Origin of the sequence: Citrobacter sp. Res13-Sevr-PEB04-36, from assembly GCF_015672735.1 — a bacterium.
Taxonomy (GTDB): Bacteria; Pseudomonadota; Gammaproteobacteria; order Enterobacterales; family Enterobacteriaceae; genus Citrobacter.
In genome coordinates this window covers 1-115,343 of record NZ_JADABY010000039.1, presented here as the reverse complement: position 1 = coordinate 115,343, position 115,343 = coordinate 1, and the positions used below count along the sequence as shown (strand labels likewise).

Genomic DNA, 115,343 nt, shown 5'->3' with positions numbered 1-115,343 from the left:
TCCAGCAACTGGGCGTTCTGACCGCAGGCGCATCCCTGGTTCCCCTGGCTCAGGCCGAGTTTCCCTTCTCGCCAGAACGCCATGAGGGGTCGCGCCAGCATCGCTACGCTATGTTGATTGATCTGAGGCGGTGTATCGGCTGTCAGGCCTGTACCGTCAGTTGCGCCATTGAAAACCAGACGCCTCAGGGCGCGTTTCGTACCAACGTCAACCAGTATCAGGTACAGGTTGAGGGTCAGCAAAGCGTCACCAACGTGCTGCTGCCGCGCCTGTGTAACCATTGCGATAACCCACCTTGTGTGCCCGTTTGTCCCGTGCAGGCCACCTTTCAGCGCGAAGATGGCATTGTGGTGGTCGACAATACGCGCTGTGTGGGCTGCGCCTACTGCGTGCAGGCCTGTCCGTACGATGCACGGTTTATTAACCATGAAACGCAGACCGCCGACAAATGCACATTTTGCGTGCACCGCCTGGAAGCCGGGCTGCTCCCGGCCTGCGTGGAGTCCTGTGTGGGCGGCGCGCGCATCATTGGCGACATCAACGATCCGCACAGCCGGATTTCACGCATGCTGCACGAACACCATGACACCATCAAAGTCCTGAAACCGGAAAGCGGCACCTCGCCTCACGTGTTCTATCTGGGGCTAGATGACGCCTTCATCACCCCGTTGATGGGACGTGCTCAACCCGCTCTGTGGCAGGAGGTTTAAATGACCCATTCACTGATTATCGAAGAGGTGCTGGCCCATCCGCAGGAGATAAGCTGGTTGCCCTGGGCGGTACAGTATTTCTTTTTCATCGGCATTGCCGCCTGCGCGGCGCTGTTCGCCTGCGTGCTCCACTGGCGTAAAAAAGCGCAGCCGCAGCTAGAAAACCTGACGCTGCTGATCGCCCTGACCTGTGCCATCACCGCCCCGCTGGCGCTGACCGCGGATCTGCATCAGACCGCGCGCGTCTGGCATTTTTACGCCTGGCCGACACCGTGGTCATGGATGCCGTGGGGAGCACTGTTTTTACCGTTGTTCACCGGGTTTCTCGGGCTGTGGTTCCTGGCGCAGCAGGTTAAACGGTTTACGCGTAAAAGTTACAGCGTCACTAAATGGTTAGCCGTCGGCAGCGCACTCTCAGCCATTGGATTATTGGTGTATACCGGCCGCGAAGTCTCCGTCGTGCAGGCGCGTCCCATCTGGTTCAGCTATGCCTTCCCGCTGGCGATGTTCCTCAGCGCGCTGCAAACCTTCTTCGCCTTGCTTATCGCCAGCGTAAACCGTGACAGCACACTGCCGCGCAAGCTGGCATGGGGGCAGATTGTCACGTTGATCGTCCTGGCCATTGTGATGGCGTGGTGGGTGAGCGGCGATACGCTTTCCGGCTCAGCTATCCGCCAGTGGCTGGATGTCGCCGCGTCTGCACGACACTACGCCATCGGCTGGGTAGTGCTGTGGGCTGCCTCACTGGCTCTTTGCGGGTGGGTATTACGTCGCCCATCGCCATTACCGCTGCGCATTACGCTGGCCTTCAGCGCCATGGCGCTGTGCTGGCTGATGCGCTGGACGATACTGATTCAGGTGCAGACTATCCCCAAATATAACGCGCAATTTAATCCTTATACTCTGCCCGGCGGCACGGATGGCTGGCTGGCCATCGTGGGCACCTTTGGCCTGTGGATTGCGCTACTCATTATTGTTCATGAAAGCCTGAACGCGATCGCAAGGAGAATGCAACATGGCTAATTTAACCCGTCGTCAGTGGCTTAAAGTCGGTCTCGCCGTTGGCGGGATGGTGACCTTTGGCCTGAGTTATCGGGATGTGGCAAAGCGCGCGATTGACGGTTTGCTGGATGGCACCTCGGGGAAAATCACCCGCGATCGCATCTTCGGCAATGCGCTTCCCCCCGAAGCCAACGCCCAGCCGCGCTGGCAGCAAGATCCGCAGCAGGTGATCGCCATGACCCAGTGCTTCGGCTGCTGGACCCAGTGCGGTGTGCGGGTCCGCGTCGACAGCAACGCGGGGAAAGTTCTGCGCATTGCGGGCAACCCCTACCACCCGCTGTCGCATGAACATCACCTTGATTCGTCGGTTCCGTTTGCCACGGCAATGGAACAACTGGCGGGCGAAAGCGGTCTTGATGCGCGTTCCACCGCCTGCGCCCGGGGCGCAACCCTGCTCGAAGGCCTGTACAGCCCGCTGCGAATTCTGGAGCCGATGAAGCGCGTCGGTAAACGTGGCGAAGGTAAATGGCAGCGCATCAGCTTTGAACAGCTCATCAAAGAGGTGGTGGAAGGCGGCGACCTGTTTGGCGAAGGTCACGTTGACGGCCTGCGGGCCATCCACGACCCCATAACCCCGTTAGATGCTAAGCACCCCGGCTTTGGCCCGAAATCCAATCAACTGCTGGTCACCAATACCAGCGACGAGGGACGAGATACGTTTATCCGCCGTTTCGCACTGAACAGTTTTGGAAGTAAAAACTTCGGCGCGCACGGTGCGTATTGTGGGCTAGCGTATCGGGCCGGTTCCGGCGCGTTAATGGGCGATCTGGATAAAAACACCCACGTCAAACCGGACTGGGATAACGTCGAGTTCGCGTTATTTATGGGCACCTCCCCGGCGCAGTCCGGCAACCCATTTAAGCGCCAGGCTCGCCAACTCGCCAGCGCCCGCTTACGCAATGATTTCGAGTATGTCGTTGTCGCACCCGCCCTGCCATTAACCACGGTACTGGCTGACGATCGCGGTCACTGGCAGCCCGTAAATCCGGGGAGCGACTCGGCTCTGGCAATGGGAATGATCCGCTGGATAATCGAAAAGCAGCGTTACAACGCCGATTACCTCGCCATCCCTGGCGTCCAGGCCATGCAACAGGTTGGAGAAAAAAGCTGGACCAACGCCACGCATCTGGTGATTACCGATGAGATCCCAACGCTTGCCGGACAGCATCTCACGCTTGCCCACCTGAACACCGACGCGCCTGGCGAACCGCTGGTCGTTAACGAGGCCGGTGACATGGTCGCAGCCAGCAGCTGTCAACGCGCACAGCTGTTCGTAACCCGCGAAGTGACGCTGGCCGACGGACAGACCGTGACGGTGAAAAGCGGATTCCAGCGACTGAAAGAGTCCGCCGAAAAGTTGTCACTGGCGCAATACAGCCAGCAGTGCGGCGTGTCGGAAGAAAAAATAGGCGCGCTGGCGGACGCCTTTACCCGTCACGGACGTAAAGCAGCGGTGATCACCCACGGCGGGATGATGGCAGGCAACGGATTTTACAACGCCTGGGCGGTGATGATGCTGAATGCGCTGATTGGCAACCTCAGCCTCGAGGGCGGTGTCTTTGTGGGCGGCGGTAAGTTCAACGGTGCCACCGACGGACCGCGCTACAATATGGACAGTTTCGCCGGAAAGGTGAAGCCGAAAGGCCTGAGCATCGCGCGCAGTAAAACCGCCTATGAATCCTCGGAAGAGTACCGTAATAAAGTGGCTGCCGGACAATCGCCCTTCCCGGCGAAAGCCCCATGGTATCCGTTTGTCGCCGGGCAGTTGACCGAATTACTCGTCTCGGCGCTCGAAGGCTACCCGTATCCGCTAAAAGCCTGGATCTCCAACATGACCAACCCGTTTTACGGCATTGCGGGGCTGCGTGGCGTAGCGGAAGAAAAGCTCAAAGATCCGGCTCGTCTGCCGCTATTTATTGCCATTGATGCTTTTATGAACGAAACCACCGCGCTGGCGGATTATATTGTTCCGGATACCCACAACTTCGAAAGCTGGGGATTTAGCGCCCCGTGGGCAGGCGTGGCCAGCAAAGCCTCCACCGCCCGCTGGCCGATTGTTGCGCCCGCCACCAGCAAAACCGCCGACGGCCAACCGGCATCCATGGAGTCATTTTGCATCGCGGTGGCAAAACGCATCGGGCTGCCGGGCTTTGGCGATAATGCCATTACCGATCCACAGGGCAATCACTATCCGCTGAACCGCGCGGAAGATTACTACCTGCGACTGGCCGCCAACATTGCGTTTATGGGCAAATCGCCGGTCGCCGAAGCCGCACCGGAAGATATCTCGCTGACCGGAGTGACGCGGATCCTACCGGTCATCACCGACACGCTAAAAGCCGACGAAGTTCGTCGCGTGGCGTTTGTCTATTCGCGCGGTGGTCGTTTTGCGCCAGATAAGAGTGGCCGCACCGATAACCGTGTCGGTAATGCGTGGGAGAAACCTCTGCAAATCTGGAACGCGGATGTCGCCGCGCACCGCCATGCGATCACCGGCGAGCGCTACAGCGGCTGTCCGGCCTGGTATCCTTCCCGCCTCTCCGACGGGCGTTCGGTGGACGAATTGTTTCCGCAGCAGGAATGGCCACTGAAGATGATCTCCTTTAAGTCCAATACCATGTCCAGCGCCTCGGCGGTGATCCCACGTCTGCACCATCTCAAACCGGTGAATCTGGTGGCGCTCAACCCGCAGGACGGCGCGCGTTATGGTGTGTCGCATGGCGATACGGTACGCATCATCACGCCAGGTGGACACGCGCAAGCGCAGGTCAGCCTGCTCAACGGCGTTATGCCGGGCGTTATCGCAATTGAACATGGTTACGGACATAAAGAAATGGGGGCGGCACAGCATACGCTTGACGGAGAGCCGATGGCGTTTGATGAAAAGATTAAATCGGGGATTAATATTAACGATTTGGGTTTTGCCGACCCTACGCGTCAGGTGGCCAATACTTGGCTGGACTGGGTCTCAGGAGCTTCTGTGCGCCAAGGGCTACCGGCGAGAATCGAGCGAGTGCAACTCTAGCGCCGAATGGCAACGCTACTGCGTTTTACCCGGCCTACAGACGTTGTAGGCCGGGTAAGGCGAAGCCGCTTCCCGGCAGAAAGTGGATCAGTTATTTACCGGGATCACCGCGCCTTTATATTTGGTGCGGATCCAGTCCTGAATTTCTTTTGAGTGCAGTGCGTCAACCAGCGCCACAATATCCTTTTTCTTCTCATCGCCGCGATGCACGGTAATGATGTTGGCGTACGGGTTGTTTTCACCGCTTTCGACGGCAATCGGATCTTTCACCGGATCCAGCCCGGCATCGATGGCGTAGTTGGCGTTGATCACCACCGCATCGCCTTCATCGTTGTTATACATCTGCGGCAACAGTGCCGCTTCAACGTTAGGCAGGAACTTCAGCTTTTTCGGGTTCTCAACGATGTCACTGATGCGCGCGGTGACTTTATCAACGCCTGGCTTGAGCTTAATCACGCCCTCTTTTTCGAAAATCGACAGAATACGCCCTTCTTCGGACACCGCGTCACGCATGATGATCTTTCCACCCTCCGGCAAATCTTTCAGCGACTTCACCTTTTTCGAATAGATACCAATCGGCTCAATGTGAATTGCCCCGGCGCTGACGAAATCATAGGTCTTATCACCCGCATGATCCTTCAGTACGCTGTTCAGGTACGGAATATGCTGGAAGTAGTTGGCGTCAATCTCACGACCCGCCAGTGCGGTGTTTGGCAGAATGTAGTCCTGGAACGGTTTAATCTCCAGCTCGATCCCCTGCTTTGCCAGGATCGGTTTCGCCTGTTCGAGGATCTCAGCGTGCGGCACGTTGGACGCGCCCACGGTCAGCGTGTCTGCCCACGACGCAAAGCTCAGGGCGCTTAAGGTGGCGGCGGCGAGTAATGTCAGTGATTTTTTCATGATAATGGTTTCCGTATTTTATTAGCGTTTATCTAACAGAGAGGTGATCACATCGCCGCAAAACTGGATGATGAAGACAATAACCAGAATGGTCACCGTCGCCACCAGCGTAACGTCGCTGTGGTTGCGCTGGAATCCTTCCAGATAAGCCAAATTCCCTAAACCACCGGCACCAATCACGCCAGCCATTGCGCTGTAGCTAACCAGGGCAATCAGCGTCACGGTGATACCGGACACCAGAGCGGGTGATGATTCCGGCAGTAAAACCCGAAAAATAAGCGTACTCAGACGTGCCCCCATGGAGCGGCTCGCTTCAATAACGCCTTTATCTACTTCACGCAGGGCAATTTCGACCAGACGGGCATAGAACGGCGCGGCGCCCACGATCAGCGCGGGCAGCGCAGCATTTGCACCGAGAATGGTGCCGACCAGCGTTTTGGTAAACGGGATCAGCAACACGATCAAAATGATGAACGGGATTGAGCGGAAAATATTCACAATCAGCGAGATAGCGCTGTACAGCGTACGATTATGAAACAGGCCACCACGCGCGGTCAGAAATAGCGCCAGTCCGAGCGCAATACCCAGTACAAAGGTCGCCACACCGGAAAGCGCGGTCATGTAGAGCGTTTCCTGAGTTGCCGCGAACAGTTGGTCCCATTTCAGATGGGGAAACAGGGAATCAGCCATGTTGGATAACCTCGCCGTCAACGTCGCTGTGGCGCAGATCGGCCAGAATATTGTTGAGTTGTTCTTCCGTGGCCACCACGTGTACCCATAGTTGACCAAACGCGCCATGGGCGGTTTGCGTCATCTTGCCGTGCAGAATGTTAAACGGCAGGCCGTAGCGCAGGGTCAGCTCCCCGACCACCGGCCGATGGGTACGCTGTCCGGTAAACGTTAACTTAATCACCGAGCCACCCAGTTCGCTGGCCAGCTGCGGATTAAACTCATCTTCCTCGGCATATTGACTTACCTGGCGGACAAACTGACGAGTGATCGGTTGCTGCGGGTGGGTAAAGACACTGAGCACATCGCCCTCTTCAACTACTTTGCCGTTTTCCATTACCGCCACACGATCGCAAATTTTGCGCACCACGTGCATCTCATGGGTGATCAGCACAATGGTTAATTTGAAACGACGGTTAATATCGAGCAGCAAATCCAGGATCTGATCGGTGGTTTGCGGATCCAGCGCGGAGGTCGCTTCGTCGCACAACAGCACGTCCGGGTTGTTGGCCAGCGCGCGGGCAATCCCGACACGCTGTTTTTGCCCGCCGCTAAGCTGCGACGGGTAGGCGTTTTCACGACCATCCAGCCCGACCAACGCAATAAGTTCGGCCACCCGCGCATTAATTTTTGCTTTTGGCGCACCGGCGATTTGCATTGAAAATGCAATGTTTTCGCTGACGGTTCGCGACCACAGCAGGTTAAAGTGCTGAAACACCATGCTGATTTTCAGCCGTGCCTGGCGCAACGACTCCCCGCTCGCCGCAGAAATATTGTGACCATTGATGGTTACGCTGCCGGAAGTTGGCTGTTCAAGGCCGTTAAGCAGGCGAATCAAGGTGCTCTTACCGGCACCGCTGTAGCCAATAATTCCGTAAATCTGCCCCTGTTCAACCGTCAGGTTGACGTCATCGACAGCGGTAATAGCAAGCCTGCCTGGCGTAAATACTTTCGAAATATTTTTCAGGACAATCATGTCGTTTGGGTATCCGCTGCTGCATATTGTTATCCTGCTAAGGCTTTTAGCTGTTTAGCAGTATGGATGTCCAAATGAGTGTAATCAGGGAAATAAGCTTTTGATATGAATTAAAAAGCATTTGATATAACTTTATGGAATAACTGTTTTTGTCATTCCCTTCGACGGGATCAAGAATGCAGAGAGATACGTGTTGTTGCGCAACAGACCACCGCTGCGGACAACCTCTTTATCCATAGCAATGAACAAATTCGTGAATATTTTATTGTGAAACTGCACAGAACACTTTTGAAACGCTGTTTCCATTTTCCTTTTGGATAATTTTCAGCGTATAATGCGCGTCAATTGTCTCTTGAATGGTTTCAGCACATTGACCTGTAAAACTCAACGACTACAAAACTCTCCTACCCGTTGGGCTGAAACGCAAGCACACATTCCTCTGCACGCTCTTTCGATGTCACCTATCCTTAGAACGAGGCATCACAACTTTCGTAACTCAGGTTTAGCTTCCCATCCGTGCGCGACGGAAGCCAGATTTCCATATCCTTCTCAACTTAAAGACTAAGACTGTCATGAAAAAGACGAAAATTGTTTGCACCATCGGTCCGAAAACCGAATCCGAAGAGATGTTAACCAAAATGCTGGACGCGGGCATGAACGTCATGCGTCTGAACTTCTCCCACGGCGATTACGCAGAACATGGTCAGCGCATTAAGAACTTGCGCAACGTGATGAGCAAGACTGGCAAGAAAGCTGCCATCCTGCTGGACACCAAAGGTCCGGAAATCCGTACCATTAAACTGGAAGGCGGTAACGACGTTTCGCTGAAAGCGGGCCAGACTTTCACGTTTACCACCGACAAATCAGTTGTCGGTAACAACGAGATCGTTGCAGTTACCTATGAAGGCTTCACCAATGACCTTTCCGTCGGCAACACTGTGCTGGTTGACGATGGTCTGATCGGCATGGAAGTTACCGCAATCGAAGGTAACAAAGTTATCTGTAAAGTGCTGAACAACGGCGACCTGGGCGAAAACAAAGGCGTTAACCTGCCGGGTGTTTCTATCGCGCTGCCAGCACTGGCTGAAAAAGACAAGCAGGACCTGATCTTTGGTTGCGAGCAAGGCGTTGACTTCGTTGCGGCGTCCTTTATCCGTAAACGTTCTGACGTCGTTGAAATTCGTGAGCACCTGAAAGCACACGGCGGCGAAAACATTCAGATCATCTCCAAAATCGAAAACCAGGAAGGCCTGAACAACTTCGACGAGATCCTCGAAGCGTCCGACGGCATCATGGTTGCGCGTGGCGATCTGGGCGTAGAAATCCCGGTTGAAGAAGTTATCTTCGCGCAGAAGATGATGATCGAAAAATGCGTGCGCGCACGTAAAGTGGTTATCACCGCGACCCAGATGCTGGACTCCATGATCAAAAACCCACGTCCGACCCGTGCTGAAGCCGGTGACGTGGCAAACGCCATCCTCGACGGTACCGATGCGGTCATGCTGTCTGGTGAATCCGCTAAAGGTAAATACCCGCTGGAAGCCGTTTCAATCATGGCAACCATCTGCGAACGTACCGACCGCGTGATGACCAGCCGCCTGGACAACAGCCATGACAACCGCAAACTGCGTATCACCGAAGCCGTTTGCCGTGGTGCAGTAGAAACCGCTGAAAAACTGGAAGCTCCGCTGATCGTCGTGGCTACCCAGGGTGGTAAATCGGCTAAAGCTGTACGTAAATACTTCCCGAACGCGACCATTCTGGCGCTGACCACCAACGAAGTTACTGCTCGCCAGCTGGTTCTCAGCAAAGGCGTGGTGCCGCACCTGGTGAAAGAAATCGCCTCTACTGATGATTTCTACCGTCTGGGTAAAGAAGTTGCGCTGCAGTTGGTTGAACGCGGCCTGGCACAGAAAGGCGACGTTGTGGTGATGGTTTCCGGTGCGCTGGTACCGAGCGGCACCACCAACACCGCATCTGTTCACGTGCTGTAATAATTCCATCGGGAATTAATTTGCCTAAAAAGCGCCCTTGCGGCGCTTTTTTTATTTTTGTGATAGCCACTATTAATAAAAAATCAAATCGGATTTCACTATCTAATTAGAGATTATCTAAGATGAATCCGATGGAAGCTTTCTGTTTTCACTCGGGTTTTTAGCCGTTTTTGCACAATTCGATGCTTCTTTGAGCGAACGATCAAAAATAAGTGCATTCGCATCAAAAAAATATTCTCAACCTAAAAAGCTTTGTGTAATACTTGTAACGCTACATGGAGATTAACTCAATCTAGAGGGTATTAATAATGAATCGTACTAAACTGGTACTGGGCGCGGTAATCCTGGGTTCTACTCTGCTGGCAGGTTGCTCCAGCAATGCTAAAATCGATCAGCTGTCTTCTGACGTTCAGACTCTGAACGCTAAAGTTGACCAGCTGAGCAACGACGTGAACGCAATGCGTTCCGACGTTCAGGCTGCTAAAGATGACGCAGCACGCGCTAACCAGCGTCTGGATAACGCAGCTACTAAATACCGTAAGTAATAGTATCTGTGTAATAGAAATGGCGCACATTGTGCGCCATTTTTTTTGCCCTTCATTTCCCCTTCCCTGTTATTGCATCGTCCGCACATCCCCTGCTTCTGGTACGCCATTCTGTGCCGACTTCACCTCTGGCCCGTTGGCCGCAATCGGTGTCTGCCCGACCGTGACAGTAACCGGATAACCTGCCCGACGATACAGCGCCCGATCCACCAGCCCCGGATCTACAGCTGTACTGTCTTTAAACTGGGTAAAACCTGCTGGCAGCACATACGGCATGGTCTGTACGTTTTGTTCTTCCTCCGGTGACAAGGGACGGTGCACTTCAACATAACGCATGCCGTTTGGCTCGATGGAGTATTTTATCGGCTCGTTAATCACTCTGACCGGTGTGCCGGTCCTGACCTGAGCAAACAGGGCTTTGATGTCCGGCGCGTTCATGCGGATACAGCCAGAACTGACGCGCAGGCCTACGCTGTCGGGTGCGCTGGTGCCGTGGATGAGATATTCACCATTTCCATGCGCCAGACGCAGTGCGAAGCGTCCTAACGGGTTATTGGGTCCGGCGGGTACAACCGGCGGTAACGTAATACCGCGCTCCAGAGAGCGTTTACGGATGCCTGGCGTCGGTGTCCAGGTCGGATTAGGGATTTTCTGCCCAACCCGGGTTTCCATCACCGGCGTTTCCAGCCCCTGCAAGCCAATACCAATAGGGAATACCTGAACGATATTCTCTCCCGGCGGGAAGTAATACAGACGCAGCTCCGCCAGATTCACAATAATGCCTTCGCGCGGCGCATCCGGTAACAGCAGTTGCGAAGGAATCGTAATCAGGGTCCCAGGGCTGGGTACCGGGGCGATCGTATTATTCGCTTCGAGGATCAGCATCGCGGCGGTATCAAACCGGCGGGCTATCGCCTGCAAGTTTTTATCGCCCTCCTGCACGGTGTAGGTTTGATTCTGTCCGACAAGACGACTGTTCGCCGCAGGCAAAGGATAATCGACCGCCCAGGCGGCCTGTATAGCGCTGTAAGCGCCAATTAGCATTAGAGTAATAATAGACGCGCGTTTCATACTCACTCACCCCCCTGGCGTTATTGCCGGATAACGGCTGGTGCGTTATTCGGCGTACGAGTCATTGCGTTAATCTGCTCAGCGTCATCCTGCAAGACTTGCCGGATGACGTGTTTTATCAGTTTAGCTAAGAGTTGCCGCTTGCGTACGAATAGCGCGAATCATCGCTTCCAGTCCCTGTGAACGCGATGGCGTGAGATGCTGTGCCAGCGCCATTTTTTCAAACCACGGGCGCACATCAAAATTCACAATATCCTCGGCAGTCATTCGGTCATACAAAATAAATACCACGGCAATGAGCCCTTTCACAATTGCCGCGTCACTGTCGCCCTGTAATTTAATCCTGCCGTCAGCGTCCTGACGCATTGTTATCCATACCTGACTCTGACAGCCCTGAATGCTATTTTTCTCGCAGCGATCGTCAGCATTTAACTCTGCTAAACGCTGACCTAATTCAATGATATACAGATACTTCTCTTCCCAATTCGCGCAGCGCATAAAATTACGCAACAACTTATCTCTATCCGGTAGCGCAGCCATAACGCCTCCCTGTTATCCCAGTAAGTGATGAATGCGTTTAAGTCCTGTCACCAGACGGTCAACCTCTTCCTGGGTGTTGTACATGGCAATCGAGGCCCGGCACATAGCAGGGACGTTATAATACGCCATCAGCGGCATGGCGCAGTGATGCCCGGTGCGCACGGCAATGCCATAGTTATCAAGAAAACTACCAACGTCGTAGGCGTGGTGCTTACCGAGGTTAAACGCGATGACGCCCAGGCGGTCCTGCGGGCCGTACAGCGTCAGTTCCGGCACGCTGGCCAGCTGTTCCAGCGCATAGCGCATCATGAACTGCTCGTACTCGCTGATGTCATCCAGCCCCAGCGAACTCACATATTCAATGGCAGCCCCCAGGCCAATAATACCGCCGGTGTTGGGCGTTCCCGCCTCAAAACGCCAGGGCGCTTTCGCCCAGGTCGTTCCCTGGCTCAGGCTAACCGTGGCTATCATTGAACCGCCGCCTTCCCAGGGCGGCATATCTTGTAGCAAAGACTCGCGGGCATACAGCACGCCGATACCGGTGGGGCCGTACAGTTTATGTCCCGAGAAGACATAAAAGTCGCAATCGAGCGCCTGCACATCCACCTTATGGTGCATCACCGCCTGCGCGCCATCGACCAGCACTTTTGCCCCGTGCTGATGCGCCAACGCAATCATCTCTGCTAGCGGGTTTTCGGTACCCAGCACGTTGGATACATGGGTAATCGCCAGCAACTGAGTGTGCTCGTCGAACAGGGACGGCAGGCTATCCAGTTGCAAAGTGCCATCATCATTCAATGGGATGACGCGTAGCTCAGCGCCCACGCGGGCACACAGCATTTGCCATGGTACGATGTTGGCATGGTGCTCCATCTCGCTAATAATGATGTTATCACCCGCCCGCACATTGCTGGCGCCCCAACTGTTAGCCACCAGATTAATGCCCTCGGTCGTACCGCGCACAAACACCAGTTCTTCAGCGGAGCGGGCGTTAATAAACAACGACGCCAGCTTACGCACATTCTCCATTTTTTCCGTCGCCTGAGCGCTTAAGGTATGAATACCACGGTGAACCGCCGCATAACCATGGCGGTAAAACTCAGCTTCGGCATCAATCACCTGATTCGGTTTTTGCGCACTGGCGGCGCTGTCCAGATACGCCAGCGGCAGGCCGTTCACTTCTCGCATCAGGACCGGAAAGTCAGCCCGTACTTTTTCAATCGGAAATGTCATGCTACGCCTCCCGGCAGGCGTTGAGCTATACGCGCCAGAACCTGTTGTTTAAGCGTTTCATCGCCCAGGGCTTCCGTCAGCTCAGCGGCAAACGCATAGAGAATCATCTGTTGAGCATCCTGCTGACCGATCCCACGCGAGCGCAGATAGAACATCTGCTCATCGTCGATCCGCCCTACCGTCGCGCCGTGGCTGCATTTCACGTCATCGGCATAGATTTCCAGCTGCGGTTTGGTGTCCACTTCCGACAACTTACCGAGCAGCAAATTATTGTTTGTCATCTGCCCGTCGGTTTTAATCGCGTGCTGCGCCACGTTGATCAGACCATTGAACACCGCCCGGCCTTTATCGCTAACGATGGTTTTATGCAGCTGACGGCTATTGCAATAGCCTTTGTTGTGCTCAAGCCAGGTCCGGGTGTCGCAGACTTCGTTTTTCACCGGCATCGCCAGACTGTTAATCCGCAGCGTGGTGTTTTCGCCGTTCAACTGGGTGCTGGTGTTATGGCGCAATACCGCATCGCCGAGCAAAAAGCTGTGGCTCACCGCCGTGGCATCTGCGCTCAGCTGAATGTCGTTATGGGCGAAGTGATGGCTGACCGGGTTTTCAAACGCCAGCTTGATATGCTGCAAGTGGGCATTGGCCTCAACGTTCATCGTGATGCGCGCGCCGGTAAAGTGCCTTTTCTCGTTGAGGCTGACATAGTGTTCGATGAGGGTAGCTTCTGCACCTTCCTCCAGTTCAAGGTGGTGGCGATAATGCGCGGTATTGACGTCATCGCCCGCCACTCCCTGGGTGATGTGCATCAGCAGCAGCGGTTTCGTCGGGCGCTGATTACGTTTCACCTTGATATGCGTCACGCTGCGCGACAGGCTTTCCGTCAGGTGCAGAAAAACCTCCGGCTGAATCGGTGCCGGTAGCGACAGGTGCGCTTCGTCAACGGTAATGTCAAAGCCGCTGCCGTCCGCGCTGTCGCTTAGCGCTTCGCAGAATTTCCCGTCGACAAATACCAGCCGCACAGCATCAATCCCAGCCGCCAGCGCCTCGCACTGTGCCAGGCTTACCGCGGCAAAATGGCTTACAAACTGACCGCTGGCTAATCCTTCCAGCGGCGTGTATTTCCAGTCTTCATGCTTACGCGTAGGCAGCCCCAGACGCAGCATCTGCTGTAAGTGTTGCTGCGCGTGCTGCGAGCGGGTTTCGCCCTGCAACTCAAACAGGTGATGCCACTGCTGCAGCACGTTACTGCTGTTCACTAAGCCAGCCATATCCTTGCTCCTCCAGCTGTTTAACCAGCGTGAAATCGCCGGACTTAACAATGCGCCCCTGATACAAAACATGGACGTAATCGGGTTTGATATAATCAAGGATGCGTTGATAGTGGGTAACGATAATGAACGAACGCTTGCCGTCGCGCAGCGAATTGACGCCATCGGCAACAATCTTTAGCGCATCAATATCCAGCCCCGAATCAGACTCGTCGAGAATGCACAGCTGAGGCTCCAGTACCGCCATCTGCAGAATGTCATTACGCTTTTTCTCGCCGCCGGAGAAGCCGACGTTCACCGAACGAGTGAGCAAATCTTCCGGCATCTTCAACAACGCGATTTTCTCTTCCATCAAATCCTGGAAGTCGAATCGATCCAGTGCTTCTTCACCACGGTAACCGCGTACCGCATTAAGCGCGGTTTGCAGGAAAAACTGATTGCTGACACCGGGGATTTCTACCGGGTACTGAAACGCCATAAAGATGCCCTCACCGGCCCGGTCTTCCGGCGACAGTTCCAGTAAATCTTTACCGTTAAATTCCACCGTTCCCCCGGTGACAGCATAATCATCACGCCCGGCCAATGTTGCCGACAGCGTACTTTTCCCTGAGCCATTCGGTCCCATAATGGCGTGAACTTCACCCGGGCGGACCTCAAGGCTCAGCCCGCGCAGGATCGCCTTCTCTTCGACGCTGACCTGTAAATCTTTAATGCTTAACATGTGCTTTCCTTAAGTTTTAACCGACGCTGTGTTCAAGGCTGATGGCGAGAAGTTTTTGCGCTTCCACAGCGAACTCCAGCGGCAGTTCAGAGAACACGTCTTTACAGAACCCGTTGACGATCATCGAGATGGCGTCTTCTTCGCTGATACCCCGCTGCAGACAGTAGAACAGCTGATCTTCCCCAATGCGTGAGGTCGTGGCTTCGTGTTCAAGCTGGGCGCTGTTGTTGCGACACTCTACGTACGGGAAGGTATGCGCCCCGCAGTCCGCGCCAATCAGCATCGAGTCACACTGGGTATAGTTACGGGCGTTGGTGGCCGTCGGCATGATTTTTACCAGGCCGCGATAGCTGTTCTGGCTGTGTCCGGCGGAGATCCCTTTCGAGATAATGGTCGATTTGGTGTTCTTGCCGATGTGGATCATCTTGGTGCCGGTATCGGCCTGCTGATGGCCGCTGGTCAACGCAACGGAGTAGAATTCGCCGATGGAGTTGTCGCCGCGCAAAATACAGCTTGGGTATTTCCAGGTGATGGCCGAGCCGGTTTCCGACTGGGTCCACGACATTTTGCTGTTTTCTCCTTCGCACAGTGCGCGCTTGGTAACGAAGTTCAGAATGCCGCCGGTATTACCATCGCCGGGGAACCAGTTTTGCACCGTCGAGTATTTTACTTCAGCATCTTTATGGATAATCACTTCGACTACCGCAGCGTGCAACTGGTAGCTGTCGCGCACCGGTGCAGAACAGCCCTCAATGTAGCTGACATAGCTGCCTTCATCCGCCACCAGGATGGTGCGTTCAAACTGGCCTGTTTTTTCCGCATTAATCCGGAAATAGGTGGAAAGCTCCATTGGGCAGCGCACGCCTTTCGGCACATAGATAAACGTGCCGTCTGAGGCAACCGCCGCATTCAGCGCGGCAAAAAAATTGTCGTTGCCCGGCACCACGGTACCGAGATATTTCTTCACCAGTTCAGGATGGTCATGAATAGCTTCGCCGAACGAACAGAAAATAATGCCCTGCTCCGCCAGCTTTTCACGATAGGTGGTCGCCACCGACACCGAGTCAAAAATAGCATCGACCGCCACTTCTCTACCTTCACGTACCGGCACGCCGAGCTGTTCGAAAGCGTCCTCAACCTCTTTGCTTAAAAATGCATTCGCGCCCGTTTGTTGTACCGCTCCCGGTTCAGAGACGCAGGTTTCATCGCAATTGCCGCAGGAAGGCGCGGAGTAATAGCTGTAATCCTGGTAATTCAGTTTATCGTAATGCGCTTTTAACCAGTGCGGCTCCTCCATGGTCAGCCACGCCTTAAACGCGTCCAGGCGAAACGCCAGCATCCAGTCCGGTTCGTTGCGTTTCGCGGAAATCGCCCGCACGACATCTTCATTGATGCCTTTAGCCAGTTCATCGGTTTTGAGTTGGGTGAAGAATCCCTCTTTGTAATTGAGGTGTCCGCCAGCCCAGGTGTTGACATCGTCAGTTGCTTCAGTGTTACGCGACATAGTACCGCCTATACCCCAAAACTTTCGCCACAGCCGCATTCGTTCTGGGCTTTCGGGTTATGAAATTTAAATAACTGATTTAATCCTTCACGAACAAAATCGACTTCAGTTCCGTCAATAAACGGCATCGCCTGCAACGGCACATACAGCCTGGCGCCATCCGTCTCAAACAGCAGATCGTCTTTTTCTGGTTGGCTGACGGTATCCAGCACATAGCCAAACCCCGCACATCCTGTTTGCTTCACGCCTAACCGCACGCCCAGCATATTGGGCTGTTTTGAAACCAGCTCACGAATATGCGCTACTGCGGCTGGCGTTAACGTCAACCCACGCCATGTAAAATCGTCCGGATTAAATGTTCCTGAATGCAATTCCATAGGGTTACCTCGAGTCATTAGCCTGCATGCTACAACACCATGTTAGTGATAATGATTATCACTTCAACCCCTCATCAGCAGGGGCATTCGGGTTAACCGCCCTTTTTGAATACTTTTATTAAGCATAGACCCTGCAGCGAGGGTTTACAGAGATGGATTATTTTGTTCAATACTTTGATAAATAATGAATTAATGAGGGGAAATCGGCGAGACAGGTCAAAAATCAAAAGATGTATAGAAAATGACTATTTCTATGATAGCAATCACCACACGCGTTACCGACTACAGCTAACAACCGGCAACCATCCATCTCCATTTCTAACCTGCCCATATGCTGGCGTTATATTATTTTCAAGTTGATAAATTATGGACAGAATGACGTTCAGATTATAGCGCGTGATCTGATTGTGTTGTTTAGCATAAGACGAGCATGTTTCAACCAAGTTAAAGTTCGCATACTCGTGTAGCAATGCTAAATTTGGCTCAATTTCTACAGAAAACTGTTTATCATCGGGTGAGGTAAAAAGATATATATTCGCATTTTTATGTTTATCTTTATTGATAACGTCGATCAGTAGATTATCTAATTTTGTTATCTTCTCCGGCGATGCTACCGATATAAAACTGCGGCACGGCGGTGATGATATTTTGAATATTATGTTTAAGGCCATAATACAACGACATCGACCCTCCCTTGGAAGCACCAAGAATGGTCGTATCTGCGGGTTTTACAAAATCAATCACCCCCTGAATGAGCAGGCTGATCCCCTGTTCTATATCGAAGTTCATTTCATTGCATAAGTAATAAGCCGGCAGACCGCCAAAGTCATCTTTAATCCACAAGATGGCGGAATGGCAGTGGTCGAGCATGGTAAAATCATAAACGGTAGGATCCGGGATATTGAATCCTGACATAACGATCAACAGATGCCGGCAATCTCTTACCGCAGGTTTGAACCGATAATGAATGGATATTTGATTCTTAAAATTGAAAACAAGATTTTCTGCCACGATGTAAACCCGGTTAACATATTAATATTACCAATATCAGCACACCCGATGATATCAGTGACAACACACCAGTGAACTTGCCCCGTCATTTTCTCATCGGTATAAAGCGGATGTGTCAGGCATAGACTTAAATGTCATCCCCACATTTTAGATAACAGCTGTAAAAAATCAGAGCAAAACTCACTCGCGGTAAGCAGACAATAAAAAAACCCTTAAGGCTGCTATGTTAGCAGCCTTAAGGGTTCCGGCCCCATCCGGCGCTTATCTCCGGCACTCACGATGGCTTAGCTCTTGAAGGGGCGATAAGAATGGTCTCATATCCTGACGCGACTTTTTTAACACAAACTGCGTTTTGTCTATTTTATAGGCAGACACAGCTCATATATTCAGACCAGGGTTTCTTGTAGAGCATCCAATAGCAGACGCAGCCCTGCTGGTTGATGCTCACGCGACAGATATAAACCATAAATCGGCAGACATCGCGGCTTGAGCTGGGGCAAAAGCCGGATCAACCGACCTTGTGCCAGTCCTTCACGCGCCTCTTGTTCTGGCACCAGCGCAATGCCCATCCCGGCCAGTGCCGACTCACATAATAGCGCAGAGATCCCCGCACTGAGATTTCCCTTTATTGCCACCGATACGGCATCGCCCTGCTCATCGTGAAAGTGCCAGGATTTTCCAGCGAAACCGCTGTAGTAAAGGCAATTGTGTTGGGCGAGTTCATCAAGATTTTGCGGAGTGCCATGCTGATGCAGATAGTCCGCGGAGGCGCATAACACCGACTCACAATCACCCAGACGGCGGGCGATGGTGCCTGGTTCAGGGTTATCCGTGATGCGGATTGCCACATCAATGCGTTCACCGACCAGACTTACCGGTTGATTATTAATGTCGGCTTCAATGCGCAATTCAGGGAAACGCGCCAGAAAAACGGGCAACATCGGTGCCAGAATATGCATCGCAGTAAAATGGGCACAGGCCACACGAAGCGTGCCGGAGGGTATCTCTGCCGCGCTAGCGGCGCTGATATCCAGCGACAGCTGCGCCAACGACCGCGTCTTCGCTAATGCCTCTTCCCCTGCCGGCGTAATGGTCAGCCGGCGCGATGAACGGTGAATCAACCTCGCACCCGCCCATTTTTCCATCTCGTCGAGATAGCGGCTGACCATCGGTCTGGAAAGCCCCAGCGCGCGTGCTGCGGCGCTCAGGCTGCCCAAATCACAGATGTGGTTAAACACCGTTGCCGCCATTACTCTGTCCATCGCATCCCATCCGATCGTTTTATGAAACTCAGCATGTCCTGATAGAGGAATTCTAACAGATCCAAATATCCGTAAAATAAAGAACAAGAAAAAGACATTTCATCTGCAAAAGGTTATCCCCCATGAAAGTGAACGCCCTGGCTCTGCTATTGCCCCTGTTGGCCTCACCGGTTTTCGCCGCGCCGCTCCAGCTTGACGTCTACAATCCGCAGGTAAAAGCCATTTTCCCGGTATCCTCAACGCTGGTGTCCGGCCCGACAGAGGCCATTCTATTTGATGCGCAATTCAGCACCAAAGACGGTGAAAAGCTGGTACAGATGATTCGCGACAGCGGCAAAAAGCTAAAGGCCATTGTAATCACCTCCGGCGATCCGGATTTTTATTTTGGTCTGCAGCCCATTGTTAGCGCCTTTCCCGAGGTAAAGGTTTTGGCAACACCGCAGGTCGTCGAGCACATTCGTGCCACCAAAGAAGCCAAACTGCAGTTTTGGGGCCCGCAGATGAAAGACGGCGCGCCAACGACGCTCATCGTGCCGCAGGTCACTACGCAAACACGCTTTACGATTGATGGTGAAACGCTGGAACTACACCACCCTAATGATTATGCGGCGTATATCTGGATCCCGGCTAACCGGGCTATCCTCGGCGGCACCGGCGTGGCTTCCGGCATTCATGTCTGGACCGCGGACACACAGTCTCCTGCACAGCGCAGCGCATGGCGCAACGTGCTGAGCGAAATGCAAACCTTACGCCCAACCGAGGTGATCCCCGGTCACTACATCGGTGAACGTCCGGCAGGCGATCAAGCGATCCGCTTCACCGGTGATTATTTGCACGCTTTTGAGCAGGCGCTGGCCGCGAAACAAGGGTCTGCGTATGTGATTAAAACGATGAAAGCCGCGTGGCAAGGGCTTGCAGACGACAGCTCGCTGGAGCTGAGTGCGAAGGTTAATACGGGCGAGATGAAATGGTAAGCCTGATTTAAGGCAAAAAATAACCCCGAACAGATGTCGGGGTTTTCATCACGATAAGCATACCGGAATCAATGAACGCCGTGCCGCCAGGCAAAATAGATCTCTTCTTTGAGTTCAGTCGAAGAGAGCGCCAGTAAATCAGCAAACTCCAGCTCTAATTGTTTCAGTCTTTTCAGATACTGAGCCGGTGAAAGATCGCTGTTATCACGACGTATAAATTCTATTGCCAGTTGGGCCGGGTCTAATTGGGTAGACATATCATCCTCGCTTGTGTTCAAAACCTGCACAGTATAGCACCTTTCCCTGCGCAGATAATGACCAAACGCAACATGCGTCACAAAATAGCGGTCGTCAGACGCGAGGTACAGCACAACCGTCCCTGTTCATCGAAGATTTCGATTTGCCAGACCTGATGGCGAGAACCTGTATGAAGTGCGCTGCACACCCCTCTGACGCGTCCTTCCCGGGCGGAACGGATATGGTTGGCGTTGATCTCCAGGCCCACCACCTTTTGCTCGCCCTGGGTGCATAAATAGCCGGCTACCGAGCCAATGCTTTCGGCCAGCACCACCGACGCGCCGCCGTGTAACAAACCGAAAGGCTGTTTAGTGCGGTGATCCACCGGCATCGTGGCTTCCAGCGTGTTGTCACCAATATGCTCAAACCGAATATCGAGCAGGCCAACCATATTTCCCTCACCCATGGCATTGAGCGCCTCGAGTGAAACTTCACGTTTCCAGATCATCCAATAATCTCCAGCAGTGCCTGTAATGGGTGGCGAACGCCCGTGCCTTCCACGCGTTTCACCTGGCTGCGACAAGAATATCCCGCCGCCAGGCAGCGGTTGCGCGGTAATCGCTGCATCGCCTGGTGCCATGATAACTCATAGATACCCAGCGAGTTCTGGTGATTCTTCACTTCATGACCGTACGTGCCCGCCATGCCGCAGCACCCGACGCTGACATTTTCCAGCTTCGCGCCAAACCGGGCAAAAATGGCCGCCCACTGTGCAGGCGCACCCGGCAGGGCTGTTACTTCGGTGCAGTGTCCAAAGAAATACCACGGCTCACCCGCAATAGCAGCAGGCTGCTGAGAGGCCAGGACGGTTGACAGCCACTCGTTCACCAACAGTACATGGAAATCTCCGCGCTGCTCGCCAAGCACCAACTTGTATTCATCGCGATAACACAGCACCAGCGCCGGGTCGACGCCGACCATCGGGATGTTTAGCGTCGCCACCCGATTCAGAAACTCGGAGGTCTTTTTCGCCGTTTTGGCAAAACGGTGTAAGAAACCCTTAATATGCTGTGCCTTGCCATTGGGCGAGAACGGTAGCAGGACCGGCTGTAAACCGAGCTTTTCCACCAGGCGGATAAAATCGGCCACCACCTGCGCATCGTAATAGCTGGTGAACGGATCCTGGACCACCAGCACCGTGCGGGCCTTCTGTTCCTGACTCAATAGCTCAAGCTGTTCCAGCGTCATATTGGCGCAGCGGTGTCCGACCAGCTGGCGCTGTAGCGACGGCGCGGACAACAGCGGCAGATCCACCATGCCGATATGCTTTTTGGCAAGATTGCGTACCAGCGGCTGGTTAATGAAGAAGTTGAACGTTTTCGGCGCGCGCGCCATTAACGGCGCATAGCTCTCGACGGTTGCCACCATGTGATCGCGCAGCGGGCGTAAATAACGCGTGTGGTACAGTTGCAGGAAACGAGAGCGGAACTCCGGGACGTCAATTTTGATCGGGCACTGCGTGGAACAAGCTTTACAGGCCAGACAGCCGGACATCGCCTCTTTGACTTCATGCGAGAAATCGTACTCCCCCTTGCGCGCATGCCAGCTGTTACGCGTGCGGGCAATTAACGTGCGCAAGCTGGCGCGTTTTTCCGGTAACTCTTTTTCCAGATGAACGGGATCGATACCACGATCGGCCAGCAGGCGTAGCCATTCCCGCACCAACGTAGCGCGTCCTTTAGGCGAGTGAATGCGATTGAGGCTGATTTTCATCGATGGACACATGGGACTATTGGCATCGAAGTTAAAACACAATCCGTTGCCGTTACACTCCAGTGCCCCACGCCACTCCTGCCTCACCGCCAGTGGGATCTGGCGATCGTAGGTACCGCGTTTAACCGCATCGACCTTCATCATCGGCGCGTCGATGCCTTCTGGTGGGCATATTTTGCCAGGGTTCAGACGGTTTTGTGGGTCAAACACCGACTTCACTTTGCGTAATTCACCGTACAATTCATCGCCAAAGAATGCCGGACTGTATTCCGCGCGGAATCCTTTGCCGTGTTCGCCCCACAGCAGACCACCGTATTTTGCCGTCAATGCCACCACATCATCAGAAATGCGCTTCATCAGCACTTCCTGCTGTGGATCGCACATATCCAGCGCCGGCCTGACGTGTAGCACCCCGGCGTCCACATGACCAAACATGCCATAGCTCAGACCGTGGCCGTCAAGCAGCGCGCGGAACTCCGCGATATAATCCGCCAGATGTTCAGGCGGTACGCAGGTATCCTCCGCGAACGGAATCGGCTTGGCGGCCCCTTTTGTATTTCCCAGCAGACCGACGGCTTTTTTCCGCATCGCGTAGATACGCTCCACGCCCGCCAGCTCAGTACACAACTGCCAGCCAATGACGCCCGCTTCCTGACGGGCAATTAAACCGTCCAGGCGTTCACACAGTGCGCTGACCTGCGAATCAATCAATGCTTCGTCGTCACCGGCAAACTCGACGATATTCAGCCCCAGCATCTCTTTATTCGGCACATCGGTAATCAATTCGCTGACTGAATGCCAGACAATGTCTTCGCGCGCCAGATTCAGCACCCTGGAGTCCACGGTTTCTACCGAAAGCGCACGCGCCTCGACCATCACCGGGGCATTGCGCAGAGCGGAATCAAAAGAATCATATTTGACGTTGACCAGCCGTCGCACTTTCGGCAATGGCGTGATATCGAGGCGAGCCTCGGTAATAAACGCCAGCGTGCCTTCAGAGCCGGTGAGGATGCGGGTTAAATCAAACTCGGTCATCTCATCGTTAAAGACGTGCCGCAGATCGTAACCGGTTAAAAAGCGATTCAGCTTCGGAAACTTATCCACGATCAACTGGCGATTGTCACGACAGCGCTGGTAAACGGTCTTATAGATGCGCCCGATGGTGGTATTGGTATTGCCGAGCATTTCAGCGAGTTCCACCGGCATCGGCTGCGTATCAAGGATATCGCCGCCCATCAGTACCGCACGTACGCCCATCACGTGGTCGGAGGTTTTTCCGTATACCAGTGAGCCCTGTCCGGACGCATCGGTGTTGATCATCCCGCCAAGCGTTGCCCGGTTACTGGTCGACAATTCTGGTGCGAAGAAATAGCCGTACGGCTTCAGATACTGGTTAAGCTGGTCTTTTATCACCCCGGCCTCGACCCGTACCCAACCTTCCTGCGGATTGATTTCAATAATGCGGCTCATATAACGGGACATATCCACGATAATGCCCTGATTCAGCGCCTGACCATTGGTTCCCGTACCGCCGCCACGCGGGGTAAATATCAACGAGGAAAAGAGAGGTTCTGCCGCCAGACGGGCGATCAGCGCCACATCCGCCGTTGAACGGGGGAAAACCACGGCATCAGGAAGTAGTTGATAGATGCTGTTATCCGTCGACATTGTCAGACGGTCGGCATAGTTCGTTGCCGTGTCGCCCGTAAATCCTTGCTGCTCCAGCGCCTGCAAAAAATTGAGCACCAGTTGAACGACACCAGGTGCCTGAGAAATTTGTGGAATCATTATAGTGACCCTTTCCTGCGGTCTGTGTTGTGAATTTAATCGTTTGCGTGTTGCTTTGTTTGTTGTATCACATTTTTTTCTAATACGCCCAGCAGATTTAAAGGCAGAATCCACCTGTTAAAAACCGCTGAAATTGCTCATCATTATAGGGTGTGGTTTAAGCGTTCACGTCGCGTCAACGTCCTGACGTACAGAAAAGGTGAAAAAGTATTTATGGTAAATTTCCGTCAGCCCAGGGATATCGCACAAGTGCTGCTCTCGGTGCTGTTTTTAGCCATCCTGATTGTGGCCTGTCTGTGGATTGTGCAGCCCTTTATCCTTGGTTTTGCATGGGCTGGAACCGTGGTCATTGCGACCTGGCCCATTTTACTGCGTATACAGAAATTGTTATGGGGGCGTCGTTCTCTGGCCGTACTGGTGATGACCTTGCTGCTGGTCCTTTTGTTTATCATTCCCATCGCGCTATTGGTCAACAGCATTGTTGACGGTAGCGGACCGTTGATCCATGCGGTGACTGCGGGCGATATGACGCTGCCGGATCTTGAGTGGCTGAACAGTATTCCGTTAGTGGGCGCCAAAATCTATGGCGCATGGCACAGTCTGCTGGATATGGGCGGCGCGGCGATTATGGCCAAAGTGCGTCCTTATATCGGCACAACCACTACCTGGTTTGTCGGTCAGGCCGCACATATTGGTCGCTTTATGATGCACTGTGGTCTGATGCTGCTGTTCAGCGCCCTGTTGTACTGGCGCGGCGAGCAGGTGGCATTAGGGATTCGTCACTTCGCCTGCCGTCTGGCCTCTAAGCGTGGCGATGCCGCCATTCTGCTGGCGGCACAAGCGATCCGTGCGGTGGCGCTGGGTGTGGTAGTAACCGCGCTGGTGCAGGCCGTCCTCGGCGGTATTGGTCTGGCGGTAACAGGTGTGCCGTACGCCACGCTGCTGGCGGTGCTGATGATCCTGTCCTGTCTGGTGCAACTGGGCCCTCTACCAGTACTGATCCCGGCCATCATCTGGCTGTACTGGACGGGTGACTCCACCTGGGGCACGGTGCTGCTGGTCTGGAGTGCCGTGGTCGGTACGCTGGATAACGTGATCCGCCCAATGCTGATTCGTATGGGCGCCGATTTACCGCTGATCCTCATCCTGTCGGGTGTCATCGGTGGGTTAATTGCCTTCGGCATGATTGGCTTGTTTATCGGCCCAGTGGTCCTGGCTGTATCCTGGCGTCTGTTCTCCGCATGGGTGAACGAAGCCCCTGCGCCAGGTAACGACCCGGACACAATCCTCGAAGAAATCGCTGAAATCGAAAACAACAAATAACTCTGAAATCAGGCGGCGTCGCCGCCTGATTGTTTAATGCAGCTTACTGATGCTTCACCATTCATAGCCCCAATCCCACGCTTTCTGCCTTAAAAACTCTCATTTGTGTCGCAATTTCTTTACAGTTTTTAAACTATTGAGATGAATCTGATCGACGTGAAAAATCGACATGCCTACTATTGTCTCAAGGCTTTAGATCAACACATTGATTTATAAGCATGGAAATCCCCTGAGTGAAACAACGAATTGCTGTGTGTAGTCTTTGCCCATCTCCCACGATGGGCTTTTTTTTTATTTTTCTACCTGCGCTAACTGACATGCAACCTCACCATCAGCAACTTACAGCTTTGCACCTTTCCCCTGCTCTTATTGATAAAACTCCGCATATTCACAGCCTAATAACAAATAATATTGCACAAGATAGTGTGACTCTCTTCAAGTTGAAATATCCACAGTAATGCTATTACTACTCCACCGTTTTTATTAAGTGATGAAATGATGAACGCATTCGAATTGCAGGCATTCCGCCATCTTTTTGCGCTATCGGTTGAGGAAAGTGCAATTTATATCGCGTTGGATGGCAATGTTATCGCCTGGCTGCAATGGGAAAATGGTGAACGTGATATCCCGGAGAACATCGTGCAGCGTTGCTCAGAAATGAAAGCGAAACGCAGATTGCGAATTAACGCGATCATCGAAAAAATAAACAATCGTATTGGTAATAATACGATGCGTTTTTTCCCCGACCTGACGTCTTTTCAGGCAGTGTATAACAACGATAATTTTCTCGACTGGAAAATTTATCAATCGACGGCTGTTGAACTCTATGCTCACGATCTCGAGCGTTTGTGCTAAGAAACCGCGACGCCACACCCTTTAGCCTCTTCGCTGAGTAACACATTATGAAAAATACCTATTTCTCCACTGCGATAGGGCTGTACCTTAATTATCTGGTACACGGTATGGGGGTCATTCTGATGAGCCTCAATATGTCCTCACTGGAACAACAGTGGCAAACCAATACGGCTGGCGTTTCAATTGTCATTTCCTCTCTCGGCATCGGTCGATTAAGCGTCTTATTACTGGCAGGTTTACTCTCCGATCGCTATGGACGTAGACCGTTTATCCTGCTCGGTATGATCTGCTACCTGTGTTTCTTTGTAGGTATTATTAATACGCACAGCATTTATATTGCCTACGCGTTTGGTTTTTTAGCCGGGATGGCAAACAGTTTTCTTGATGCAGGAACCTATCCCAGCCTGATGGAGGCGTTTCCTCGCTCCCCCAGCACCGCCAATATTCTGATTAAAGCCTTTGTCTCGAGCGGACAGTTCCTGTTGCCGATGATCATCAGCCTGTTGGTGTGGGCCGAGCTTTGGTTTGGTTGGTCCTTCCTGCTGGCGGCGGGCATGATGCTTGCCAACGGCGTATTTTTATTTCGTTGTCGATTTCCAGTACATCCGGGGCACCAACCCGCTATCAAGCGTATACCAGAAACGACGGTGGCTAAGCATCATTGTTCCCTGATCGATCTTGGCAGTTACACCCTGTATGGCTATATCTCAATGGCAACCTTTTACCTGGTGAGCCAGTGGCTGGCGCAGTATGGACAGTTTGTTGCCGGAATGTCATATACCTTATCCATCAAGCTGTTAAGCATTTACACCTGCGGTTCGCTTCTGTGCGTGATGATCACCGCCCCACTGGCAAGAAAGGCCGAACGTGCGCCGTCCCTGTTGATGCTTTACACGTTTATCTCACTTATCGCGCTGCTGACGGTCTGCCTGCATCCCGCGCCAGTGGTGGTGATCATCTTCGCCTTTGTTATCGGTTTTTCATCTGCCGGCGGCGTGGTGCAAATCGGGTTAACGTTGATGGCGGCACGCTTCCCATATGCCAAAGGAAAAGCCACCGGGATTTATTACAGTGCGGGCAGTATAGCCACCTTCACCATTCCTCTGATTACGGCACGACTCTCACAAACCGGCATTGCCCATATTATGTGGTTTGATACCGGCATGGCCGCGGTTGGCTTCCTGCTGGCACTGTTTATTGGATATCGCAGCCGCATGGCGTCAAAGCATCCGTTAAAAATGGCACCACTTGCCGAATAGTATGGTTGCAATATTGTTCACCGCTTCTGCAATATAATTGGGTGAGCATTTAAAACATCAGCAAAACGATAGCAGGAAGAATTAATTTCACACTTTAGCATGCAATATACCTGGTCACTTAAACGTCATGCTATGTAGGTTCGATATCCGTCAATCGGTATAGTAATAACATTGTCATCGTCATTAGAATTAGCGCGATGAAAAAAGAACAATTTAAAAATCCGCAAGGAGATTTGCAACATGTCTCAGAACAAGGCCTTAAATACGCCATTTCTTCTGGCGATAATCTGTATTTATTTTAGCTATTTCCTGCATGGTATTAGCGTCATTACGCTGGCACAAAATATGACCTCTCTTGCAGAGAAATTTTCCACCGACAATGCCGGGATCGCCTATTTAATTTCTGGCATCGGTTTGGGTCGACTGGTCAGTATTTTATTCTTTGGCGTACTCTCCGATAAATTCGGCCGTCGGGCCATTATCTTGTTAGGCGTCATTCTTTATATGCTGTTCTTCTTCGGTATTCCCGCCAGCCCAAATCTGATGATTGCCTTTATTCTTGCGGTTTGCGTTGGTGTCGCCAACTCCGCGCTGGATACCGGTGGCTATCCGGCATTAATGGAGTGTTTCCCCAAGGCCTCCGGTTCGGCAGTTATTCTGGTAAAGGCAATGGTGTCGTTTGGGCAGATGATCTACCCGATTATTGTCAGCACCATGCTGCTGAATCATATCTGGTACGGCTACGCGGTCATTATCCCGGGCGTTCTGTTCGTGGTGATTACCTTCATGCTGCTCAAAAGCCGCTTCCCCAGCCAACTGGTGGACGCAGGCGTGGCGAAGGATCTGCCGCAAATGAACAGTAAGCCACTGGTGTGGCTGGAAGGCGTGGCATCAGTGATGTTCGGTGTCGCCGCATTTTCGACCTTTTACGTTATCGTGGTCTGGATGCCGAAATACGCCATGGCCTTTGCCGGAATGGCGGAAGCCGATGCGTTGAAAACTATCTCTTACTACAGCATGGGTTCCCTGGTCTGCGTGTTTATTTTTGCTGCACTGCTGAAGAAATTAGTCCGTCCGATCTGGGCCAACGTGTTTAACGCCGGGCTGGCAACCATTACAGCTGCAGTTATCTATCTGTACCCCTCACCGCTGGTGTGTAACGCGGGCTCATTTCTCATCGGTTTCTCTGCTGCTGGCGGTATTTTACAACTGGGCGTATCGGTGATGTCAGAATTCTTCCCAAAGAGCAAAGCCAAAGTCACCAGTATTTATATGATGATGGGAGGCGTTGCCAACTTTATTATTCCGCTAATCACCGGATACCTGTCTAACATCGGCCTGCAATACATTATTTTGCTCGATCTGGTCTTTGCCCTACTGGCATTTATCACGGCCATTATCGTCTTTATCCGTTACTACCGTGTATTTGATATACCCAAAAACGATGTGCGGTTGGGCGAACGTTATTTTCAATAAAGAGTTCACAAGGAGTTAAAAATGGATGTTACTGCAAAATATGAACTGATTGGTCTGATGGCCTACCCAATCAGACATAGCCTGTCACCAGAAATGCAAAATAAAGCGCTGGAAAAAGCCGGACTGCCGTTTACCTACATGGCATTTGAAGTCGATAACTCAACATTTGCAGGTGCCATTGAAGGATTGAAAGCATTAAAAATGCGTGGTACCGGCGTCTCTATGCCCAATAAACAGTTGGCATGCGAATATGTCGATGAATTAACCCCCGCCGCTAAACTGGTCGGTGCCATCAATACCATCGTTAACGACAATGGCTATCTTCGCGGCTACAACACCGACGGCACCGGCCATATTCGCGCCATTAAAGAAAGTGGCTTCGATATAAAAGGTAAAACCATGGTACTGTTGGGCGCAGGTGGTGCATCAACCGCTATTGGCGCACAGGCTGCCATTGAAGGCATTAAAGAGATTAAACTGTTTAACCGTCAGGATGATTTCTATAACAAGGCGCTTGAGTTCGCTAAGCGCGTGAATGAAAACACCGATTGCGTGGTGACCGTTATCGATCTGGCCGACCAGCAGGCCTTTGCCGACGCCCTGGCCAGCGCAGACATTTTGACTAATGGCACAAAAGTCGGCATGAAACCGCTGGAAAATGAATCTATTGTTAGCGATGAGTCGCTGCTACGCCCGGACCTGCTGGTGACCGAATGCGTCTACAACCCGCATATGACCAAGTTACTGCAGCAGGCACAGCGTGCCGGTTGCAAAACGATTGATGGTTACGGCATGTTGTTATGGCAAGGGGCTGAACAGTTTAAGTTGTGGACCGGGAAAGACTTTCCGCTGGAATACGTTAAGCAGGTTATGGGGTTTGCCGCCTGACGGGCAACGATCTGTAATTTTTTAAAGGGTAATCAATGAAAACCGTAACCGTAAGAAACCTCGTGATTGGCGAGGGTGCGCCGAAAATCATTGTTTCGTTGATGGGTAAAGACATCGCCACGGTGAAAGCTGAAGCGCTGGCCTACCGCGAAGCAGACTTCGACATTCTGGAATGGCGCGTTGACCATTTTGCCGACGTCTCCTCCATTGACGCAGTGCTGGAAGCAGCCCGTACGATCCGTGACGTGATGGATGATAAACCGCTGCTTTTCACCTTCCGCAGCGCCAAAGAAGGCGGTGAACAGGCACTGTCTGTTGCAGACTATATTGCGCTTAACTGTGCGGCAGTGGATAGCGGTCTGGTGGATATGATCGATCTGGAGTTGTTTACCGGCGATGAGCAGGTTAAAGCCACCGTCGAGCATGCGCACGCGAAGAAAGTCCTGGTGATTATGTCGAATCATGATTTCCATAAAACACCGGCAGCTGAAGACATTATCCAGCGCCTGCGTAAAATGCAGGAACTGGGCGCAGATATCCCGAAAATTGCGCTAATGCCGCAAAACAAGACGGATGTCCTGACGCTGCTTAGCGCTACGCTTGAGATGCAAGAGCACTACGCCGACCGCCCGATTATTACTATGTCGATGGCCAAAACCGGCGTAATTTCGCGACTGGCGGGTGAAGTTTTTGGTTCTGCGGCGACCTTTGGCGCAGTAAAAAAAGCCTCAGCGCCCGGGCAAATATCTGTCTCCGACCTGCGTAGCGTACTGACAATTTTGCATCAGGCTTAATATCAGAATATTTCTGAACTGTTTTAAATAATCCCCTGCCCCATTATTCGCGTCACTGCGAATATCGGGCAGATGGTTAACTGCATTCAAAATATGCACATTATTTTTATCGAATTAAACGATAGGCAGCCTCACGCCTGTAACCTGGAGTTTATATGAAACTAAACAGACCTGAACGTATTAATGGTCGGGTGCCGGTATTATCGGCAACGGACGCAGTTAATTATATACCTGATGAAGCCACGCTCTGCATATTAGGTGCCGGCGGCGGTATTCTGGAGGCCAGCACGTTAATTAGCGCACTGGCCGAAAAATATAAAACTTGCCAAACTCCGCGTAATTTATCGCTAATTAGTCCGACGGGATTGGGCGATCGCGCCGACCGGGGTATTAGCCCGTTGGCACAAGAAGGATTGGTCAAATGGGCGCTATGCGGACATTGGGGACAATCACCCCGGATCTCCGAACTCGCCGAAAAAAATAAAATCGCCGCCTATAACTACCCCCAGGGCGTATTAACGCAAACACTACGCGCAGCAGCAGCCCACCAGCCGGGCATTCTGAGTGATATCGGTATCGGCACGTTTGTTGACCCCCGCCAGCAGGGTGGCAAGCTCAATGAAGTGACCACCGACGATCTGATCAAACTGGTGGAGATAGACAATAAGGAATACCTCTACTACAAGGCCATCGCGCCCACTATCGCCTTCATTCGCGCCACCACCTGCGATAGCGAAGGCTACGCTACGTTTGAAGATGAAGTGATGTACCTCGATGCGTTGGTGATTGCCCAGGCCGTGCATAATCACGGTGGCATCGTCATGATGCAGGTACAAAAAATGGTCAAGAAAGCCACTCTTCATCCCAAAGCGGTGCGTATTCCGGGCTATCTGGTGGACATCGTGGTGGTCGACCCTGACCAGACCCAACTGTACGGCGGGGCACCTGTTAACCGCTTTATTTCCGGCGACTTTATCCTTGATGACAGCCAGCAAATCGCCCTGCCGCTCAACCAGCGTAAACTGGTGGCCAGGCGCGCCCTGTTCGAAATGCGCAAAGGCGCAGTGGGTAACGTAGGGGTCGGTATCGCTGACGGCATTGGTCTGGTCGCACGCGAAGAAGGCTGCGCCGACGACTTTATTCTGACGGTAGAAACTGGTCCAGTGGGCGGTATTACCTCACAAGGCATTGCCTTCGGTGCCAACGTTAACACCCGTGCCATTATGGATATGACCACCCAGTTCGATTTCTACCACGGCGGCGGTCTCGACGTGTGCTATTTGAGTTTTGCCGAAGTAGACAGCCACGGTAACGTCGGCGTGCATAAATTCAATGGCAAGATTATGGGCACCGGCGGATTTATCGATATTAGCGCCACCTCGAAGAAAATTATTTTCTGCGGCACACTCACTGCCGGAAGTCTTAAAACAGAGGTCGCCGACGGTAAATTAAATATTGTCCAGGAAGGTCGGGTGAAAAAATTCGTCAGCGCATTACCTGAAATAACCTTCAGTGGAAAAATCGCCCTTGAACGCGGTTTAGATGTGCGTTACATCACCGAACGTGCCGTCTTCACATTAAAAGAGGATGGTCTCCACTTGGTAGAAATTGCCCCTGGTGTTTCCTTACAAGAAGATATTCTGGACAAAATGGATTTCGTCCCAGTTATTTCTCCTGAGTTAAAACTCATGGACGAAAGATTATTTATCAATACCTCAATGGGTTTCGTTTTACCCAACGCCGCCAATTAAAAGGAGTACCTAATGGACTTTTCGTTAACGGAAGAACAAGAGCTGTTGCTTGCCAGTATTCGCGAGCTGATCACCAGCAATTTCCCGGAGGAATATTTCCGCACCTGCGATCAGACGGCCACCTACCCGAAAGAGTTTATGCGTGCCCTTGCGGATAACGGTATTTCAATGCTGGGCGTGCCGGAAGAGTTCGGCGGCATACCGGCAGATTATGTCACCCAAATGCTGGCGCTGATGGAAGTGTCAAAATGCGGCGCCCCGGCATTTTTAATCACTAACGGGCAGTGTATTCACAGCATGCTCCGTTTTGGTTCCGCCGAGCAGTTGCGTAAAACGGCTGAAAGCACCATGGAGACCGGCGATCCGGCGTATGCGCTGGCGTTAACCGAACCGGGCGCAGGATCTGACAACAATAGCGCTACCACCAGCTACACCCGTAAAAACGGCAAAGTGTATCTGAACGGACAAAAAACCTTTATTACCGGTGCTAAAGAGTACCCGTACATGTTGGTACTGGCGCGCGATCCGGAGCCTAAAGATCCGAAGAAAGCCTTTACGCTGTGGTGGGTCGATTCCAGTAAACCAGGCATTAAGGTGAATCCGCTGCACAAAATCGGCTGGCACATGTTAAGCACCTGCGAAGTCTACCTCGACGACGTTGAAGTTGACGAAAGCGATAGGGTCGGCGAAGAAGGCATGGGCTTTCTCAACGTGATGTACAACTTTGAAATGGAACGTCTTATCAACGCCGCGCGCAGTACCGGCTTTGCCGAATGCGCCTTCGAAGATGCCGCACGTTACGCCAACCAGCGTATTGCTTTCGGCAAGCCGATTGGCCACAACCAGATGATCCAGGAAAAACTGGCGCTGATGGCGGTTAAAATCGAAAATATGCGCAATATGGTGTTGAAGGTCGCCTGGCAGGCCGATCAGAAGCAATCGCTGCGTACCAGCGCTGCGCTGGCAAAATTATACTGCGCCCGCACGGCGATGGAAGTGATTGACGACGCGATTCAAATTATGGGCGGTCTGGGTTATACCGATGAAGCCCGCGTTTCTCGCTTCTGGCGCGATGTACGCTGCGAACGTATTGGCGGCGGCACGGATGAAATCATGATTTACGTTGCGGGTCGGCAGATCCTGAAAGATTACCAGAACAAGTAAGGGTCAATTGCCCGGTAGGCGTAATGCTTACCGGGCGCCAAGAAAACCGGGAGCTAAATCTCCGGCATCAGACACTCCTGCTCAAGCAGATTGTTTTTAAACTGCTTGCGATAATCGCTGGGAGAACAACCCACATGTCGCTGAAAGAGTTTGGCAAAGTGATCGACATTTTCATATCCTACCCGCCACGAAATTTCTGCCAGTGATGATTCTGTATTAGTCAGAGTAAATTTAGCCTCCGTCATTCTCCGTTGAATAACATAATTAATCGGTGAAATTCGATACTCTTTGGTAAATTCATGGCAAATATAACTTACGCTGGCACGGAATTTTTTCGACAACTGCTCAAGCGTTATTTTTTCACGGAAATTATTATTTAAATACACCAACACATCTTTAATTAAAATATCTTTCTTAATATACCCCTGCTCCGAACGATATGCATTTTTGAAATTTTCATAATACAGTACGGTTAATGCATATGCGAAAGCATAATAGGCCGCCGAAGTCGGATTATTTTTGCTCTGTGGCAACATAACACTCAGCTCGTTAAAAATACTCTTAATCACCTCCTTCCCCTGTCCGGCGCTAATCACCGGGCATGAATGAGCCTGCAGCAACTGGTTATCCTGCCAGCCATTAAAGCGAAACCCTGCCAGGGCGCAAGTGTAGGTGGTAGCCGGTGCGCTGCTGTCAGACGCAACCGCATGCAACCGGCCTTGTTCTATCACCACAATATCGCCAGCATGTGCAACATACAGTGATGAGTCGATAATGAATCTGGCGACACCTTTTTTAACATAAATGAGCTCGGTTTCATTGTCATGAACATGGTGACCTGACTCCCAGTTCGGATCGTCACTAATGACGAACCGTGAAAACACAGGGGTCTTCCCCTGCTCAAAAAGGGTTTCCATGGCATTATCAAAACAGCGTTGATACATGACAGCCTCCACATTAGGACCGGAATTTTGGGATAAGTAATAGCGATAAAATAAAGTGACTGAACATGTTATACAACGTTATTTCAACCTAACGGAACAAAATTATTGGTGCCACTTGCAAGATGATACGCGTTGCTATAATACGTTATCTTCATCGTTTGTTTACGTTTTGAAATTAATCAAACGCGTAAATGTTAGTATTTGATCGCTAGTTATTTACATAACAGAAACATAAATAATCAGATACTGATTAAAAACATGATGCATTTCGCAATTTATTCCCCTTGCTCTCTTTTTCTTTTTATTTCTGCCGCCGATAACGTTTAAGCCTCGCTTATCAGTAAAGCCTCCTGTCGACACTTTTTTTTGCAAGATTGTTGGAAGCGAAAACAGATTGTCCCGTCGAAAATGCCCCTCGCCTGCCGCACACTATTTTCAGTCAACTTTCCCTACTAGCGATAATGACGCTCCCCGTCATCATCTGAACATGACTCACCGGAGATGCCATGAAAATAGTCACCTGCTTTAAGTTGGTCCCTGAAGAACAGGACATTGTTGTTACCCCGGAGCGCTCACTTAACTTTGACAGAGCCGAAGCCAAAATCAGTCAATTTGACTTAAACGCCATCGAAGCCGCAACGCAGATGGCTGTAGAAGGTGACGAAATCGTCGCCTTAACGGTTGGCGGCTCGCTGTTGCAAAACTCCAAAGTCCGTAAAGATGTCTTGTCCCGCGGCCCGAACAGCCTGTTTATGGTCCAGGATGCACAACTGGAACATTCACTGCCCAGAGACACAGCGCAGGCGCTGGCCTGCGCCGCAACGAAAATTGAATTTGATCTGATGTTATTCGGTGAAGGGTCAGGCGATATCTATGCGCAACAGGTAGGCTTGCTGGTGGGCGAACTCCTGCAGTTGCCCGTCGTCAACGCGGTGAGCAAGATAGAACGTCACGGCGAGCGAATTCTGGTCGAACGCGCGCTTGAGGATGAGATTGAAGTGCTTGAACTTCCGCTCCCCGCTGTAATTTGCGTTACGTCAGATATCAACACGCCGCGCATTCCGTCAATGAAAGCCATTCTTGGCGCTGGGAAGAAATCCGTCACCCCCTGGCAGGCCAGCGATATTGGCTGGACGCCTGTGCCGCCGTTAGCGGAACTGGTGGCAATAACGGTGCCACCACAAACCGAGCGTAAACGCATCATTCTGGAAAATGACTCAGCGGACGCCATTGCTGAACTGGCCGACCACCTGAAAAAAGCCCTGAATTAAGCCCAACGGAGAGAAAACATTATGAGTAAATTAGCTAACGTCTGGGTATTTAGCGATAACGCTGAACGCTACGCAGAATTAATGACCGGCGCGCGTCAATGGGGTGAACAGGTCCATATCATTGTGCAAGGTAGCGAGCAGGCCAGCCAGGTTCAGCCACTCGGTGCTGATAGCGTCATCGTACTTGAGCAATCCTCCGCGTTACAGCGCGTTGAAAACTATGCCGAAACCGTCACTTCGCTGCTGCAAGATCACAACGGTTTACTGCTGATGCCCGCCACCAAGCGTGCGAAATCCCTTGGCGCGCGTCTGAGCATTCAACTTAATGCGGCAATGGTGAATGACGCCACCTCGGTAAGTCTTGATGCTGGCGCACTGTTCGTTGAACACCGTATGTATGGCGGACTGGCATTCGGCAAAGAAAAGCTCAATAGCAACCTGACCATTATCACGCTCGCTGCCAGCGTACTGGAGCCGATCGAGGCCAACCCAGCGCACACCTGCCCGGTTACCGCTGCGCCGTACATCACCCCACGCCATGAAATTATGTGTCAGGAGCGTCGCGCCAAATCCCTGAGCAGCGTGGATCTCAGCAAAGCCAAACGCGTGGTGGGCGTCGGTCGCGGTCTGGTGGCGCAAGCCGATCTGGAGATGGTACATAAACTGGCGGCCGTGCTGGGTGCGGAAGTCGGTTGTTCACGCCCGATTGCCGAAGGCGAAAACTGGATGGAGCGCGAACGCTACATCGGCGTTTCCGGCGTGTTGCTGAAGTCTGATCTGTACCTGACGCTGGGAATCTCAGGGCAAATCCAGCATATGGTCGGCGGTAATGGCGCAAAAATTATCGTCGCCATCAACAAAGATAAAAAAGCCCCGATTTTTAATTATGCCGATTACGGCCTGGTCGGCGATATCTACAAAGTCGTGCCGGCCCTTATCGAACAGTTAAACCGCTAATCCCTCATTTAATCCACATCTCCCGCTGTGCTCACAGCGGGGAAGGAGCATAAGCATGTCAGATGAAAAATTTGATGCCATTGTGGTTGGTGCTGGCGTGGCGGGAGCGGTGGCCGCCTACGTGATGGCGAAAGCTGGACTCGACGTGCTGGTCATTGAACGCGGAAATAGCGCGGGCAGTAAGAACATGACCGGCGGGCGACTCTATGCACACAGCCTTGAAAGCATTATGCCAGGATTTGCCGAGGAAGCGCCTGTCGAGCGTAAAGTGACGCGCGAGAAAATCTCCTTTCTAACCGAAGAAAGCGCCGTCACGCTCGATTTTCATGGTGAAAAAAACACGGCCGCAACGCAGGATTCGTACACGGTTTTACGCAGCCGTTTTGACCCGTGGCTAATGGATAAAGCCGAACAGGCGGGCGCACAGTTTATTCCAGGCGTACGCGTCGATGCATTACTCCGAGAAGGCAACAAAGTCACTGGTGTACAGGCGGGTGACGATATTCTGGAAGCTAACATCGTCATCCTCGCCGACGGTGTTAATTCCATGCTGGGGCGTTCGCTCGGCATGGTCCCGCCCTCTTCGGCACACCACTATGCCGTCGGCGTTAAAGAGTTGATTGGCTTGCCACCCGCCGTCATTGCGGACCGTTTCAATCTTTCAGGCAACGACGGCGCGGCCTGGTTGTTTGCCGGTTCCCCGTCAAACGGGTTGATGGGGGGTGGCTTCCTTTACACCAACCAGGATTCGATTTCTCTGGGGCTGGTCTGCGGTCTGGGCGATATCGCCCACGCAACGAAGAGCGTTCCGCAAATGCTTGAAGATTTTAAACAGCATCCAACCATTCGTCCGCTGATTGCCGGGGGTGAATTGCTGGAATATTCGGCGCATATGGTGCCGGAAGGCGGTCTGGCAATGGTGCCTGAACTGGTCGATAACGGCGTGATGATCGTCGGCGATGCCGCTGGTTTCTGCCTGAATCTGGGGTATACGATCCGCGGCATGGATCTGGCTATTGCCTCTGCTGAGGCAGCGGCGAAAACGGCTATCGCGGCGAAAGAACGCCAGGATTTCTCGGCCAACAGTCTGATGGGCTACAAACATGCCCTTGAGCAGGGTTGCGTCATGCATGAATTACAGCATTTTCGCAAAATCCCGGCGTTGATGGAAAACCCGCGTCTGTTCACCCAGTACCCGCGCATGGTGGCAGATATCATGAGCGAGATGTTCACCGTTGATGGACGTCCGACACCCCCAATGCGCAAAAGGATCATGCCCCATGTAAAACGCATTGGGTTAATGAACTTACTGAAGGACGGCATTAAGGGAGCAACTGCACTATGAACCAGGACAACACCGTGAACGTTGACGTCAAACTGGGCGCTAATAAATTCAACGTTGATGAAGGACATCCGCACATTATTCTGGCCGCCCACCCGGACCTGAATGAGTTTCGCAAACTGCTCAATGCTTGCCCTGCCGGGCTGTACAAGCAGGACGATGACGGAAATATCCATTTTGACTCAGCTGGATGCCTTGAGTGCGGAACCTGCCGGGTGCTATGCGGCGAAACAATCCTCGAACAGTGGGAGTATCCGGTCGGCACATTTGGCGTCGATTTTCGTTATGGATAACGGATGTTGTAGGTTGCAGGTCGGATAAGGCGCAGCCGTCATCCGGCAAGACGTATGCCGCAATCATCCAGGGACAAACCAATGAGTGTCAGATTAACGTTCAACGCCGAGCGTCGTCACGCCTGGCGACAGCAAGGACTGTGGGGAGATGCCTCACTGGGCGATTACTGGAGCCAGACCGCCCGGGCCGTACCAGATAAAATTGCCGTGGTCGATAATCACGGCGATGCCTACACCTACGCCGCACTCGATCGCGCCGCCAGCAGCCTGGCCACCTGGTTTTTAGCCAGCGGCATTCAACCCGGCGATCGGGTGGCCTTCCAGTTGCCGGGCTGGTGTGAATTTACCGTGATTTATCTGGCTTGCCTGAAAACCGGCGCCGTTTCCGTACCGCTACTGCCCGCCTGGCGCGAAGCAGAGCTGGTATGGGTGCTAAATAAATGCAAGGCGAAGATCTTTTTTGCGTCAACCCTGTTTAAACAGACCCGCCCGGTGGATCTGATCCTGCCCTTACAGAATCAGTTGCCGCACCTGCAACAGATTGTCGCCGTGGATAAACTGGCCCCGGCAACTGCTTCACTGGCGCTAAGCCAGCTTCTGAGCTCCCCCCCGTTAACCCACACCGTTAGCGTACACGCCGACGCGTTAGCCGCCGTGCTGTTCACCTCCGGCACGGAGGGTATGCCGAAAGGGGTAATGCTGACCCATAACAACATTCTCGCCAGCGAACGGGCCTACTGCGCCCGCCTGAACCTCAACTGGCAAGATGTTTTTTTAATGCCAGCACCGCTGGGGCATGCCACCGGTTTTCTGCACGGCGTCACGGCCCCTTTTTTAATTGGCGCACGCAGCGTGCTGCTGGATGTTTTTACCCCAACCGCCTGTCTTGAACTGCTGGAGCAACAGCGCTGTACCTGTGTCCTCGGCGCTACGCCCTTCGTCTATGACATGCTGTGCTGCGTGGAAAAACAGCCTTACGACCTCTCATCATTACGCTTCTTCTTATGCGGTGGCACCACCATTCCGCAGAAAATTGCCCGCGAGTGTCAGCAGCGCGGCATTAAGTTATTAAGCGTTTACGGCTCGACCGAAAGCTCACCGCATGCGGTGGTGAATCTCGATGATTCGCTTTCCCACATGATGAATACCGACGGCTACGCCGCTGCGGGCGTCGAAATTAAAGTGGTTGATGAGGCACGTAATACGCTGCCGCCTGGCGTGGAGGGCGAAGAGGCCTCGCGCGGGCCAAACGTGTTTATGGGCTACCTTGATGAACCCGAAATGACCGCCAGAGCACTGGATCAAGACGGCTGGTACTACAGCGGTGACTTATGCCGCATGGACGAGGCGGGCTACATTAAGATTACCGGACGTAAGAAAGATATTATCGTGCGCGGTGGCGAAAATATCAGCAGTCGTGAGGTCGAGGATATTTTATTGCAGCATCCACGTATTCACGACGCCTGCGTGGTGGCGATGCCGGACGAGCGTTTAGGGGAAAGGTCGTGCGCTTACGTGGTACTTAAACCTCCGCATCACTCGCTGTCGCTGGAGTCGGTAGTGGCCTTCTTTAGCCGCAAGCGGGTAGCAAAGTACAAATATCCTGAACATCTGGTGATTGTCGAGAAATTACCGCGCACAGCCGCCGGTAAAATTCAGAAGTATCAGCTTCGCCAGGACATTATTCAGCGGTTAAGCAGGGAGAACGTTGCAGACTAAAATGCCGGAGGCGATGCTAACGCATCTTATCCGGCCTACGTTGAAAGCAAACCGTAGGCCGGATAAGGACTTTACGCCGCCATCCGGCAGGGTATTATTACTTGTTCAGTTCCGCCAGGCTCAGCCAGGTCTGTACGACAGTGTCCGGGTTCAGCGACAGGCTGTCGATCCCCTCTTCCATCAGCCAGGCCGCGAAGTCTTCGTGGTCAGAGGGGCCCTGACCGCAAATACCCACGTATTTACCCTGTTTCTTGGCCGCGCGAATCGCCATCGACAGCAGCGCTTTCACCGCGTCGTTACGCTCATCAAACAGTTCAGACACCACGCCGGAATCACGGTCCAGACCCAGCGCCAGCTGCGTCATGTCGTTCGAGCCGATAGAGAAACCGTCGAAGTACTCAAGGAACTGCTCAGCCAGCAAGGCGTTGGATGGGATCTCACACATCATGATTATCTTCAGCCCGTTTTCACCGCGCTTCAGACCCTGACGAGCCAGCTCTTCCACCACCGCTTTGGCCTGCGCCACGGTACGCACAAACGGCACCATCACTTCAACGTTGGTCAGTCCCATCTCGTTGCGCACGCGCTTCACCGCGTCACATTCGAGTGCGAAGCAGTCGCGGAAGCTGTCTGCCACGTAACGGCCCGCCCCACGGAAGCCCAGCATCGGGTTCTCTTCATGCGGCTCGTAACGCTCTCCGCCGACCAGGTTGGCATACTCGTTGGACTTAAAGTCTGACATCCGCACAATGACGCGTTTTGGATAGAACGCCGCACCCAGCGTCGCGATCCCTTCGGTCAGACGACCGACGTAGAATTCACGCGGCGAATCAAAACCTTTCATCATCGCGCGGATTTCGTTTTGCAGTTCCGGCGTCTGGTCATCAAATTCCAGCAGCGCGCGAGGATGCACGCCAATCATGCGGTTGATGATAAATTCAAGACGCGCCAGCCCGACACCTTCGTTTGGCAGGCAAGCGAAGTCGAATGCACGATCCGGGTTACCGACGTTCATCATCACCTTCAACGGCAGATCCGGCATGGTTTCGACGCTGGAACTCTTAACGCTAAAGTCGAGCATGTCGGCATACACGTAGCCGGTATCACCTTCAGCACAGGAAACGGTCACATTCTCGCCTTCCGTGATGCGATCTGTCGCATCACCACAGCCTACCACCGCCGGGATCCCCAGTTCACGGGCAATGATTGCCGCGTGACAGGTACGACCGCCACGGTTGGTGACAATCGCCGCCGCTTTTTTCATGATCGGTTCCCAGTCCGGGTCGGTCATGTCGGTGACCAGAACGTCACCAGGTTCAATGCGGTTCATTTCACTGATGTCATGAATGACCTTCACCGGACCGGCACCGATGCGGTGGCCGATAGCACGGCCCTCAGCAATGATTTTACCCTGCGCATGCAGCGTATAACGCTCCATCACCTGGCCGCGAGAACGAACGGTTTCCGGACGCGCCTGCACAATAAACAGCTTGCCGGTGTGACCGTCTTTCGCCCATTCGATGTCCATCGGACGACCGTAGTGCTTCTCAATTTGCACCGCCTGCTTCGCCAGTTCCTGCACTTCCTCGTTCGTCAGTGAGAAAATATCGCGCTGTTCCTGCGGCACATCTTCGATCGTCACCTGTTTGCCGTGTTCCTGAGTCGGCGCGTAGATCATGCGGATTTTTTTCGAACCCATGGTACGACGCACGATAGCCGGACGGTTAGCCGCCAGGATCGGTTTGTGCACATAGAATTCATCCGGGTTAACGGCCCCCTGCACTACCATTTCGCCCAGACCCCATGCGGAGGTGATAAACACCACCTGATCGAAGCCGGATTCGGTGTCGATAGAGAACATGACGCCTGAAGAGGCCAGGTCGGAGCGTACCATCCGTTGAACGCCAGCTGAGAGCGCCACGCCACGGTGGTCATACCCCTGGTGTACACGGTAAGAGATTGCGCGGTCGTTAAACAGCGAGGCAAAGACGTGCTTGATGGCCACCAGCACGGCATCAAAGCCCTGGACGTTGAGGAACGTTTCCTGCTGACCGGCAAATGAAGCATCAGGCATATCTTCTGCGGTGGCGGAGGAGCGCACGGCAAAAGAGGCCTGGGCATCATCAGCAGAAAGCTGCGCGTAGGCATCGCGGACGGCATTTTCCAGCTCAGGCTGGAAAGGAGTGTCGATAATCCACTGGCGGATCTGCGCCCCGGCTTTGGCAAGCTCGGTAACATCGTCGATATCCGTTTTATCCAGCAGTTCATAAATGCGCTGGTTTACACCGCTTTGGTCCAGAAACTGGTTAAACGCATCGGCGGTCGTTGCAAAACCATTCGGTACGGAAACACCCATACCGGAAAGGTTAGTAATCATTTCACCCAGGGAGGCATTTTTGCCTCCAACTCTGTCTACATCATTCATGCCGAGTTGGTTATACCAAAGCACCAGCGGTGACGAGCCATTGTTGGACATCGAACAATCCTTATATATGAACGAGGTTAGGAAACTCAATTTTTGCGTAATTATCTTGGCATATTTACCGCGGCGAAAAAAACGGTGAATCGTTCAAGCAACTTTATTTTTTATTTTTTCAGATTGTTTCCGCATTTGCGCAAACCCACGAGCGGCACGGGATCACCACAAAAACAGTCGGTCTAAACATTCGTTCCGAAAAATGAAATGTACTTTTCAGTAAATATAAAAATACCGTTTCATTTTATAAAATGACGACAACAATATTCGCTTCTGACGCGTTTTAATTTATGCTTTCAGAGAATTATATCTGCCCCCAGGATGCGCAAAATGGATAATGCTGTTGATCGTCACGTATTTTATATTTCTGATGGTACGGCCATCACCGCAGAGGTATTGGGACACGCGGTGATGTCGCAATTTCCGGTCACGATCAGCAGTATTACGCTGCCGTTTGTTGAAAATGAGAGCCGAGCCCGCGCGGTGAAAGACCAGATTGACGCCATTTACCAGCAAACGGGCGTACGCCCGCTGGTATTCTATTCCATCGTATTGCCGGAAATTCGCGCGATCATTTTGCAAAGCGAGGGCTTCTGTCAGGATATCGTCCAGGCGCTGGTCGCCCCGCTGCAAGATGAGATGAAACTCGACCCGACACCAATCGCTCATCGCACGCATGGACTGAATCCCGGCAACCTCAATAAGTACGATGCGCGCATTGCCGCCATTGATTACGCCCTCGCCCACGATGACGGTATTTCGTTGCGCAACCTCGATCAAGCGCAGGTTATTCTGCTCGGCGTCTCCCGCTGCGGTAAAACGCCAACCAGCCTGTATCTGGCAATGCAGTTTGGCATTCGGGCGGCGAACTACCCCTTTATTGCCGACGATATGGATAACCTGGTGCTCCCCGCGTCGCTAAAACCGCTGCAACATAAACTTTTTGGTCTGACCATTGATCCGGAACGCCTGACGGCGATCCGTGAAGAGCGTAGAGAAAACAGTCGTTATGCCTCGCTGCGTCAGTGCCGGATGGAAGTGGCCGAAGTTGAAGCGTTATACCGTAAAAACAAGATCCCATGGCTTAACAGTACCAACTATTCGGTAGAAGAGATTGCCACCAAGATCCTCGATATTATGGGGCTGAATCGCCGCATGTACTAGAATGCTAGTGCATTAGTTCATTTTTTGTTAGCATAAACTCTGGCTTGCGAGGTGTGACACGCCTCGCACTTGAAATCAGCAGGGATTGGTTTATCGTGATGCGCATCACTTCCCGGTAGTCCTGCCGTTGAAGCAACAAATTTCTGAGACACGTAATGAACCGAACTGATGAACTCCGTACTGCGCGTATTGACAATCTGGTCACTCCCGCTGAGCTGGCGCAACGGCATCCTGTGTCGTCCTCTGTCGCTCATCACGTGACGGATTCCCGACGCCGGATAGAAAAAATACTGAATGGCGAAGATCCTCGTTTGCTGGTGATCGTGGGTCCCTGCTCGATTCACGACCTCGATGCGGCCCTGGAGTACGCCACGCGCTTGCAGATGCTGCGCACCCAACACCAGGCACGCCTGGAAATCGTGATGCGGACCTATTTTGAAAAACCGCGCACCGTCGTCGGCTGGAAAGGCTTAATTTCCGACCCGGACCTGAACGGCAGCTACCGCGTTAACCACGGCATTGAGCTGGCGCGTAAACTCCTGCTACAGGTCAACGAGCTGGGGGTCCCTACGGCCACCGAATTCCTCGATATGGTCACCGGCCAGTTTATTGCCGATCTGATCAGCTGGGGTGCTATCGGCGCACGTACCACCGAAAGCCAAATCCACCGTGAAATGGCCTCTGCGCTGTCCTGCCCGGTCGGGTTTAAAAACGGGACGGATGGCAATACGCGTATCGCCGTCGATGCTATTCGCGCCTCCCGCGCCAGCCATATGTTCCTCTCACCGGATAAAACCGGTCAGATGACTATCTATCAGACCAGCGGCAACCCTTACGGGCATATCATCATGCGCGGCGGTAAAAAGCCGAATTACTTTGCAGAAGATATTGCTGCCGCCTGCGACACGCTGCACGAATTTTCGCTACCGGAGCACCTGGTAGTCGATTTCAGCCACGGCAATTGTCAGAAGCAGCATCGCCGTCAACTGGACGTGTGCGATGACGTCTGTCAGCAAATTCGTAATGGCTCAACGGCCATTGCCGGGATTATGGCAGAGAGCTTCCTGCGCGAAGGTACGCAAAAAATCGTCAGCGGTCAGCCACTGGTTTACGGTCAGTCCATTACCGACCCGTGCCTGAACTGGGAAGATACTGAACTGCTGGTCGAAAAACTTGCGGCTGCGGTGGATAGCCGCTTCTAACTTTTTCGCCGGGTAGCATAACGTTGCCCGGTGACAATCCCTTGTTTTACCCCTATTTATTCCCTCGTTTTTGCTCAAGAACCGCTCCCGTCACAATTTTTTCACAAAAAGGCTTGCCGCAAATTTTCACTTTGATGATAATGATTATCATTGTTACATTGATTGCTATTTTTAAACACTATGTCACGTATGGATAACACAACGGCAACGCCTGCAAAAACAAAAACACCGCCCTCTGCCCCCGCCGCTGAGCGTCGGATTGACAGTAAAAGTCTGTTAGGTAACGAGGGACGCGTGATTATTGAGCATGACGGACAGCATTATCTGCTGCGTCAGACCCATGCCGGAAAACTGATTTTAACGAAATAAACCCACACTTTTCGCCAGCCACCCAGGTTATCCCCAGGCAGCCAGCGCTTTTCGAGTTTCTAATGGAGAGTTGCTATGCTTTACCTGCACACCGCGAGTATACGCCCATCGTTGCTGGCGCTGGCGATCGTCTGCAGTCTTCCTGGTGCCGCGTATGCGGCAGTTGAAGATATGACCGTTACCGCCACTGGCAATGCCCGCAGCGCCTTTGAAGCACCGATGATGGTCAGCGTCATCGACGCGACGGCCCCGGAAAATCAAACCGCCAGCTCCGCCGCCGACCTGCTGCGCAGGGTACCCGGCCTGACACTTGACGGCACCGGTCGTACCAACGGTCAGGACGTCAACCTGCGTGGCTACGACCGACGCGGCGTACTGGTGCTGGTCGACGGCGTGCGTCAAGGCACTGACACCGGACACCTCAACAGCACTTTCCTCGATCCGGCCCTCATCAAGCGTATTGAAGTGGTGCGCGGTCCGTCCGCACTACTGTACGGCAGCGGCGCGTTGGGCGGCGTCATTGCCTATGAGACAGTGAATGCCAGCGATCTGCTGGACGCAGGGAGAAACAGCGGTTACCGCGTATTTGGCACAGCCGCAACGGGCGACCACAGCCTCGGGATGGGAGCCAGCACATATGGCCGTACCGATACGTTGGACGGGCTGCTGTCATGGTCCAGCCGTGATCGTGGTGACATACGTCAGAGCAACGGTACTACCGCGCCAAACGACGAGGCGATTAACAATATGCTGGCGAAAGGCAGCTGGAAAATTGACGACGCCCAGACGTTGGCTGGCTCGCTGCGCTATTACAACAACGATGCACAGGAACCTAAAAACCCGCAGGCCAGCGACGCGAACAGCAGCAACCCAATGACTGACCGCTCGACGATCCAGCGCGATGCACAACTGACCTACTCACTAGCCCCGGCAGATAATGACTGGCTGAATGCCAACGCAAACATTTACTGGTCTGAGGCGCGTATTAACGCACAAAACCCGGATGCCACCGGCGAGTTTCGTAAGCAAACCACAAAAGGTGGGAAGATTGACAACCGCACTCGTCTGTTTAGCGATGCTTTTGCGGCGCATCTGCTGACGTATGGCGGCGAGCACTATCGCCAGGAACAGCGACCGGTTGGCGCAACCACCGGTTTTCCACAGGCGAAAATTGATTTCAGCTCCGGCTGGCTACAAGACGAAATCACGCTGCGTGACCTGCCGGTGACCTTGCTGGGCGGCACGCGTTATGACTCTTATCGCGGTAGCAGCGACGGTTACGCGGATGTTGATGCCGATAAATGGTCTTCCCGTGCCGGAATGACCGTTTCCCCAACCGACTGGCTGATGCTGTTTGGATCTTACGCCCAGGCCTTCCGTGCGCCAACCATGGGCGAAATGTACAACGATGCGAAACACTTCTCCATCGGCCGTTTCTACACCAACTACTGGGTGCCTAACCCGAACCTGCGCCCGGAAACCAACGAAACGCAGGAGTATGGTTTCGGTCTGCGCTTTGACGATCTACTGCTGGCAAGCGATGCCCTTGAATTTAAAGCCAGCTATTTTGACACGAAAGCGAAAGACTATATTTCCACCCGCGTCGATTTTGCCGCCGCGACAACTATGTCTTACAACGTTCCTAACGCCAAAATCTGGGGCTGGGACGTGATGACGACCTACACCACCGATCTGTTCAGTCTGGATCTAGCCTATAACCGCACGCGCGGCAAAGACACCGACACCGGTGAATATATTTCCAGCATTAACCCGGACACCGTCACCAGTAAGCTAAACGTGCCTGTTGCACATAGCGGTTTCTCGGTTGGCTGGCTCGGCACCTTTGCCGACCGCTCAACCCATATCAGCAGCAGCTACACTAAACAGCCCGGTTATGCGGTCAACGACTTCTATGTCAGCTACCAGGGACAGCAGGCGCTGAAAGGCATGACTACCACACTGGTACTGGGTAACGCCTTTGACAAAGAGTACTGGTCACCGCAGGGCATTCCGCAGGATGGACGCAACGGCAAAATTTTCGTGAGTTATCAGTGGTAATCACTTTCCCCCAATTAGCCGGGGTAGCAATCTGGAAGGAAGAGACAATGAATCATTACACACGCTGGCTGGAACTGAAAAAAGAAAATCCTGGCAAATACGCACGTGATATTGCGGGGTTGATGAATATTAGCGAAGCCGAACTGACCTTTGCGCGCGTTGGTCATGACGCCTGGCGCTTACGTGGCGAAGTGCGCGAGATCCTCACCGCACTGGAGGCCGTAGGCGAAACCAAATGTATTTGCCGCAACGAATATGCGGTGCATGAAGTCATCGGCGCGTTTACGAATCAACACCTGAACGGTCATGCCGGACTGGTACTCAATCCGCGCGCCCTCGATCTGCGCCTGTTCCTGAATCAATGGGCCAGCGCATTTCACATCAGCGAAACCACCGCTCACGGCGAGCGCCAGAGCATTCAGTTTTTCGATAATCAGGGCGACGCGTTGCTAAAGGTCTACACCACGCAGCATACCGATATTGCTGCCTGGGGCTCGCTGCTGACCCGTTTCATCTTCGCGGAAAACCCACCGCTGATGCTGCAAACACTCGAAACCGCCGTTTCTGGCGTTAACGCAGACGCTACGGCGGTAGATGCAGAGTGGCGCACCATGACCGATGTGCACCAGTTTTTTGGCCTGCTGAAACGCCACAACCTAACCCGTCAGCAGGCCTTTCGACTGGTAGGCGACGATCTGGCCTGCAAGGTGACTAACGGCGCGGTGGCCCAACTGCTGGAAACCGCACGTCAGGATGGCAATGAAATCATGGTATTTGTCGGCAACCGCGGTTGCGTGCAGATTTTTACCGGTGTGGTGGAAAAACTGGTGCCAATGAAAGGCTGGCTGAATATTTTCAACCCGACCTTCACGCTGCATCTGCTGGAAGAAACCGTCGCCGAAACATGGGTTACGCGTAAGCCAACCGCCGACGGTTATGTGACCAGTCTGGAACTGTTTGCGGCAGACGGTACGCAAATCGCCCAGCTATATGGGCAGCGTACGGAAGGAGAACCGGAACAGAAACAATGGCGTACGCAAATTGATGCCTTAATACCGGAAGGACTGGCCGCATGAAAAAACTGTGGATCCTGATTGCGCTTCTGCCACTGGCGGCACAGGCCACTCCCGATGAAAAAGTGGTAGCCCTTGGTGGTGACGTAACAGAGATTGTCTACGCGCTCGGCGCACAGTCATCCCTTGTCGCGCGCGACAGTACCAGCCAATGGCCAGAAGCGGCAACCGCATTACCGGACGTGGGTTATTTGCGTCAACTCAATGCCGAAGGGATCCTCGCCACCCGCCCTACTCTGGTTCTGGCCAGCGCACAGGCGCAGCCTTCATTGGTGCTCCAACAGGTTGAGCAAAGTCATGTCAGCGTCGTTACGGTACCGGCAGGTAACGCGCTCAGCGTGATTGATGAGAAAATCAGGGTCATTGCGCAGGCGACCCACCGAGAAGCACAAGGCGAGGCGCTACGCCAAACCTTACGCCAGGCGCTGGCTGAATTACCTTCATCTGAACTCAACAAACGCGTGCTGTTCATTCTCAATCATGGCGGAATGACCGCCATGGCTGCCGGACAGCAAACCGGGGCCGATGCCGCCATTCGTGCCGCCGGTTTGCGCAACGCTATGCAGGGCTTTACCCGCTACCAGCCCTTGTCTCAAGAAGGGGTGATTGCCAGTCAGCCCGATCTGGTGGTGATTTCGCAAGACGGCGTCAAGGCGATGGGAGGGGAAGAGAGTCTGTGGGCGTTGCCAGGGCTGGCGCAAACGCCTGCTGGTCGCCATAAACAGGTGTTGCAAATTGACGATATGGCTTTGCTCGGCTTTAGCGTGCGTACGCCGCAGGCCATCCTGCAACTGCGCGCCAAAGCAGAGCAATTACCCTGATGTCCTGGCGTATCACCTGCTCTTTGTGGATGCTGGCCACTACGCTGGTCGTGATGACAATTGTAGCCACCGGTTTTGGCGCGTTGCATCTGCCGGTGAGCTTGTTCTGGCGCGAGGGAGATGGCGCGCTGCGTCAAATCTGGCTCACTATTCGACTGCCGCGCGTGCTGCTGGCACTGGTAATTGGCGGTTCACTGGCTCTGGCGGGCTGTGTAATGCAAGGACTGTTTCGCAATCCGCTTGCCGACCCTGGCCTACTGGGGATAAGCAGCGGCGCCGCCTGCGCCGTCGCCTTGTGGGTGGTATTGCCGGTAACCTTACCCGCGCTGCTGATGCTGTATGCCCCGATGCTGGCGGCGTTTCTCGGCGCACTCGCCGCCACCGTGGTGATTTTTATCCTCAGTCAACAGCGCGATAGTTCACTGTCACGCCTGTTGTTGGTGGGTATTGCCATCAATGCACTGTGTGGAGCGGCAGTCGGTGTGTTGTCGTGGGTCAGCAATAATGCGCAACTGCGCCAACTGTCACTATGGGGGATGGGCAGTCTGGGTTCGGCGCAGTGGTCAACGCTACTGGCGGTCACCTCGCTGATGCTGCCCACTGTGCTTGTTGTCTGGCGCTTAGCCCCGGCGCTGAATCTGCTGCAGCTCGGTGAGGAAGACGCGCACTATCTTGGTGTCGATGTGCGATGGGTCCAGCGTATTTTACTGTTATGCAGCGCGCTGTTAGTTGCCGCCTCCGTCGCGGTCAGCGGCGTGATTGGGTTTATCGGCCTGGTTATTCCGCATTTGGTGCGCATGTGGCTCGGTAGCGATCATCGGGCGGTGATCCCAGGCTCTGTATTGGCGGGGGCATTATTACTGTTGATCGCCGATACCCTCGCGCGAACAGCCGTTGCACCTGCTGAAATGCCAGTTGGTCTGTTGACCAGCATTCTTGGTGCACCGTGGTTTTTGTGGCTTATTTTTCGGCAGCGAGGAGTACATGGCTGAACATTTTATCGCCGAAGATCTGAATTATCGCGTGGCAGGCAGGTCGGTGATTCGCGACGTGTCGCTGACGCTTACAAAGGGTGAATTGGTGGCGTTGATCGGCCCAAACGGCGCGGGGAAGTCCACGTTACTGCGCCTGCTGACCGGTTTTCTTACTCCGGCAACCGGGTACTGCTTACTGAACGGGAAGCCGCTAAATGACTGGCACACGCAGACGCTGTCTCGCCATCGCGCAGTCATGCGTCAGCAAACGCAGGTGGGCTTTGACTGGCAGGTTGAGGCCGTAATCGCCATGGGGCGAGCCCCCTGGACCCAACGGCCCGAACCAACGCTTATCGCTCAGGTGATGGCGTTAACCGGATGCACTCCACTGGCTGGCAGGCGCTACGCCGCGCTTTCTGGTGGCGAGCAGCAGCGTGTTCAGCTTGCTCGTGCGCTGGCGCAGTTGTGGCGCAACGGCGCGCCGCGAGGCTGGTTATTCCTCGATGAACCTACCTCAGCGTTAGATCTCTACCACCAGCAACACCTGTTACGCTTGTTAGCGTCGTTAACCGCTGCGGGGGAGTTACATGTATGCATCGTCCTTCACGATCTCAATCTTGCCGCGCTGTGGGCTGATAGAATTATCCTGCTCCATGACGGACGCATTGTTTCTCAGGGGACGCCGGAAGACGTTTTACAGGCCGATGACCTGATGCGCTGGTACGGTGCCCAGCTACACGTTGGCCTGCACCCGGCCAACGCGTCGCCACAGGTTTTTCTCGCCCCTTAACTTGAACAACTAACTTCCAGCCGCTTACCCCAGTCAGGTGGACGGCTGACATAGTCATCATCCCTGTCGGTAAACGGCGTGCGCAACGCGATGTGTAAGCGATGTAGTTCGGCGTAATCCCCCTGCTCTGCCTGGCTTATTGCCCGCTGCGCCAGCCAGTTGCGCAACACCATTGCCGGATTCACTGCTTTCATCTGCGCCTGTCTTATTTCGTCAGCCACGTTATCCTGCTGCAAACGTAAACGATAGCGCGCAAACCAATCATCAAATGCCGTCCGGTCAATAAACTCATCGCGCAACGGCGATGACGCGCTGTGCTGCTTCGTCTGACTCAACATACGAAACGTTCGCGTGAAGTCGCTTTTTTCTCGTACCATCAGGCTAAACAGTTCGCTGAGCAATTCGTTATCGTTTTTTTGCTCGCTAAAGAAGCCCAGTTTTTGTCGCATCCGCTGCCCATAACGGGTCAGCAGCGCCAGCTGATAGCTATCCAGCGCGTCATTGAGCGCATCGACCGCAATAAAAGGCGACAGGGTTTGCGCCAGACGCTGCAAATTCCACAATGCGGCAGCTGGTTGATTATCGAAACTGTATCGCCCCTGGTGATCCGAATGGTTACAGATAAAATCAGGCACATAATCATCCAGAAAACCGAAGGGACCGTAGTCCATCGTCAGCCCCAGAATCGACATGTTGTCGGTATTCATCACCCCATGCGCAAATCCTACCGCCTGCCAGTCGGCGATTAACGTCGCGGTACGCGTGACCACGTCCTGAAACCACAGTTGATATTTATCCGCCTCATCCTGCCAGTGCGGCCAATAATAGCGGATCGCAAAATCGGCCAACTGGCGTACTTTTTCCGGTTCACGACGATAGTAGAAGTGTTCAAAGTGACCAAAGCGCATATGACTTTGCGCCACGCGGATAAGCATCGCCCCTGCTTCCACCGTTTCGCGGTAGACCTGCGTGTCGCTGGTAACAACCGACAGCGCCCTGGTGGTGGGGATCCCCAGATAATGCATAGCTTCGCTGGCAAGGCTTTCGCGAATCGTCGAACGCAGTACCGCACGCCCGTCCCCCATACGGGAATATGGCGTGAGTCCAGCCCCTTTCAGATGCCAGTCAAGCGTCGTGCCATCGGCAAGCAGTTGTTCGCCCAGCAGGATCCCGCGCCCGTCACCCAACTGGCCTGCCCAGACGCCAAACTGGTGCCCGCTATAGACCTGTGCCAACGGCGACATGCCGGGAAGCAGCGATTCACCGCCCCAAACCCCTGCGCCATTTTCACTCTTAAACAGCGCAGCCGGGATCCCAGACTGCTCAGCAAGAGCATCGTTATGCCAGATAACGCGCGCATTTTTCAGGGGAGTGGGCGAAAGTGCAGTATACGTTGCTGGCAATTCATCACGCCAGCGGGTGGTAAAAGACAGGGTCATAGGGCCTCCTGTCACTAGTGTAGACGGTTAATGGAGGGTTAAACACCGGCAAATACAAGGGTTATCCCTGTATCAACGAGATTATCTTCGCCGGTGAAACCGCTGGCCATAACGCCCCCTGCATGGCGCTGAATCCGAGGGGCAATGCCCGTTCAAGCATCTCTTGCGTATCAATGCCGCTAATGATTATTGATTCACAGCTTGGGGATATTTGCGCCAGGATAGCGCGCATAAAGGGCTCAAACGAATTTTGCGCAATCCGTTGTTGAATAAAGTTTTTATCCATTACGACACGTTTGAAAAGACCATCAAAAATTGCACGTGTAGATATGCCCGCAGCACCAAAGTTGGTCAAAATTAATGGAAAACGTGCCGCTAATGCCACCAACGTTTGATTTTCTTTACCCTTGTTTAACTCGGGAAAACTTTCATTAATGGTGAACTCAATAAATGAAAATCGTTCAATACGTGAAGTATATTCCGCTTCTGATAATAAAGTATTAGCCACTGCCGGAGTTAAATTAATCCAGACTGGGATCTTACGTTGAATAAAAAAATGTTGGCATGTTTCGATTAATTCGAGTTTTTCACTAAATAGTCGACACTGCTCATCGTCAGTCATCCGGGTCATAACCAACTCGGTCGGCATGCGCACGACGCCATCAGCGCTGACAAAATGGGTGATGATGTTTACGTATTCAAGGTCGCCTCTTTCACTTCTCGCAGGAAGAAAAGAGAACTCAGAATGATATAAATTATCCAGTGAAACTATCATTGTGCCAGCCCCGTTGCATGGGTGTAACCCGGCATCCTGTAGCGAAGGATGGAAAAATACGTCATATCAGATACAAATAGAGGCCCTTTCATTTTTCCCTTTTTAGCCAGTAAATCGAATCCTTTTTTTTAGCTTATCCTGATTATAAGCCAATATCCAGCTTTGTACTTTTTAATAACTCGGCATAAATCATATTTTTAGTAAAATACTCTCTTAATGCACAGGGTTATTGTCAGTATAGTAGCAGAAGTGAAAGTTGACTTTTAAATGACAATGATGAGGCCGCCTCATACGCAACCGACCCCATCATCTGAGATGACTAAATACGTCGCGCCTGCCAGAAATTTTTACGCCAGTAGACATTATCAAGAGACGAACGCATCACTCCCCGACTGGTTGACGCATGAATAAATTGATTATTGGTATCGTAAATACCGACGTGTAAGCCGCTTTCCCCCGAGCCAGTTTTAAAGAAAACCAGATCGCCTGGCAGCAATTCGTCTTTATCTATTTCAGTACCAATCTTTGACTGCGTGCGCGTATCGCGCGGCAGTTGTAAATCGAACTGATCGCGCATCGTCATCAATACAAATCCAGAACAATCCACGCCGCTACGACTCATACCGCCGTATCGATAGGGTGTGCCACGCCAGTTCTGTAACTGGTCGTTAAGACCGGCTATCACGGCAATAGAATCCGATAACCGGGCATTGGGCGCAGGAGCACGATGACTACTGCACCCTGCCAAAAACAATACTGTGATGAAAAGAAGCCAAAAACGCATTCAGGACGAATCCTCTATTTTTTATTCTTAAGTCAATTTAGCGTGGAAATTATGTGGTTTTCAAGAACCCATTTAACTTAAGTGGTTGATATGAGCATTCTGTGGCCTTCGATATCCAGGCGTCGGAAGTTTACGCCATAGGCCTGAGAGAGATTAGCCGGTGTCAGTACCGCATCGCGTGAACCACTGGCCAGTAACTTTCCGCGCTTGAGTAACCAGGCCTTGTGCGCATGACGCAGCGTATGGTTCAGGTCATGGCTGCTCATCACAATCGCTATCCCCTGCTGGCACAGCTGACTCAATAGCCTGTCCAGCGCATTTTGTTGCGCAACATCCAGACTGTTCATCGGCTCATCTAACAGCAGCAACTGCCCGTGCGGGTTAGCCTGTGGGCAAATTTGCAGTATCACCGCCGCAAGGCGCACCCGTTGCCATTCACCGCCGGAGAGTTGGTTAACCCCACGTCCGAGTTTGTCACCCAACCCCAGCGCGTCGGCCACCTCTTGCAGCAGATCGGTTCGCGCTTTATCGGGCTGATGCAGCGTCAGGAAATGCCAGACCGGCATTGCAAACGGGGGATTTTGTTGTTGCGCAAGGTAAGCGCGGTGTTGCGCCAGCTTTGCGGCAGGCCAGTCGTCAAGCGGCACATCACCGAACACAACGCTTCCCTCACCGGTCGTTAACCCCGCCATCCGCGCCAGCAGCGTGCTCTTTCCGGCACCGTTAGGCCCGACAAGGTGCAGGATCTCCCCTGCCCTGATCTCGCCAGAAAGCGGGCCGAGCCGGGTCGATTCCGTCACATCCTGGAGCCGCATCAAGGAAGGCATTATTTTGCCAGCGCCGCGTTAATATGTTCAACAAGGATGGGATCTTCAGGCGTCATATCGGGTGAAAAACGCTGCACAATCTGACCATCGCGACCGACTAAAAACTTCTCGAAATTCCACAGAATATCGTCCGGGTGGAGCGGCGCGCGGCCTTTGCTCGCCATACGCGCATAAAACCCACTGTCGGCAGGAGCCACGGCGGTGGGCGCGGCTGAAATCAGTTTCTGATACAGCGGATGGCGCGCTTCACCATTGACGTCTATCTTGCTGAACATCGGGAAAGTAACGCCCCAGGTGGTACTGCACCAGGTTTTAATTTCCTCATCGCTACCCGGCTCCTGGCCGAGAAATTGATTACAGGGGAACCCCAACACGGTAAATCCCTGCTCGTGCCATGCTTTCTGCAAATTTTCCAGTTGTTCATACTGCGGCGTTAATCCACATTTTGAAGCAACATTCACAATTAACAGGACTTTTCCGGCATACTCCCGCAACGAAACGACTTCCCCGTCGATAGTCGTCACTTCTGTATTGAAAATAGTGTCTTGCATAGCATCTCCTGTTGGATAGTCAGCGATCGATTTTCAGTGTTTAATCATAGTCCGAACCGCGGTCTTCTAGCGCCCGGATTTTAGCAATAACCAGATAAATACCGGTGCGCCCATGGTTGCCGTCACAACACCTATAGGCAGCTCAGCCGACGCCAGAACCAGACGCGCAACAACATCTGCTAACAGTAACGCAATGGCACCCGCCAGCGCGCAACCAGGCAGTAATACGCGGTGATCGGTTAATCCACACAGTCGCAGGATATGCGGAATAACGAGACCGATAAAACCAATGGCACCGGCAAGCGCCACGCTAACGCCCACCATCCAGCCGGTGGCAACTACAAGCAGATTGCGCCAGAACCATAAAGGCAGTCCCAACTGGCGCGCAGAGGTCTCCCCCAGCGCCAGCATATTCATCGGCTGCGACTGACAGCAAATCCACAGTAAAACCGGAAGCAGCGCGATCATCAGCCAGGCCTGTTGCCAGTCAACGCCGCCAAAGCCGCCCATCATCCAGTACATTAGCTGTCGCAAGTCAAAAGAGGTAGAGAAGTAGATAGCCCATGTCATCAACGCGCTACAAATAATACCGAGCGCCACACCAGCGAGTAGCAGCCGACTGGTAGACAGATGACGGCGAGCAAAACGCAGGAGGATAAGCGTGATGATAAGCGCCCCGGCAATCGCACACAGACCCAGAGCCCAGCCGGGCAGTTTACCCTGCCCCAACAGCACCGCAGCGATGAGTCCAACCCCTGCGCCGTTAGACACACCCAGCAAGCCTGGTTCGGCTAACGGGTTTTCAAATAACGCCTGCATCACGGCTCCGGAGAGTGCCAGTGCAGCACCAACCAGCAGTACGGCAAGCGTACGAGGAAGTCGAATTTGCCAGACAAACAGATCGCCACGGGCGCTAAACCAGTCGCCGGGCGCAATCCACAGTTCTCCTGCGCACAGGCTGAGGATTGTTGCCAGCAGCATCAGCGCTGACAGAGACAGTATCCAGCGCACATTTCGTCGCTGTTGTTGATGGGCGAAAGTCAGCATGTTTTCCATTCTGCTGAAAAGAGATGGGGGGATTTTACGGTGCTGATTCGGTAGTGGAAAGGAAAAAGGCCGCAGAGCGGCCTTTTTAGTTATACGCGTCATCTTTTATGCCACCGGTTTGCTGGCGGCACAAAAGATTTAACATGTTGTTAAATCACTCTTCTTTCGGCGTTGCGTTTTCGACCCGACTTTTTAACTTCTGTCCGGGTCTGAAGGTCACCACGCGCCGTGCTGTAATGGGAATATCTTCGCCCGTTTTCGGGTTACGGCCCGGACGTTGATTCTTATCACGCAGATCGAAGTTACCAAAACCAGAGAGTTTCACCTGCTCACCGTTTTCCAGAGCACGACGGATCTCTTCGAAAAACAGCTCGACCAGTTCTTTGGCATCCCGCTTGCTAAGCCCAAGCTTATCAAACAGATATTCTGACATTTCAGCTTTTGTAAGCGCCATAGGTTCAATCCCTCAATGATGCCTGGAATCGCTCTTTTAATGCCTCTACACATTTGGCGACGGTAGCGGCAATCTCCTCTTCTTCAAGTGTACGGCTGGTATCCTGAAGGATCAGGCTGATAGCGAGGCTCTTATAACCCTCCGCAACACCCTTACCGCGGTACACGTCAAATAAGTTTACGCCAACTACCTGATTTACGCCAACTTTCTTACACTCGGATAAAATATCCGCAGCGGGAACGTTTTCTGCCACCACTACGGCGATATCACGGCGGTTCGCCGGGAAGCGAGAAACTTCACGCGCTTGAGGCACCACGCGGTCTGCGAGCTTGTTCCACTCCAGTTCAAAGACCAAAGTGCGACCGTTAAGATCCAGTTTACGTTCCAGCTCAGGATGAACAACCCCAATGAAACCAATACGTTCACCTTTCAGATAAATCGCCGCCGACTGCCCCGGATGCAGCGCCGGATTGGCTTCAGCTTTAAACTGAATGTCACCCAGTTTACCGGTCAGGTCGAGAACGGCTTCCAGATCGCCTTTCAAATCATAGAAATCAACAGTCTCTTTTGCCAGGTCCCAGTGTTCATCATGACGGTTACCGCAGATCGCACCCGCCAGCATCAGATCCTGACGGATCCCGAGGTTAGCCTGGGTATCAGGCACAAAACGCAAACCCGTTTCAAAAATACGTACGCGGTTCTGCTGACGGTTCTGGTTATACACAACTGTAGACAGCAAGCCGGTCCACAGGGACAGACGCATTGCCGACATGTCGATTGAAATAGGGCTTGGCAGCAGCAGCGCTTCTTCACCCGGGTGCAGCAACGCCTGAACTTTTGGATCGACAAAGCTGTAGGTGATCACTTCCTGGTAGCCTTTGTCATTGAGCATGGTTTTGACACGCTTCAGCGATAAATCCGCTTCACGATGCGTCCCCATGATCAGCCCTGCCTGAATTGGCATATTAGGGATATTGTCATAGCCGTATACGCGGGCAATTTCTTCGACCAGGTCTTCTTCGATTGACATGTCGAAACGCCAGCTCGGTGCAACGGCCTGCCACTCATCCTGACCTTCCGTCACGTCACAACCCAGACGACGCAGAATATCACTCACCTGCTCATCGGCAATATGATGGCCGATCAGACGATCCAGTTTGCTACGGCGAAGCGTAATGGTTGCGCGTTTTGGCAACGTACTTTCGTTCGTTACGTCAATAACCGGACCGGCTTCACCGCCACAGATGTCAATCAGCAGACGCGTTGCACGCTCCATAGCTTTGTGCTGCAGCGCCGGATCGACACCACGCTCGTAACGGTGAGAGGCATCCGTGTGCAAACCGTGACGACGCGCGCGGCCGGTAATGGACAGTGGGCTGAAGAACGCACATTCCAGCAGAACGTTTTGCGTCTCATCATTCACACCAGAGTGCTCACCACCAAAGATGCCGCCCATCGCCAGCGCTTTGTTATGGTCAGCAATAACCAGCGTATCCGCATTCAGTTTTGCTTCGCTACCATCGAGCAGTACCAGGGTTTCACCCTCTTTTGCCATGCGCACAACAATCCCGCCTTCAATGCGGTCTTTGTCGAAGGCGTGCATCGGCTGGCCCAGTTCGAGCAGCACATAGTTAGTCACATCAACCACAGCATCAATGGAGCGGATCCCGCAACGACGCAGCTTCTCTTTCATCCACAGTGGCGTTGGCGCTTTAACGTTGATACCTTTAACCACACGCCCCAGGTAGCGCGGACACGCGTCAACGGCTTCAACCTGGATTGGCAGTACGTCGGAAACCGTCGCCGCAACAGGGGCGATTTCCGGCTCAACCAGCGGGGCTTTATTCAGTACCGCGACATCGCGCGCAACACCGATGATGCCTAAGCAGTCGGCGCGGTTTGGCGTGACGCTAATTTCGATGGTGTTATCGTCAAGCTTCAGATATTCGCGGATATCGGTGCCAATCGGCGCATCCGCTGGTAGTTCGATAATTCCGTTATGGTCATCGGAAATACCCAACTCAGAGAACGAGCACAGCATCCCTTCTGATGGCTCACCGCGCAGCTTGGCGGCTTTAATCTTGAAGTCGCCCGGCAGTACGGCACCGATGGTCGCCACCGCGACTTTCAGTCCCTGACGGCAGTTAGGCGCGCCACAGACGATATCCAGCAGACGCTCGCCGCCCACATTAACTTTGGTGACACGCAGTTTGTCTGCGTTCGGATGCTGACCGCACTCAACTACTTCACCGACCACTACGCCATTAAACTCACCGGCAACGGCTTCAACACCGTCGACTTCAAGGCCAGCCATGGTGATCTGGTTTGACAGCGCATCGCTATCAATTGCCGGGTTTACCCATTCGCGTAACCACAGTTCACTGAATTTCATTGTTTTATCCTGCCTTTATTTAAACTGTTTGAGGAAACGCAGATCGTTTTCGAAGAAAGAACGCAGATCGGTGACGCCGTAACGCAGCATGGTCAGACGCTCCATACCCATACCGAAGGCAAAGCCGGAGTAGATTTCTGGGTCGATACCAACGTTACGCAGGACGTTCGGGTGCACCATACCGCAGCCCAGCACTTCCAGCCATTTGCCATTTTTTCCCATCACGTCAACTTCCGCAGAAGGCTCAGTGAACGGGAAATAGGAAGGACGGAAACGTACCTGCAGATCCTCTTCAAAGAAGTTACGCAGGAAATCGTGCAGCGTGCCTTTCAGGTTGGTGAAGTTGATGTTGGTATCAACGATAAGCCCTTCCATCTGATGGAACATCGGGGTGTGCGTCTGATCGTAGTCGTTACGATACACGCGGCCCGGCGCAATAATACGGATTGGCGGCTGTTTTTCTTTCATGGTGCGGATCTGCACACCAGAAGTCTGGGTACGCAGCAGACGCGTGGCGTCAAACCAGAACGTGTCGTGGTCAGCGCGCGCCGGGTGATGAGCTGGAATATTCAGAGCATCAAAGTTGTGATAATCATCTTCGATTTCCGGCCCCGTCGCCACGGTAAAGCCAAGCTCACCGAAGAAACTTTCAATCCTGTCGATAGTCCGCGTGACCGGATGCAGTCCGCCGTTTTCAATACGACGGCCCGGCAGGGAGATATCAATGGTTTCTTCTGCCAGACGCGCGTTCAGCGCAGCATTTTCTAAATCAGCTTTACGCGCGTTCAGCGCCTGCTGTACCTGCTCTTTGGCTTCATTGATAACCGCACCTGCTGCCGGACGCTCTTCAGGCGGTAGCTCGCGCAGGGTAGTCATTTGCAGGGTCAAGTGCCCTTTCTTACCCAAATATTCGACGCGGACATTGTCTAACGCGGCAACATCTGAAGCCTGGTTAATGGCGGCCGTTGCACTGGCAACCAGCTCTGCGAGATGTGACATGGTTTTCCTCGTTATGTGGCGATATTCATAGTCGCACGTATATACACAATATCATTCAAGTTGCATCAAGACGGCAAAGAGCAAATGCAGCCACACAAGGGCCGCTTGAAGGATAACGTGTATAAAAAAAGCCTCCACCAGGGAGGCTTTTAGGCGCTGTTTTCCGTTTCTTCTTTCACGCGCTAGCCTCCTGGATTCAGGTGCTAAAGTAAAAAAAGAAGCGGAAAATAGCAGCATTCATGCTTGCGTTACCTTGTGTGGTAAAAACTGGACAACCTTTATTGAAAAGGCTTACCGATAAATTGTCAACTAATTGATTGAACAACAAATAAAAGAGAGGGAGCCAGGCTCCCTCTTTTCACCGGCTTATGCCAGAGCTGCTTTCGCTTTTTCAACCAGAGCGGTGAACGCTACTTTGTCGAATACTGCGATGTCAGCCAGGATCTTACGGTCGATTTCAACAGAGGCTTTTTTCAGGCCGTTGATGAATTTGCTGTAAGAAATACCGTTCTGACGTGCTGCTGCGTTGATACGCGCAATCCACAGTTGACGGAACTGACGCTTTTTCTGACGACGGTCACGATAAGCGTACTGGCCAGCTTTGATAACAGCCTGGAAGGCAACGCGGTATACGCGAGAACGCGCACCGTAGTAGCCTTTAGCTTGTTTCAAAATTTTCTTGTGACGTGCACGGGCAACTACACCACGTTTTACGCGAGCCATATGTGCTCTCCTGTCTCTATATTCTTAGTAAAAAATTAATTAAACGTTAACGGCTTATGCGTACGGCAGGCACGCGATAACCAGACCCAGATCGCCTTTAGACACGAGGCCTTTTGGACGCAGGTGACGTTTACGCTTAGTAGATTTTTTGGTCAGAATATGACGCAGGTTTGCGTGCTTACGCTTAAATCCACCACCACCGGTTTTTTTGAAGCGCTTAGCAGCACCGCGTACGGTCTTAATTTTTGGCATTTTAATAACTTCCACTTCGCATTGTTAATAAACGAAACATAGGCGAACAAAACCTGCGAAGCCCGTAGGCTCCACAGGAATTGCTACTTGAAGGCCTTACTGTTTCTTCTTAGGAGCGAGCACCATGATCATCTGGCGGCCTTCGATCTTCGTAGGGAAGGATTCGACCACTGCCAGTTCACTCAGATCGTCACGGACGCGCGTAAGCACTTCCATACCGATCTGTTGGTGAGCCATCTCACGACCGCGGAAACGCAGCGTGATTTTAGCTTTATCACCCTCTTCCAGAAAGCGTACCAGGCTGCGGAGTTTTACCTGGTAATCGCCATCGTCGGTGCCAGGACGGAATTTAATTTCCTTAACCTGGATAACTTTTTGCTTTTTCTTCTGTTCCTTAGAAGATTTACTCTTTTCATAAAGGAACTTGCCGTAGTCCATAATACGACAAACTGGCGGTTCGGCGTTAGGGCTGATTTCAACTAAATCTACTCCAGCTTCTTCAGCTTTTTCGATAGCTTCTCTCAGACTCACAATACCCAAAGCTTCGCCTTCCAGACCTGTTAAGCGAACTTCCAGGGCGCGAATCTCGCCATTGATACGATTCGGACGTGCCGTTTGAACTCGTTTTCCGCCTTTAATACCTTATTCCTCCAGTTGTTGAAGACTGCGGCTGCGAATCTCTTGTTGCAGCTTCTCGATCACTTCACTTACGTCCAGGCTGCCCAAGTCTTTGCCACGACGGGTACGCACGGCAACTTTGCCTGCTTCTACCTCTTTGTCGCCACAGACCAACATGTAAGGGACACGACGTAAAGTGTGCTCGCGGATTTTAAAGCCTATCTTCTCATTTCTCAAGTCTGCTTTTACACGAATACCCGCATTTTGTAGTTTCTGCGTTAATTCGTTGACGTATTCAGACTGCGAATCAGTAATATTCATGACCACAACCTGAACTGGCGCAAGCCAGGTCGGGAAGAAGCCAGCGAACTCTTCGGTCAGGATACCAATGAAACGCTCCATTGACCCAAGAATTGCGCGGTGAATCATTACCGGCACCTGACGCTCGTTGTTTTCGCCAACATAAGAGGCGCTCAGACGAGACGGCAGAGAGAAGTCCAGCTGTACAGTACCGCACTGCCATGCACGATCGAGACAGTCATACAGGGTAAATTCAATTTTCGGACCGTAGAAAGCACCTTCACCCAGTTGGAACTCAAATGGGATATTGTTTTCTTCCAGCGCAACGGCTAAGTCCGCTTCAGCACGATCCCACATTTCATCGCTACCGATACGTTTTTCGGGGCGAGTGGACAGTTTGACGACGATTTTCTCGAAGCCAAAAGTGCTATACATATCGTAGACCATACGAATGCAGGCGTTAACTTCATCACGAATCTGCTCTTCGGTACAGAAGATATGTGCATCATCTTGAGTAAAGCCACGTACGCGCATCAGCCCGTGCAGTGCACCTGATGGTTCATTACGGTGACAGCTACCAAATTCCGCCATACGCAGCGGCAGATCACGATAGGATTTCAGACCCTGATTGAAGATCTGAACGTGGCCTGGGCAGTTCATCGGCTTGATGCAGTATTCACGGTTCTCTGAAGACGTGGTGAACATCGCATCTTTATAGTTGTCCCAGTGCCCTGTTTTTTCCCACAGCACGCGGTCCATCATGAACGGGCCTTTCACTTCCTGATACTGGTATTCTTTCAGTTTCGAACGAACGAAAACTTCCAGTTCACGGAAAATTGTCCAGCCATCGTTATGCCAGAACACCATACCTGGCGCTTCTTCCTGCATATGATACAGGTCAAGCTGCTTACCAATTTTACGGTGGTCGCGCTTAGCTGCTTCTTCAAGACGTTGCAAGTAGGCGCTTAGGGCTTTTTTATCTGCCCATGCAGTACCGTAAATACGCTGCAGCATCTTGTTGTTGCTGTCGCCACGCCAGTATGCCCCTGCGGTCTTCATCAGTTTAAAATGATGGCAGAAACGCATGTTCGGCACGTGCGGGCCACGGCACATATCGACGTATTCTTCATGATGGTATAAGCCAGGCTTGTCATCATGGGCAATATTTTCATCAAGAATAGAGACTTTATAGGTTTCGCCACGCTTCACGAATGTTTCACGCGCTTCGTACCAGCTGACTTTCTTCTTAATGACATCGTAGTTTTTTTCAGCGAGCTCGTGCATCCGCTTTTCGAGCGCGTCGACGTCTTCCTGGGTTAACGTACGGTCAAGATCGATATCGTAGTAAAAACCGTTGTCAACAACCGGTCCGATCGCCATTTTGGTGTGCGGCCAGAGTTGTTTGATCGCGTGCCCTAACAGGTGCGCACAGGAGTGACGAATGATCTCCAGACCTTCATCATCCTTGGCGGTGATGATGGAGAGTTTCGCATCATGCTCAATCAGATCGGAAGCATCAACCAGCTCACCGTTTACACGGCCAGCAATAGTGGCTTTCGCCAGACCTGGACCGATGTCCAGCGCAACATCCATGGGACTTACAGCGTGGTCGTAATGGCGTTGGCTGCCATCAGGAAGAGTAATAACAGGCATGTTATATCCTTATTTGCAGTGGTGACCCACACGTAAGATCACATACAAAGTTTCAATATTTAAAATTATCAAAAAGGTGTGGGCTGATTCCCGCTTCACTCTGCGAAATATGTCACGCATTACCCTACTGGCAACACCGTAACCTACACCCGCTTTTTGATAACACCGTTTGACAGTGTACACGGCATTACGGGTCGTTCAAAGCAACAATCAACGCGCTATCTATGATGTAAATCAATTCACTGGCACCCTGCCGTCTTTGTTACACTATGCGGCAATCATCATCGCAGGACAGGAAAGAATCATGCCCAAAAATCGCGTTGCCAAAAAACACTGGAAGATGGTTGTGGTACTGCTCGTCATTTGTGCGGCAATGTTGATGCTACGTTGGGCTGCGATGATCTGGGGCTAATTGCCAAATCGTCACTGTTACCTTTTCTGGCGTAGTCCGCAGACTGTTTGTCGTTTGTCTTTATGACAACGTCACCCTCTTTTTCAGGTCAGTCTATTCAGCAATTAAATAGAATACATCTGAACGTGAATTGATAGATAAGTGCTAAACAAATTCTGATCGAATAATAAAAACACGGCACTTTAATTAATAAAATCCGGGCCATTAATTTGACCCGGTTGATAACTACATTCGGTAGCCGAGTGAAAGTGTCGTGCGGCGGTCGGTGTGTTCCGGCGCTGTTGCCGGTGGTTCTGAGTTCCAGGTGACGTTATAAGCCACCTTCAGGCCAAAGTGTTCATTAATTGCCACATTTAAGGCCGTTTCAGAGTTAAGCGTCGTATCGTCAGCACCAAACACCGACACACCTTGTGTGAACTTGGTGGTGTCTGTCATCTGCCACGCATAAGCACCAGATGCATAGCCCAACGGCTGCGTTTCGGTTGTTCCATCGGTGTGTTCGTCATAACGTACACCAGGGCCGAATTCGAAACGGAAACTGTGCACCGGACCATTGAGGAACTGACGACCATAACCTGCGGTCAGCACGTCACGCTCATGATAGCCATTGTAACGATCGGTTAACCAACTGGCCTGTCCGAAGAGGTAATCATAGTCGGTCATATTGAAACGACTACGGCCACCTGCGGCATATTTCTCCGAAGAGCGTTCATCATTCGAGGAGGTATTGCTGGCATTGCCCCACAGAGACCACGCCGTGGTTTCACCGTACCAGGTCATGGTAGTGTCTGCAGTTAAAGAAGAACTTTTTGTGTTGCCTGACTGGGCGAGGTATCCCGCGTTCAGGTTACCTTCAAAAGGTTTTTTCGCGCTGGAGGGGTCATCCATGACAGTAAAAACGGAATCATCGGCGGCGGCATGCATTGACGCAAACACGCCCCCCATCAGCACGAATGCTGCGGGTACTGTCTTCAAAAGCTTCATTTATAAAGAGTCCGTACAACAAAAAAAGAGACCATTACGGTCTCGGAAACTTTCATAGGGATCAATGACAAAAGCCCCTTGAAAGGTAACAAATTATAAAAAGACTCGAATAACATAGCAATAATTTCTTATTTCATTTTTTGAATAAGAGCGTTCTTAAACCGTAATTTTATTTATATATCTTTGCCGGGATGATTTTAAATAAAGATGCGATAAATCATGTTGTTAATTACTTCACTTTCGTCATATTAAGTGCCAGACTGAGGACAGCCTAACAGGAGGTAAAGATGGTACGTATCTATACGTTAACACTTGCGCCCTCTCTCGATAGCGCAACAATCACCCCGCAAATCTATCCCGAAGGAAAACTTCGCTGCACCTCGCCGGTTTTTGAACCTGGCGGTGGTGGCATCAACGTGGCGCGTGCTATCGCGCATCTTGGCGGTAACGCAACGGCTATTTTTCCGGCAGGCGGCGCCACCGGGGAACACCTTGTGTCATTACTTGCCGATGAAAATGTTCCCGTTTCTACCATTGAGGCCAAAGACTGGACCCGGCAAAATCTTCACGTCCACGTCGAATCCAGTGGCGAGCAGTATCGATTTGTTATGCCAGGGGCGACACTCTCGGATGACGAGTTCTACCAACTTCAGGATCAAGTGCTGGAAATTGAATCCGGTGCGCTGTTGGTAATCAGCGGCAGCCTGCCACCCGGAGTAAAGCTTGAAAAACTCACCCAACTTATTACTGCGGCACAAAAGCAGGGCATTCGCTGCATTGTTGATAGCTCAGGTGATGCATTAGCGGCTGCATTAGCCCTCGGTAATATCGAATTAGTTAAACCCAACCTCAAAGAACTCAGCGCATTGGTTAACCGCGAACTCACGCAGCCAGATGACGTGCGCAAGGCCGCAGAGGAAATTGTGCACAGCGGTAAAGCACAGCGTGTTGTCGTCTCGCTAGGACCGCAAGGGGCGTTGGGCGTTGACAGCGAAACCTGCGTACAGGTCGTGCCACCACCAGTGAAAAGCCAAAGTACCGTCGGTGCGGGAGACAGCATGGTCGGCGCGATGACGCTTAAACTGGCACAGAGCGCACCATTTGAAGATATTGTTCGTTTTGGCGTCGCGGCAGGTAGCGCGGCAACCCTCAACCAGGGTACGCGTTTATGTTCGCAGGGCGATACGCAAAAAATATACGCGTATCTTTCGCGGTAATACTTCCCCCTTATCATCAGGGGGATTTACCAACAAAACTGTCGACATACGTGTTATGCGTCTATGCTGAAAAATCACGTGATAACAAAGAAGTGGATCATGTGAAACTCAACAGAGCTGTACCCTGGCGAAGTATGTAATAGCAACAAACATTACGTGCCTTTTTAGCGATGATGCATCCACGGTGTGCGTCAGTTCGTGTTTTTTTACCGCATTCTTGCGCTAACCTTATGATCTGGCAGACAACATGGGGAGAGACATCATGTGGCAGGCTATCAGTCGTCTTTTAAGCGAGCAACTCGGTGAAGGCGAAATCGAGCTGCGTAATGAACTGCCCGGCGGTGAGATCCACGCCGCATGGCATTTACGCTATGCGGGGCGCGATTTTTTCGTCAAATGCGATGAAAGGGAGCTGTTAACCGGCTTTACGGCGGAAGCCGACCAGCTGGAGCTGCTTTCCCGCAGCAATACCGTTTCAGTCCCAAAAGTCTGGGCGGTCGGTGCAGACAGAGACTACAGCTTTCTGGTGATGGATTTTCTCCCTCCCCGTCCACTTGATGCCCACAACGCCTTTATCCTCGGACAACAGCTTGCGCATCTTCATGAGTGGAGCGATCAGCCACAGTTTGGCCTCGACTTCGACAATGCGCTCTCCACCACGCCACAACCCAATACCTGGCAACGCCGCTGGTCAACCTTTTTTGCGGAGCAGCGCATTGGCTGGCAGTTGGAACTCGCGGCCGAAAAGGGGATCGCGTTTGGCAATATTGACGCCATTGTCGACCACGTTCAGCAGCGTTTGTCATCACACCAGCCACAGCCCTCACTACTGCATGGCGATTTGTGGTCGGGAAACTGCGCCCTTGGCCCTCATGGTCCCTACATCTTTGACCCCGCCTGCTATTGGGGCGACAGAGAGTGCGACCTGGCAATGCTGCCGTTACATACCGATCAGCCGCCGCAAATTTATGACGGCTATCAGTCGGTTTCCCCCCTGCCGCTGGATTTTCTCGACAGGCAGCCTGTCTATCAGCTTTATACGCTGCTGAATCGGGCGATTCTGTTCGGCGGGCAACATCTGGTGGTGGCGCAGAAAGCGATGGACAGGTTACTGGCGGCTTAACGGATATATAGCGGATGTTCTTTGCTAATCAGGCCCGTAGCTCTCGCGCGGGCCTGATAGTGACGCACTTACAAAAAGCCCAGCAGAGAAAAGAAGAAATAGCCAATCACGATAACAATCACAGGCAAAATATAGAGCGGGAATATTTGCAGGAAAATCGTGTGGTGCGGCACGACAATACGCGACTCAATTTGCTCACGCGACAGCCCTTCACTGCCCTTCGCCTGCTCCAGAATCAGCTGATCTTCAACGCCTTCACGTAAAAAACGAGCCTGACGGCTCATGCGAGCGCCCGAATCCTGCATCGCCAGTCCGATAAAAATAAGAATAAAAATCAGCCAGAAAACGAGATTCAGTCCGCTTTGGAAATCAGGTGTCGGTGAGTTATACCAAAACAGATTCAGAAAGGGTGTATTTACCCGCATCATGTCAATCATCACGTGGGCAAAGTCGAGCATCACCGCGTTAATCCCCTCCTGCTTTTCACTGTGCGCATACATAAACTTCAGTACTGAAACCAGCGTTGAAATCAGCGCCGGGATGAAAATTACCCATCCCACCAGCCTTTTCAAGACAGCAATGCGTCCAGCTTGTTGATACGTCATGAGTTCCCCTTGATAAAGACGTGTCATTTTGGCCTAAGTTTACCCGCTGATAACCATTTTCGCCTGATCTTTAAAGGCGGTATAATCGAGGATTAACCATAATGAACGCTGAGAGCCGGTTCAACCAGACTCTTAATCCCTGCTGTTTCATGTTCAAAGGAGAGGTTGTGATGTCAACCCCGCGTCAAATTCTTGCTGCAATTTTCGATATGGATGGATTACTGGTCGATTCAGAACCGCTCTGGGATCAGGCTGAACTGGATGTGATCGCAAGTTTAGGCGTAGATATCACCCGCCGCCATGAACTCCCCGATACGCTGGGGCTGCGTATCGATATGGTTGTTGATCTGTGGTTCGCCCAGCAACCGTGGAGTGGCCCTTCTCGCCAGGAGGTAACAGACCGCATTATCACCCGTGCTATCGCCCTGGTTGAAGAGACAAAACCGCTGCTGCCAGGCGTACGTGAAGCCGTGGCGCTGTGTAAATCGCAAGGCATACTGGTGGGACTGGCATCGGCCTCGCCGCTGCATATGCTGGAAAAAGTGCTGACGATGTTTGACCTTCGCGGCAGTTTTGACGCGCTGGCCTCGGCAGAGAAATTGCCTTACAGCAAACCGCACCCTCAGGTCTACCTTGATTGTGCAGCCAGGCTGGGAGTAGATCCGTTATCCTGCGTGGCGCTGGAAGACTCGGTTAACGGTATGATTGCCTCTAAAGCGGCACGCATGCGCTCTATCGTTGTACCTGCACATGAGAATCAGGACGATGCTCGCTTTGTTCTCGCCGACGTTAAACTCACCTCACTGGCCGACCTCACCATCGCGCATCTGCGCGGATAATTCCCTGATGGGCAATGATTGTATTGCCCGTTTTGCCAGGTTAGTCATATTTTTGAAACGTTGTTTCATTTTTAATTGTATTTCCTGCCAGCCTCTCCTATTCTTTCACCCACAGCACGCGTTAAAACTATTTGATAGCCGAGGTGAATATGATTTTGGATGCTTTTCGTCTTGAGGGTAAAGTGGCTATCGTCACCGGATGTGATACCGGGCTTGGGCAAGGTATGGCGGTCGCGCTGGCGGAGGCTGGCTGCGACGTGGTCGGCGTCAATCGTAAAATTCCTTTACAAACCGCTGAGAAAATCCATGCGCTCGGGCGACGCTTTCTAACCATTCAGGCCGACCTCAGCCAGCAGGACTCGCTGAACGAGATCGTGACGCAAACAGTCTCCTCCTTTGGTCGGATCGATATTCTGGTCAATAACGCGGGAACCATTCGCCGCGAGGACGCCCTGAACTTTAGTGAGCAAGACTGGGATGATGTGATGAACCTGAATCTCAAATCCGTTTTCTTCTTGTCACAAGCTGTCGCCAGGCAATTCCTGACCCAGGGTCAGGGCGGAAAAATCATCAATATTGCGTCGATGCTCTCGTTCCAGGGCGGTATCCGCGTACCTTCCTACACCGCATCAAAAAGCGGCGTGCTGGGGATAACCCGCCTTCTGGCCAATGAATGGGCCGCTCAGGGTATTAACGTCAATGCCATTGCTCCGGGATATATGGCGACCAACAATACACAGCAACTGCGCGACGATGCCGACCGTAACCAGCAGATTGTCGACCGTATTCCGGCCGGACGCTGGGGTACGCCTGACGATCTGAAAGGCCCGGCGGTATTCCTTGCCAGCCGCGCCTCTGACTACATTAATGGCTATACACTGGCCGTCGATGGCGGCTGGCTGGCGCGTTAATCGCCTATTTGTGACAAAGGGTTACAACGTCACCTCTTCCGCCTACTGTATAAAACCCCTATACTGTATGAATTGACAGTTCATTGGGTTTAATCATGACGGCGGAAGGCCACCTCCTTTTTTCTATTGCCTGTGCGGTATTTGCCAAAAATGCCGAACTGACGCCCGTTCTCGCGCAGGGTGACTGGTGGCATATTGTCCCTTCAGCTATTTTGACCTGCTTGCTGCCCGATATCGATCATCCCAAATCGTTGCTGGGGCAGCGTCTGAAGTGGGTCTCAAAGCCTATTGCCCGGGCATTTGGTCATCGCGGGTTTACACATAGCCTGCTGGCGGTATTTGCCTTGCTGGCGACATTCTATTTGAAGGTACCCGAGACCTGGATAATCCCGGCGGATGCGTTACAGGGGATGGTACTCGGCTACCTTAGCCATATTCTGGCCGATATGCTGACTCCGGCCGGCGTTCCTCTGCTGTGGCCCTGCCGCTGGCGCTTTCGCCTGCCGATCCTCGTACCGCAAAAAGGCAACCAGCTGGAGCGTTTTTTATGCATGGCGCTGTTTGCCTGGGCTATCTGGATGCCACAAACTTTGCCTGAAAATAGTGCGGTGCGCTGGTCATCGCAGATGATTAATACGCTACAAATACAGTTTAATCGTTTTATAAAACACCAGGCTGATTAAGAAATCGGCCAAAATGTCATTTTTGGCATAAACAATTCCATTTGAATATAAGAGGCAAGTCACAGTTCTGCTAATCTTGCGCCAACAGAATCACTGTAGTTCGGTGATACATAAAAAAAGATCAGGAGAACGGGGATGAACTTTCCATTAATCGCGAACATTATCGTGTTCGTTGTACTGCTGTTCGTGCTGGCGCAAGCCCGTCACAAACAGTGGAGTCTGGCCAAAAAAGTACTGGTTGGTCTGGTCATGGGCGTGGTATTTGGCCTTGCCCTGCACACCATATATGGCTCCGACAGCCAGGTACTGAAAGATTCCGTACAGTGGTTCAACATTGTCGGCAACGGCTATGTCCAACTGCTGCAAATGATCGTCATGCCGCTGGTATTTGCCTCTATCCTCAGCGCCGTTGCGCGTCTGCACAACGCCTCTCAGCTGGGGAAAATTAGCTTCCTGACCATCGGGACGCTGCTGTTTACTACGCTTATCGCCGCGCTGGTCGGGGTGCTGGTCACTAACCTGTTCGGCCTGACGGCAGATGGACTGGTACAGGGTGGCGCTGAAACCGCCCGTCTGAACGCCATTGAAACCAACTACGTGGGTAAAGTTGCCGACCTGAGCGTGCCGCAATTGGTGCTGTCGTTTATCCCGAAAAACCCGTTTGCCGATCTCACTGGCGCTAACCCAACCTCCATTATCAGCGTCGTTATCTTCGCCGCTTTCCTTGGCGTCGCAGCCCTGAAGTTGTTGAAAGATGACGCGCCGAAAGGCGAGCGCGTATTAACTGCCATCGATACCCTGCAAAGCTGGGTAATGAAGCTGGTTCGCCTGGTGATGCAACTGACGCCGTACGGTGTTCTGGCACTGATGACCAAAGTGGTTGCAGGCTCCAATCTGCAGGACATTATTAAGCTGGGCAGCTTCGTGGTGGCTTCGTACCTCGGTCTGGGCATCATGTTCGTGGTACACGGTATTCTGCTGGGTATTAACGGCGTGAGCCCGCTGAAATACTTCCGTAAAGTTTGGCCGGTGCTGACGTTTGCCTTCACCAGCCGCTCCAGCGCTGCGTCTATTCCGCTGAACGTGGAAGCACAAACCCGTCGCCTGGGCGTGCCTGAGTCGATTGCCAGCTTTGCTGCCTCTTTTGGCGCCACGATTGGTCAAAACGGTTGTGCGGGCCTGTACCCGGCAATGCTGGCGGTGATGGTTGCACCAACCGTGGGGATTAACCCGCTCGACCCAATGTGGATTGCGACGCTGGTCGGTATTGTGACCGTTAGCTCCGCCGGTGTTGCGGGCGTGGGTGGCGGTGCAACGTTTGCCGCGCTGATCGTGCTGCCGGCGATGGGCCTGCCGGTTACGTTGGTCGCTCTCCTGATTTCCGTAGAACCGCTGATCGATATGGGTCGTACCGCGCTGAACGTGAGCGGTTCCATGACCGCCGGTACGCTCACCAGCCAGTGGTTGAAGCAAACCGACAAAACGATTCTGGACAGTGACGATAACGCCGAACTGGCGCACCGTTAAACCGGTTTCCTGAAACGTAAAAAAACGCCGGAGTATCACGCTCCGGCGTTTTTTTTATATCCCATTACTCGCTCAGTTCGTTTTCCTGACGGATCTGGTTGGCCCAGCGTTGCGCCGACTCCGGCACCGTAAACGCAGGCGAACGTTGAAACGCCTCTCCCATTAAGACAAAAGCGACATATTTTCCACGCAGTATCCATACGTCACGAAACGCATCCATTTTTATCGCATGCTCTGGTGGCGCGGGCTCCACACGCGGAACGTAGCTGATAACCTTGCGATTTTGTTGGCGAAGAGGTTTCATAATCAGTTGCTTCACTAAAGACAAATTCTAAAAATCAGAAAAACGCTATCTTAGCCGATTTTGCGCCCTGCCGTCCTGCCTTGCGTACGCTGTTTGCCTTGTTCATTGCAGTATTCTCCTTCAACGGAACCCGGCCCAACTGGATGCGTGGTCTATAGTTAATGTTTTTGACAGTAACAACGACCCTTTCAGCAATGAAAACAGGAGACGAGTTCATGTCGCAGAATGACAAGCATCCACTCAATCACCCGGCGCCGGTTCATGATGCCAGCGAATCCAGACCAGGGCTTGATTCTCTGGCTCCCGCAGACGGCTCACATAAGCCACTCCCTAAACCCACACCGCCGGGCATGCAGCCTACTTCCCCCGGTAGCGCAAAGGCCCCCGACACTTTTAATGACAAACTCAACTCACTGGAGCCTTTCCGTAAAGGCAGTGAAGATTTTGCCCTGACCACTAACCAGGGTGTGCGCATCGCAGACGATCAAAACTCATTACGCGCCGGAAACCGTGGGCCGACGCTACTTGAGGACTTTATTCTGCGTGAGAAGATTACTCATTTTGATCACGAACGCATTCCGGAAAGAATCGTCCATGCCCGTGGCTCCGCCGCGCATGGTTACTTTCAGTCCTATGCCGATTTAAGTGCCGTCACCAAAGCCGACTTCCTGTGCGAGGCAAATAAGATAACCCCGGTTTTTGTGCGCTTCTCCACCGTCCAGGGCGGCGCCGGTTCAGCAGATACGGTCCGGGATATTCGCGGATTTGCCACAAAGTTTTATACCGAAGAGGGGATATTTGACCTGGTAGGAAATAATACGCCGGTGTTTTTTATCCAGGATGCCCATAAATTCCCGGACTTTGTCCACGCGGTTAAACCAGAACCGCACTGGGCCATTCCGCAAGGGCAAAGCGCACATGATACCTTCTGGGATTACGTCTCTTTACAGCCAGAAACACTGCATAACGTGATGTGGGCTATGTCAGACCGCGGCATCCCTCGCAGCTATCGCACGATGGAAGGCTTTGGTATCCACACGTTTCGACTGATTAACGCGCAGGGCAAAGCCACCTTTGTACGTTTCCACTGGAAACCCCTGGCCGGCAAAGCCTCTCTGGTGTGGGATGAAGCGCAAAAACTGACCGGTCGAGACCCTGACTTCCACCGTCGCGATCTGTGGGAAGCCATCGAAGCCGGTGATTACCCGGAATATGAGCTGGGACTGCAACTGATTGCGGAAGAGGACGAGTTTAAATTCGATTTTGATCTGCTCGACCCGACAAAGTTGATTCCAGAGGAACTGGTTCCGGTTCAGCGTGTCGGAAAAATGGTGCTTAACCGTAACCCGGATAATTTCTTTGCCGAAAACGAGCAGGTCGCGTTCCATCCTGGTCACATCGTCCCCGGCATTGATTTCACCAACGATCCGCTGCTACAGGGCAGACTGTTTTCGTATACCGATACGCAGATCAGCCGTCTGGGCGGACCTAACTTCCATGAAACTCCGATTAACCGCCCGACCTGCCCGTATCACAATTTCCAGCGTGACGGCATGCATCGTATGGATATTGATACCAACCCGGCCAACTACGAACCAAACTCGATCAATGATAACTGGCCGCGCGAAACGCCACCTGGCCCTAAACGCGGGGGTTTTGAATCGTATCAGGAACGTATTGAAGGCTGTAAGATCCGGGAAAGAAGCCCCTCTTTCGGCGAATACTATGCGCACCCGCGCCTGTTCTGGCTCAGTCAAACACCTATTGAGCAGCAGCATATTGTTGGCGGATTCAGTTTTGAACTGAGCAAAGTCACCCGCCCGTATATCCGCGAGAGAGTGGTTGAACAACTGGCGCACATTGATACCCGCCTTGCACAATCTGTTGCCGACAACCTCGGTTTTGAACTGACCGACGAACAGCTGAAAATCGCCCCGCCTGCGGACGTCAATGGATTAACTGACGCCCCATCACTCAGTTTATACGCAGGGACACAAGGCGAGATCAAAGGCAGGATAGTGGCCATTTTGCTGAATGACGAGGCCAGATCGGCCGATATGCTCACCATTATGCAAGCACTCCAGTCCCGCGGTGTGCATGCAAAATTGCTCTATTCGCGGATGGGGAACGTGGTTGCCGACGATGGCTCGGTGCTGAACATCGCCGGTACCTTTGCCGGTTCGCCATCACTGACCGTGGATGCCGTTATTGTGCCTTGCGGCAATATTGCGGATATCGAAATGCGCGGCGATGCCCGTTACTATTTACTCGAAGCGTACAAACATTTGAAACCTATTGCGCTGGCAGGCGATGCGCGTCAGTTGAAAGCCGTGCTGCAGGTTAGCAATCAGGGTGAAGAAGGGATTGTTGAAGCGGACAGCGCAGATGCGCAGTTTATGGATACCTTGCTGGCGCTCATGACCGCGCACCGCGTCTGGTCTCGCAGCGGAAAAGTCGACACCATTCCGGCCTAAAAAAATGCGGCGCATTGACGCGCCGCAAACTCAGGAATTACACGTTCAGAAAACTGCCGAGACGATAACCGCGCTCCGCAATAGCATATTTCAATACCGGAGACGTCAGCACATCAAGTTCAGTTAAGCGGGGGTAACAGTAGGCGCTTTGTCGAATGATGTTATCGACAAAGGCCGGGTGGCACATCACTTCCAGCGAGGACTCGCCCCTGTCTGCAGAGGCGTCGAGCACCTGCAAAAACAGTTCTTCGGAAATCGCCTCGCCGTAAAACTCGCTGCTAAATCCCTGCGACGTGCGCAACGTAATCGGTAAGTCAGAGGCCTCAAATACTGCCTGGCGATCGATACGTAATGCAATACCACGCTGGGCCGCAAAATCCGCCACTACAGGGAAAATCTGTGGAAACATATGCACATGGTGATGGCTATCCAGATGCGTCGGCTCCCGACCAAACAGGTCGATGAAACGCTGATACTGTGCGGCCAGCTCGTGCGAAATTTCATCCAGCGGCAAGGTGTCCTCCTCGGCCATCTGCCAGATCCATTTCCCCAGCAGTCCGTCGCGAGTCAGTCCCGGCATTGCCGTCAGCGGCTTCCCCAACGTCAGCACAAAATGCATGCCAACAGCCAGTTCAGGAAGTTCGCGACTCAACTGCACCGCATGGTCAATGGCCTCGCCGTTGACCAGCGCCGTTGTCGAGGTGACAACGCCATTGCGACACGCCTCAACAATGCCATAGTTTTGCCCTTTACTCAGGCCAAAATCATCCGCATTCACAATCAGTACGCGTTCCATAGCCGACCTCAATCAGTGTTGTTCGCTTTTGAGTTTCTCAATGCACCCGGCAAAGTTTGGCAGCCATTTTTCATGGGCAAGGATCAGTTCCCGCGCCAAAATTTCGGCGTCGCGGTCAGAATGCACCAGCGGGCTCAGATTTAACGCCAGCAGCACATCATTAAATTCACCGCTCAGAGCCGCATTACTCGCCGCCACCTCAAAACCTTTAATCGTATAGATCAGGCCAAGCACTTTCTCATCAAAATGCGTGATCCGTGGATGCGGGGTCGCGCCATTGCGCCCCAGCGTACAGGTCATCTCAACCGCCCAGTCCGCAGGAATGTTGTCTACATGACCATGGTGAGGAATGTTGACATAGTGCTCGGTCTGCTTGTCGTTGTAGATGGCATTGATCACTTCACACGCCGCATCGGAGTAATACGCCCCACCGCGCTGCTCAAGCTCCTTCGGTTTCACATTCAGTTCAGGATTTTTATACAGCTCAAAAAGTTGTTTCTCCACTTTTTGCACAACCTGCGCGCGTGCACCGCCCTTATAGTATTCACCCATTTCAATCGCCAGCATCTCTTTTGGCTTGAAGTAGTAAAGCAAATACGAGCACGGCAGCAGTTTCAGCGAGCGAATCAATCCTTCGCTAAACGGCAGGTCGAAAATGTTCTTCACGGTGGACGCTTTTAGTTGACCCGAGGCCACGCCGTCGAGCAGTTCGTCGAAACATGACTTGCCGTTGACCAGCACATCTTTAATAAACACCATATGGTTCAGGCCGAAAAGATCGATAGATAAATCATCGCTCTCTTTTAACGCCAGAACGTCGGTAATAAACATTTTCATGCCAATCGGAATATTACACACCCCGATGAATCTCTTGAAATTCGTATGGCGATAGACAGCTTCAGTCACCATCCCGGCCGGGTTAGTAAAGTTAATCACCCACGCATTCGGGCACAGTTCTTCAACATCTTTCACGATGTCAAAAATAACCGGAATAGTCCGTAAGCCTTTAAACAAGCCGCCCGCGCCGTTTGTCTCCTGGCCCAGATAACCGTGGCTCAGCGGGATTCGCTCGTCCTGTTCGCGGGCTTTAAGTTGTCCAACGCGCAGCTGCGTGGTCACAAAGTCAGCGTCTTTCAGCGCTTCGCGACGATCCAGCGTTTTATACAGCTTCATCGGCACGCCGGCTTTGTCGATCATGCGCTGACACAGGTCGAAAATAATATCCAGCTTCTCTTTACCGCCGTCGACATCAACCAGCCACAATTCAGATACCGGTAATTCATGATAACGCTTAATAAAGCCTTCAAGTAACTCAGGGGTGTAGCTGCTCCCGCCACCAATCGTGACGACTTTTAATTTCTGGCTCATACTTTCTCCCTTCAGTGTCAAAACACTGACGTGTATTACGCTCCGCCCGAGCGTCAGGAATAGCGTGGCAGTCCCGGCATTATTCTGGGCAGACGTATAAAATGAATAATCGATGAATATGATTTACTGATTAAATTCAGTTAACTTCTTCCGGTAGCTATTAGGTGTAAAAGACGTCAGCTTTTTAAACGTTTTAATAAACAGGCTTGGGCTGCTGTAACCAGACTCATACGCAATATCCGTGACCGAATAGTTGGTCATTTCCAGCTGTTTTTTAGCAAAATTGATGCGGATTTCATTAATAATCTGCATCGGTGTTTTACTGTAGTAACGCTGGGTAGCGCGCGTCAGATACTCCTGAGACTTTGCCGACAGTTGGACCATATTTTCCAGCGCATTCTCGCTAAACTGGCGTTTGTCGTGCATTGTCTCCACGGTGGTTTTCAGCCATTGTGGCGTATCATCCAACACTTGTTCCTCACGATGATGCCGTAACCGGTTAATAATGTAGAAGGTGACCACTTCTACAAATTCATCCAGCCCGCTCTCACGAAAATTAAGTGATGCAATGACCGTTTCGATATAGGTGAGAAAGGAGTTATTCGCCCGATACACCTGCGATGCAACAAAACAAAACGGCAATAAAGGATGATAGTGCTGTTCAAAAAAACGTCTACTGATACCGACGTTAAGGATCCGCGTGGCACCGAAATCATAGAAACTTTGGTGATGCGATCCCAGTGGGATAAAAACAAAGTCACCACGTTCCAGCAGCACACGCTTACCGTTGATTTCCTGATAATAGCGACCGGTTAATACCAACGTAAATTCATAGTAGTCATGCTGATGCAGTCCACTGATACTCTCAGTTTTGTTATAGATAAACACATGGAAATTCTTGCCATTAAACAGCTGCTGCTCATAAACGGTTTTGATTTCCGGTGCGTTAATCTGTAATTGCATCATGCACTCCTCGCTATTTCAGCTTCTCGTGAAGCTCAATCAGTTCTGTCACCAGCTCGCGTGCCAGCATTGAGGTCATCAGGTGATCCTGCGCGTGGACCAGCACCAGACTCACTTTCATTTTACCTTCACCCTGATCGCCTTCAATCAGTTTGGTTTGTACGAGGTGCGCTTCGTTCAGCGCCATGCGAGACTGATCCATCATTGCCTTCGCCGCCTCAAAATCGCCCTGCTTGGCCAGCTTAAGTGCACCATATGCCAGGCTACGCGCCTGCCCCGAATTGATGATAAGCCCCATCACCACTTCTTCAAGTTCTTCAGTTTCTGACGCTGTATCCACGATATTTTCGATATCCAACATACTCTTTTCCTCTGGTTCAGTCCGGCATGACCGGGGGGCCATGCCGGATTAAATTTAGAATTTCAATGCGTTAGCGATATCTTCTTCGCTTTCTTCTTTATCAATAACGTTCTGTGCTTTGTTGGCGACAACGACGAATGGCAGATATACCAGCGTGGCAACCCCAAGGTTGAACAGTGCCACCAGCAGAGCAGCAACGCTACCGTTGGTGTTAAAGAACGCGCCTAACCCAGTTGGCATCGTCCACGGTGCAATATTAGTAATCGGTGGAATAATGCCAGTGTAGTAGGCAGCCAGCATAATCGCGGCCAGAATCGGTTGAACCAGAATGAACGGGATGAACATGACCGGGTTCATGATAATTGGCAGACCGAACAGAATCGGTTCGTTAATCTGGAAGATGCCTGACGGCAGAGCCAGTTTCGCCACCTGACGATAATCCGGACGACGGGAGGCCAGGAAGATAGCAATAATCAGGCCCAGGGTTGCACCGCTACCGCCAAGGAAGATATAGGAATCCAGCATCGGTTTCGCCCAGACGTGGAATGTCTTACCGGCTTCCAGCGCTGCGTCTACGGAGCCAAACTGTTGGTAGATAGAGATGTTTTCCAGCGCCCATGGCGTCATGATACCGCTGTCCAGCGCGGTCAACGCCAGTGAACCGTGAATACCAAAGAACCACAGCAGCGGAACAAAAATCACGTAGGCCCAGCCCACCACGCTGCCCAGCGATGCCAGCGGAGTCGAAATAGAGTCCATGATGATCTGGTGGAAGTTGGTGCCCCAAATTGCCAGTGCCCAGCCGATGATCCCCATAATGGAGAGAATGATAAAGCCAGGAATCAGTGCCGAGAATGAGCGCGAGACCGAGGCTGGGACGCTATCAGGTAATCTGATAACCCAATTACGACGGACCACAAAGGTGAACATTTCTGCGACGGCAAGGCCGATAATAATACCGGAAATAATGTTCGCCCCACCCAACCAGTTGGCGCCAACGGCATAGGCTTCGCCGACGCTGTAAGGTGTCACGGTCATAAATGCCGCCACGGAGAGCAAGCCGGCGGCCAGGGAGTCAACCTTGCGTTCATCCGCCATCGCCATCCCGATAAAGAATGGCGCCATTAATGACATAATACCCAGCGTACCGTTATAAACGTTCCCACCGATGCCTTTTAGACTATTGAGATTCTCAATAGTAGAAGCATCAAGTCGGACACCCATTGAATAAAAAAACGACCCCTCCCCAAAGCTCAGGAAAACGTTATTGATTAATACAAACATAGCCCCTGCGAGGGTTAACGGCATTAAACGAATAAAACCGTTTTTGATTGCATTAACGTGTGGTTGCTTTCCAATTTTTACAGCAAAAGGAAGGAGTACCTTTTCAAGTGAAGCAATAGCGTTACTCATAGAAAAATACCCTTAAATACCGCAATTAAATATTGCGGTGAATGTTAATGAAATAACTCTTTGACGGGAAATTTAAAAAATATAATTAATTTGCTGCGGCTTTTTTAATTGCTGAAACTGCAGCCTTAAGCACGCCTAAACCATCGACTTTGCCATACAACAGCGAGTCAATCACTTCTACAGGCTTGTTAGGTAACAAGCGCTGAATTTCGGGTAACATATAAGCAATTTGCGGACCTAATAACACGACGTCAGCAACAGGGCCTTTTTCCCCAGCCAGTGTTTCAGGGAATGCTTCAATAATAACCGGGACTTCGTATTTCTCTGCCTGCGCACGCATCTTCGAAACTAACAAGGAAGTCGACATGCCCGCAGAACAAAACAGATAAATGTGTTTCTTTTCCATAAAAACGATCCTCATAAGCGATTATCTGTTAACCAGACACTCCGCAAGCCATCACCTGCATCCATGCTCTGGGTAACTTGCGTCAGCTAAATTACTTTTTTAGGTGGCTGAAATGAGTATACGGGATTACATCCGGGGATGGTATTTCCTTGACCAACTAAATTGTCTCTCATTGACCTGGCGCTATGACTCCTCTCACATTTCAGGCAAATAATTCGCGGCAATAAATAAGATCGTGCCGCACAAAAAAACCGGCACGATGGCCGGTTCTGTTGAGTGCTCAGGCAATAAGCAGGTTTACTGCTTAGCCGCCTGCGGGTCAGTGTCATACTCGGCGCAGGTCTGGTAACCAGAATTGATCACATGTCCTGTATCATCTAATGCCACAAAATAGGTCTCTGCTTTACCATCTCGTTGACCCAGGATGTAAGTCTGACACGTCCCTCGAGCATGGACCATTGTCACTTCAGAAGACGGCTTGCCGGCAATCTGAGCTACCTGCGCCCGGCTCATCCCTTTCTTCACATCTTTCACCACGGGCTGAACAAATTGGTCTTTTGTACGATCGTAAGCCGTACAGCCTGCCAGCATAGTCAATACCGCCGCTGCACCCAGAATTCCTGTTAGATTCTTGTTCATTTTTCGTCCTCTTGTTTTTCAGCGTGTTATATAAGCCTGGAGCACAACAACGCATTTTTCAAGCGAACAGTCGATACTCAGACCATTTCGGAAAAATCTATTAAAACAAAATACTGCGATATCAGGCTGCATCCCTTGTCGTTTGGGCCTCAACGCGTTAGCTTTAACAGAGAATATTTTTATCATTTTATTTTTCGGAGGGGGTTAGATGACTCTGCAGCAAGAGATAATCCAGGCACTGGGCGCGCAGCCAAATATTAATGCAGAAGAGGAAATTCGCCGCAGCGTAGATTTTCTGAAATCGTATCTGAAGACCTACCCCTTCTTGAAATCACTGGTATTAGGGATTAGCGGCGGTCAGGACTCAACGCTCGCCGGAAAATTATGCCAGATGGCTATTTCTGAGCTGCGTGAAGAAACGGGTAACGACGCGCTGCAGTTTATTGCCGTGCGTCTGCCTTATGGTGTACAAGCCGATGAACAGGACTGCCAGGACGCCATCACCTTCATTCAGCCGGATCGCGTGTTAACCGTCAATATTAAAGCAGCGGTGCTGGCCAGTGAGCAGGCATTACGTGAAGCCGGTATTGAGCTGAGCGATTTTGTGCGCGGCAATGAAAAAGCCCGTGAACGTATGAAGGCACAGTACAGCATCGCCGGAATGACCAGCGGCGTGGTGGTGGGTACCGATCACGCTGCAGAAGCGATTACCGGCTTTTTCACCAAATATGGCGATGGTGGCACCGACATTAACCCACTATTCCGCCTCAACAAGCGTCAGGGGAAACAGCTGCTGGCCGCGCTGGGTTGCCCGGAGCATTTATATAAGAAAGCGCCTACCGCCGATCTTGAAGACGATCGCCCTTCTCTGCCCGATGAAGCCGCCTTAGGCGTAACATATGACAATATTGATGATTATCTGGAAGGCAAAATTCTGGATGATGCTATCGCGAAGAAAATTGAAGGCTGGTATATAAAGACGGAACACAAACGTCGCACGCCCATTACAGTGTTTGACGATTTCTGGAAAAAAGCGTAACCCTCTTTCCCACATAAAGCCGGATAGCGGTGAGTTCGTGTCTGTCCGGCTTTACGCCGCTTTTTTAATCAACCCCCTTCGGCTATACTGGATGTATAACCAGCAGCCGGAGTAAACCGTGGTACGCCGTCAATCAGCCCCTCGTCTTGTATTTGAAGCAGCTGCAATTTATGAATACCCTGAGCACCTGCGCCCCTTTTTGCAAGCGCTTCCGGCCGCGCCCGGTGTTTACCTGTTTCACGGCGAAAGCGACACCATGCCCCTTTATATCGGTAAAAGTATCAACATTCGTAGCCGGGTGCTGTCGCATCTGCGTACAGCAGACGAAGCGGCCATGCTGCATCAATCCCGGCGTATTACCTGGATTTGCACGGCTGGCGAAATGGGTGCCCTTTTACTGGAGGCGCGGCTAATTAAAGAGCAACAGCCTTTATTCAATAAACGCCTGCGCCGCACTCACCAGCTTTGCGCCCTACAGTTAACCGGGCAAAGGGTTCAGGTCTCCTACGCACGCAATGTTGATTTCTCGCATGCCCCAAATTTATTCGGCCTGTTTGCACACCGCCGCGCAGCGCTGCAGGCATTGCAGACGATCGCCGATGAGCACCAGCTTTGCTACGGTTTATTGGGACTGGAACCTCTGAGCCGCGGTCGGGCATGCTTTCGCTCAGCGCTTAAACGCTGCGCCGGAGCCTGCTGTGGGAAAGAAAGTCCCGAGGCGCATCATCTGCGTCTGATGGCGGCACTGGAAAGGCTGCGCGTGAACTGCTGGCCGTGGAGCAATGCGATTGCGCTGAAAGAAAGCCGCGCTGAAATGACCCAGTACCACATCATCAATAACTGGCTGTGGCTGGGTGCGGTTTCATCACTGGATGCAGCCGCTGCACTGGCACGTATGCCTGCCGGCTTTGACCATGATGGTTACAAAATTCTCTGCCAGCCAGTAATGTCTGGTCAATATGACATTATTGAACTTGATCCGGCGAATGCCCCGGCAGCCAATTAATCTCACTAAACAGCAGCTTCCCTTCCGCTTTTAACAACCGCAGCGTGTGCTTGCCGTCGTGCCAGCATGCGCCCTGGTCCGCCGTCAGTAACTTATCGCCCAACTGCCAGGCTCCGCTTAACACAAACACCACACCACCGCGCGAACCAAAGGTGGTAAACGTTCGATCCGCAACCCTGACTTTGGCCTGGCAGACATCACGACGGGTCATAATATTGAAGTCCATCGACATCTGCCCTTCCGTCAGTTTGGCTTTGACTACCCGATCGCCCGCAAAGGTAAACGGTTGATGCTGTTTCAGAGTGTGGCTGAAGGGATTGGCGCCTTCCAGGGTCACTTCGCCCCCTTCCAGCAGGGTAATCACTCGCTCAACGCCCGGGAAAAGAGAAAACTCACCGTTCGCGGCAATGGATGCGATACTCGCCCGCCAGTGAAAATCGCGGGTCGCTGGCGGAAAACAACAAATCTCTCGCGTTTCACCCGCACCATTGCGCCAGAGATTGACCGGCATTTTGCGGATATCAAAGTATTCCATCATCCCTCCAGAAAGGCGCGGTACGTCAGCATGACGCTCCCTGACCGCCATAAGTTCACTCTGCACATTTATTGTTATCGGCAGCAGAGTTGATTTGCCTTAGCGAGGATCCCGGCGTTTTAAGAAAAAAGATTAACACGCTGATCCAGGTAGAATTTTCGCAGGCTTCAGGAGGATAGCGTGTCGGTTGCAGGGTGCAATAGGCTGGAAAGAAAAAACCGCCGATCCTGCCCACCTCGTTAAACGTTTTGTGGACAAGACCGGCGGTCTTGAGTTTTGATTCGCGCCGTCCTGAGCAATGCCCAGACACAGCGCGAATAATGTAGTGTAGACGCTAATCGGTTACTCAGCAGCCTCTGGCATTTTACCTTTCTGCGCCGCGCGTTCTGTCAGACGCTTCTCAAAATTGGCATTAAACTGTTTTTTCTGTTCCGGCGTCAGGATGTTGTAAATCTTGTTCTGGGTTTCCATATGCGCCAGCATATTGGCTTTGCGCTGTTCTTCCATCTTCGCAATCTGCGCTTCGGCTTTCGCTTTGTCGAAGCTGTCACTGGCGATGATATCGTGCATTGCGCGGCGTTCTTCCAGCGGTGGACGTTTCATCTGATCGCGCTGGCCTTTCATAATGTCGCGGATCTGCTGTTTCTGCGCATCAGTCAGATTCAGATCTTTAAACATCATGTCGTGGTGCGGGCCAAACTTGCCGTTATGGTGCATCATCGGTTTGGCATCGGCCGGAGCGGTAGTTGTGGTATCAGCGGCGTGAGCCAGATTTGCAGCGCCGAGCGCCAGAGTAGAGGCAACAAACAGAGCAGTCAGTTTACGCATAATTTCTATCCTTCCTTTCAGTTATTCTGACGACATTCTTACGATACTTATCTCATCGGATGTCGTGTTGACGAGATTAACTTTACCGATAGAAGCGTCAATTAATCAGAGCAACGGTAAAACAATGAAAGTATAAAAAACAAACTTTCACCAATTATGAAGAAAAAAAGAATAAATTACGCAGAGTTGCAATAAAATATTACAACAGGATGATTTTGAAAGGATTATGGAGAACTATACCTGAAGCCTGATTATTAATAAAGCAACTTACCAGGAATAATCCGTAATGACAAAAAAGGGCACGCAAAAATAATCCCTCAGAAACATCCCCGAGGGAAAGATATTGGTTATAACCTTTCCAGCATCAGCCCCGCGCGTAAACCGCAGGCCACATTTGGATTAGGAAACAGCACATATTCAACGTCATGGGTAACAACAAAACGCTCATCGCCGTCCTGTGCCAGCAATGTGCCCTCGTTAAAGGGGGTAAAATTCAGCGTCTGGTTGTCCATATGAAGAACGAAATCGTCACTGTGTCGCGTGATTTGCGACACCACGCGATAGCGTAGCGGCGTGGTTTGCGTTGATGATGCACGCTCACCTTGCAACAAAGCCGCCAACGCCTCCGCCGTGTAAGCAAACTGCGTCAAATCGTTTTGCCCGAACGCCAGGGCCTTACCCAACTCCAGCGTACAGGCCAGCGCACCGAAATGCTCACCGCTGAAATGGGTAAACGTCCCGCCTGGTGTCTGGTGAAAAACCAGCGCCTCCAGTCCCGCATCCCCCAGCCATGACAGAAACCTTTCGTCCCAAGGCACGTTGCGCTGCGGCAGTACGCCAAAGCGCAGATGATGCGAGCCGCGAATGGCGGTGTGCAGATCCAGATGCCAGCGCACGGACTCCCTGGCGCGCGAATAAAACGCTTCCAGGCACAGCTCAAGTTCGCGGGCGCGCCGCGTTTCACCGCTCTCGACAAATATCTGCCAGCGTCCGCCAAACATACGGTTCATGTCGCTATGGCAATAGCGCTTCCCCTCCGCCAGCGCCTGCGGATTGCCCAGAATCACCAGCAACCGCCATGTCAGCGTCAACTCGCCACGAAAAAGTGCGGACAGCAGCGCATCCAACATCTCAACCGGTGCCGTTTCATTGCCATGAATACCTGCAGAGATCACCAGCGAACGATCAACCTCGGCGACCGGCGTCAGCTCCAGCATCCCGTGCCCTGTCCACCGCCAGCTAAAACTATGAGCCTCACCGTGGGTGATATCCGGCAAGGTTCCCGCGAGGGTGATGGCCAGAAAATTATCCATAGCGTACCCGCTCCTGCTGGAAAGAATACACCGAGCCGAGATTGAGCAGTTGCGTCAGTGAATCCAACGCTTCACGCCCTTCACGTAACAATTGAGGGTCAGCAAGATCTGCGGCGGTAAGCCGATCCCGATAGTAACGATCGACCCAGTTATTGAGCGTATTGAACAACGAATCGTTCATCATTACCGCCGGATTCACCGCCTGCAGTTCCTGTGGCGTTAGCACTACTCTCAGTCGCAGGCATGCCGGGCCGCCGCCGTTAGACATGCTCTCGCGCAGATCGAAGACACGCAGATCGTCAAGCGGATTATCCGCGTCCAGTAGACCGTTCAGATAGCGCCACACCCCCGCATGCTCCCGACACTCCTGTGGTAAAACCAGCAACATTGAGCCATCATCACGGCTCAACAACTGGCTGTTAAACAGATACGTTGCCACCGCATCCGCCACCGACACTTCCGCAGCAGGCACTTCCAGCGCCGTAAACCCATCAACCTGAGCGCGTAGCTGGCTCAACAGCGCCTGCTGTCGGACAAACGCCTGTTCATGGCAAAACAGCACCTGGCGATTCGACACCGCGATCACGTCGTTATGGAACACGCCACTATCGATAACCTCCGGGTTTTGCTGGGCAAAGATAAGCTGATGCGGATTAACCTGGTTCAGCCGCGCCACCGCTTCGCTGGCCTCTCGCGATTGTCTGGCCGGGTAGCGCCTCGGCTGTGAGGCATTCCCCTCCTCGCGACCGTAAACAAACAACTGCACGCCAGGTGCACCGTAATCTCCGCCAAGCCGATTGTGGTTGGCCGCCCCTTCATCACCCAGCAGCGCCACCTGTGGTAGCGCGCTGTGGACCGCAAAAGCATGCTCATCACGGAATATCGCCCGTAATAACGCTGCGGTAGTCGGCGCTTCCAGTGAACGGTGAAATTTGTTGTTCAGGTTCGCCACCGTCAGATGTACTTTCCCATCCAGTGAATCGGCAGAAGGACAGACCGTGGCCGCATTCGCCACCCACATCGGCGAGGCCGAACTGGCGCTGGAAAGCCAGTGTGGTGCCTGACGCGCCACCTTTTCCAGGATCTGCTCGTCGCTACCGCTGAAGCCGAGCTGACGCAGAACCGGAATATACGGACGTTCATGCGGCGGGATCACCGCCTGAGGAAACCCGGCATCCGCCAGCGCTTTCATCTTTAATAAGCCCTGCTTCGCCGCCAGGCGGGGATTCGACACCTGAAAACGGTGTCGGGTCGACGCCTCATTGCCAAACGATAATCCCGCATAATGGTGGGTTAACCCCACCAGCCCATCGAAATTGACCTCACGCGCTTTCATCGTTTTTCTCCACGAGAAAAATCCAGACCCGGGCTCAGCGTCGCAGGCAACGTTAATGCCGGTGATTCCAGACTCGCCATTGGCCAGGCGCAATAATCTGCGGCATACCACGCGCTGGCACGATGGTTTCCTGAAGCCCCCACTCCGCCAAACGGTGCCGTACTCGCCGCCCCGGTCAACGGTTTATTCCAGTTGACGATGCCCGCCCGCGCTTCCAGCAACAGCTGGTCAAACTGATTGCGATCCGGTGAGACCAATCCGCATGACAGACCAAATCGGGTGCGGTTCGCAAGGCTTATTGCCTCGTCGAAACTGTCATAGCGCCACACGCCGAGCAGTGGACCAAACACCTCTTCATCCGGCACATTGGACACACCGGTGAGTTCAATAATACCCGGCGCCAGCAGTGACGTGCCTGCTTTTATCCGTCGCGGCGCCAGCAAGGTACGCCCACCTAACGCCTCAAGACGCTGCCAGGCATCACACACGTGTTGCGCCGCCTGCTCAGATATCAGTCCGCCGATAAACGGTTGCGGCTCGTCATCCCACTTGCCGGGCAGTAAACGCTGGCTGACCTCAACCAGGCGCGCCAGAAACGCATCGCCCTGCGCCCCTTTTTTTACCAGCAGACGGCGGGCGCAGGTGCAACGCTGCCCGGCGGTGACAAACGCCGACTGAATAGTCAGATGCACGGCGGCATCAATATCTTCCGGGTTCTCAATAATTAACGGGTTGTTGCCCCCCATCTCCAGCGCGAGGATTTTTTCCGGCTGCCCGGAGAGTTGTCGATGCAGTTGATAACCGGTATTGGCGCTACCGGTAAACAGCAAACCGTCAAGGTCTTCCAGCGCGCTCAGCGCCTGCCCGGTTTCTCGTCCACCCTGCACAAGGTTTAGCACGCCCGCAGGGAGCCCCGCCTGCTCCCACAGTTTGGTCACTGCTTCACCGGTCCACGGCGTCAATTCACTGGGTTTAAAAATCAGCGTATTGCCCGCCAGCAGCGCCGGAACGATATGACCGTTGGGGAGATGACCGGGGAAGTTATACGGACCAAACACCGCCAGCACGCCGTGCGGACGATGGCGTAACGTCGCCGCGCCATCCGGTAATTCGTTGTGTTGCTCCCCGGTACGCGTGTGGTACGCCTTCACGGAAATGGCGATTTTATTGATCATCGCCGTCAGTTCGGTGGCCGCTTCCCAGCGTGGTTTTCCGGTTTCTCTGGCGATAATGGTCGTCAGCTCGGCTTTGTTGCTCTCCAGCAATGTGGCGAATTTTTCCACCACCGCCTGACGCACGGAAAAGGGTTGCCTGGCCCAGCCCGCAAACGCCGCACGTGCGGCGCGGCATGCCTGCGCCACCTGTGTAGCATCTGCATCATGGCCTTGCCACAGTACATCACCGCCCACCGGATTAGTTTTAACCCGACGCTCGCCCTGGCCCGTTACCCAGTCGCCGTTTATCCATAAAGTCATGCTGTTTTCTCCTCTGCACAAAGACGAACGAAACGGACATGGTCACCCGCATGGCACTTCAGGGCATCCAGCTGCGCCGCCGTCAGCACCAGCCGCTGGGTATGCGGATCGGCGCGCACCAGCATGACGCGGAAGTTGTGGTAGTTTTCATTCGCCACCAGGCAGGCCGGATACTCGCCCGGCGCTGGCTGGCCTTCAGCCACCTCCACCAGTCGGCTTTTCCGAATCGCCCGCACCCGGTCGATATCGCATTCCAGCGTCGGTCCGCCGTCGAAAATGTCGACATAGTTGCGATAGCGGAAGCCTTCTTTCTCCAGTACCGCACGCGCCGGGGCCGTTTGCGGATGCACTTCGCCAATCACGCTTTGCGCTTCATCCGACAGGAAGTGGGTATAGATAGGATGCTTGGGCATCAATTCGGCAATAAAGGCTTTTTGCCCGGTGCCGCAAAGAAAATCGGCCCGGCTAAACTCCATCGAAAAGAAGCGTTTTCCGAGGCTCTGCCAGAACGGGGAGTAGCCGTGTTCATCAATCACACCGCGCATCTCGGCCACCACTTTTTCATTAAACCGGTCGCGGAATGCCGCCATAAACATAAAGCGCGATTTCGACAGCAAATAGCCGTTGCCCTCTTTACGCCAGTCCGGATCAAGAAACAGGGTGCAAAGTTCGCTGCTGCCGGTGTGATCGTTACTGAGAAACAGCGTCGGCAGCGCGTTATAGACGTTCAATTCCTTCGAGGCATGGACCAGCGTCCCGACGCGATAGTTGTACCAGGGGTCGTTTAGCCCGACCGCCACTTCAATCGCGCAGATCCCGGCCACGGTACCAGTGGCACTGTCCTCGAGTACAAAAACGTAGCCTTGCTCACTTTTTGGCAGGTCGCCCTGCCAGGTTTGCAGTGAACGCTCAATACGCGCCATCAGCGTGGCTTCGTTAGCCGGAAGCGAGGTCAACCCACCGCCGGTCTTACTGGCCAACTGCATCAACGCCGTAATATCGGCGCGTTCAATGGGACGGATCACCATCATGATGAACCTCCTGCTTTAATACGTTCGCAGGCCAGCGCAAAGCGATCCAGTCCGCTGGCAACCTCTTCTTCGCTGACGTTCAGCGCAGGCGCAAAACGCACCACGTTACCGCCAGCAATCAGCACCATCACACCGACATTGGCCGCCTCTTGCGAGATAAGCTTCGCTTTACCGGCAAACTCCGCATTCAGCACACAGCCAATCAGCAGACCCAGTCCACGAACTTCACTAAACAATCCCAAACGTTCGTTAATGGCGTTAATACGCTCCACAAACCAGTCGTGACGCTGTTTTACGCCAGTGAGGATTTCCGGCGTGTTAACGATCTCCAGCAGTTTCCCGGCCACCGCAGAAGCCAGCGGGTTTCCGCCGTAAGTGGTACCGTGCGTGCCCACCGTCATAACGCTTGCGCATGGTTCGGTCGCCAGCAGCGCCCCGATAGGGAACCCACCGCCCAGCGCTTTGGCCGTGGTCAGCAGATCCGGCGTTACGCCGTAGTGCATATAGGCATACAGTTCGCCGGTACGTCCCACGCCAGTCTGCACTTCATCAAAAATCAGCAACGCATTGTGGCGATCGCAGAGTTCGCGCAGCCCCTGCAAAAAGGCCTTTGTCGCAGGCACCACGCCGCCTTCACCCTGAATCGGCTCAACAATAACCGCACAGGTGGTGTCATCAATCAGCTGGCTGGCAGAGTCGAGATCGTTATACACCGCATGGCGGATATCCGGCGGCAATGGCGCGAAATCCTGCGAATAGGCCGGCTGCCCCCCGGCGCTGACGGTAAACAGCGTGCGGCCGTGGAAGGCATTTTTAAACGCGACGATGCCGCTTTTCTGCGTGCCGAAACGGTCGTGGGCATATTTTCGCGCCAGTTTTAATGCCGCTTCGTTGGCTTCTGCGCCGGAGTTACAGAAGAAGACACGCTCGGCAAAGGTGGCATCAATCAGTTTTTTCGCCAGCCGCAGTACCGGCTCATTAGTGTAGCCGTTGCCGGTATGCCAGAATTTACCGGCCTGGTCGTTTAATGCTTCGCGCAAAGCCGGGTGTGCGTGACCCAGCGCGTTAACCGCAATGCCTCCCGCGAAATCGATATACTCTTTGCCCTGCTGATCCCACAGACGCGAGCCTTCACCGCGAACCGGCACAAAAGGAGCCGGTGCGTATACAGGCATCATCCATTCATCAAAATTTTCACGCGTAACTGACAGAGACATAGCGACCTCTACGGTAAATAAAAAGTTATTTATATGTTAATAAATATAGTGTTTGCGGTGTAAATGTAGAGTGCAGAGTTCGTGCCAGCCAGCGAAAAATATGCATAAACGTGATGAGGTAACGAAATATCAATGAGTTATGAAGTGGTTGTATTCACTATACGTGCATATAAAGTGAATACGTTCGCCTGAAGGGTGAATAATTAGAGGAAAAAACGCAATTCTATTCAGTCGCCAAATATAATTCTGGAATTGTGATCGTATACGAAATTTTTCGGAAATTATTGCCCCATTCTGACGCGCATCGCGCCAAAACAGTGCAGTTTTTGCCCCATCGTTAACACCATTAGCAATCATTGTTGGAATCAGGTGACAAGAAGCAGTCAGCCTGCGGAAATTCTGCTACCATCCTTGCACTATTCATCTTGCAAAGTGGCAGCGACTATGAAATTTGTCTCTTTTAATATCAACGGCCTGCGTGCCCGTCCTCATCAACTGGCAGCCATTGTCGAAAAACACCAACCGGATGTGATTGGCTTGCAGGAGACAAAAGTCCACGACGACATGTTCCCTCTCGAAGAGGTCGCAAAGCTGGGTTACAACGTTTTCTATCACGGTCAAAAAGGTCATTACGGCGTCGCGCTGCTGACGAAAGAAACGCCCATTTCAGTGCGTCGTGGCTTCCCGAACGATGACGAAGAAGCCCAGCGCCGTATTATCATGGCCGAAATCCCGTCTCCACTGGGGAATATCACCGTGATTAACGGCTATTTTCCGCAAGGCGAAAGCCGTGACCACCCGCTGAAGTTCCCGGCCAAAGCTGCGTTTTATCAGAACCTGCAAAACTATCTGGAGACTGAACTGAAGCGCGACAATCCGGTGCTGATCATGGGAGATATGAATATCAGCCCGACCGATCTGGACATCGGCATTGGCGAAGAGAACCGCAAGCGCTGGCTGCGTACCGGCAAATGCTCCTTCCTGCCGGAAGAGCGTGAGTGGATGGAACGACTGATGGGCTGGGGTCTGGTGGACACGTTCCGTCACGCGCACCCGGACACCGCCGACCAGTACTCGTGGTTTGATTACCGTTCAAAAGGCTTTGACGATAACCGTGGTCTGCGTATCGATCTGCTGCTGGCGAGCAACCCGCTGGCGGAGCGCTGCGAAGAAACCGGCATCGACTATGAGATCCGCAGTATGGAAAAACCGTCCGACCACGCGCCGGTATGGGCTAAATTCCGCGTCTGATCGCCTGAGCGTTGTCACTCTCCGGGCCTTGCCTGGAGAGTCAGTGTAGCCTGAGCAAAATCAAAAAAACCACGGTAATACATTGTTGCCAACGGGGATTTATTATATCTTCGCGCGCACTTTCGCTGGCGAAACACATTCTTGCCCCGTGTTACAGGAGACCCCTCATGAAAAAGAAGTTCGCATAAAGCAGAATACAGACTGCTGATCGTTGCGCTACTCCTCTGTATCCTGGTGGGCGTTCTCCATTATTCTGGCCTGAGCGACCTGATAACCCATTTTCAGCATTTGCAAGATCTCATCCGCCAGAGCGGTATATACGGCTACGCGCTGTATATTCTGCTATTTATCGTCGCTGCGCTGTGTCTGATACCCGGTAGCATGCTGGTGATCGTCGGCGGTATCTTGTTTGGCCCGCTGGTGGGGACGCTTGTATCGCTGTTTGCGGCCACCCTGGCCTCGGCGCTGTCGTTCTTACTTGCCCGCTGGCTGGGTCGCGATCTGCTGCTGAAATACGTCGGGCATACGGCCACCTTTCAGGCGATAGAAAAAGGCATTACCCAAAGCGGTAGCGATTTTCTGATCCTCACCCGACTGGTACCGTTATTCCCGTACAACATCCAAAATTATGCCTACGGGCTGACCACCATCCCATTCTGGTCATTCACCGTCATTTCTGCGCTCACCACCTTCCCCGGCCTGTTCATCTATACGCTCATGTCGCATGAACTCGTCAGCGACGGCATCACCCTGGCGTTTATGGTTAAACTCAGTATTGCTGGCATTATTTTATTTACCCTGGTACAGGCAGCCAAAGCCTGGGCCCGCGTGAAGCATCTTGATCCCTCTGTCCAACGTGAGTTAGCCGATAAAACATGAAGCTGAACAAAACGCACGTCATACGCTATTGCCGGGCCGGACTGATTCTCCTGCTACTGCTGGCGCTGATCGCCTGGGTATGGGTGCCCGGCGTTAGTGATTTTGTCAGTCACAGCCTGGCGGCATTCGCCACGGTTGACCAGCACGCCATTGAAAATCTCATTCGGTCATACGGTGCTCAGGCTGCGGTGGTATCGTTTTGCCTAATGATCTTACAGGCCATTATCGCCCCGCTCCCGGCGTTTGTGATCACCTTTGCCAATGCGTCATTGTTCGGCGCATTCTGGGGAGGCGTACTCTCCTGGACCAGCGCAATGGCTGGCGCGGCGCTATGCTTTTTCATCGCCCGTGTTTTTGGTCGTAGCACGGTGGAAAAACTGACCGGAAAAACGGTGTTGAATAGCATGGACGCCTTTTTTGCACGCTACGGCAAACACACTATTCTGGTCTGTCGCCTGTTACCTTTCGTTCCCTTTGACCCGGTCAGTTACGCCGCCGGTCTGACATCGATCCGCTTTCGTCATTTTTTCCTCGCCACCGGCGTTGGTCAGCTACCCGCGACACTCGTCTATTCCTGGGCCGGCAGCCTGTTAACCGGAGGAACATTCTGGTTCGTGACCGGGCTGTTTGTGTTATTTGCGCTGACTGTGGTTATCTCCGTGGCGAGAAGCATTTATCTTGAACGGCACAGAAAACACGTCTGAGGCCCCCCTTAACAACTGGAGAGTGTATGCGTTATTGCTTATTGTGCCTGAGTTTGCTGTTTTCTCCGCTGGCGACCTTCGCGCAGGACCACAGCTGGCAGCAGATCAAAAACGACGCCCGCGGCCAGACGGTGTGGTTCAACGCCTGGGGAGGCGATAACGCAGTGAACCAATATCTCGACTGGGTGAGCGGCGAGATGAAAACACATTACGCCATTAACCTGAAAATCGTGCGTCTGGCCGATGCCGCCGACGCGGTTAAGCGTATTCAAACCGAGACGGCTTCCGGGCGCAAAACCGGCGGCTCCGTCGATTTACTGTGGGTGAACGGTGAAAATTTCCGTACGCTGAAAGAAGCCAACCTGCTGCAAACGCAGTGGGCACAGACACTGCCCAACTGGCGCTACGTTGATACCCTGCAGCCTGTCAGCGAAGACTTCTCCATCCCCACAGAGGGAGCCGAGTCACCGTGGGGCGGCGCGCAGCTTACTTTTATCGCTAACCGCGATGTGACCGAACAGCCGCCACAAACCCCGCAGGCACTGCTGGCATTTGCCAAAGCGCATCCTGGTACGGTGACCTACCCGCGCCCCCCGGATTTTACCGGGACTGCATTTCTTGAGCAGTTGCTGATGGCGCTCACTACCCAGCCACAAGCGTTGAAAATGGCGCCCGATACCGCGACGTTCGCTAAGGTTACGGCTCCGCTGTGGCAGTATCTTGACAGGCTGCATCCGTTTTTATGGCGTGAAGGTAAAGACTTCCCGCCTACGCCCGCACGAATGGATACGCTGCTGAACAATGGCGTACTGCGCTTCTCACTGACCTTTAACCCCGCACACGCGCAACAAAAAGTTGCCAGCGGTGAACTACCCAAAAACAGCTACAGCTTTGGTTTTACGCAAGGCATGATTGGCAACGTGCATTTTGTCACGATCCCGGTGAACGCCAGCGCCAGTGCAGGGGCGAAAGTCGTCGCCAATTTCCTGCTCTCTCCGGAGGCGCAACTGCGTAAAGCCGATCCCGCCTACTGGGGCGACCCTTCGGTTCTCGATCCGCAAAAATTACCCGCTGCACAACGTGAAGCTCTACAGGCACGGATCCCCAAAGGGTTACCCACCGTGCTTCCTGAACCCCATGCGGCCTGGGTAAACGTACTGGAACAAGAATGGCTACGCCGTTACGGTACGCATTAATCCTGCTGATATGGGGCGTCATGGCGGTGATTTATTTGCCGCTGGCGCCTGCCACCGTCACGCTGTTCACGCCTGCGCTCTCCATCACTCATTGGCTGGCGCTGTTTGCCGATCCCCAGCTGCCGCAGGCGCTGATGGCGACGCTGGTTTCCGTGACGCTGGCAACCCTCGGCGCATTGGTCATTGCCTTGCTGGCGATCCTCGCCGTGTGGCCCGGCGCGGGCTGGGCACGGCTGTACACCCGACTGCCCTGGCTGTTGGCGATTCCGCACGTCGCGTTTGCCACCAGCGTCCTGTTGCTGTTTGCCGAAGGCGGTCTGCTGTACCGCGCGCTGCCTTTTCTTACCCCGCAGGCTGACCGCTACGGGATCGGTCTGGGCATAACGCTAGCCGTCAAAGAGAGCGCTTTTTTGTTATGGGTGCTCTCGGCCCTGCTCAGCGAAAAGCAGCTTGCCCGGCAGGTGACCGTGCTGGACTCGCTGGGATATAGCCGCCTGCAATGCCTCAACTGGCTGGTATTACCCGCCATCGCGCCGGCACTGGGGAAAGTGATGCTGGCGGCCACTGCATGGTCATTGTCAGCGGTGGATGTGGCGATCGTGCTGGGTCCGGGCAATCCGCCAACGCTTGCGGTGTTGAGCTGGCAATGGCTCACTCAGGGCGATGCCGACCAGCAGATAAAAGGCTCGCTCGCCAGCCTGCTGCTGGTACTGCTGCTGTGCGTGTATGCGCTGGTTGGTTATCTGCTCTGGCGCAGCTGGCGGCGTACCCTGCCGGGGATTAGCGGGAAGCGTCAGCATTTTTCATCCTATCCACTGGGGCGATCGCTGGCGCAATTTGTGCCCGTCAGCGGCGTACTCTGCCTGCTGGTTCTGGCCCTGGTTGCACAGTATTCATTCGTCGATAGCCAGACGCTATTCACCAGCCTGCAAGTGGGATTGATTGCCAGCGCACTGGCATTAATCACGCTGCTGCTATGGCTGGAATGGGGGCCACAACGAGGACATCGTTGGGTCTGGTTGCCGATTATTCTGCCTGCACTGCCGCTAGTCACCGGACAATATACGCTGGCGCTTCACGCACAGCTGGATGGTCAGTTGTTGACCGTTGTCTGGGGGCATCTGCTGTGGGTCACACCGTGGATGCTGTTTATCCTCAAACCGGCGTGGCAGCGAATTGATCCGCGGTTAATTTTAATTGCGCAGACACTGGGTTGGTCGCGGGAGCGCATCTTCTGGCAGGTGAAATGCCCGCTGCTGCTGCGCCCGGCGCTGATTGCTTTAGCGGTGGGCTTTTCCGTCAGTATCGCCCAGTATATGCCAACCCTGTGGTTAGGGGCCGGACGCTTTCCCACGCTGACCACCGAGGCCGTGGCATTGAGTAGCGGCGGCAGCGCGGCGCGGCTTGCCTCACAGGCGCTCTGGCAACTGCTGTTGCCGCTATTGGTTTTCGCACTGTCCGCGTTACTCTCCGCATGGGTTGGCCGCTGTCGACAAGGACTCCGCTAATGCTAATCGTGAAAAATGTTTCGCTACATCTGGGGCCTTGCGTGCTGCTCAACAAGGCCAATTTTGAAGTTAACAAAGGTGACATTGTCACCATTATGGGTCCCTCCGGCAGCGGCAAATCATCGCTGTTCTCGTGGATGATTGGCGCACTTTCTCCAACGTTTCAGTCGTGTGGCGAGCTGTGGCTTAACGATCGGCGCATCGACTCGTTGCCCACGGCGCTGCGCCAGATTGGCATTTTGTTCCAGGATGCCCTGCTGTTCGACCATTTCAGCGTGGGGCAAAATTTGCTGCTGGCACTCCCCGCAAACCTGAAAGAATCGGCCAGACGCGATGAGGTCGAGCTCGCCCTTGAGCGTGCCGGGCTGGCGGGGTTTTATCATCGCGATCCGGCGTCACTCTCCGGCGGGCAACGATCGCGTATCGCCCTGCTGCGCGCGTTGCTGGCTCAACCGCAGGCGCTGCTGCTGGATGAACCATTCAGCCGACTGGACACCTCGCTTCGCGACGCGTTTCGCCAGTGGGTCTTTGCCGAAGTGCGCAAGCTGGGCATTCCCGTGGTACAGGTTACCCATGACGCGCAGGACGTTCCGCCCGCGGGCCGCGTTTTGCAGATGGCAAACTGGGCGTGAATGTGGCGATATGCTGCATTAACGCAATGATTTTATCGGGCTGGCGGCACAGAATGTCGTCTTCTTTTTTTCAACGTCGGGCTATTCGATGAAACGTGTTTCTCAAATGACCGCGCTGGCACTGGCTTTAGGGCTCGCTTGCGCTTCTTCCTGGGCTGCTGAAACAGCACAGACGCTCACCCTCCACCAGTTACAGCAGCAACAAGGCGCGGCGATCGATACCCGTCAAAGTGCGTTTTATAACGGCTGGCCGCAATCACTCAATGGCCCTTCCGGTCATGAACCTGCCGCACTGAACCTGTCAGCGGCCTGGCTCGACAACATGAACGACGAGCAACTCACTGCCTGGGTTAAACAGCATCAGATAAAAACCGAAGCGCCGGTGGCATTGTATGGCAGCAAAAGCGACATGCAGGCCGTTAAAGCGCGCCTGCAGAAAGTCGGCTTTAGCCAGCTTTCCACGCTCAGCGATGCGCTGCAGGATCCCGCCCGCTTACAGCGCCTCCCACACTTCGAACAGCTGGTCTACCCACAGTGGCTGCACGACCTGCAACAAGGCAAAACCGTTACCGCTAAACCGGCCGGTGACTGGAAAGTGATTGAAGCGGCCTGGGGGGCACCGAAGCTCTATCTGCTCAGCCATATTCCGGGTGCCGGATACATTGATACCAACGAAGTCGAAAGTGAACCGCTGTGGAACAAAGTCTCCGACGCGCAACTCAAAGCGATGCTGGCTAAACATGGTATTCGTCATGACACGACGGTGATTTTGTATGGCCGTGATGTCTATGCGGCGGCGCGTGTCGCACAGATCATGCTGTACGCGGGCGTGAAAGATGTTCGCCTGCTCGACGGCGGCTGGCAGACGTGGTCCGACGCAGGATTACCGGTCGAACGCGGCACGGCGCCGACGGTTAAACCGGAGCCTGATTTTGGCGCAACGATCCCTGCCCAGCCGCAGCTGATGCTGGATATGGAACAGGCGCGTGGCCTGCTGCATCGTCAGGATGCGTCGCTGGTTAGCATTCGTTCGTGGCCGGAATTTGTCGGCACCACCAGTGGTTACAGCTACATTAAACCAAAAGGTGAAATTGCGGGGGCTCGTTGGGGCCATGCGGGCAGCGATTCCACGCATATGGAAGATTTCCATAACCCGGACGGCACCATGCGCAGCGCAGACGATATCGCCGCGATGTGGAAGCAGTGGAACATCCTGCCGGATCAGCAGGTTTCCTTCTACTGCGGTACCGGCTGGCGCGCCTCGGAGACGTTTATGTACGCCCGTGCGATGGGCTGGAAAAACGTCTCGGTGTATGACGGTGGCTGGTACGAATGGAGCAGCAATCCGAAAAACCCAGTTGCCAGCGGCGAGCGTGGTCCGGACAGCAGCAAGTAAAACCGTCATTATTGCCTGATGTGGCGTTTTCGCCACATCAGGCAATGCTATACGTTACGCCTGACGCTGGACCGATTTCAGCGTCAGATAGCCGCTCCAGATCCGCGTTAATGTTGTCAGCCAGCACAGCGCACCAAATACCCACGCCAGCACGGCAAAATAATCCGGGAACAGGCAGCCCAGCACGAACAGCAATATCGTCTCGGTGCCTTCAGTCAACCCGCCCAGATAATAAAACGATTTATGCGCATAACCGGGGTTATCAATCTGATGCTTCGCCGCCAGCGCAGCAAAAGCCAGGAAACTGCTGCCGGTGCCGATAAACGCAAACAATAACCAGCTGCCCGCCAGCGCATTCTGCTCGGGTGCAGCCAGAATAAAGCCAAACGGCACCAGCGCGTAAAACAGAAAATCGAGTGAAATATCGAGGAATCCTCCGGCATCGGTCAGTCCCCTGCGCCGCGCCAGCGCGCCGTCCAGCCCATCAAACAGGCGATTAAGCACAATGGCGACCAGCGCCGCCGAATACCAGCCTAATGCCAGAAACGGCAAGGCCAGCACGCCAATGGCGAAACCGATGAGCGTCAGACCGTCCGGCGAAATACCGGGTTTATCAACCATGCGCGCGCACTGATGTAGCAGCGGTTTTAACCGCGGATGAAGATGGCGGTCAAGCATGTGGGCGTCCTTTGAAACTGTCGCAGAGTCCCTGTGAAGGAATATCCAGCGCGGCGTTAAAGCGCGCCGAGAGATTTTGAAAGGCAATCAGCGCGGTCATTTCGGTAATCGTGTCGTCGGTAAAATACTGCCGCATTTGCGTCTTCAGCGCATCATCAAGGCGCGGCGGCGTGGCGGTCACCGCATCCGCATAGGCCAGCGCCACGCGCTCTTCTTCACTAAACAGCGCTGACTCTTGCCAGTTCGCCACCTGCAACACTTTATCCAGCGCTCCGCAGCGTTCGGCCAGCCGTAAGCTGTTGGCATCCACGCAAAACGCGCAATGACACACCTGCGACACGCGCGTCATCAATAGCGCGCGCATCACCGGGGTTAATCGCGCCCGTTTACGCTCCAGAAATCCGACAAACAGCGCGACCAGCCAAAACAGAAACGGCATACGCCCCCACCAGCGCGTGGGATGCAGCACGTCGCCGTAATGTTTTTTCTGCGTCGCGACAAGCGGTTTCAAACTGGAAGGGATACGCGTCAACGGTTTTACCCACGCCTGAGGATCGTTCAACGGTGACTCCTGAATACTTTAGATAAAACAAAGATAGCGATAGTATGTCACTTTCTGCTGTTAGATCTTGATGAATATGATGAAAACCCTCGACGTGGTCGCCGCTATCCTTGAACGTGATGGCAAAATTTTACTGGCTCAGCGTCCGGCGCATGCAGACCAGCCGGGGATGTGGGAGTTTGCTGGCGGTAAGGTTGAGCCCGGCGAGAGTCAACCGCAGGCGTTAGTGCGTGAACTGCGCGAGGAGCTCGGTATTGAGGCAGCCGTTGGGCAATACGTTGCCAGCCATCAACGCGAAGTGTCAGGCAGGATTATCCATCTGCATGCCTGGCATGTACCAGATTATCAGGGCGAACTGCACGCGCATGAGCATCAGCAACTGGTGTGGTGCCTACCTGAAGAGGCGCTGGCGTATCCGCTGGCACCTGCCGACATCCCGCTATTACAGGCGTTTATTCTTTTACGCGACGCCAGACCAGCGGGTTGGTGCTGATCGTTTTATCATCACGCTGGCATTGCAACAACACGCCATCCGCCTTGATCACCGCGCCTTCCGAATAATTTTGATCCTGATAAACGCAGCACTGATTACAAGGCTGCGCCCGCTGGCCGCTGGAACTGAATACTTCCGGCGGCACATTAACCTGCACATCCGGGCGATAAAGCTGATTTGCCAGTGCCGTGCTGGAGAGTAAAACCAGCGCACCTGCCATAATAAAACGGCGCATATTCTTTCCTTTTAAACTGACCTCTATGCTCAGTATAACGGTATAAACCGGCAGAAACTTTAGTCCCTTACCTCATCGTTTTTGGTTATGACCTATGTCGCAATATTAATTTCCTTAGCGGGGTTAATTTTTTCTTGCGTCCCGTCACACTGCTGATGTTATAGTCAAAAACTGCAAAACACTTAACACAAACATCAAAAATATAACCATATCAATACATAAGAGGTTCTTATATCTATGGATCAGACATGTTCTCTGGAGTCATTTCTCAACCATGTGCAAAAGCGCGACCCGAATCAGACCGAGTTCGCGCAAGCCGTTCGTGAAGTCATGACAACGCTGTGGCCGTTCCTCGAACAAAACCCACGTTATCGTCAAATGTCATTGCTGGAACGTCTGGTTGAACCTGAGCGCGTGATCCAGTTCCGCGTAGTCTGGCTGGACGATCGTAATCAGGTACAGGTTAACCGTGCGTGGCGCGTGCAGTTTAGCTCGGCGATTGGTCCTTACAAAGGCGGTATGCGTTTCCATCCGTCGGTAAACCTGTCGATCCTGAAATTCCTTGGCTTCGAGCAGACCTTTAAAAACGCCCTCACCACGCTGCCGATGGGCGGAGGTAAAGGCGGGAGCGATTTCGATCCAAAAGGGAAAAGCGAAGGCGAAGTGATGCGTTTTTGCCAGTCCCTGATGACGGAGTTGTTCCGTCATTTAGGGCCAGACACTGACGTCCCGGCGGGTGATATCGGCGTGGGCGGGCGAGAAGTTGGCTTTATGGCCGGGATGATGAAAAAACTCTCCAACAACAGCGCCTGCGTCTTCACCGGCAAAGGTCTGTCGTTCGGCGGTAGTCTGATCCGCCCGGAAGCGACCGGCTACGGTCTGGTGTACTTCACCGAAGCCATGCTTAAGCGCCATGGTCTGGGCTTTGAAGGGATGCGTGTTGCTGTTTCCGGCTCAGGTAACGTGGCGCAATTCGCCATTGAGAAAGCCATGGAGTTTGGTGCCCGTGTGGTGACCGCCTCTGACTCCAGCGGTACCGTGGTTGACGAGAGCGGCTTCACGAAAGAGAAACTGGCGCGTCTGTGTGCCATTAAAGACAGTCGCGATGGCCGCGTGGCGGATTACGCCCGTGAGTTCGGTCTGACCTATCTGGAAGGTAAGCAACCGTGGTCAGTGCCGGTGGATATCGCCCTGCCGTGCGCCACGCAGAACGAACTGGATGTGGACGCTGCGCAGATGCTGATTGCCAACGGTGTCAAGGCCGTTGCGGAAGGCGCAAACATGCCGACCACCATCGAAGCCACCGATCTGTTCCTCGAAGCGGGCGTACTGTTTGCGCCGGGTAAAGCTGCCAACGCCGGTGGCGTGGCGACATCCGGCCTGGAAATGGCGCAAAACGCCGCGCGTCTGGGCTGGAAAGCAGAAAAAGTCGATGCGCGTCTGCACCACATCATGCTGGATATTCACCACGCCTGCGTCGAGTACGGTGGCGAGAGTAAGCAGACCAACTATGTGCGCGGCGCCAACATCGCGGGCTTCGTGAAAGTTGCCGACGCGATGCTGGGACAGGGTGTGATTTAATTCAGCGCTGTCGCTGCGTAGGCCGATAAGCATCGCGCCATCAGGTATTACCGGATGCAGCACCAGTGCTTTACCCGACCTACAAACTACATTGCCTTATTACAGGCCTGCCTCCTCTGAAGGCGGGCTTTTTTTCGCCGGGCGTTTTCGCGGCGCACTCTTTTTCTTCTCCGCGCCAGCCGGCGCGGTTATCCCGCGGAATCGGCGCACCGGCGTACGTTTAGCCTGGTCTATCAGCTGATACAGCGTGTCCACCAGCGGCTGCATAAAGTCCTGATAGCGACACTGTTTTTCACTGATTTGCGTCAGGATCGATTCCCAGTGCGCGGTCATATCCGGACGCGTTGCCATTTCTGGCAACGAATGGAACAGCGCCTTTCCGGGATCCGTTGAGTGTATATAGCGGCCCTTTTTCACCAGGAACCCGCGCTTAAACAGCAACTCGATAATCCCCGCACGCGTGGCCTCCGTTCCCAGTCCGTCGGTAGCGCGCAGGATCTTTTTCAGATCTTTATCCTGCACAAACCGTGCGATCCCGGTCATCGCCGACAACAGCGTCGCGTCGGTAAAATGGCGCGGCGGCTGGGTCTGGCGCTCCACCACTTCGCCCTTTTCACACAGTAGCTCGTCATCACGAGCCACCACCGGCAGCGGTGTGCCGTCGTTTTCTTCGTCGCGTTCTTTGTTACCCAGCAGCGTACGCCACCCGGCTTCCGCCAGGAAACGGGCTTTAGCAACAAATTTGCCTTTGGCAATATCCAGTTCAATAACGCACTTGCGGAACACCGCATCCGGGCAGAACTGCATCAAATACTGGCGCGCAATCAGGTTGTACACCTTGGCTTCATTATCATTCAGATTGATGGATGAACTGCGCGCAGTGGGAATAATCGCGTGGTGCGCATCAACCTTTTTATCGTCCCAGCAACGATTACGCGTATCGGGATTGACCGCAGGCTGCGGTAATAAATCCGGGGCGTGCACGCTAATCGCATTTATCACCGCATGGCGACCGGCAAAGTGTTCTTCCGGCAGATAGCGGCTATCAGAACGCGGATAGGTAATCAATTTGTGGGTTTCATACAGCTTCTGGCAGATATCGAGCACGTTTTGCGCGCTCAGTCCGAAGCGTTTAGCGGCTTCAATCTGCAACGCCGACAGCGAAAATGGCAGCGGTGCGGATTCTGATTCCCGTTTATCGTTATAGCTGGTGACTATCGCTGGCTGACCGTTGATGCGGTTCACCACATGCTCCGCCAGCGTACGATTCAGTAAGCGCCCTTCTTCATCCTGATAAGGTTCACACGCTTCACTCGGCTGCCAGATAGCGGTAAACCGCTCGTCGGCAGGCGTGACGATATGCGCTTTGACCTCAAAGAAATCTTTGGCGACGAAGTTTTCAATCTCTTCATCACGGCGCACCACCAGACCAAGCACCGGCGTCTGCACGCGCCCCACGGACAGCACGCCCTGATAACCTGCGTTGCGCCCAAGAATGGTATAGGCGCGCGTCATGTTAATACCGTACAGCCAGTCGGCACGCGCCCGCGCCAGCGCAGAAACGCACAATGGGATGAACTCGCTGTTAGCACGCAGACGAGAAATTGCCCGCTCCACCGCTTGTGGGTTAAGGTCGTTAATCAGACACCGTTGCACCTGATGACGCTTTTCCGGCGCCAGTTGCAGGTAATCCAGCACTTCATCGACCAGCAACTGTCCTTCGCGATCGGGGTCTCCCGCGTGAATGACTTCACTGGCCTCATGCAGAAAACGCTTGATGACGTTGAGCTGTTTGGTGACAGAGGGACGCGGCTGCAGTTGCCACTTTTCCGGCACAATCGGCAAGTCGACCAGACTCCAGCGTGCATAGCGACTGTCGTAGGCGTCTGGCTGCGCCTGTTCAAGCAGGTGACCGATACACCATGTCACCACTTGTCCATTTCCGCATTCAATAAAGCCGTCACCTTTGCGATGTGGCTTAGGGAGTACATCGGCAATCGCGCGCGCCAGACTCGGTTTTTCGGCAATAAACAACCGCATCGAATTAACGGATCTCAACCATGGCGCGACCGCCACGAGCTTCCACCAGTTCACCAATCGCGGTGAGATCAATGCCAAACTGCGCGGCAACCGCTTTCACTTCAGCCTCAGATTCCGGCGTTACCGCCAGCAGCAGGCCGCCGGAGGTTTGCGGATCGCACAGCAGGTCTCGTACCGCCTGCGGCATCTCACCCATCAGATGCCCGTAGCTGGCAAAGTTACGCTGCGTGCCGCCCGGTACTGCGCCCTGCGCGATGTACTCTTCAACGCCAGGCAGTTTTGGAATATCCTGGTAAACGATTTGCGCCTGAACGCCCGCGCCCTGACACATTTCGCTCAGGTGTCCCAGCAGGCCAAAACCAGTCACGTCGGTCATGGCTTTCACGCCTTCAATGTCCGCAAACGCTGCGCCCGCAATATTCATGCGGCACATCACTTCCGTCGCCAGCCCAATATGCTCAGGCTTGAGCAATGATTTTTTCTCGGCGGTGGTCAACACGCCAATGCCTAGCGGCTTGGTGAGGAACAGCTTGCATCCCGCTTCTGCGGTGCTGTTTTTCTTCACGCGCTCGGTCGGGACCACGCCCGTCACAGCGAGACCAAAAATGGGCTCCGGGGCGTCAATAGAGTGACCACCCGCCAGCGCAATGCCGGCCTGGCGACAGGCGAAACGTCCGCCTTCGGTCACTTCGCGGGCGATTTCCGGTGCCAGCTTATCGAGCGGCCAGCCCAGAATCGCGATAGCCATAATCGGTTTGCCGCCCATCGCGAAGATATCGCTGATGGCGTTGGTCGCGGCAATACGGCCAAAATCAAACGGATTATCGACAATCGGCATAAAGAAATCGGTGGTGCTGATAACGCTGGTGCCATTACCCAGATCGTACACGGCCGCGTCATCGCGGGTTTCATTCCCCACGAGTAAATTCGGATCAACAAACTTCGCCTGCTCACTGTGCAGGATGGTTTCCAGCACTTTGGGGGAAATTTTACAACCGCAACCGGCTCCGTGGCTGTATTGCGTTAAACGAATAGCGTGCTCGCTCATGGACATCTCCTGTCATTGCAATCGGGCTATGGTACCGCTCATTCCATGATGTGGTAAGAGTGACTGTCTGAATTCGGGCGTCTTTGCTCATAATCCAGACAGTTTAGCCCCTAAAATCAGAAATACTGGACGAATGCGCTCGGATCGGCAGGGTTAATCGTGGTGGATGCTTTAAGCTGTGGCGTGCCCAGATAGAGGAAGCCGACAATTTTATCCTGCGCGCGACAGTCAAATGCCTCGCGCACTACCGCACTTTCGGTTAATGCACCGCTGCGCCAGATCCCGCCAAAGCCTTGCGCAATCGCCGCCATTTGCATGGCCATTACCGCGCAGCCCGCCGACATTTCCTGTTCCCACAGCGGGACCTTGTCACTTTCTTCACATTTCGCCACCACCGCAATAATCAGCGGTGCACGAAACGGCGCAGTACGCGCTTTTTCGACGGCCTTTTCGTCGCCCTCTGCGGCAATAGCCCCTTTTTCGAGCACCGCGCTAAAACGCTCACGCCCTGCCCCTTCAATCACAAAGAAACGCCACGGCTGCAGCGATTTGTGGTCCGGGGCGCGCATCCCCGCCCGCAGGATATTTTGCAGTTGCTCACCCACGGGAGCGGGTTCAACAAGACGAGAGGCGCTACGGCGGGTAAGAAGTAATTCGAGTGCATCCATTTGCTTAACTCCAATAATGAAATTTGTTCACAAAATTAACACGTGAGCGGATTTTGTTACAGCACCGGCAGTGATTCCTGCTGACAAGTGCCTGCGGGGTCATTACGATAGCCACATCTTAACGCCTTCTCTGATAAAACGGGGGGGCGTGTTGTTCATCGGTAGGGAGAATACATGCGAACCCTGTGGCGTTTTATTGCCGGAATTTTTAAATGGACGTGGCGAATACTGAATTTCGTCCGCGAATGTGTACTGAACCTGTTCTTTATCTTTTTGGTCCTGGTGGGCGTGGGGATCTGGATGCAGGTCAGCAGTAGCACCTCCAGCGAACACGCGGAGCGTGGCGCACTGCTGCTCGATATCTCCGGCGTTATTGTCGATAAGCCCTCAAGCACCAGCCGCTTAAGCGTCATCGGACGTCAGCTGTTTGGCGCCAGTTCCGATCGCCTGCAAGAAAACTCACTGTTCGATATCGTTAACACCATTCGCCAGGCAAAAGACGATCGCAACATCACCGGCATCGTGATGGATTTAAAAAACTTTGCCGGGGCCGACCAGCCGTCCATGCAGTATATCGGCAAAGCACTGCGCGAATTCCGCGACAGTGGAAAACCGGTATTTGCCGTGGGCGATAACTTCAGCCAGGGACAGTATTACCTCGCAAGCTTTGCCAACAAAATTTGGCTCTCCCCGCAGGGTTCGGTTGACCTGCACGGCTTTGCGACCAACGGTCTGTATTACAAGTCTCTGCTGGATAAACTAAAAGTCTCCACCCACGTTTTCCGCGTCGGTACCTATAAGTCCGCCGTCGAACCGTTTATTCGCGACGATATGTCCCCGGCCGCACGTGAAGCCGACAGTCGCTGGATTGGCGAGCTGTGGCAGAACTATCTCGATACCGTTGCCGCTAACCGTCAGATCCCGGCGCAGCAAGTGTTCCCGGGCGCACAGGCGATGCTTGACGGTCTGACGAAAGTGGATGGCGATACCGCGAAGTACGCCCTCGACAATAAACTTGTCGATGCCCTCGCCTCCAGCGCTGAAGTGGAAAAACTGCTGACTAAACAGTTTGGCTGGAGCAAAACAGAGAAGAACTACAGTGCCGTCAGCTATTACGATTACACGCTAAAAACCCCGGCTGATACCGGTGACAGCATTGGCGTAGTCTTCGCCAATGGCGCAATCATGGACGGTGAAGAAACACCGGGCAACGTCGGCGGCGACACCACTGCTGCACAAATCCGCGAAGCGCGTCTCGATCCGAAGGTAAAAGCCATTGTCCTGCGCGTTAACAGCCCGGGCGGCAGCGTAAGCGCTTCAGAAGTGATCCGCGCCGAGCTGGCTGCGGCAAAAGCGGCGGGTAAACCGGTGGTGGTTTCCATGGGCGGTATGGCGGCATCCGGCGGTTACTGGATCTCAACCCCGGCAAACTACATTGTGGCGAACCCCAGCACCTTGACCGGTTCCATCGGCATCTTTGGCGTGATCAACACCGTTGAAAACAGCCTCGATTCCATTGGTGTGCATACCGACGGCGTAGCAACCTCGCCGCTGGCCGATATTTCTGTCACCAAGGCGTTACCACCGGAAGTGCAGCAGATGATGCAACTGAGCATCGAGAACGGCTATAAGCGCTTTATCACACTGGTCGCGGATGCACGTAAGACAACGCCGGAGCAGATTGATAAAATCGCTCAGGGCCACGTCTGGACCGGTCAGGATGCAAAAGCTAACGGTCTGGTCGACAGTCTCGGCGATTTCGACGACGCTGTAGCAAAAGCGGCAGAACTGGCGAAACTGAAACAATGGCACATTGAGTATTATCAGGACGAGCCCACGTTCGTTGATATGGTCATGGACAGCATGTCCGGTTCCGTTCGCGCTATGCTACCAGAAGCCATTCAGGCCATGCTCCCGCCACCGCTGGCCTCTGCGGCAAGCGTGGTAAAAACCGAAAGTGATAAGCTGGCCGCGTTTAATGACCCGCAGAACCGTTATGCATTCTGCCTGACCTGCGCCAACGTCCGCTAACTCTTGACCCCTCTTCGGGATGAAGAGGGGTTTTTCTTTGAGACAGAAGAAAAGTCATGCACAAGAAATCGATTTACGTTGCCTATACCGGCGGTACCATCGGTATGCAGCGCTCAGAACAAGGTTACATTCCGGTTTCCGGTCATCTTCAGCGCCAACTGGCATTGATGCCTGAATTCCACCGCCCCGAGATGCCAGACTTCACTATTCACGAATACGTCCCGCTGATGGATTCCTCCGATATGACGCCAGAAGACTGGCAGCATATTGCGGAAGATATTAAAGCTCACTACGACGAATACGATGGTTTTGTGATCCTGCACGGCACCGACACCATGGCGTTCACCGCCTCAGCGCTGTCGTTTATGCTGGAGAATCTGGGTAAGCCAGTTATTGTGACAGGGTCACAAATTCCGCTGGCGGAGCTACGTTCAGACGGACAAATCAATTTGCTGAATGCGCTGTACGTAGCGGCCAATTATCCGATCAATGAAGTCACCCTGTTCTTCAATAATCGACTGTATCGCGGTAACCGCACTACCAAGGCACATGCCGACGGTTTTGATGCGTTCGCCTCACCTAACCTTGCACCTTTACTGGAGGCCGGGATCCACATCCGTCGTCTGGGCACCCCACCCGCGCCGCACGGTGCAGGCGAGTTGATTGTGCACCCTATCACCCCGCAGCCGATTGGCGTGGTGACGATTTATCCGGGAATTTCCGCCGACGTGGTGCGTAACTTCCTGCGCCAGCCAGTCAAAGCGTTAATTCTGCGCTCTTACGGCGTGGGCAATGCCCCGCAGAATAAAGAGTTCCTGAAGGAGCTTGAGGATGCCAGCTCGCGCGGTATTGTGGTGGTTAACCTTACGCAGTGCATGTCCGGCAAGGTCAACATGGGCGGTTACGCCACGGGGAATGCACTGGCGCATGCAGGCGTAATTGGCGGTGCGGATATGACCGTTGAAGCAACGCTGACCAAGCTGCATTATTTGCTGAGTCAGGGTCTGGACACGCAGGCCATCCGTGACGCGATGACGCAAAACCTGCGTGGTGAACTGACGCCGGATGATTAAAGGAGGAGTGACGATGGCACGAGCATTACTGCTGGTTGATATACAAAACGATTTTTGTGCCGGAGGCGCACTTGCCGTTCCAGAAGGTGATAGCACCGTGGATGTCGCCAATCGCCTGATTGCCTGGTGTGCACTGCGCGGTGAGAAGGTTGTTGCCAGTCTGGACTGGCATCCGGCCAATCACGGCAGCTTTGCCAGCCAGCATCAGACCGCCCCCTACACGCAGGGACATCTGGACGGTCTGGCGCAGACATTCTGGCCGGATCACTGTGTACAGAACACGCAGGGAGCAGCCCTGCACCCTCTGCTGAATCAGCGCGGCATTGATAAGACGTTCTATAAGGGTGAAAACCCGCGGGTTGACAGCTACAGCGCATTTTTTGATAACGGTCGCCGCCAGGCAACGGAACTGAATGCGTGGCTTGTGCAACAGCGTATTACCGACCTCATCATCATGGGGCTGGCAACCGACTACTGCGTGAAATTTACCGTCCTTGATGCGCTGGAACTGGGCTATACGGTGAACGTCATTACCGACGGCTGTCGAGGGGTGAATATTCAGCCGCAGGACAGCACGCAGGCGTTTATGGAAATGGCCGCGGCGGGCGCAACGCTGTTTACGCTGGCAGACTGGGAAGAAACTCAAGGGTAGAACATCGCCTGATGGTATCGCCATCAGGCAAGTAATCACCCAAAGGTTGAAATATCTTCCAGTGAAACCTGGCGGGTTTCAATGCCAAAACAAAACAGGATCAGCGCACATACCACCAGCATGACACCCAGGACGATAAACACGGTAACAGAGCCATATTGAGTCAGTAATAGGGCGACGCCATACGGTGTAAAGACGGCGACAATTCGCCCCACGGCATTCACAAAACCTGAACCACGTAATCTGAGATGCGTTGGCCACAGTTCCGGGACATATACCGCAGAGGCAAAACAGACATACATATATAAAAAGAAAATCATGACCAGACCACAGCTTAAAATCGCCCACTCCTGCGTTTGAATCGAATAAAAATATCCCAAAAACGCAATAATAATTAACAGCAACGAGCCAAATAGCCGTCGCGGAAAGCGGTCGATAATCAATGCTGCAATAAAAATGCCTACCGGTGCGCCAATCATGATAATCGCAGTCATCAAAATGGACTTCGTTACATCAATACCCGAGTTTACAAAAATAGTCGGGATCCATACGGTAATGGTATACAGCGAGATATTCATCGCGATCAATACCGTAATAGCCACCAGCGTCCGACGCAGCATCTGTCCTTTAAATAACAGCCAGAATGACCCATCTACGACACAGCGTTCGCTCTTTCTCATCGCTATTGTGCACAGTGGTAATGTGATTTGCTTTTCTGTCTCTACTTGCAACTCAACATCGATTAAGTGCTTCTCCGCCATCTCCTGTTGACCTTTACCCGCCAACCACCGGGGAGACTCAATAAAGTATTTTCCAGAAATATACCAGGCCAGCAGCATTCCCACACCCCCGACTAAAAACATCGCTCGCCAACTTAAGTATGCGATGACAACCACGCCAACCGCCGCCGACAGCATCGGCGACCAGTTACCAACAAAAGACAGACGCGCAGACCATTTTCCGCGCACCACCGGTGGAATAAACTCAGTGAATGAGGCATAGCCCACCATAATCAACGCTCCCATGCCAATACCCATGAGACCGCGAAAGAAGATCAGCCAGTACATGTTGGGAACAAAAGATGCGGCAATTGCAGAAATGCCTACCATCAATAGATTCATACGAAATGCTTTGCGGCGACCAAAATAATCACCAATAAATCCACCACTCAGCGAACCGATGAAATAACCAAACATCAGCGCAGAAGTAAACGCTGCATTAAGATAATTATTTGACCAGCCATTACTAACCAACTTTGCCAGCACCACGTTACCGGAATAACTGAGAAAACCTGTCAGTAATAAACCAAAGCTAATAATACCAAAAATACGAAAATGAAATCGTGAGAAAGGTAAGCGGTCTAGTCTTGCACCGATATGTTCATATTGTTCCATCTGGATGCCTCAAATGCTGCAAAATATAAAGCAAGTCATTTAGGAAATAGGCGGCAGAAAATACTGCCGCATTTTTATCATCATTTTATTGGGCAATAACCGGATGCAAGCTAAAACGCTATCGATATCACAATCCCGTTGTTAGTATACAAGTTGGATATTATTTTTCTTGCAAAAGGAAACCCATTCCGCACCCGGTGCTTTATCTGTTATTATGTAATTAATATGACTAAGATCCACCAACTGAACAAATGCTTTACGATCGAACTTGGAGTGATCGACCAGCAGGGCTACTTCAGTGGCCTGGCGAATCATGGTTTTTTTGATCTCCGCTTCAGCTTCGTTTGAGTCAAGCGCACCACTTGTAATATCCAGCCCTTTACAACTCATCACCATAATATCGACGTGATATCGGCTAATAATCTCTTTAGTGATACGGCCTTGAAGTGAAAGCGTATTTTTATTTAACTCCCCTCCGGTTGAAACCACATTGATCTCAGACTGTGCCAGTTCATGAAAGGCTTCCGCCGAATTAGTTAATAATGTGAGGTCGTTACGTTCCTTCAGAAGCTTTAATAATTCCATTGCGGTACTGCTGGAGTCAGCCGCCATGGTGGTTTTGTTTTTAATAAACGGCAAGGCATTACGAGCAACCGTCTGCTTCTCTTCGTAAAAAGATTTGGCTCGTTTATAAAAATGAATATTATCAGACAGCGCGGCCGTGTTTAAGACCGCACCGCCATACGTTCGGGTCAGAAAACCTTCATCTTCAAGTTTTTCAAGATCGCGGCGAATCGTTTCTTCTGTAACCTGAAAAATAGCGCTCAGATTGGATACCGTTACTTTCTTGTCGTTGGCTACCCTTTGTTTGATAGCCTGAATTCTGTCTTTTGCCGCCACGATTACACCTCTGTTTCCTTCAACATCATGATAAGTTACCAGTATCTCATAGGCCATGTTTATTTTCAAAACAACATGTCTGAATCACAGATTTTATAGTTTTTTACACAGAAACAGAGGTGTTTTCTATTTACCTATTTATTATTCAATGCTTCTGCCATTTCTCTCATCAATAATGAATCGTCGTCGGTTAACGCGATCGTCAGGGCTTCGACATTTTCACGTACCTGTTCAGGAGCCGTCGCTCCGCTTAACAGGGTGATTAAGTTGCTTTGCTTTAAAATCCACGCCAGCGCCAGCGCGGGGATCGTGCAGCGATATTTAGCGCAAAGCGGCTGCCAGCGTTCGAGCATGTCAATCACACGCAGCATATTTTCACGCTGGAACCAGACTTTGTTGGCCCGCGCACCACCGGGAACATAATCACGCGTGATGGTTCCGGTGAGCAACCCTTGCTCTAGTGGGGAATAGACCTGCACCACGATGCCGTGCTGCTGACAGAGCGGCAGTAGCTCCGCTTCCAGCGCCCGATCGAGGATGCTGTACTTGGCCTGCACGATATCCAGTTCACCGTGCTTGACGTACTCCCGGATATGTTCCGCATCCACATTCGCCGCACCGATAGAACGGATTTTCCCCTCTTTCTTGAGCGCGTTGAGCGTATCCACCGTTTCCGCAATCGGCGTAAAACAGGGTTCTACCGACTGCCAGTGGGTCATATAAATATCGATACTGTCGATACCGAGTCTCTGCAGGCTAGCCTCCACCTCTTCGCGAATCGACTCGGGTGTGAGATTTTTATACAGCTGACGGTCACCCACTTTATTAAACAGGCTGCCTTCACGCTCCCAGACAATACCGCATTTAGTTTCGACAACAATCTCGTTGCGCGGCAGCTTTTTCAGCGCCTGACCGACAATCACCTCACTATTACCGAAGTTATAGCCTGGCGCGGTATCAATCAGATTAATGCCGCACCGATGCGCTTCGATAATGGTGTCGATGCAAACCTGCAAATCAAGATCGCCGTTCCATGCCGGGCCGCCGCCGATAGCCCAGGTGCCCAGTCCCATGCGGGAGAGCGTAATATCCGTACTGCCTAAAGGTATCATTTTCATCTGCTGCTATTACCCTTCGTATTCGTCGAGAAGTTGTTCAACCAGCTTTCTGTTCTTCACACCCGTCGTGGCGCCCACGCTGAGTACCGAGATCGCAGCCGTCGCGTTGGCAAACAGCGCGCAGTCGCGCATTGGTTTGCCTTCAAGCAGCGCGGAGATAAACCCCGAAGCAAAATTATCGCCCGCACCGATGGTGTCGATAGCGGTAATTCCCGAAACCGCTGGCACCGCCATTTTCATATCAGCGCGCTTGATAAAGCAGCCTTTCTTACCGGTTTTAATCACTACCGTTTTCACACCGCAGTGCAGAAAACTGTCGGCGATTTCATCCAGCGTCTCTTTCCCGGTTAGCAGTTTCGCTTCGTCGAAATTGGGAAACAGATAATCGACATAGCTCAGCGCTTCGCGAATATCGTCCAGCGTTTCATTAAGTCGCGGCTTAATCATGTCGGCGCAAATGATCAGCTGATGCTTTTTTGCCTGAATAAAAATCTCCGTTAAGGCCTTACCGTCCAGTAATGGACTATTAAAGATACTTGCCAACGACAACAGCTTTGCTTGCGAGAAACGTTCAAAATCAACATCGTTAATATTCAGCTTCCACAAGCTACCGTTGCGGTTGGTGACAAAAGTGCGTTCACCATCGGCGGTCACTAAGCCCACATTAATGGAAGTATCAATATCCGCATCCTGTTTCAGACTCTGAATATCAATATTCTCCCGTCGACAGTGGTCAAGAATAAAATACCCGGCAGCATCATCACCGACCCGGCTCATCAACGCCGTGCGATGACCGAGGCGAGAAATAATCGTCGCTTCATTAATTGCATCTCCCCCGGTGGTCATGGCAATGCGTTCTAACGGGTAAGAGTCTACATCAAAGATATTTTTACTTACCGGTTGCAAGGGAATATCAACAATGGCCGCCCCTATGCAAATAACCTCGATCTTATCCATATTGTCATTCCGCTTTACCGTCTGAACCAAACAGTTTGATTTTCTCCAGCGCGCGTTCTTTGACTGCTTTGCGTACTTCGCGCTCGACGTGCAGGAACGGCTGGTCCTGATTCTCTTGTACCGCAACCATTGCGGCCTGACACAGTTCAGTGTGGATATTGATTTTCGAAATGCCTAATGAAATGGCTTTCTTGATATCCGCATCGCTGATGCCGGAAGCACCGTGCAGCACCAGCGGAACGGATACCGCCTGGCGTACGCGTTTAACCACGTCAAAGTTCAGTTTCGGTTCGGAAGTGTAGACGCCATGCTGGTTACCAATCGCCACCGCCAGCGAGTCGCAGCCGGTACGCTCAACGAACTCAGCCGCCTGGCTTGGATCGGTGTAGTGATAGCCGGCCAGCGCTTCTTCATATACCGTTTCATTACCCACATGCCCTAACTCGGCTTCCACAGGAATACCCAGCGGATGGAAGAAATCAACCGCCTCTTTGGTCAGACGAATATTTTCCTCGAAATCAAAAGCCGAAGCATCACGCATCAGTGAATTCATGCCGTGGGTCCAGGCGTTATGGATAATCTCCATACTGCGCCCGTGATCCCAGTGGGTGATCACCGGTACCGTCGCCTTTTTCGCCATGGAAACCATCATATGCGAAAAATCTTCAAACGAGGTATTGCCGACAAATCCGGTGCCGAATGAGATAATAACCGGCGATTTTGCCTCTTCCGCCGCATCAATCACCCCCATTAACATTTCCGCATTCCACACGTTAAAGTGGGCGATAGCGTAATGTTTATTCTGGGCATCGTTTTCCCAATATTTAATATCTGCTAGCATGGATATTTCTCCCTTTTCAATTAATTAATGATTAACTTTAATAACGCCTTTAATAATGTCGCGTTTGTTATTCACTGATTCATCAAACGCGCGCTGTACATCTTCGTATTCGTAGATATGCGTCACCATCGATTTCACATCGAAGCGCCCGGAGGAAATGGCTTCAATGGTGACCGGATAGCGGTTGGCATAGCGGAAAACGGTCTGAATCGAGACTTCACGGTTTATTTTGAGGAAATTAATCGCTGAATCACCGGGCACCGTACCGACAATCATGATTTTGCCGCCGCGCATCACCAGATACGGGGCCTGCTTAACGGTGATCGCCGAGCCTGCGGTTTCAAAAACAATGTCGGCACCCATCTCTCCAGAAAACTGCAGACAGCGGGCAACCGTGTCTTCTTTTGCTCCGTTGATGATGGTCGTCGCCCCAAGCTGTTCGGCCATAGCCAGACGTTTTTCCAGCACATCAACGACCGCAATATCGGTTGCACCCAGGCATTTACAGGCTTGCAAGGTCATTAAGCCAATACAGCCCGCCCCCATAATGACGATTTTCTTGCCCGGTTTAACATCCGCCAGCATCGCAGCGTGCATCCCTACTGCCGCAGGCTCTACCAGCGCCCCTTCCATGATGTCCATATTGTCGGGCAGCTTGTAGGTGAAGCTCTCCGGATGGCACAGATAGTGCGTTAGCGCACCGCGATAGTTTGGTTGGGTGGCCATAAAATCGACGTCCGGGCAGATGTTGTATTTACCTTCCAGACAATAACGACAGTGGCCGCACGGCACGCCGGGCTCGATATTGACTCGGTCGCCAGGTTTGAATTTGGATACGCGATTCCCTACCGCGACCACCGTACCGGCGCATTCGTGCCCGAGGCCAATTTCCTGATTCGGATCTTTCGGCGGAATAAAAGGACCCGATTCAAAACCGTGAACATCTGAACCACAAATACCGACATACTCAATTTTAATCAGCACTTCATGCTCTTTCGGTACCGGCATATCGGCGGTAATAATTTTCATCGTGCCGGGCGTTTTTAATATTGCTTTTGAATTTTGCATTTTCTTTCCCATCAATATTATTTACTGGTAGCGGCATCAATACCGAGACTTTCGACAGAGACGCCTTTAGTTTCAATTCCGATAGTAGCAATGGCAATGGCGACAATAATAGAGACCGCCCCTAGCAGGACAAATACCCCCGTCACGCCATAACCG

The 115,343-nt window shown here is 52.8% G+C and carries 110 protein-coding genes, 1 other RNA gene and 1 other annotated feature (1 of these 112 running past the window's edge); of the genes, 50 read left to right on the top strand and 61 right to left on the bottom strand.

Annotated features, from left to right (window positions below; genetic code table 11):
- The 3 genes in view from ttrB to ttrA are tightly spaced (each overlapping or abutting the next) and all read left to right on the top strand, a layout consistent with a single transcriptional unit that may run on beyond the window.
- Positions 1 to 710, top strand: partial view of a tetrathionate reductase subunit TtrB gene (gene ttrB / locus IMQ48_RS11535; RefSeq protein WP_230326381.1) — the 3' portion only. The gene continues 25 nt to the left of window position 1, outside the view; only the last 710 of its 735 coding nucleotides appear in the window; its start codon lies off the left edge, out of view; it ends in the stop codon at positions 708 to 710.
- Positions 711 to 1,733 carry a tetrathionate reductase subunit TtrC gene (gene ttrC / locus IMQ48_RS11530; RefSeq protein WP_196209138.1) on the top strand — a complete coding sequence of 341 codons (1,023 nt, stop codon included), beginning with the start codon at positions 711 to 713 and terminating at the stop codon, positions 1,731 to 1,733. It abuts the gene before it with no gap.
- A complete protein-coding gene (gene ttrA / locus IMQ48_RS11525) occupies positions 1,726 to 4,797 on the top strand; it encodes a tetrathionate reductase subunit TtrA (RefSeq protein WP_196209137.1) in 3,072 nt (1,023 codons plus the stop codon). Before ttrC ends, ttrA begins: the two co-directional genes overlap by 8 nt.
- 87 nt (positions 4,798 to 4,884) lie before the next feature.
- Here ttrA and IMQ48_RS11520 read toward each other — a convergent pair whose 3' ends face one another.
- The 3 genes from IMQ48_RS11520 to IMQ48_RS11510 are packed head-to-tail and all read right to left on the bottom strand — an operon-like array spanning position 4,885 to position 7,402.
- Positions 4,885 to 5,697, bottom strand: coding sequence for a MetQ/NlpA family ABC transporter substrate-binding protein (locus tag IMQ48_RS11520; protein ID WP_096757208.1), 813 nt, complete (start codon positions 5,695 to 5,697; stop codon positions 4,885 to 4,887).
- A 21-nt stretch (positions 5,698 to 5,718) separates the two neighbouring features.
- Positions 5,719 to 6,387 carry a methionine ABC transporter permease gene (locus tag IMQ48_RS11515; RefSeq protein WP_196209136.1) on the bottom strand — a complete coding sequence of 223 codons (669 nt, stop codon included), beginning with the start codon at positions 6,385 to 6,387 and terminating at the stop codon, positions 5,719 to 5,721.
- On the bottom strand, positions 6,380 to 7,402 hold the full coding sequence (locus tag IMQ48_RS11510; RefSeq protein WP_196209135.1) for a methionine ABC transporter ATP-binding protein: 1,023 nt from the start codon (positions 7,400 to 7,402) through the stop codon (positions 6,380 to 6,382). The genes IMQ48_RS11515 and IMQ48_RS11510 overlap by 8 nt, the downstream gene beginning before the upstream one ends.
- Positions 7,403 to 7,974: 572 nt before the next feature.
- On the opposite strand from IMQ48_RS11510, the gene pykF reads away from it, so the two are divergent.
- On the top strand, positions 7,975 to 9,396 hold the full coding sequence (pykF, locus tag IMQ48_RS11505) for a pyruvate kinase PykF (protein ID WP_196209134.1): 1,422 nt from the start codon (positions 7,975 to 7,977) through the stop codon (positions 9,394 to 9,396).
- A gap of 308 nt (positions 9,397 to 9,704) precedes the next feature.
- Positions 9,705 to 9,941, top strand: a complete 237-nt coding sequence (gene lpp, locus IMQ48_RS11500; RefSeq protein ID WP_003029373.1) for a murein lipoprotein Lpp — start codon at positions 9,705 to 9,707, stop codon at positions 9,939 to 9,941.
- A gap of 69 nt (positions 9,942 to 10,010) precedes the next feature.
- Here lpp and IMQ48_RS11495 read toward each other — a convergent pair whose 3' ends face one another.
- From IMQ48_RS11495 to IMQ48_RS11455, 9 genes are all read right to left on the bottom strand, one after another.
- A complete protein-coding gene (locus IMQ48_RS11495) occupies positions 10,011 to 11,012 on the bottom strand; it encodes a L,D-transpeptidase family protein (protein WP_196209182.1) in 1,002 nt (333 codons plus the stop codon).
- A 123-nt stretch (positions 11,013 to 11,135) separates the two neighbouring features.
- Complete coding sequence (sufE, locus tag IMQ48_RS11490) at positions 11,136 to 11,552, bottom strand: cysteine desulfuration protein SufE (protein WP_196209133.1); 417 nt, start codon at positions 11,550 to 11,552, stop codon at positions 11,136 to 11,138.
- A gap of 12 nt (positions 11,553 to 11,564) precedes the next feature.
- Positions 11,565 to 12,785 (bottom strand): cysteine desulfurase SufS, encoded by a 1,221-nt coding sequence (gene sufS / locus IMQ48_RS11485; protein WP_196209132.1) that lies wholly within the window; start codon positions 12,783 to 12,785, stop codon positions 11,565 to 11,567.
- On the bottom strand, positions 12,782 to 14,053 hold the full coding sequence (sufD, locus tag IMQ48_RS11480) for a Fe-S cluster assembly protein SufD (protein ID WP_196209131.1): 1,272 nt from the start codon (positions 14,051 to 14,053) through the stop codon (positions 12,782 to 12,784). Before sufD ends, sufS begins: the two co-directional genes overlap by 4 nt.
- The gene (sufC, locus tag IMQ48_RS11475; protein WP_196209130.1) at positions 14,028 to 14,774 is read right to left on the bottom strand and encodes a Fe-S cluster assembly ATPase SufC; all 747 of its coding nucleotides are present in this window, start codon (positions 14,772 to 14,774) and stop codon (positions 14,028 to 14,030) included. The genes sufD and sufC overlap by 26 nt, the downstream gene beginning before the upstream one ends.
- A gap of 16 nt (positions 14,775 to 14,790) precedes the next feature.
- Entirely contained in the window at positions 14,791 to 16,278 is a 1,488-nt protein-coding gene (sufB, locus tag IMQ48_RS11470; protein ID WP_196209129.1) for a Fe-S cluster assembly protein SufB, read from the bottom strand.
- A gap of 8 nt (positions 16,279 to 16,286) precedes the next feature.
- Positions 16,287 to 16,655 carry a Fe-S cluster assembly scaffold SufA gene (sufA, locus tag IMQ48_RS11465; RefSeq protein WP_196209128.1) on the bottom strand — a complete coding sequence of 123 codons (369 nt, stop codon included), beginning with the start codon at positions 16,653 to 16,655 and terminating at the stop codon, positions 16,287 to 16,289.
- Positions 16,656 to 17,234: 579 nt separating this feature from the next.
- On the bottom strand, positions 17,235 to 17,666 hold the full coding sequence (locus IMQ48_RS23055) for a hypothetical protein (RefSeq protein ID WP_230326380.1): 432 nt from the start codon (positions 17,664 to 17,666) through the stop codon (positions 17,235 to 17,237).
- A 386-nt stretch (positions 17,667 to 18,052) separates the two neighbouring features.
- The gene (locus tag IMQ48_RS11455; protein WP_196209127.1) at positions 18,053 to 18,928 is read right to left on the bottom strand and encodes a LysR family transcriptional regulator; all 876 of its coding nucleotides are present in this window, start codon (positions 18,926 to 18,928) and stop codon (positions 18,053 to 18,055) included.
- A gap of 122 nt (positions 18,929 to 19,050) precedes the next feature.
- On the opposite strand from IMQ48_RS11455, the gene IMQ48_RS11450 reads away from it, so the two are divergent.
- On the top strand, positions 19,051 to 19,902 hold the full coding sequence (locus IMQ48_RS11450; RefSeq protein ID WP_196209126.1) for a Vmh family MBL fold metallo-hydrolase: 852 nt from the start codon (positions 19,051 to 19,053) through the stop codon (positions 19,900 to 19,902).
- Positions 19,903 to 19,970: 68 nt separating this feature from the next.
- On the opposite strand, the gene IMQ48_RS11445 is transcribed toward IMQ48_RS11450, so the two are convergent.
- The 3 genes from IMQ48_RS11445 to IMQ48_RS11435 all read right to left on the bottom strand — a co-directional run bounded on the left by IMQ48_RS11445 (position 19,971) and on the right by IMQ48_RS11435 (position 23,700).
- Positions 19,971 to 20,159 carry a YdiH family protein gene (locus tag IMQ48_RS11445; RefSeq protein WP_135912127.1) on the bottom strand — a complete coding sequence of 63 codons (189 nt, stop codon included), beginning with the start codon at positions 20,157 to 20,159 and terminating at the stop codon, positions 19,971 to 19,973.
- 77 nt (positions 20,160 to 20,236) lie between these two features.
- Positions 20,237 to 20,647 (bottom strand): 1,4-dihydroxy-2-naphthoyl-CoA hydrolase, encoded by a 411-nt coding sequence (gene menI / locus IMQ48_RS11440; protein ID WP_196209125.1) that lies wholly within the window; start codon positions 20,645 to 20,647, stop codon positions 20,237 to 20,239.
- Entirely contained in the window at positions 20,644 to 23,700 is a 3,057-nt protein-coding gene (locus tag IMQ48_RS11435; RefSeq protein WP_196209124.1) for an FAD-binding and (Fe-S)-binding domain-containing protein, read from the bottom strand. The genes menI and IMQ48_RS11435 overlap by 4 nt, the downstream gene beginning before the upstream one ends.
- Before the next feature lie 213 nt (positions 23,701 to 23,913).
- On the opposite strand from IMQ48_RS11435, the gene ydiK reads away from it, so the two are divergent.
- The 9 genes from ydiK (at position 23,914) to IMQ48_RS11390 (ending at position 33,210) form a co-directional block, all read left to right on the top strand.
- Positions 23,914 to 25,023 carry an AI-2E family transporter YdiK gene (gene ydiK, locus IMQ48_RS11430; RefSeq protein ID WP_196209123.1) on the top strand — a complete coding sequence of 370 codons (1,110 nt, stop codon included), beginning with the start codon at positions 23,914 to 23,916 and terminating at the stop codon, positions 25,021 to 25,023.
- Between the two features lie 186 nt (positions 25,024 to 25,209).
- An RNA gene (gene rprA, locus IMQ48_RS11425) (antisense sRNA RprA) lies at positions 25,210 to 25,317 on the top strand.
- Positions 25,318 to 25,521: 204 nt separating this feature from the next.
- The gene (locus IMQ48_RS11420; RefSeq protein ID WP_196209181.1) at positions 25,522 to 25,878 is read left to right on the top strand and encodes a YdiL family protein; all 357 of its coding nucleotides are present in this window, start codon (positions 25,522 to 25,524) and stop codon (positions 25,876 to 25,878) included.
- Positions 25,879 to 25,925: 47 nt separating this feature from the next.
- Positions 25,926 to 27,137, top strand: coding sequence for an MFS transporter (locus tag IMQ48_RS11415; protein WP_196209122.1), 1,212 nt, complete (start codon positions 25,926 to 25,928; stop codon positions 27,135 to 27,137).
- Between the two features lie 240 nt (positions 27,138 to 27,377).
- On the top strand, positions 27,378 to 28,613 hold the full coding sequence (locus IMQ48_RS11410; RefSeq protein WP_196209121.1) for an MFS transporter: 1,236 nt from the start codon (positions 27,378 to 27,380) through the stop codon (positions 28,611 to 28,613).
- Positions 28,614 to 28,634: 21 nt separating this feature from the next.
- On the top strand, positions 28,635 to 29,501 hold the full coding sequence (ydiB, locus tag IMQ48_RS11405; protein WP_196209120.1) for a quinate/shikimate dehydrogenase: 867 nt from the start codon (positions 28,635 to 28,637) through the stop codon (positions 29,499 to 29,501).
- Between the two features lie 35 nt (positions 29,502 to 29,536).
- The gene (gene aroD, locus IMQ48_RS11400) at positions 29,537 to 30,295 is read left to right on the top strand and encodes a type I 3-dehydroquinate dehydratase (protein ID WP_196209119.1); all 759 of its coding nucleotides are present in this window, start codon (positions 29,537 to 29,539) and stop codon (positions 30,293 to 30,295) included.
- Between the two features lie 155 nt (positions 30,296 to 30,450).
- Positions 30,451 to 32,046 (top strand): acyl CoA:acetate/3-ketoacid CoA transferase, encoded by a 1,596-nt coding sequence (locus tag IMQ48_RS11395; protein ID WP_196209118.1) that lies wholly within the window; start codon positions 30,451 to 30,453, stop codon positions 32,044 to 32,046.
- A 12-nt stretch (positions 32,047 to 32,058) separates the two neighbouring features.
- Positions 32,059 to 33,210, top strand: a complete 1,152-nt coding sequence (locus tag IMQ48_RS11390; RefSeq protein ID WP_135321630.1) for an acyl-CoA dehydrogenase — start codon at positions 32,059 to 32,061, stop codon at positions 33,208 to 33,210.
- Between the two features lie 53 nt (positions 33,211 to 33,263).
- Here the strand turns inward: IMQ48_RS11390 and IMQ48_RS11385 are convergent, their stop codons facing one another.
- Positions 33,264 to 34,154: an AraC family transcriptional regulator gene (locus tag IMQ48_RS11385; protein ID WP_196209117.1), complete on the bottom strand. Its 891-nt coding sequence runs from the start codon at positions 34,152 to 34,154 to the stop codon at positions 33,264 to 33,266.
- 506 nt (positions 34,155 to 34,660) lie between these two features.
- Between IMQ48_RS11385 and IMQ48_RS11380 the strand changes: the two genes are divergently transcribed.
- The 5 genes from IMQ48_RS11380 (at position 34,661) to fadK (ending at position 39,736) form a co-directional block, all read left to right on the top strand.
- The gene (locus IMQ48_RS11380) at positions 34,661 to 35,425 is read left to right on the top strand and encodes an electron transfer flavoprotein (protein ID WP_196209116.1); all 765 of its coding nucleotides are present in this window, start codon (positions 34,661 to 34,663) and stop codon (positions 35,423 to 35,425) included.
- A gap of 21 nt (positions 35,426 to 35,446) precedes the next feature.
- Positions 35,447 to 36,382 (top strand): electron transfer flavoprotein subunit alpha, encoded by a 936-nt coding sequence (locus tag IMQ48_RS11375; RefSeq protein ID WP_196209115.1) that lies wholly within the window; start codon positions 35,447 to 35,449, stop codon positions 36,380 to 36,382.
- A gap of 55 nt (positions 36,383 to 36,437) precedes the next feature.
- Positions 36,438 to 37,727 carry an FAD-dependent oxidoreductase gene (locus tag IMQ48_RS11370; RefSeq protein ID WP_196209114.1) on the top strand — a complete coding sequence of 430 codons (1,290 nt, stop codon included), beginning with the start codon at positions 36,438 to 36,440 and terminating at the stop codon, positions 37,725 to 37,727.
- Complete coding sequence (locus tag IMQ48_RS11365) at positions 37,724 to 38,017, top strand: ferredoxin family protein (protein ID WP_196209113.1); 294 nt, start codon at positions 37,724 to 37,726, stop codon at positions 38,015 to 38,017. The genes IMQ48_RS11370 and IMQ48_RS11365 overlap by 4 nt, the downstream gene beginning before the upstream one ends.
- An 81-nt stretch (positions 38,018 to 38,098) precedes the next feature.
- Positions 38,099 to 39,736 carry a medium-chain fatty-acid--CoA ligase gene (gene fadK, locus IMQ48_RS11360; RefSeq protein ID WP_196209112.1) on the top strand — a complete coding sequence of 546 codons (1,638 nt, stop codon included), beginning with the start codon at positions 38,099 to 38,101 and terminating at the stop codon, positions 39,734 to 39,736.
- Positions 39,737 to 39,833: 97 nt separating this feature from the next.
- On the opposite strand, the gene ppsA is transcribed toward fadK, so the two are convergent.
- Positions 39,834 to 42,212 carry a phosphoenolpyruvate synthase gene (gene ppsA, locus IMQ48_RS11355; protein ID WP_196209111.1) on the bottom strand — a complete coding sequence of 793 codons (2,379 nt, stop codon included), beginning with the start codon at positions 42,210 to 42,212 and terminating at the stop codon, positions 39,834 to 39,836.
- A gap of 330 nt (positions 42,213 to 42,542) precedes the next feature.
- Between ppsA and ppsR the strand changes: the two genes are divergently transcribed.
- The 8 genes from ppsR to IMQ48_RS11315 all read left to right on the top strand — a co-directional run bounded on the left by ppsR (position 42,543) and on the right by IMQ48_RS11315 (position 50,663).
- The gene (gene ppsR, locus IMQ48_RS11350) at positions 42,543 to 43,376 is read left to right on the top strand and encodes a posphoenolpyruvate synthetase regulatory kinase/phosphorylase PpsR (protein WP_196209110.1); all 834 of its coding nucleotides are present in this window, start codon (positions 42,543 to 42,545) and stop codon (positions 43,374 to 43,376) included.
- A gap of 155 nt (positions 43,377 to 43,531) precedes the next feature.
- Positions 43,532 to 44,578: a 3-deoxy-7-phosphoheptulonate synthase AroH gene (gene aroH, locus IMQ48_RS11345; RefSeq protein WP_196209109.1), complete on the top strand. Its 1,047-nt coding sequence runs from the start codon at positions 43,532 to 43,534 to the stop codon at positions 44,576 to 44,578.
- Between the two features lie 180 nt (positions 44,579 to 44,758).
- A complete protein-coding gene (hemP, locus tag IMQ48_RS11340) occupies positions 44,759 to 44,947 on the top strand; it encodes a hemin uptake protein HemP (protein ID WP_196209108.1) in 189 nt (62 codons plus the stop codon).
- A gap of 75 nt (positions 44,948 to 45,022) precedes the next feature.
- Positions 45,023 to 47,005 carry a TonB-dependent hemoglobin/transferrin/lactoferrin family receptor gene (locus tag IMQ48_RS11335; protein WP_196209107.1) on the top strand — a complete coding sequence of 661 codons (1,983 nt, stop codon included), beginning with the start codon at positions 45,023 to 45,025 and terminating at the stop codon, positions 47,003 to 47,005.
- 47 nt (positions 47,006 to 47,052) lie between these two features.
- Positions 47,053 to 48,081 (top strand): hemin-degrading factor, encoded by a 1,029-nt coding sequence (gene chuS, locus IMQ48_RS11330; protein WP_196209106.1) that lies wholly within the window; start codon positions 47,053 to 47,055, stop codon positions 48,079 to 48,081.
- Complete coding sequence (locus IMQ48_RS11325) at positions 48,078 to 48,899, top strand: hemin ABC transporter substrate-binding protein (protein WP_196209105.1); 822 nt, start codon at positions 48,078 to 48,080, stop codon at positions 48,897 to 48,899. Before chuS ends, IMQ48_RS11325 begins: the two co-directional genes overlap by 4 nt.
- A complete protein-coding gene (locus tag IMQ48_RS11320; RefSeq protein WP_196209104.1) occupies positions 48,899 to 49,891 on the top strand; it encodes an iron ABC transporter permease in 993 nt (330 codons plus the stop codon). Before IMQ48_RS11325 ends, IMQ48_RS11320 begins: the two co-directional genes overlap by 1 nt.
- The gene (locus IMQ48_RS11315) at positions 49,884 to 50,663 is read left to right on the top strand and encodes a heme ABC transporter ATP-binding protein (RefSeq protein WP_196209103.1); all 780 of its coding nucleotides are present in this window, start codon (positions 49,884 to 49,886) and stop codon (positions 50,661 to 50,663) included. The genes IMQ48_RS11320 and IMQ48_RS11315 overlap by 8 nt, the downstream gene beginning before the upstream one ends.
- Here IMQ48_RS11315 and selO read toward each other — a convergent pair.
- From selO to thrS, 14 genes are all read right to left on the bottom strand, one after another.
- Positions 50,660 to 52,102 carry a protein adenylyltransferase SelO gene (gene selO, locus IMQ48_RS11310; RefSeq protein WP_196209102.1) on the bottom strand — a complete coding sequence of 481 codons (1,443 nt, stop codon included), beginning with the start codon at positions 52,100 to 52,102 and terminating at the stop codon, positions 50,660 to 50,662. The genes IMQ48_RS11315 and selO overlap by 4 nt on opposite strands.
- A gap of 61 nt (positions 52,103 to 52,163) precedes the next feature.
- On the bottom strand, positions 52,164 to 52,877 hold the full coding sequence (locus tag IMQ48_RS11305; protein WP_196209101.1) for an EAL domain-containing protein: 714 nt from the start codon (positions 52,875 to 52,877) through the stop codon (positions 52,164 to 52,166).
- 319 nt (positions 52,878 to 53,196) lie between these two features.
- Positions 53,197 to 53,661: a C40 family peptidase gene (locus IMQ48_RS11300; protein WP_196209100.1), complete on the bottom strand. Its 465-nt coding sequence runs from the start codon at positions 53,659 to 53,661 to the stop codon at positions 53,197 to 53,199.
- Between the two features lie 77 nt (positions 53,662 to 53,738).
- Positions 53,739 to 54,488, bottom strand: a complete 750-nt coding sequence (btuD, locus tag IMQ48_RS11295) for a vitamin B12 ABC transporter ATP-binding protein BtuD (protein ID WP_196209099.1) — start codon at positions 54,486 to 54,488, stop codon at positions 53,739 to 53,741.
- Positions 54,488 to 55,039, bottom strand: a complete 552-nt coding sequence (locus IMQ48_RS11290) for a glutathione peroxidase (RefSeq protein WP_196209098.1) — start codon at positions 55,037 to 55,039, stop codon at positions 54,488 to 54,490. Before IMQ48_RS11290 ends, btuD begins: the two co-directional genes overlap by 1 nt.
- Before the next feature lie 66 nt (positions 55,040 to 55,105).
- A complete protein-coding gene (gene btuC, locus IMQ48_RS11285) occupies positions 55,106 to 56,086 on the bottom strand; it encodes a vitamin B12 ABC transporter permease BtuC (RefSeq protein ID WP_196209097.1) in 981 nt (326 codons plus the stop codon).
- 154 nt (positions 56,087 to 56,240) lie between these two features.
- A complete protein-coding gene (ihfA, locus tag IMQ48_RS11280; RefSeq protein ID WP_003030571.1) occupies positions 56,241 to 56,540 on the bottom strand; it encodes an integration host factor subunit alpha in 300 nt (99 codons plus the stop codon).
- A 4-nt stretch (positions 56,541 to 56,544) separates the two neighbouring features.
- Positions 56,545 to 58,932, bottom strand: coding sequence for a phenylalanine--tRNA ligase subunit beta (gene pheT / locus IMQ48_RS11275; protein WP_196209096.1), 2,388 nt, complete (start codon positions 58,930 to 58,932; stop codon positions 56,545 to 56,547).
- Positions 58,933 to 58,947: 15 nt separating this feature from the next.
- Positions 58,948 to 59,931 carry a phenylalanine--tRNA ligase subunit alpha gene (gene pheS / locus IMQ48_RS11270; RefSeq protein ID WP_196209095.1) on the bottom strand — a complete coding sequence of 328 codons (984 nt, stop codon included), beginning with the start codon at positions 59,929 to 59,931 and terminating at the stop codon, positions 58,948 to 58,950.
- 121 nt (positions 59,932 to 60,052) lie between these two features.
- Positions 60,053 to 60,177: a sequence feature (Phe leader region), on the bottom strand.
- The gene (gene pheM / locus IMQ48_RS11265; RefSeq protein ID WP_001386830.1) at positions 60,128 to 60,172 is read right to left on the bottom strand and encodes a pheST operon leader peptide PheM; all 45 of its coding nucleotides are present in this window, start codon (positions 60,170 to 60,172) and stop codon (positions 60,128 to 60,130) included. (Overlaps the previous feature by 45 nt.)
- Before the next feature lie 120 nt (positions 60,178 to 60,297).
- Positions 60,298 to 60,654 carry a 50S ribosomal protein L20 gene (gene rplT / locus IMQ48_RS11260; RefSeq protein WP_003030578.1) on the bottom strand — a complete coding sequence of 119 codons (357 nt, stop codon included), beginning with the start codon at positions 60,652 to 60,654 and terminating at the stop codon, positions 60,298 to 60,300.
- Between the two features lie 54 nt (positions 60,655 to 60,708).
- A complete protein-coding gene (rpmI, locus tag IMQ48_RS11255; protein ID WP_003030583.1) occupies positions 60,709 to 60,906 on the bottom strand; it encodes a 50S ribosomal protein L35 in 198 nt (65 codons plus the stop codon).
- Positions 60,907 to 61,002: 96 nt separating this feature from the next.
- Positions 61,003 to 61,545, bottom strand: a complete 543-nt coding sequence (gene infC, locus IMQ48_RS11250) for a translation initiation factor IF-3 (RefSeq protein WP_071830666.1) — start codon at positions 61,543 to 61,545, stop codon at positions 61,003 to 61,005.
- 3 nt (positions 61,546 to 61,548) lie between these two features.
- On the bottom strand, positions 61,549 to 63,477 hold the full coding sequence (gene thrS / locus IMQ48_RS11245) for a threonine--tRNA ligase (protein ID WP_196209094.1): 1,929 nt from the start codon (positions 63,475 to 63,477) through the stop codon (positions 61,549 to 61,551).
- 304 nt (positions 63,478 to 63,781) lie between these two features.
- Here thrS and yniD point away from each other — a divergent pair, with 304 nt between their 5' ends.
- On the top strand, positions 63,782 to 63,889 hold the full coding sequence (gene yniD / locus IMQ48_RS11240) for a small membrane protein YniD (protein WP_196209093.1): 108 nt from the start codon (positions 63,782 to 63,784) through the stop codon (positions 63,887 to 63,889).
- Between the two features lie 225 nt (positions 63,890 to 64,114).
- Here yniD and IMQ48_RS11235 read toward each other — a convergent pair whose 3' ends face one another.
- Entirely contained in the window at positions 64,115 to 64,873 is a 759-nt protein-coding gene (locus tag IMQ48_RS11235; protein WP_196209092.1) for a YdiY family protein, read from the bottom strand.
- 287 nt (positions 64,874 to 65,160) lie between these two features.
- Here IMQ48_RS11235 and pfkB point away from each other — a divergent pair, with 287 nt between their 5' ends.
- Together pfkB and IMQ48_RS11225 are read left to right on the top strand one after the other, a co-directional pair.
- Positions 65,161 to 66,090, top strand: a complete 930-nt coding sequence (gene pfkB / locus IMQ48_RS11230; RefSeq protein WP_196209091.1) for a 6-phosphofructokinase II — start codon at positions 65,161 to 65,163, stop codon at positions 66,088 to 66,090.
- A 262-nt stretch (positions 66,091 to 66,352) separates the two neighbouring features.
- The gene (locus IMQ48_RS11225) at positions 66,353 to 67,213 is read left to right on the top strand and encodes a fructosamine kinase family protein (protein WP_196209180.1); all 861 of its coding nucleotides are present in this window, start codon (positions 66,353 to 66,355) and stop codon (positions 67,211 to 67,213) included.
- A gap of 68 nt (positions 67,214 to 67,281) precedes the next feature.
- Here the strand turns inward: IMQ48_RS11225 and IMQ48_RS11220 are convergent, their stop codons facing one another.
- Positions 67,282 to 67,818: a YniB family protein gene (locus tag IMQ48_RS11220; protein ID WP_115258665.1), complete on the bottom strand. Its 537-nt coding sequence runs from the start codon at positions 67,816 to 67,818 to the stop codon at positions 67,282 to 67,284.
- Between the two features lie 170 nt (positions 67,819 to 67,988).
- Here IMQ48_RS11220 and hxpB point away from each other — a divergent pair, with 170 nt between their 5' ends.
- The 4 genes from hxpB to tcyP all read left to right on the top strand — a co-directional run bounded on the left by hxpB (position 67,989) and on the right by tcyP (position 71,778).
- Positions 67,989 to 68,657, top strand: a complete 669-nt coding sequence (hxpB, locus tag IMQ48_RS11215; protein ID WP_196209090.1) for a hexitol phosphatase HxpB — start codon at positions 67,989 to 67,991, stop codon at positions 68,655 to 68,657.
- A gap of 149 nt (positions 68,658 to 68,806) precedes the next feature.
- Positions 68,807 to 69,568 (top strand): 2-dehydro-3-deoxy-D-gluconate 5-dehydrogenase KduD, encoded by a 762-nt coding sequence (kduD, locus tag IMQ48_RS11210; RefSeq protein WP_196209089.1) that lies wholly within the window; start codon positions 68,807 to 68,809, stop codon positions 69,566 to 69,568.
- 95 nt (positions 69,569 to 69,663) lie between these two features.
- Complete coding sequence (locus IMQ48_RS11205; RefSeq protein WP_196209088.1) at positions 69,664 to 70,251, top strand: metal-dependent hydrolase; 588 nt, start codon at positions 69,664 to 69,666, stop codon at positions 70,249 to 70,251.
- A 135-nt stretch (positions 70,252 to 70,386) separates the two neighbouring features.
- The gene (tcyP, locus tag IMQ48_RS11200; protein ID WP_096757263.1) at positions 70,387 to 71,778 is read left to right on the top strand and encodes a cystine/sulfocysteine:cation symporter; all 1,392 of its coding nucleotides are present in this window, start codon (positions 70,387 to 70,389) and stop codon (positions 71,776 to 71,778) included.
- A 64-nt stretch (positions 71,779 to 71,842) separates the two neighbouring features.
- On the opposite strand, the gene cedA is transcribed toward tcyP, so the two are convergent.
- Positions 71,843 to 72,106 carry a cell division activator CedA gene (cedA, locus tag IMQ48_RS11195; protein WP_196209087.1) on the bottom strand — a complete coding sequence of 88 codons (264 nt, stop codon included), beginning with the start codon at positions 72,104 to 72,106 and terminating at the stop codon, positions 71,843 to 71,845.
- Between the two features lie 191 nt (positions 72,107 to 72,297).
- On the opposite strand from cedA, the gene katE reads away from it, so the two are divergent.
- Positions 72,298 to 74,556, top strand: a complete 2,259-nt coding sequence (gene katE / locus IMQ48_RS11190; protein WP_196209086.1) for a catalase HPII — start codon at positions 72,298 to 72,300, stop codon at positions 74,554 to 74,556.
- Positions 74,557 to 74,593: 37 nt separating this feature from the next.
- Here the strand turns inward: katE and chbG are convergent, their stop codons facing one another.
- The 7 genes from chbG to osmE all read right to left on the bottom strand — a co-directional run bounded on the left by chbG (position 74,594) and on the right by osmE (position 80,502).
- The gene (gene chbG, locus IMQ48_RS11185) at positions 74,594 to 75,352 is read right to left on the bottom strand and encodes a chitin disaccharide deacetylase (protein WP_196209085.1); all 759 of its coding nucleotides are present in this window, start codon (positions 75,350 to 75,352) and stop codon (positions 74,594 to 74,596) included.
- Positions 75,353 to 75,364: 12 nt separating this feature from the next.
- Positions 75,365 to 76,720, bottom strand: a complete 1,356-nt coding sequence (locus tag IMQ48_RS11180) for a 6-phospho-beta-glucosidase (RefSeq protein ID WP_196209084.1) — start codon at positions 76,718 to 76,720, stop codon at positions 75,365 to 75,367.
- Between the two features lie 123 nt (positions 76,721 to 76,843).
- Positions 76,844 to 77,686, bottom strand: coding sequence for a transcriptional regulator ChbR (gene chbR, locus IMQ48_RS11175; protein WP_196209083.1), 843 nt, complete (start codon positions 77,684 to 77,686; stop codon positions 76,844 to 76,846).
- A 10-nt stretch (positions 77,687 to 77,696) separates the two neighbouring features.
- Entirely contained in the window at positions 77,697 to 78,044 is a 348-nt protein-coding gene (gene chbA / locus IMQ48_RS11170; RefSeq protein WP_196209082.1) for a PTS N,N'-diacetylchitobiose transporter subunit IIA, read from the bottom strand.
- A 54-nt stretch (positions 78,045 to 78,098) separates the two neighbouring features.
- Positions 78,099 to 79,457: a PTS N,N'-diacetylchitobiose transporter subunit IIC gene (chbC, locus tag IMQ48_RS11165; protein ID WP_196209081.1), complete on the bottom strand. Its 1,359-nt coding sequence runs from the start codon at positions 79,455 to 79,457 to the stop codon at positions 78,099 to 78,101.
- A gap of 85 nt (positions 79,458 to 79,542) precedes the next feature.
- On the bottom strand, positions 79,543 to 79,863 hold the full coding sequence (chbB, locus tag IMQ48_RS11160) for a PTS N,N'-diacetylchitobiose transporter subunit IIB (RefSeq protein ID WP_196209080.1): 321 nt from the start codon (positions 79,861 to 79,863) through the stop codon (positions 79,543 to 79,545).
- Positions 79,864 to 80,160: 297 nt separating this feature from the next.
- Positions 80,161 to 80,502 (bottom strand): osmotically-inducible lipoprotein OsmE, encoded by a 342-nt coding sequence (gene osmE / locus IMQ48_RS11155; protein ID WP_181619273.1) that lies wholly within the window; start codon positions 80,500 to 80,502, stop codon positions 80,161 to 80,163.
- Between the two features lie 208 nt (positions 80,503 to 80,710).
- Between osmE and nadE the strand changes: the two genes are divergently transcribed.
- Together nadE and cho are read left to right on the top strand one after the other, a co-directional pair.
- Positions 80,711 to 81,541 (top strand): ammonia-dependent NAD(+) synthetase, encoded by an 831-nt coding sequence (gene nadE, locus IMQ48_RS11150; protein ID WP_196209079.1) that lies wholly within the window; start codon positions 80,711 to 80,713, stop codon positions 81,539 to 81,541.
- 118 nt (positions 81,542 to 81,659) lie between these two features.
- Complete coding sequence (gene cho, locus IMQ48_RS11145) at positions 81,660 to 82,547, top strand: excinuclease Cho (RefSeq protein WP_196209078.1); 888 nt, start codon at positions 81,660 to 81,662, stop codon at positions 82,545 to 82,547.
- Here the strand turns inward: cho and ves are convergent.
- The 7 genes from ves to IMQ48_RS11110 form a co-directional block, all read right to left on the bottom strand.
- Positions 82,507 to 83,082, bottom strand: coding sequence for an environmental stress-induced protein Ves (ves, locus tag IMQ48_RS11140; protein ID WP_196209179.1), 576 nt, complete (start codon positions 83,080 to 83,082; stop codon positions 82,507 to 82,509). The two genes, cho and ves, sit on opposite strands and share 41 nt — an antisense overlap.
- Before the next feature lie 342 nt (positions 83,083 to 83,424).
- Positions 83,425 to 83,910 (bottom strand): ATP-independent periplasmic protein-refolding chaperone Spy, encoded by a 486-nt coding sequence (gene spy / locus IMQ48_RS11135; RefSeq protein ID WP_096757276.1) that lies wholly within the window; start codon positions 83,908 to 83,910, stop codon positions 83,425 to 83,427.
- Positions 83,911 to 84,257: 347 nt separating this feature from the next.
- Positions 84,258 to 85,223 (bottom strand): succinylglutamate desuccinylase, encoded by a 966-nt coding sequence (gene astE / locus IMQ48_RS11130; RefSeq protein ID WP_196209077.1) that lies wholly within the window; start codon positions 85,221 to 85,223, stop codon positions 84,258 to 84,260.
- Positions 85,216 to 86,559: an N-succinylarginine dihydrolase gene (gene astB, locus IMQ48_RS11125; protein ID WP_196209076.1), complete on the bottom strand. Its 1,344-nt coding sequence runs from the start codon at positions 86,557 to 86,559 to the stop codon at positions 85,216 to 85,218. Before astB ends, astE begins: the two co-directional genes overlap by 8 nt.
- Positions 86,556 to 88,034 carry a succinylglutamate-semialdehyde dehydrogenase gene (gene astD / locus IMQ48_RS11120; RefSeq protein WP_196209075.1) on the bottom strand — a complete coding sequence of 493 codons (1,479 nt, stop codon included), beginning with the start codon at positions 88,032 to 88,034 and terminating at the stop codon, positions 86,556 to 86,558. Before astD ends, astB begins: the two co-directional genes overlap by 4 nt.
- On the bottom strand, positions 88,031 to 89,065 hold the full coding sequence (gene astA / locus IMQ48_RS11115; protein ID WP_181499318.1) for an arginine N-succinyltransferase: 1,035 nt from the start codon (positions 89,063 to 89,065) through the stop codon (positions 88,031 to 88,033). Before astA ends, astD begins: the two co-directional genes overlap by 4 nt.
- Entirely contained in the window at positions 89,062 to 90,282 is a 1,221-nt protein-coding gene (locus IMQ48_RS11110) for an aspartate aminotransferase family protein (protein WP_196209074.1), read from the bottom strand. The genes astA and IMQ48_RS11110 overlap by 4 nt, the downstream gene beginning before the upstream one ends.
- 444 nt (positions 90,283 to 90,726) lie before the next feature.
- Here IMQ48_RS11110 and xthA point away from each other — a divergent pair, with 444 nt between their 5' ends.
- The 7 genes from xthA to IMQ48_RS11075 all read left to right on the top strand — a co-directional run bounded on the left by xthA (position 90,727) and on the right by IMQ48_RS11075 (position 97,848).
- Positions 90,727 to 91,533: an exodeoxyribonuclease III gene (gene xthA / locus IMQ48_RS11105; protein WP_115258681.1), complete on the top strand. Its 807-nt coding sequence runs from the start codon at positions 90,727 to 90,729 to the stop codon at positions 91,531 to 91,533.
- A 201-nt stretch (positions 91,534 to 91,734) separates the two neighbouring features.
- Positions 91,735 to 92,412 (top strand): TVP38/TMEM64 family protein, encoded by a 678-nt coding sequence (locus IMQ48_RS11100; protein ID WP_230326384.1) that lies wholly within the window; start codon positions 91,735 to 91,737, stop codon positions 92,410 to 92,412.
- Positions 92,409 to 93,116, top strand: coding sequence for a TVP38/TMEM64 family protein (locus IMQ48_RS11095; RefSeq protein ID WP_196209073.1), 708 nt, complete (start codon positions 92,409 to 92,411; stop codon positions 93,114 to 93,116). Before IMQ48_RS11100 ends, IMQ48_RS11095 begins: the two co-directional genes overlap by 4 nt.
- A gap of 26 nt (positions 93,117 to 93,142) precedes the next feature.
- Positions 93,143 to 94,312 carry an ABC transporter substrate-binding protein gene (locus IMQ48_RS11090; RefSeq protein ID WP_196209072.1) on the top strand — a complete coding sequence of 390 codons (1,170 nt, stop codon included), beginning with the start codon at positions 93,143 to 93,145 and terminating at the stop codon, positions 94,310 to 94,312.
- The gene (locus IMQ48_RS11085; protein WP_196209071.1) at positions 94,285 to 95,820 is read left to right on the top strand and encodes a thiamine ABC transporter permease; all 1,536 of its coding nucleotides are present in this window, start codon (positions 94,285 to 94,287) and stop codon (positions 95,818 to 95,820) included. The genes IMQ48_RS11090 and IMQ48_RS11085 overlap by 28 nt, the downstream gene beginning before the upstream one ends.
- Positions 95,820 to 96,452: an ATP-binding cassette domain-containing protein gene (locus tag IMQ48_RS11080; protein WP_196209070.1), complete on the top strand. Its 633-nt coding sequence runs from the start codon at positions 95,820 to 95,822 to the stop codon at positions 96,450 to 96,452. Before IMQ48_RS11085 ends, IMQ48_RS11080 begins: the two co-directional genes overlap by 1 nt.
- A gap of 88 nt (positions 96,453 to 96,540) precedes the next feature.
- Complete coding sequence (locus IMQ48_RS11075; RefSeq protein WP_196209069.1) at positions 96,541 to 97,848, top strand: sulfurtransferase; 1,308 nt, start codon at positions 96,541 to 96,543, stop codon at positions 97,846 to 97,848.
- Positions 97,849 to 97,902: 54 nt separating this feature from the next.
- Here IMQ48_RS11075 and IMQ48_RS11070 read toward each other — a convergent pair whose 3' ends face one another.
- A complete protein-coding gene (locus IMQ48_RS11070; RefSeq protein WP_196209068.1) occupies positions 97,903 to 98,526 on the bottom strand; it encodes a CDP-alcohol phosphatidyltransferase family protein in 624 nt (207 codons plus the stop codon).
- Positions 98,519 to 99,088 carry a carboxymuconolactone decarboxylase family protein gene (locus IMQ48_RS11065; RefSeq protein ID WP_196209067.1) on the bottom strand — a complete coding sequence of 190 codons (570 nt, stop codon included), beginning with the start codon at positions 99,086 to 99,088 and terminating at the stop codon, positions 98,519 to 98,521. Before IMQ48_RS11065 ends, IMQ48_RS11070 begins: the two co-directional genes overlap by 8 nt.
- Before the next feature lie 79 nt (positions 99,089 to 99,167).
- Here IMQ48_RS11065 and IMQ48_RS11060 point away from each other — a divergent pair, with 79 nt between their 5' ends.
- Complete coding sequence (locus IMQ48_RS11060; RefSeq protein ID WP_196209177.1) at positions 99,168 to 99,581, top strand: pyrimidine (deoxy)nucleoside triphosphate diphosphatase; 414 nt, start codon at positions 99,168 to 99,170, stop codon at positions 99,579 to 99,581.
- Here the strand turns inward: IMQ48_RS11060 and IMQ48_RS11055 are convergent.
- The gene (locus IMQ48_RS11055; RefSeq protein ID WP_196209066.1) at positions 99,541 to 99,816 is read right to left on the bottom strand and encodes a YnjH family protein; all 276 of its coding nucleotides are present in this window, start codon (positions 99,814 to 99,816) and stop codon (positions 99,541 to 99,543) included. The genes IMQ48_RS11060 and IMQ48_RS11055 overlap by 41 nt on opposite strands.
- 237 nt (positions 99,817 to 100,053) lie before the next feature.
- Here IMQ48_RS11055 and gdhA point away from each other — a divergent pair, with 237 nt between their 5' ends.
- On the top strand, positions 100,054 to 101,397 hold the full coding sequence (gdhA, locus tag IMQ48_RS11050; protein WP_196209065.1) for an NADP-specific glutamate dehydrogenase: 1,344 nt from the start codon (positions 100,054 to 100,056) through the stop codon (positions 101,395 to 101,397).
- 99 nt (positions 101,398 to 101,496) lie between these two features.
- Here gdhA and IMQ48_RS11045 read toward each other — a convergent pair whose 3' ends face one another.
- The 3 genes from IMQ48_RS11045 to IMQ48_RS11035 all read right to left on the bottom strand — a co-directional run bounded on the left by IMQ48_RS11045 (position 101,497) and on the right by IMQ48_RS11035 (position 105,153).
- Positions 101,497 to 103,437 (bottom strand): DNA topoisomerase III, encoded by a 1,941-nt coding sequence (locus IMQ48_RS11045; protein ID WP_196209176.1) that lies wholly within the window; start codon positions 103,435 to 103,437, stop codon positions 101,497 to 101,499.
- A 4-nt stretch (positions 103,438 to 103,441) separates the two neighbouring features.
- On the bottom strand, positions 103,442 to 104,485 hold the full coding sequence (gene selD, locus IMQ48_RS11040) for a selenide, water dikinase SelD (protein WP_196209064.1): 1,044 nt from the start codon (positions 104,483 to 104,485) through the stop codon (positions 103,442 to 103,444).
- 116 nt (positions 104,486 to 104,601) lie between these two features.
- Positions 104,602 to 105,153: an NAD(P)H nitroreductase gene (locus tag IMQ48_RS11035; protein WP_096757296.1), complete on the bottom strand. Its 552-nt coding sequence runs from the start codon at positions 105,151 to 105,153 to the stop codon at positions 104,602 to 104,604.
- 174 nt (positions 105,154 to 105,327) lie between these two features.
- Between IMQ48_RS11035 and sppA the strand changes: the two genes are divergently transcribed.
- From sppA to pncA, 3 genes are read left to right on the top strand one after another with little or no spacing between them, the layout of a single operon-like run.
- A complete protein-coding gene (sppA, locus tag IMQ48_RS11030; protein WP_196209063.1) occupies positions 105,328 to 107,184 on the top strand; it encodes a signal peptide peptidase SppA in 1,857 nt (618 codons plus the stop codon).
- 56 nt (positions 107,185 to 107,240) lie between these two features.
- Positions 107,241 to 108,257, top strand: a complete 1,017-nt coding sequence (gene ansA, locus IMQ48_RS11025; RefSeq protein WP_196209062.1) for an asparaginase — start codon at positions 107,241 to 107,243, stop codon at positions 108,255 to 108,257.
- 13 nt (positions 108,258 to 108,270) lie between these two features.
- Entirely contained in the window at positions 108,271 to 108,909 is a 639-nt protein-coding gene (gene pncA, locus IMQ48_RS11020) for a bifunctional nicotinamidase/pyrazinamidase (RefSeq protein WP_196209061.1), read from the top strand.
- A gap of 35 nt (positions 108,910 to 108,944) precedes the next feature.
- Here the strand turns inward: pncA and IMQ48_RS11015 are convergent, their stop codons facing one another.
- From IMQ48_RS11015 to IMQ48_RS10985, 7 genes are all read right to left on the bottom strand, one after another.
- Positions 108,945 to 110,303: an MFS transporter gene (locus IMQ48_RS11015; protein WP_196209060.1), complete on the bottom strand. Its 1,359-nt coding sequence runs from the start codon at positions 110,301 to 110,303 to the stop codon at positions 108,945 to 108,947.
- Positions 110,304 to 110,444: 141 nt separating this feature from the next.
- Complete coding sequence (locus IMQ48_RS11010; RefSeq protein ID WP_196209059.1) at positions 110,445 to 111,203, bottom strand: DeoR/GlpR family DNA-binding transcription regulator; 759 nt, start codon at positions 111,201 to 111,203, stop codon at positions 110,445 to 110,447.
- 134 nt (positions 111,204 to 111,337) lie between these two features.
- The gene (locus IMQ48_RS11005; protein ID WP_196209058.1) at positions 111,338 to 112,321 is read right to left on the bottom strand and encodes an aldo/keto reductase; all 984 of its coding nucleotides are present in this window, start codon (positions 112,319 to 112,321) and stop codon (positions 111,338 to 111,340) included.
- Positions 112,322 to 112,330: 9 nt separating this feature from the next.
- Positions 112,331 to 113,278, bottom strand: a complete 948-nt coding sequence (locus tag IMQ48_RS11000; protein WP_196209057.1) for a sugar kinase — start codon at positions 113,276 to 113,278, stop codon at positions 112,331 to 112,333.
- 4 nt (positions 113,279 to 113,282) lie between these two features.
- Complete coding sequence (locus tag IMQ48_RS10995; protein ID WP_196209056.1) at positions 113,283 to 114,119, bottom strand: ketose-bisphosphate aldolase; 837 nt, start codon at positions 114,117 to 114,119, stop codon at positions 113,283 to 113,285.
- Positions 114,120 to 114,143: 24 nt separating this feature from the next.
- Positions 114,144 to 115,187 (bottom strand): NAD(P)-dependent alcohol dehydrogenase, encoded by a 1,044-nt coding sequence (locus IMQ48_RS10990; RefSeq protein WP_196209055.1) that lies wholly within the window; start codon positions 115,185 to 115,187, stop codon positions 114,144 to 114,146.
- A 17-nt stretch (positions 115,188 to 115,204) separates the two neighbouring features.
- A partial coding sequence (locus tag IMQ48_RS10985) for a hypothetical protein (protein WP_196209054.1) occupies positions 115,205 to 115,343 on the bottom strand: 139 nt, incomplete at its 5' end.

Bases quoted from the DNA above. Each gene is read 5' to 3' on its own strand.
- ttrC (WP_196209138.1), top strand. From the start codon at position 711: ATGACCCATTCACTGATTATCGAAGAGGTGCTGGCCCATCCGCAGGAG.
- ttrA (WP_196209137.1), top strand. From the start codon at position 1,726: ATGGCTAATTTAACCCGTCGTCAGTGGCTTAAAGTCGGTCTCGCCGTT.
- IMQ48_RS11520 (WP_096757208.1), bottom strand. From the start codon at position 5,697: ATGAAAAAATCACTGACATTACTCGCCGCCGCCACCTTAAGCGCCCTG.
- IMQ48_RS11515 (WP_196209136.1), bottom strand. From the start codon at position 6,387: ATGGCTGATTCCCTGTTTCCCCATCTGAAATGGGACCAACTGTTCGCG.
- IMQ48_RS11510 (WP_196209135.1), bottom strand. From the start codon at position 7,402: ATGATTGTCCTGAAAAATATTTCGAAAGTATTTACGCCAGGCAGGCTT.
- pykF (WP_196209134.1), top strand. From the start codon at position 7,975: ATGAAAAAGACGAAAATTGTTTGCACCATCGGTCCGAAAACCGAATCC.
- lpp (WP_003029373.1), top strand. From the start codon at position 9,705: ATGAATCGTACTAAACTGGTACTGGGCGCGGTAATCCTGGGTTCTACT.
- IMQ48_RS11495 (WP_196209182.1), bottom strand. From the start codon at position 11,012: ATGAAACGCGCGTCTATTATTACTCTAATGCTAATTGGCGCTTACAGC.
- sufE (WP_196209133.1), bottom strand. From the start codon at position 11,552: ATGGCTGCGCTACCGGATAGAGATAAGTTGTTGCGTAATTTTATGCGC.
- sufS (WP_196209132.1), bottom strand. From the start codon at position 12,785: ATGACATTTCCGATTGAAAAAGTACGGGCTGACTTTCCGGTCCTGATG.
- sufD (WP_196209131.1), bottom strand. From the start codon at position 14,053: ATGGCTGGCTTAGTGAACAGCAGTAACGTGCTGCAGCAGTGGCATCAC.
- sufC (WP_196209130.1), bottom strand. From the start codon at position 14,774: ATGTTAAGCATTAAAGATTTACAGGTCAGCGTCGAAGAGAAGGCGATC.
- sufB (WP_196209129.1), bottom strand. From the start codon at position 16,278: ATGTCGCGTAACACTGAAGCAACTGACGATGTCAACACCTGGGCTGGC.
- sufA (WP_196209128.1), bottom strand. From the start codon at position 16,655: ATGGAATTGCATTCAGGAACATTTAATCCGGACGATTTTACATGGCGT.
- IMQ48_RS11455 (WP_196209127.1), bottom strand. From the start codon at position 18,928: ATGGACAGAGTAATGGCGGCAACGGTGTTTAACCACATCTGTGATTTG.
- IMQ48_RS11450 (WP_196209126.1), top strand. From the start codon at position 19,051: ATGAAAGTGAACGCCCTGGCTCTGCTATTGCCCCTGTTGGCCTCACCG.
- IMQ48_RS11445 (WP_135912127.1), bottom strand. From the start codon at position 20,159: ATGTCTACCCAATTAGACCCGGCCCAACTGGCAATAGAATTTATACGT.
- menI (WP_196209125.1), bottom strand. From the start codon at position 20,647: ATGATCTGGAAACGTGAAGTTTCACTCGAGGCGCTCAATGCCATGGGT.
- IMQ48_RS11435 (WP_196209124.1), bottom strand. From the start codon at position 23,700: ATGATTCCACAAATTTCTCAGGCACCTGGTGTCGTTCAACTGGTGCTC.
- ydiK (WP_196209123.1), top strand. From the start codon at position 23,914: ATGGTAAATTTCCGTCAGCCCAGGGATATCGCACAAGTGCTGCTCTCG.
- IMQ48_RS11420 (WP_196209181.1), top strand. From the start codon at position 25,522: ATGAACGCATTCGAATTGCAGGCATTCCGCCATCTTTTTGCGCTATCG.
- IMQ48_RS11415 (WP_196209122.1), top strand. From the start codon at position 25,926: ATGAAAAATACCTATTTCTCCACTGCGATAGGGCTGTACCTTAATTAT.
- IMQ48_RS11410 (WP_196209121.1), top strand. From the start codon at position 27,378: ATGTCTCAGAACAAGGCCTTAAATACGCCATTTCTTCTGGCGATAATC.
- ydiB (WP_196209120.1), top strand. From the start codon at position 28,635: ATGGATGTTACTGCAAAATATGAACTGATTGGTCTGATGGCCTACCCA.
- aroD (WP_196209119.1), top strand. From the start codon at position 29,537: ATGAAAACCGTAACCGTAAGAAACCTCGTGATTGGCGAGGGTGCGCCG.
- IMQ48_RS11395 (WP_196209118.1), top strand. From the start codon at position 30,451: ATGAAACTAAACAGACCTGAACGTATTAATGGTCGGGTGCCGGTATTA.
- IMQ48_RS11390 (WP_135321630.1), top strand. From the start codon at position 32,059: ATGGACTTTTCGTTAACGGAAGAACAAGAGCTGTTGCTTGCCAGTATT.
- IMQ48_RS11385 (WP_196209117.1), bottom strand. From the start codon at position 34,154: ATGTATCAACGCTGTTTTGATAATGCCATGGAAACCCTTTTTGAGCAG.
- IMQ48_RS11380 (WP_196209116.1), top strand. From the start codon at position 34,661: ATGAAAATAGTCACCTGCTTTAAGTTGGTCCCTGAAGAACAGGACATT.
- IMQ48_RS11375 (WP_196209115.1), top strand. From the start codon at position 35,447: ATGAGTAAATTAGCTAACGTCTGGGTATTTAGCGATAACGCTGAACGC.
- IMQ48_RS11370 (WP_196209114.1), top strand. From the start codon at position 36,438: ATGTCAGATGAAAAATTTGATGCCATTGTGGTTGGTGCTGGCGTGGCG.
- IMQ48_RS11365 (WP_196209113.1), top strand. From the start codon at position 37,724: ATGAACCAGGACAACACCGTGAACGTTGACGTCAAACTGGGCGCTAAT.
- fadK (WP_196209112.1), top strand. From the start codon at position 38,099: ATGAGTGTCAGATTAACGTTCAACGCCGAGCGTCGTCACGCCTGGCGA.
- ppsA (WP_196209111.1), bottom strand. From the start codon at position 42,212: ATGTCCAACAATGGCTCGTCACCGCTGGTGCTTTGGTATAACCAACTC.
- ppsR (WP_196209110.1), top strand. From the start codon at position 42,543: ATGGATAATGCTGTTGATCGTCACGTATTTTATATTTCTGATGGTACG.
- aroH (WP_196209109.1), top strand. From the start codon at position 43,532: ATGAACCGAACTGATGAACTCCGTACTGCGCGTATTGACAATCTGGTC.
- hemP (WP_196209108.1), top strand. From the start codon at position 44,759: ATGTCACGTATGGATAACACAACGGCAACGCCTGCAAAAACAAAAACA.
- IMQ48_RS11335 (WP_196209107.1), top strand. From the start codon at position 45,023: ATGCTTTACCTGCACACCGCGAGTATACGCCCATCGTTGCTGGCGCTG.
- chuS (WP_196209106.1), top strand. From the start codon at position 47,053: ATGAATCATTACACACGCTGGCTGGAACTGAAAAAAGAAAATCCTGGC.
- IMQ48_RS11325 (WP_196209105.1), top strand. From the start codon at position 48,078: ATGAAAAAACTGTGGATCCTGATTGCGCTTCTGCCACTGGCGGCACAG.
- IMQ48_RS11320 (WP_196209104.1), top strand. From the start codon at position 48,899: ATGTCCTGGCGTATCACCTGCTCTTTGTGGATGCTGGCCACTACGCTG.
- IMQ48_RS11315 (WP_196209103.1), top strand. From the start codon at position 49,884: ATGGCTGAACATTTTATCGCCGAAGATCTGAATTATCGCGTGGCAGGC.
- selO (WP_196209102.1), bottom strand. From the start codon at position 52,102: ATGACCCTGTCTTTTACCACCCGCTGGCGTGATGAATTGCCAGCAACG.
- IMQ48_RS11305 (WP_196209101.1), bottom strand. From the start codon at position 52,877: ATGATAGTTTCACTGGATAATTTATATCATTCTGAGTTCTCTTTTCTT.
- IMQ48_RS11300 (WP_196209100.1), bottom strand. From the start codon at position 53,661: ATGCGTTTTTGGCTTCTTTTCATCACAGTATTGTTTTTGGCAGGGTGC.
- btuD (WP_196209099.1), bottom strand. From the start codon at position 54,488: ATGCCTTCCTTGATGCGGCTCCAGGATGTGACGGAATCGACCCGGCTC.
- IMQ48_RS11290 (WP_196209098.1), bottom strand. From the start codon at position 55,039: ATGCAAGACACTATTTTCAATACAGAAGTGACGACTATCGACGGGGAA.
- btuC (WP_196209097.1), bottom strand. From the start codon at position 56,086: ATGCTGACTTTCGCCCATCAACAACAGCGACGAAATGTGCGCTGGATA.
- ihfA (WP_003030571.1), bottom strand. From the start codon at position 56,540: ATGGCGCTTACAAAAGCTGAAATGTCAGAATATCTGTTTGATAAGCTT.
- pheT (WP_196209096.1), bottom strand. From the start codon at position 58,932: ATGAAATTCAGTGAACTGTGGTTACGCGAATGGGTAAACCCGGCAATT.
- pheS (WP_196209095.1), bottom strand. From the start codon at position 59,931: ATGTCACATCTCGCAGAGCTGGTTGCCAGTGCAACGGCCGCCATTAAC.
- rplT (WP_003030578.1), bottom strand. From the start codon at position 60,654: ATGGCTCGCGTAAAACGTGGTGTAGTTGCCCGTGCACGTCACAAGAAA.
- rpmI (WP_003030583.1), bottom strand. From the start codon at position 60,906: ATGCCAAAAATTAAGACCGTACGCGGTGCTGCTAAGCGCTTCAAAAAA.
- thrS (WP_196209094.1), bottom strand. From the start codon at position 63,477: ATGCCTGTTATTACTCTTCCTGATGGCAGCCAACGCCATTACGACCAC.
- yniD (WP_196209093.1), top strand. From the start codon at position 63,782: ATGCCCAAAAATCGCGTTGCCAAAAAACACTGGAAGATGGTTGTGGTA.
- IMQ48_RS11235 (WP_196209092.1), bottom strand. From the start codon at position 64,873: ATGAAGCTTTTGAAGACAGTACCCGCAGCATTCGTGCTGATGGGGGGC.
- pfkB (WP_196209091.1), top strand. From the start codon at position 65,161: ATGGTACGTATCTATACGTTAACACTTGCGCCCTCTCTCGATAGCGCA.
- IMQ48_RS11225 (WP_196209180.1), top strand. From the start codon at position 66,353: ATGTGGCAGGCTATCAGTCGTCTTTTAAGCGAGCAACTCGGTGAAGGC.
- IMQ48_RS11220 (WP_115258665.1), bottom strand. From the start codon at position 67,818: ATGACGTATCAACAAGCTGGACGCATTGCTGTCTTGAAAAGGCTGGTG.
- hxpB (WP_196209090.1), top strand. From the start codon at position 67,989: ATGTCAACCCCGCGTCAAATTCTTGCTGCAATTTTCGATATGGATGGA.
- kduD (WP_196209089.1), top strand. From the start codon at position 68,807: ATGATTTTGGATGCTTTTCGTCTTGAGGGTAAAGTGGCTATCGTCACC.
- IMQ48_RS11205 (WP_196209088.1), top strand. From the start codon at position 69,664: ATGACGGCGGAAGGCCACCTCCTTTTTTCTATTGCCTGTGCGGTATTT.
- tcyP (WP_096757263.1), top strand. From the start codon at position 70,387: ATGAACTTTCCATTAATCGCGAACATTATCGTGTTCGTTGTACTGCTG.
- katE (WP_196209086.1), top strand. From the start codon at position 72,298: ATGTCGCAGAATGACAAGCATCCACTCAATCACCCGGCGCCGGTTCAT.
- chbG (WP_196209085.1), bottom strand. From the start codon at position 75,352: ATGGAACGCGTACTGATTGTGAATGCGGATGATTTTGGCCTGAGTAAA.
- IMQ48_RS11180 (WP_196209084.1), bottom strand. From the start codon at position 76,720: ATGAGCCAGAAATTAAAAGTCGTCACGATTGGTGGCGGGAGCAGCTAC.
- chbR (WP_196209083.1), bottom strand. From the start codon at position 77,686: ATGATGCAATTACAGATTAACGCACCGGAAATCAAAACCGTTTATGAG.
- chbA (WP_196209082.1), bottom strand. From the start codon at position 78,044: ATGTTGGATATCGAAAATATCGTGGATACAGCGTCAGAAACTGAAGAA.
- chbC (WP_196209081.1), bottom strand. From the start codon at position 79,457: ATGAGTAACGCTATTGCTTCACTTGAAAAGGTACTCCTTCCTTTTGCT.
- chbB (WP_196209080.1), bottom strand. From the start codon at position 79,863: ATGGAAAAGAAACACATTTATCTGTTTTGTTCTGCGGGCATGTCGACT.
- osmE (WP_181619273.1), bottom strand. From the start codon at position 80,502: ATGAACAAGAATCTAACAGGAATTCTGGGTGCAGCGGCGGTATTGACT.
- nadE (WP_196209079.1), top strand. From the start codon at position 80,711: ATGACTCTGCAGCAAGAGATAATCCAGGCACTGGGCGCGCAGCCAAAT.
- ves (WP_196209179.1), bottom strand. From the start codon at position 83,082: ATGGAATACTTTGATATCCGCAAAATGCCGGTCAATCTCTGGCGCAAT.
- spy (WP_096757276.1), bottom strand. From the start codon at position 83,910: ATGCGTAAACTGACTGCTCTGTTTGTTGCCTCTACTCTGGCGCTCGGC.
- astE (WP_196209077.1), bottom strand. From the start codon at position 85,223: ATGGATAATTTTCTGGCCATCACCCTCGCGGGAACCTTGCCGGATATC.
- astB (WP_196209076.1), bottom strand. From the start codon at position 86,559: ATGAAAGCGCGTGAGGTCAATTTCGATGGGCTGGTGGGGTTAACCCAC.
- astD (WP_196209075.1), bottom strand. From the start codon at position 88,034: ATGACTTTATGGATAAACGGCGACTGGGTAACGGGCCAGGGCGAGCGT.
- astA (WP_181499318.1), bottom strand. From the start codon at position 89,065: ATGATGGTGATCCGTCCCATTGAACGCGCCGATATTACGGCGTTGATG.
- IMQ48_RS11110 (WP_196209074.1), bottom strand. From the start codon at position 90,282: ATGTCTCTGTCAGTTACGCGTGAAAATTTTGATGAATGGATGATGCCT.
- xthA (WP_115258681.1), top strand. From the start codon at position 90,727: ATGAAATTTGTCTCTTTTAATATCAACGGCCTGCGTGCCCGTCCTCAT.
- IMQ48_RS11095 (WP_196209073.1), top strand. From the start codon at position 92,409: ATGAAGCTGAACAAAACGCACGTCATACGCTATTGCCGGGCCGGACTG.
- IMQ48_RS11090 (WP_196209072.1), top strand. From the start codon at position 93,143: ATGCGTTATTGCTTATTGTGCCTGAGTTTGCTGTTTTCTCCGCTGGCG.
- IMQ48_RS11085 (WP_196209071.1), top strand. From the start codon at position 94,285: ATGGCTACGCCGTTACGGTACGCATTAATCCTGCTGATATGGGGCGTC.
- IMQ48_RS11080 (WP_196209070.1), top strand. From the start codon at position 95,820: ATGCTAATCGTGAAAAATGTTTCGCTACATCTGGGGCCTTGCGTGCTG.
- IMQ48_RS11075 (WP_196209069.1), top strand. From the start codon at position 96,541: ATGAAACGTGTTTCTCAAATGACCGCGCTGGCACTGGCTTTAGGGCTC.
- IMQ48_RS11070 (WP_196209068.1), bottom strand. From the start codon at position 98,526: ATGCTTGACCGCCATCTTCATCCGCGGTTAAAACCGCTGCTACATCAG.
- IMQ48_RS11060 (WP_196209177.1), top strand. From the start codon at position 99,168: ATGAAAACCCTCGACGTGGTCGCCGCTATCCTTGAACGTGATGGCAAA.
- IMQ48_RS11055 (WP_196209066.1), bottom strand. From the start codon at position 99,816: ATGCGCCGTTTTATTATGGCAGGTGCGCTGGTTTTACTCTCCAGCACG.
- gdhA (WP_196209065.1), top strand. From the start codon at position 100,054: ATGGATCAGACATGTTCTCTGGAGTCATTTCTCAACCATGTGCAAAAG.
- IMQ48_RS11045 (WP_196209176.1), bottom strand. From the start codon at position 103,437: ATGCGGTTGTTTATTGCCGAAAAACCGAGTCTGGCGCGCGCGATTGCC.
- selD (WP_196209064.1), bottom strand. From the start codon at position 104,485: ATGAGCGAGCACGCTATTCGTTTAACGCAATACAGCCACGGAGCCGGT.
- IMQ48_RS11035 (WP_096757296.1), bottom strand. From the start codon at position 105,153: ATGGATGCACTCGAATTACTTCTTACCCGCCGTAGCGCCTCTCGTCTT.
- sppA (WP_196209063.1), top strand. From the start codon at position 105,328: ATGCGAACCCTGTGGCGTTTTATTGCCGGAATTTTTAAATGGACGTGG.
- ansA (WP_196209062.1), top strand. From the start codon at position 107,241: ATGCACAAGAAATCGATTTACGTTGCCTATACCGGCGGTACCATCGGT.
- pncA (WP_196209061.1), top strand. From the start codon at position 108,271: ATGGCACGAGCATTACTGCTGGTTGATATACAAAACGATTTTTGTGCC.
- IMQ48_RS11015 (WP_196209060.1), bottom strand. From the start codon at position 110,303: ATGGAACAATATGAACATATCGGTGCAAGACTAGACCGCTTACCTTTC.
- IMQ48_RS11005 (WP_196209058.1), bottom strand. From the start codon at position 112,321: ATGAAAATGATACCTTTAGGCAGTACGGATATTACGCTCTCCCGCATG.
- IMQ48_RS11000 (WP_196209057.1), bottom strand. From the start codon at position 113,278: ATGGATAAGATCGAGGTTATTTGCATAGGGGCGGCCATTGTTGATATT.
- IMQ48_RS10995 (WP_196209056.1), bottom strand. From the start codon at position 114,119: ATGCTAGCAGATATTAAATATTGGGAAAACGATGCCCAGAATAAACAT.
- IMQ48_RS10990 (WP_196209055.1), bottom strand. From the start codon at position 115,187: ATGCAAAATTCAAAAGCAATATTAAAAACGCCCGGCACGATGAAAATT.